The organism is Pseudomonas syringae CC1557 (assembly GCF_000452705.1).
Classification (GTDB): Bacteria; Pseudomonadota; Gammaproteobacteria; order Pseudomonadales; family Pseudomonadaceae; genus Aquipseudomonas; species Aquipseudomonas syringae_F.
The window spans coordinates 1,419,112-1,532,518 of record NZ_CP007014.1; the positions used below are offsets into that span (position 1 = coordinate 1,419,112).

The window sequence follows — 113,407 nt, forward strand, 5'->3', positions numbered from 1 at the left end:
TCCGGAAGGCGTGCTGTATTGCGTGCGTGCTGCGCTGCAATCCGAATTCGAGGTATAACGACCAGCGACGAAACGTCACCGTTCCTTGCTTGCTTGAACATAAGGACCATGCTTAGCTCGCTATTAATTAGTTTTTATCACGAGTTTCCTTATGCCACTGACTGAAGACCACCGTTTCGGGATGCAACTCGGACATCTGACCCGCGGCTGGCGTGCCGAACTGGACCGTCGACTGGCAGGCCTCGGTCTTTCGCAGGCTCGCTGGCTGGTGCTGTTGCACCTTGCGCGCTTTTTCAATGAGCCGCCTACCCAGCGCGAGCTTGCGCAAAGCGTTGGTGTGGAAGGGCCGACGCTGGCCCGCTTGCTCGACAGCCTTGAAGCTCAGGGGCTGGTGCAGCGCATAGCAGTCGCCGAAGATCGGCGCGCCAAGAAAATCCTGCTCTGTGACACGGCGCTGCCCCTGATCGAAAAGATCGAAAACATCGCCAACGTCTTGCGCCAGGAACTTTTCGAGGGCGTGAGCGAGGAAGATTTGCTCGTCAGCATGCGTGTGCACTCACAGCTTTTGGCCAATCTGGAAAGATCCTGAGACGAAGCCGCGAGTTCTCAACCATACTCTAGTGACGGATACTGAAGTCCATCTGATTACGTGAGAAGCCTGCTGTGGTTTCCATAAGGGTTTGCATGCTCAAGAATTCCATAGCTGCCTTAGAAGGTGCAGGCCGCACGGCGCGCAACGTGTTTTGCAAGAGCGTGCTGGCGATCTCGCTGCTGACCTGTTCCACCTTTGCCTCTGCGCTGGGGCTCGGCGAAATCAGCTTGCATTCGGCACTCAACCAGCCGCTGAACGCCGAGATCGAATTGCTCGATACCGGTGGCCTGAGCAGCGAGGACATCGTCGCCAGACTCGCTTCGCCCGAGGCATTCGCCAAAGCCGGCATCGAACGTGTGTTCTTCCTCAATGACCTGCGTTTCACGCCGGTGCTGCGTGGTGATCGTGGCGTGATTCGGGTGGTGTCCAGCAAGCCGGTGACAGAACCTTATCTAAGCTTCCTGGTCCAGCTGGCGCGTCCGAACGGCGACCTGCTGCACGAGTACACCGTACTGCTCGATCCTGCCACTTCACCTCAGGGCCTGGCCGCTACTCGCAGCCGCAATCAGGCGCGCTCCGTAACCTCTGCGCCAGAAAGCCGCATGCCGGTTGCGCCCCCCGCAGCGGTGCAAGGCAAGCATTACACGGTCGTCAGCGGCGATACGCTGAATGGCATCGCCAGCCGTCTGCAAGGGCCGGGCAACAAGGTGTCGGCGAGCCAACTGGCGGACGGCATTCGCTTGCTCAACCCTCAGGCATTCGCGGGCGGCGCCAGCAGCGGGCTTAAAGTGGGCCAGGACCTGCTGCTGCCGGACTCGGCCGTAGTGCCTGTCGCGACCAATGCGGCTGCACCTGCTGCTACAGCACCGACATCAACGCCGCCTGCCGAGTTGCAGCGCACGGCTGATCAGCTATCGACGGCGGCGATTGAAAACCAGCAACTGACCCAGTCGCTGGAGGCGCTCAAAGCTCAGGCTCAAGAGATGCAAGAGCAGATGAGCGGCAAGGACAAGCAGATCATGGCCTTGCGCAGTGACCTTGCCCTGGCGCAATCCGCCGCGCGGCCTGTTGCAACACCTGCCAATCCACCAGCAGCGCCGCTGGCACCCGTGCAGACGCCGGTCGCTACTGCGACGAGCGAGCCGTTTATCAGTGTGCCGATTCTGCTCGCTGTATTACTGATCGTGGCGTTGCTGTTGGCGCTGGTCTATTCAAAGCGTCGTCAGCGCAAACTGGCTGCTGCACCTGCGGTTGTTCCGGATGAACCGTTGATCAAGCCCGCGCAGACCGCCATGCTCCCGGTCTTCGAAGTGCCTGCCGTTGCGCCGCCACAGCCATCATCTTCGCCCGCAGCGATCAAGACCGCGACGCCGCCACGTCCGGCCGGGTCTGCACCGGATGCGCTCGACGGCGTGAGCATCTACATCGCCTATGGGCGCTTCAGCGAGGCCATGGGCATTTTGCGCAGCGCTTTGGAGAAACAGCCTGAGCGCGATGACATTCGTATCCGGCTGCTGGAACTGCTGGCGGAGCAGGGTGATGGCGTTGGTTTTGTCCGGGAAGAACGCGCGGCGCTGGAACATGGCGTCGATCCGCAGACCATTCAGGACATCCGTGATCGCTTCCCGCAACTCAAGGCTGCCGACGTTGCACCTGCCGCGGCGAGCATTCCGGTAGCAGCGGTTGCGGCGGCCAGTGCGCTGTCTATCGATAAAGACGACACTGTTTTGCAGGCTGATCTTCAGCCCGAGCCTGCCGCGCAGCTTGATGAATCTGCCGCTGCGGCCCTTAATCCGCAGCATGCCGATGAGTTCCAGTTGAACCTTGATGACCTGTCGATGGATGCCGACTGGGACCTGGTCGACCCGTTCGACAGCCCGCCGCCACGCAGCAAACCCGTCGTCGAGACCCCGCCTGCTGAAGTGGACCCCGGTTTTTCTTCGGACCTGACCCGATTGCCGGAGGTTTTCGAGCTGTCTGACGAGCAGTTCCTCAGTGACTTCTCCGAGCCCGATGTAATTGAGCCTGTTGAAGTTGTCGCGCCTTCCGCAGCCGACGACCTGAGCGATGAGTTCCTCGACAGCTTCATGAACGACGACTCGGATTTCGATCTGCTCGACCTTGAAGAGCCGCCTCTGAGCCAGATCAATCAGGCTCAGGTGCTGATCGAAGACGGGCAGGTCGACTCGGCCCGCGAACTGCTGCAACAGGTCATCGACGAGTCCGACGAAGAGCATCGCCGTATGGCGCGCGAGCTGTTGGCACGGATCAGTTGAATCCGGCGTTTTCCGACCTTGCTTTGAAAAAAGCGTAATACACAAATTCAACTGACTCTCGTGCCAATGCTCCGCGTTGGCATGCAGTTCGTGACGCTCTGCGTCACCTCTTCACCCACATATATGGGGTGTTCTTATCCGTAGCAGCCAATTATTGTCGGACAACTTTCGCCTGTTCAGACAAGTAAGTTGCTCAACAAACTGTTACTGGAAATACGCCATGTGTAATGGCGAAAATGTTATGGCGTGCAATTAAATAGCCACTATCAAAAGCAACTCAACAGTCGCTAATTAGTCAATAAATCCATTGGATTCAATCGGATATCACTGAAAAATATAGTCGGAAATGCGTTATCCGTATATCTGAAGGTCTGTATCAAAATTGAAATAAATCTGTTGCCAAGTGTTTAACTGCGGATTATGTTCTGGGATCGCTCAATCATGAGCTGACCATTAACAGGTGTGCAGGGATGCAAAAGTCGAAGTGCGTTGGTGCTGTTCGTTATTCGTTCAAGCCTGTAGCAACTGGTGCCCTGTGCGCTCTGTCTTTTTCATTTGGTTGCCCTGCCTATGCCGATTATGTCGAGCAGGGCAAGTTGAGGGATGCCGCCAGTTGGCGCTCCGCAGAGTTCCAGAGTGACTGGGGTCTGGGCCGCATTCAGGCTGATCAGGCCTACGCCGCAGGCATCACCGGTGCCGGGGTCAAGATCGGCGCGCTGGACTCGGGTTTTGATCCCTCTCACCCGGAAGCCACTCCATCCCGCTATCACGCCGTTACCGCCAGCGGCACTTACGTCGATGGTTCATCGTTCAGCACCACCGGTGCGATCAACCCGAACAACGACACTCACGGCACTCACGTCACCGGCACCATGGGCGCAGCGCGCGATGGCGTGGGCATGCACGGTGTGGCGTACAACGCACAAATCTACGTCGGCAACACCAACCAGAACGACAGCTTCCTGTTCGGCCCAACCCCGATCCGCAGTATTTCAAAGCGGTGTACGGCGCACTGGCCGATGCCGGCGTGCGTGCCATCAACAACAGTTGGGGCAGCCAGCCGCCCGACGTGACGTACGCCACCGAAGCAGGCGTGCGTGCGGCCTATGCTCAGCATTACAACCGTGGCACCTGGCTGGACGAAGCGGCCAACGTGTCCCGCAAGGGCGTGATCAACGTGTTCAGCGCGGGTAACACCGGCTACGCCAACGCCAGCGTGCGGGCTTCGCTGCCGTTTTTCGAGCCGGATCTCGAAGGCCATTGGCTGGCCGTGTCAGGCCTCGACAGCAGCAACGGTCAGCGCTACAACCAGTGCGGCCTCTCCAAATACTGGTGCATCACCATGCCCGGTCGATTGATCAACAGCACGGCGCCCGGCGGCGGTTATTCGATCAAGTCCGGCACCTCAATGTCTGCCCCGCACGCCACCGGCGCCCTGGCACTGGTGATGGAGCGCTTCCCATACATGAACAACGAGCAGGCGCTGCAAGTGCTGTTGACCACTGCCACCCAGCTCGACGGTTCGGTCACTCAGGCGCCGACCAACAGCGTCGGCTGGGGCGTGGCCAATCTGGAGCGAGCGATGCGTGGGCCGGGCCAATTGCTTGGCACCTTCGACGCCAACCTCGGCACGGGCCTGACCGATACATGGAGCAATAACATTTCTGATCAGGCGCTGATCCAGCGTCAGGCCGAAGACGCTGCCGAGCAGGCGACCTGGCAGCAAACGCTGCTCAGCAAAGGCTGGCAAAACGGTGTCGCCAGCACGGCCAGCCAGCAGGATCAGGCCGACTACGCGACAGGCACTGCCCGCGCTGCCGCCGCTGCACAGCGTCAGTATCAAGGCAGCCTGATCAAATCCGGAGCAGGCCGACTGATTCTGGACGGTGCCAACACCTATCGCGGAGACACGCTGGTCAACGGCGGCGTGCTATCGGTCAACGGCTCGCTTGTCTCGGCTGTGCAGGTCAACGCTGGCGGCACGCTGGGTGGTAACGGCCAGATCGGCGGGCTGACTGCGCGCAGCGGCGGTGTTGTTGCGCCGGGCAACTCCATCGGCACCTTGCAGGTCAACGGCGACGTCACCCTGGAGCCGGGGTCGACCTATGCCGTCGAGCTTTCGCCGACCGCCAGTGATCGCATCATCGCCACCGGCAGTGCCACCGTGTCAGGCGCAAACATGACGCTGGCGCTGGACAACACACCGGTCGCCTTGGACTCAGCGCCGATTCAAAGCGTAGTAGGGCGCCAGTACAACGTGTTGCAGGCCGCCAATGGTGTCAACGGTCAGTTCGGTAGCGTTTCTTCCAACTATGCCTTTCTGGGTAGCCGACTCGATTATGCAGCCACTGGCGTCGCATTGAATATCGAGCAGACAACGGCCTTCAGCAGCGTGGCGCAAACCCCTAATCAGGCTGCCGTGGCGACTGCCGCCGAACAGCTTGGCGCAGGTAACGCAGTCTATGAAAACCTGCTGCTGACTCAGAGCGCTGCCTCTGCCCGGGCCAGTTTTCAGCAACTGTCCGGCGAGATTTATCCGGCCATTGGCAGCGTGCTGATCAACGACAGTCGTCAGGTGCGTGATGCGGTCAGTGAACGTCTTGGGGCCAGCGTGTTTGGCAGCGACGCAAACACCGCTGCACAAGATAACGTCTGGCTCAAAGCCCTGGGTGCCTGGGGCAAGACCGATTCGGGTGACGACACCGCCGCTTACACCACCTCGATTGGCGGGCTGCTGGCGGGCGTCGATGGCAACCTTGCCGATGACACACGTCTCGGTGTCGTCGCGGGTTACAGCGACAGCTCTTTGAACATGGGCTCCGGCACGCATTCGCGGGCGTCGGTGGACAGCTACCACTTGGGCGCTTACGTCGGCCACGAAATCGGTGCGCTGCGCCTGACCCTCGGCGGCGCACACAGCTGGCATCGCATCGACGCGCAGCGTGACGTACAAGTCGGTGGCGCCAGCGGGAAGGAAAAAACCAAACATGATGCCCAGAGCACCCAGGTATTTACCGAAGCGGCGTATCGCATCCGCTTGCAGCCCGCGACCCTTGAGCCGTTCGCCAACCTGGCCTATGTCCACCTGAACACCGATGGCTTCAGCGAGAAGGGCGATGCAGCGGCGCTGTCTGCCGGGAGCGATAACCGTGACGCTGTGCTGAGTACCCTCGGTGTACGGGCGTTGAAAACTATCGCGATCAGCGAGCGGCAGAAAGTCGACCTGTCCGGCAGCCTCGGCTGGCAGCACAACCTGAGCAACACCGACTCAGAACAGCATCTGGCATTCGCGTCTGGCGGCAGCAGCTTCGGCATCGAAAGCTCACCTCTGGTCCGCGACGCCGCGCTGGTCGGCGCTCACGCCAGCATCGCGCTGAGCAAAGAGGCCAGAGTCAGTCTGGATTACAGTGGCCAACTGGCCAGCCGTGAAAAAAGCCACGGTGTCGGCCTGAGCCTTAACTGGCAGTTCTAAGCAGCCTTTAACCCAACCCAAAGAGAACGACGCGCATGCATCAGCATGCGCGCGGAGATTCGTGCGCGTTAACAACTAAGGACGGTAGTTGCAATGAAAGATGTATCCAACCCCCGACACACCGCTTTCACACCCCTGCGGCAGGCGATCCGAGCCATCAATCGCGCTTCATGCGGTGCTTTGGCCTGCTACCTTGCGACCTCTGCAATGGCGCAAGCCGCTCCCTATGTAGAAGCGGGGCAGGCGGGCAATGCTGCCAGCTGGCGCAGTGCCGAATTCAATGCCGACTGGGGCCTGGGCGCGATCAACGCTGATCAGGCTTACGCCGCTGGCTACACCGGCAAGGACATAAAACTGGGCATCTTCGACCAGCCGGTCTACGCCCCACACCCGGAATTCGACAGCCCCAACAAGGTGGTGAATCTGGTCACCCGCGGCATCCGCGAATACACCGACCCGTACATCCCGGTGAAGGCCGGCGACGCGTTCCGTTACGACGGCGCGCCGAGCCTGGATTCCGGTGGCAAACTCGGCAACCACGGTACTCATGTCGGCGGTATCGCAGGCGGCAATCGTGACGGCGGACCGATGCATGGGGTGGCTTACAATGCGCAAATCATCAGCGCCGACAATGGTGACCCAGGCCCGGAAGACGGCATCGTGCTGGGCAATGACGGCGCGGTCTATCAGGCGGGCTGGAACGCGCTGGTCAACAGCGGCGCACGGGTCATCAACAACAGCTGGGGCATCGGCATCACCGACCGCTTCACCAAGGGCGGTCGCGATCCGGCCTTCCCGCACTTCACCGTGCAGGACGCGCAAGTGCAGTTCGACCAGATCCGCCAGATACTCGGCACCCGTCCGGGTGGCGCATATCAGGGCGCTATCGACGCAGCGCGTAGCGGCGTGGTGACCATCTTCGCTGCGGGCAACGACTACAACCTCAACAACCCCGACGCCATGGCCGGGCTCGGCTATTTCGTACCGGAAATCGCCCCCAACTGGCTGACCGTGGCCGCCCTGCAACAAAACCCCGACGCCGCAGCCGCCGCGACCACGCCCTACACACTGAGCACCTTCTCGTCGCGCTGCGGCTACACCGCCAGCTTCTGCGTCTCGGCACCGGGCACGCGCATCTACAGCTCGGTCCTCAACGGCACCAGCCTCGAAGACCTTACCGTCGGCTGGGCCAACAAGAACGGCACCTCGATGGCCGCGCCCCACGTAGCAGGCAGCATGGCTGTGCTGATGGAGCGCTTCCCGTACATGACCGGCGCGCAAGTGGCTGACGTGTTGAAAACCACCGCCACTGACCTCGGTGCACCGGGCGTCGATGCGCTGTACGGCTGGGGCATGATCAACCTAGGCAAGGCCATCAACGGCCCGAGCATGTTCGTCACCGAGGCCGACATTCCTGCCGAATTCAGAATCGATGGCGCGTACGGCGACAGTCAGTTCGTGGCTGACCTGCCAGGCGTTGGCGCGATTGTCGATGCGGGTAAACCCACCCAGCGCACCTGCACCGGACCGCAATGCGGGCTGGATGTGTGGATCAATAACATCTCCGGACACGGTGGCCTGACCAAACAAGGCATCGGCACTCTGGTGCTGAGCGGTGCCAACAGCTACAGCGGTCCGACCCTCGTCAATCAAGGACGCCTGGCCATCAACGGCTCGCTGGCGTCGGCCGTCACCGTCAACAACGGCGGTATTTTGGGCGGTAACGGCAGGGTTGCTTCGCTGACCGCCAATCAGGGCGGCATCGTCGCGCCGGGTAACTCCATCGGCACCTTGCAAGTCGCAGGCGACCTAAACCTGGCGCCGGGCTCGACCTACGCGGTCGAATTGTCACCCACCGCCAGCGACCGCATCGTGGTCGGCGGCACTGCCACCGTGAGCGGCGCGAACATGGCCCTGACGCTGGAAAACGACAACGCCTCGTTGTTGAGCCGCAACCAGACCAGCAGCGTCATCGGTCGCCAGTACAACGTGCTGCAAGCGGCCGGCGGCATTCAAGGCCAGTTCGGTTCGGTCACCGACGACTACGCGTTCCTCGGCGGCAATCTGGCCTACACCGGCACCGGCGTAATCCTCGCTCTGGCGCGTAACGGCGACAGCTTCGCCAGCGCGGCACAAACCGCCAACCAGCGCAGCGTGGCCCAGGCCGCCGAGCAACTGGGTGCGGGCAATTCAGTCTACGAGAGCGTTATCCTCAGCCCGGACACCGCCACCGCACGCCGCGCCTTCACCCAGCTGTCAGGCGAAGTGCATCCGGCCATCGCCACGCAACTGATCAACGACAGCCGCCAACTGCGCGATGCCGTGGGTGATCGCCTGCGCGTCGAGGGTCTTTACGATCAGCCAGCACCGGGCAGCGAAGACAATTCGGTGTGGGTCAAAGCGCTCGGCGCGTGGGGTAAAAACGCTGGCAGCAGCGACGGCGCCAGCTCGACCTCATCGCTGGGCGGCCTGCTCGCAGGCGTCGACGGCCTGATCAGCGACCACACCCGCCTGGGTGCGATGGCTGGCTACAGCGACACCTCGCTCAGCCTGGGCGACGACACCCATTCGCGTGCTTCGGCAGACAGCTATCACCTGGGCGCCTACATCGGCCACGAACAGGGCGCCTTACGTTTGACTGCGGGCGCGTCCCACAGCTGGCACCGCATCGACGTAAAACGCGACCTGCAATTCGGCGAGTTCTCCGACCGCCAGAAGGTCAAGCGCGATGCCCAGTCGAGCCAGGTCTTCACTGAAGCCGCCTACCGCCTCAACCTGCAACCGCTGGCACTGGAACCGTTCGCCAACCTGGCTTACGTCCATTTCGACAGCGACAGCTTCACCGAAAAAGGCGGCGCCACTGCCCTCAAAGGCAGCGACGACACCCGCGACACCGTGCTCTCGACATTGGGCATGCGCGCTGGCAACCGCTTCAACCTCAACGACACACAAAAACTGGACGTGTCCGCCACCCTCGGCTGGCAGCACAACCTGAGCGACACCTCGTCCGAGCAACACCTGGCCTTCGCCAGCGCCAGCAACAGCTTCAACGTCCAAAGCGTCTCCATGGACCGAGACGCCGCCGTAGTCGGCGCCCGCGCCAGCCTGGCGCTGGGCAAGGACGCGCGCATCAACCTCGACTACAACGGCCTATTGGGTGCGCGGGATAAAACCCACGGTGTGGGCCTGTCGCTGGATTGGCAGTTCTGATGCATGATGCCTGCGGGGCACAGTAGCCCCGCAGGCTTTTGCCACCTACCGTGCCCATCGCTCCGTATGACTCTCGTGCCAATGCTCCGCGTTGGCACGCATTTCGTGACGCTCCGCGTCACATCCAAGCCATCAGGCAAATCCCCAATAACCACCTCAATAAACAAAATTTGATGGCTCATTACCATCATGGTAAAACCTTGCAACAGACCCCCGTCTGCACCCGCTAAGGAATAGCCATGAAAAAAACAGGGACAGGTTTCGTCACCATCCTCGTATTGCTCTGCGCCTTCTCCGCACAGGCCAGAGAAACCCAGGTAACAGACGCCTCAATCGTCAAAGCCATCATTCAAGAGTCCATCGACAGCTACCCCGGCAACTGCCCATGCCCCTACAACTCTGCCCGCAATGGCAGCCAATGCGGCAAACGCAGCGCCTACAGCCGTAAGGGCGGGTATGCGCCGGTCTGTTACAAGGATGATGTCACCAAGGAAATGATCAGCGAGTATCGCAGCCGTCTGAAAGGTTGACTTTTATCGTGCCCATCGCTCCGTGGACTGCCCCCTGAAAGTTGGACGGTTTTAGCTTGCCGCCAGAGCCCTGTATTTTACGGTGCTCAGACCGTTTAGCTTCAGCTTGATACGGTCATGTTTGTAGTAGTGAATGTACTCATCCAGACCTGCCTTCAGCTCTTCTATACTTTCAGATTTTTCAAGTAGAAAAACCCTGACTTCAGCGCACCAAAAAGCTTTTCATGATATCGAGACAGAATGTTTGATATCAGGCGTGCTGTTTTTATAAATCTTTCAGAAAACGATATTCGTGATTTTTCACTTCGGGTGTATCAAAGGCATGCCCAGCGCCACCTCAAAATGCTGACTGGTAGCTGTGAATTTTATTGTGCACCCGCATCTATCGACTATAGCTTGCACGATGGCGAGGCCAAGACCGCAGCCAGTACTTGAGCTGCCGCGCCAAAAACGCTCGGTCATGAGATGAATATTATCTTGCGACACCTCGACGCCCACGTTCCTGACCGTCACCAACGCGAATCCGCTATCGTCGGTCACATAAACGACAACCTGCGTATTTGATGGACTGTGTCGCAGCGCATTATCAAGCAGGTTGCGAAGCGCAGCCACTGCGAGTGCGGCCGGCATATCCAGGCACACTAGGGGTCTTCCAACCTGAAATATCTTAACTATCCGCTCTGGGCTGGAGGTTGCATCCTGAACGGCTAACGAAATCACCTCTTCGATATCGCATTGACTTCCATCATCAAATGAAAGGCTGCCTTCAACCCTGGCCAACAGAAGCAATTGCTCAAGCGTGCTATGCAGACGATCAGTACCTTGCTCGGCTCGGCTCAACGCCAGGCACTGCGCTTCCCCTGAAGTCATTTGCGCAACCTGCAAATTGGTCTTAATGGCCGTCAATGGACTACGCAACTCATGTGCTGCATCACCCGTCAGGCGGCGTTCACGCTCGATTGCCCGGCTGATACGCATCAACAAGTGGTTTTGAGTTTCCAGCAAAGGCTTCAACTCACAAGGCAGCATCTGAAGGTGCAGTGGCTCAAGGGAGTCAATGTTGCGCTTTCTCAATTCATCGCGCATACGATTGAGTGGCGCCAGGCCCTTACCTATTCCCAGCCAAAGCGTCGCGACGCAGGACAAAAGCGCGACCAATACCGGCAGTGACGCTGATAGCAGGACGGAGCGATTCAGGTGCTCACGCTCTTGCTCGCGGTCAGCCGTCGTTATGCGAACTTCGCCCTGAACAAACGTGAAACTTCTCCAATGCTCTCCATCAATCACTTGGTCATAAAAACCACCGTTGGGACTGGCGATGGCATTGCCAGTATTGTTGCGGTTACTTGCCAAAATTTCGCCGCGTAACGAACTGACCTCACAAGCCATGCCATCGGGGATGCCCAACTGATCCGCGCTGAAATGAGCCCCGTTATCTTTGCTGGACAAAGGCTGAGGCAATTGGGCGACCAAACCCGCAACCATTCGTGCCGATGCCACAAGTCGCTGATCCAGTGAGTACATCATTTGGCTACGCACATCTTGGAACATCCAGGTTGCAGCGAGTGTCCAGACAGCGACAAAAGCAACACCCAGTATCAGACTTAAGCGCAAACGCAGACTCATGAGCAGGAACTCTGGAGTGAAGATGCAACGCCTAGTCGATACCCTGAGCCTCTAACCGTCTCGATGATCCGCCCTCCCAATTTGCGCCTTAGATGAAAAATATGGACATTAAGTGCATTGCTCTCGACCTCGTCAGTGAACCCGTACACGCTATCTTTTAGTTGCTCAAGCGAGAGAACACGTCCTGGATTGTTTAGGAGAGCCAACAACACTGCTTGCTCACGACGCGAAAGGTCTATGGCAGTGCCAGATAGCCAGGTTTCCCGCGTACTGGGGTCGTAAGTGAGTATGCCATGTTCGATGAGATTTACCGTTCGTCCTGCAACGCGCCGAACCAACGTATGCAATCGAGCAAAGAGCTCCCTAAGGTCGAATGGCTTTACCATGTAATCATCGGCCCCAGCTTGCAGCCCCTTGACCCGATCATCTACGTCATCACGCGCGGTCAAAATCAAGACCGGTATTTTATGCCCGCGACTTCTTGAGGATCTCAAAAGGCTAATACCATCTTCATCGGGCAACCCCAGATCAAGAATCATCACGTCAAACTGCGCCGCATCCAAGATCGCATGAGCAGCGGATGCTGAGCCAACACGGTCAACGTTAAGGCCTTGAGCATGCAAGCCAGCGACGATGCCACTGGCAATAAGCTCGTCATCTTCACAAAGCAGCACGTGCATTATTGGACTCTAATGGAGGAAAGAATTAAACATAGAACGCATTGGAGCCGCTACGGTCTGCGTCCGCGCAAAATAATTGTGACTGGTGTTGAAGGCTGCCTGCCTGAATGAGAATTTATTTCTCGACAGGCGAATGATTGATGCTGCTATGTTCATATCATTCGCCCCAAAAAAACAAACTGAGCGTTATCTTTGATTACTTTCACTATTCAGGCCCTCATCAAAGTCAGTGCGTCGGCTTAGGCATTGGAAAGCATCTTTCAATGGGTTGAGTTTTCACTGATCTTTGACACATCTTTATGTTTGGCTGATGAGGTTACAGCAGATTTTTCGTTCTGTTTTTTATCGTGAGACTCCGTAAGCTTCTCACGTGCTTGCTGACGCTCAAGCGCTCTGGCATCTTGGCGTTTTTGCAACATGTCAGCACCGTCTTGAGCAAAAGCTGCACAGCAGCACAGACTAAGAAACGAAGCCAGAGCTAGGGTTGGCATATTCATTTATACATTCCTCTCGTGGGTAGATTTGCAGAGCTAATCCGTCTGCCTGGATTAGCTATAATCTAATGCGCCTCGATTAACCCAGCATTAAGAGCAACAAAAAAATCACAAAAAATACGGGTGCCCACTATTATCCTTACCGCCCAGCGCCTTCGCTCCGAATGAAACCTCCAGCAACCTTTATAGTCTGCTATCCAAAAAAGAGACTAAACACGCGCTCTGGCAAACGCGCGCAAGGGCCAGTGCCTTATAATTTCAGAATTAGCGGCCGGCAGAACTTAATGAGCGGTCCTCCTATTACCCGCATTGAAAATCAGGCAGCCCGTCCTGGTTTTTGAGCTTCTTTTTATAGTGTTCGTCAAAACATCCAACAGGTCGCCATGCAAATGAGCGCACATCGTCAATGTACGGCTATGACTTTATTGCTTACGCTACGGACACTAATAAAAACCAGAGTAAGACCCACCAACGCAGCCACAAAAAGCAAAGCCAACCATGCATGCGCGCTGATCTGTGCAAGAGAGCCGGCCAACGGTGTAGCAAGCGAACCTGGAACGTGCGTGCTGGCACCTAATAAAGCGGCAGTGGCACCTAAAGCTTGTTCTTGTGAGGCCATCGCAATGGACATGAGTGACGGTTCGGCGATCCCAAAACCGAAAACAGCGATGAAAAGCGCTGGGACGATGCCATAAAAATCTGCACCTACAAACACGGTGAACAATGCCAAAGCTGAACCGCAGCTCATCATTGCAACTCCCAGCAGTGCCATCAGGCTCACCGAACATTTACTGGCCGCACGGCTGCCGGTCATCGCACCCAACAGCATGGCTACGCCCGTGCCGCCGAATGCCAGTGCGAGTATCGGGGCGGCACCCTGTAGGGCCACGGGCAGAGCGAAGAGCTGCGTGGCACGAATGCCACTGTAGAGGTCGCGGACCGAGCTCATGGCGATAACGAGCAACAAGGCAACAGACAGCCCCTGAAAGAATCGAGCGAGCAGCATGGCGTCCATCGACTCACTGAAGGATGCCGATAACGAAGCCAGGATGACCGCCACGAGGCCCGCCAGCAACGGACGTCGGCGGCCTCGCGTGTCTATAACCTGCCCGAACAAGAGCTGTCCCGCGCCCATGGCCAACAAGAACACCGTCAACGTCAGCTGCATGGTGGCGTAGTCAGTATTCAGGTTCCTGGTCATCTGGGGTATGGCCGCCAAGTACATATCGATGGCCGAGGGCCCAAGTATTGTGATCAGGGCGAGAGATGCCGCTACCTTGAAGCCGACGGTGTGCTGTGGAATGCCCATAATTTAACCGGCTCGTACCTTCAGGATGCACTCGCAGCGCATAAGAGAGTATTCACATACGCTGCGCATGTCAGATCAAATCGTATTGACATTCGATCAGTATGTCAATTAGCGTACGCAGCGTATGTGAGATAAGAAGGGATGCTTTATGCAGCAACAACGCCGTACTCGCGCCGGAATGATTGAGCAAACTCGCGCCAAGCTGGTAGCAGCTGCCCGGCATGCATTCGCCAGCCAGGGCTTCGCCCATACGTCAATGGATGATTTCACCGCCGAAGTCAGTCTGACGAGGGGGGCGATCTATCACCATTTTGGCAATAAGGAAGGATTGCTACTCGCAGTCATCGAGCAGATTGAGATCGAGGTGGGCGAGCGCCTTCAGGCAATTTCGGATGCGGCACCTTCTCCGTGGGAGGCTTTCCGCCGACATTGTCGTGCCTATCTTGAGCTGGCACTGGAGCCGGAAATCCGCCGGATTATCTTGCAGGATGCACGTGCCATCTTCGGTGATGTTCCACAAGGCGCGCAATCACTGGGCATTGCCGCACTGCAAGCCTCGCTCGACAGACTGATTGCCGAAGGTGTAGTGGCACCGCTGCACACCACCGTGACAGCCCGAATGATCTATGGCGCTGTCACCGAAGCATCGTTCTGGATCGCAGAACCTGACGGCGACATTGAGGCACGTTTGGCCCAGGCACTTGAAGGCTTGGAGCGACTACTAAGTGGCCTGCTTAATAGCTAACCGCTGCATCCTCACTTTTCAGGAATACATAATATGCAATGGCGCAATAGCGCGACCTGTTTTGGTGTCCTTGCCAAATTTTTTCACTGGACGAGCGCGGCTTCATTTATCGCGGCTTACATCGTCGTCTATTACGTTATCTGGTTCATGGACGACACTTCGCCGGAGTCCTTGCCAGTGCTCAATATTCATTGGGTGCTTGGCCTGCTAGTCGGGTTTCTTGTCTTGCCCAGATTGCTATGGCGATTGCTGGACATGCAGCCGGATAATCCACCCGGTTCGGCGATGGAACACCTGCTCGCGCATGTTGCGCACGGGGGACTCTATGGTCTGATGATCGCGATGCCGCTAACGGGCTACCTGGGCACTGGGGCACCCACTGACTTCGGACTGTTCAGCGTGACAGGCTTCAACGAAACAAAGCTATTCGCCTGGTTTAGCGACACATTCATTTTAAGCTATGAAGCGTTCGAGGCTCCGATAGATACTGTTCATCACTTCCTTGGGAAGTGGGTTGCCTGGGTCGTGGTGAGCCTGCATGTCTTAGCTGCGCTCTTCCATCACCTGGTACGCCGCGACAGCGTTTTGAGACGTATGCTGCCTTGGTCAAGCATATCCAAAGCGTCATGAACTGTGAGGGCCTGGCAAGCTTGGAGCACGCCTTCAAATTAAGGAATTGATGCTTAAAGCCAGCCCTGAGAGAGGGCAGGGATCCTTAGTCCACTACATCCATTGTTACGTTGTTGTTGGCTGGCCAGCCAATCGAGCGGGGCCACGACGCAGCAATGGACGTCTCTGAAGGTGAGTGAGGCTCGTCCTAATAACTCTTAAGCCTACTTTTATTTTTTAGGTAAGGTGATTCTTTTATTGAGATTATTTGTCGCAGCGCTTCATTTTTTTGTTCACCCCTCGCGCCGTAGTGAATTTCTTTGTGGCATGTGGGGCATACAGCAGCAATGAATAGTGGGTGATCTAGCCCACCATCTGATAGACGATTTATGTGGTGAGGCTCTAAATAAGGTTTCCCGATTTTCGTAATAAAAGGTGCAGCTTTTTCACAGCTTTCACATGTACCGTCAGCTCTTCGAAGCACGTAGTCTTTCACCGCTTGACTTCTGGCAGGCACGGTACGAATGGCTGTCACCTTGCTTTTGCTAGGAGATGCAATTGCCGCTTCATACGCACGGTTACGGAGCGTTTCAGTTTTCAGCTCTTGGTTATGTGTATGCAGGTCGTCACTCGGGCTTTCTTCATGCGTCAACAGATCTATCGCAGGTACCAGATGAAAGATTACAATTTTTCGAATATCACCATTTCGATCCAGACCATCGGTCCAGGAAATGCCCGCACACGAAAACTCACCGATGTACTGCTGTCCTTTCCGTTTTTCAAGTGATTTAAAAAGGTGCAGTGTTCGACCCGATTCTGCGTGGTTTTGAATAGCCAGATTTCCTCGTGTTAATGTCATATGACCGATCTGCCCCTCCCCCGTGTAGGAGTACACCCCGTGTTCATCTATTTCATCTCTATAACCGTATTGCTCGCCTGACGAACCAGTAAATAAAAATATAGCAGGTGCTTTATCTGATGGTGCTATGCCGCTTTGGAAACTTCCGCCGAAAGGAGCATGGATCTCAGACTTCCGGTCATATATCTCTCCCTTTGTGAATTCAAGTCTTGGTGTTTTTCGTAGATCTACTATCTCGAACCCTCGGGCTCGAAGGTATCCATTCGTAGGCCTACCCCCGGTAAAGTCGTGAACGGCGATACCGGTGGCGAGGGACACGATTTTTTTAGCAGGGTACAGCTTGTCATCAACGCGGATGGCAAACTTATATGACCTGTTCGATTCCCATGTAGCCCACTCAGGCTGCTTCCTGAGCTCTTGGTCGAAATTCCTCAGTGCCTGTTCAATTGCTTCTTGTTCAACCGCCGGAATCGCCACTTCGTCATCCCTGTAGGAAAAATCTCCTACAACTGTACGAAATGGATGAGCCTTTTGGCTACCTATACAATTACTAAGCTCAGAAATTTCTTAGATGACTTTCCGCATCAAATAAAAAAGGCCGCCTCTCGGCGACCTCCTTTTTGTAGAACCGGACGATTACAAATCAATCCCAGCTCAACGCCCCGCCTGTCTGATACTCAATAACCCGAGTCTCAAAGAAATTCTTCTCTTTCTTCAAGTCCATGATCTCGCTCATCCAAGGAAACGGATTCGTCGTCCCTGGATACTCTTCCTTCAGCCCAATCTGGCTCAGACGACGGTTGGCGATGAATTTCAGGTAGTCCTCCATCATCGCAGCGTTCATGCCGAGTACGCCGCGGGGCATTGTGTCGCGGGCGTATTCGATTTCCAGCTGGGTGCCTTGCAGGATCATCTGCGTGGCTTCTTCTTTCATCTCGGCATCCCACAGGTGCGGGTTTTCGATTTTGATCTGGTTGATCACGTCGATGCCGAAGTTCAGGTGCATGGACTCGTCGCGCAGGATGTACTGGAACTGCTCGGCGACGCCGGTCATTTTGTTGCGGCGGCCCATGGAGAGGATCTGGGTGAAGCCGCAGTAGAAGAAGATGCCTTCCAGTACGCAGTAGTAGGCGATCAGGTTGCGCAGCAACTCTTTGTCGGTGTCGACGGTGCCGGTTTCGAACTTCGGATCGGAGATCGAACGGGTGTATTTCAGGCCCCAGGCTGCCTTTTTGGCGACTGATGGGATCTCGTGGTACATGTTGAAGATCTCGCCTTCATCCATGGCCAGCGATTCGATGCAGTACTGGTAGGCGTGGGTGTGGATCGCTTCTTCGAAGGCCTGGCGCAGGATGTACTGGCGGCACTCCGGGTTGGTGATCAGGCGGTACACGGCCAGCACCAGATTGTTGGCAACCAGTGAGTCGGCAGTGGAGAAGAAGCCGAGGTTGCGCATGACGATGCGGCGCTCGTCGTCGGTCAGGCCTTCCGGGTTTTTCCAGAGGGCGATGTCGGCGGTCATGTTGACTTCTTGCGGCATCCAGTGGTTTGCGCAACCGTCCAGGTATTTCTGCCAGGCCCAGTCGTACTTGAAAGGCACGAGCTGGTTGAGGTCGGCGCGGCAGTTGATCATCATTTTTTCATCAACGGCAACGCGGGCAGCGGCGCCTTCGAGTTCGGCCAGGCCTTCAGCGACGTCCAGTGCGTCCAGCGCTTTCTTGGCGCGGATCAGGGCAGCGGAGTCGTTGGCGGTAACGGCGCGGGCTTCCTGCGCAGCCAGGCCACCGGCGCTGTCGAGGCGGTCCATGTTGGCTTCGTTGGCGTGACCGGCGTTGGTCGCTTTAGCGACTACTTCACCGTCTTCTTTATCGAATTCGTCCCAGCTCAGCATGGTGTATATCTCCTGCTTGAGGGTCAGTCGGGTGGACTGGCCTGTTGGATCTAGAGGGTCTTGTTGCTTGCTTTTCAGGTGTAGCGCGCAAGGAACATGAATTTTTGGCTTTTTAGGCCTTTGGGTGAGGATGCGGGCGGTAAGGGTGGGTTTGCCCTTACCGGCCTCTTCGCGGACAAGTCCGCTCCTACAGATACGTCCATGGGCAACATGGACCCAGTAAACGCCGTCCGGCTCGCTCCCACGGGTTGTGTTTCTCCTGTGGGGGCGAGGTGGGTTGCCTTACTGGCACGCCTCACAATCCGGCTCGTCAATCGCGCATGCCTTTGGCACCGGTGCCGGGCCGGCTGGTGCAGCTTCGGTTGGGCGAGGGGCGGTGATCGCCGAGTCGTCCGGGCCGTGGCCGCCGCTCGATACTGCGTTGAGCTTGCCGGTGTTGACGGTGGATTTCTCGGTGCTGGTCGCGGCCAGGGCACGGAGGTAGTAAGTGGTTTTCAGACCACGGTACCAGGCCATGCGGTAGGTCACGTCCAGCTTCTTGCCCGAGGCGCCAGCGATGTACAGGTTCAGCGACTGAGCCTGGTCGATCCACTTCTGACGACGGCTTGCCGCGTCGACGATCCACTTTGTGTCCACTTCGAAGGCGGTCGCGTAAAGCTCTTTGAGCTCCTGCGGGATGCGCTCGATCTGTTGCACCGAACCGTCGTAGTACTTCAGGTCATTGATCATGACCGAGTCCCACAGGCCGCGGGCCTTGAGGTCGCGAACCAGGTACGGGTTGATCACGGTGAATTCGCCGGACAGGTTCGATTTCACGTACAGGTTCTGGTAGGTCGGTTCGATCGACTGCGATACGCCAGTAATGTTGGCGATGGTGGCGGTCGGTGCGATGGCCATGATGTTCGAGTTACGAATACCTTTCTGCACACGGGCACGTACCGGCGCCCAGTCCAGGGTTTCTTTCAGGTCGACGCTGATGTACTTCTCGCCACGCTGCTCAATCAGGATCTGTTGCGAATCCAACGGCAGGATGCCCTTGGACCACAGCGAACCCTGGAACGTCTCGTAGGCACCGCGCTCATCGGCCAGGTCGCAGGACGCCTGGATCGCGTAGTAGCTGACCGCTTCCATGGAGGTGTCGGCGAACTGCACGGCGGCATCGGAACCGTACGGGATGTGTTGCAGGTACAGCGCGTCCTGGAAGCCCATGATGCCCAGGCCGACCGGACGGTGGCGCAGGTTGGAGTTCTTGGCTTGCGGCACCGAGTAGTAGTTGATGTCGATCACGTTATCGAGCATGCGTACTGCTACATCGACGGTGCGCTTTAGCTTGTCGGTGTCCAGTTTGCCGTCGACGATGTGGTTCGGCAGGTTGATCGAGCCCAGGTTGCAGACCGCGATCTCGTCCTTGTTGGTGTTCAGGGTGATCTCGGTGCACAGGTTCGAGCTGTGAACCACGCCCACGTGCTGCTGCGGGCTGCGCAGGTTGCACGGGTCCTTGAAGGTCAGCCATGGGTGGCCGGTTTCGAACAGCATCGAGAGCATCTTGCGCCACAGATCCTTGGCCTGGATGGTCTTGAACAGTTTGACCTTGCCCGGGTATTCGGTCAGCGCTTCGTAGTACTCGTAACGCTCCTGGAAGGCCTTGCCGGTCAGGTCGTGCAGGTCCGGTACTTCGGAGGGCGAGAACAGGGTCCACGGGCCGTCATCGAAGACACGCTTCATGAACAGGTCAGGGATCCAGTTGGCGGTGTTCATGTCGTGGGTACGACGACGATCATCACCGGTGTTCTTGCGCAGCTCGATGAACTCTTCGATGTCCATGTGCCAGGTTTCCAGGTAGGCACAGACTGCGCCCTTGCGCTTGCCGCCCTGGTTGACCGCAACGGCGGTGTCGTTGACCACTTTCAGGAATGGCACGACGCCTTGCGATTTGCCGTTGGTGCCCTTGATATACGAGCCCAGCGCACGAACTGGCGTCCAGTCGTTGCCCAGACCGCCTGCGAATTTGGACAGCATGGCGTTGTCGTGGATAGCGTGGTAGATGCCCGACAGGTCATCCGGCACGGTGGTCAGGTAGCAGCTGGACAGCTGTGGACGCAGGGTGCCGGCGTTGAACAGGGTCGGGGTCGACGACATGTAGTCGAACGACGACAACAGGTTGTAGAACTCGATGGCGCGGTCTTCGCGGGCTTTCTCTTCGATCGCCAGGCCCATGGCCACGCGCATGAAGAAGATCTGCGGCAGTTCGAAACGTACGCCATCCTTGTGGATGAAGTAACGGTCGTACAGGGTTTGCAGGCCCAGGTAGGTGAACTGCTGGTCGCGCTCGTGGTTGATCGCCTTGCCGAGTTTTTCGAGGTCGAATTCGGCCAGCACAGGGTTGAGCAGTTCGAACTTGATACCGGTGGCGACGTAGGCAGGCAGCGCCTTGGCGTACAGGTCAGCCATTTCGTGGTGGGTGGCGCTTTCGGCGACACCGAGGAAACCCAGGCCTTCGGCGCGCAGGGTGTCCATCAGCAGGCGGGCGGTGACGAACGAGTAGTTCGGCTCGCGCTCGACCAGCGTACGGGCGGTCATGACCAGTGCGGTGTTGACGTCTTTCAGCGCCACGCCGTCGTACAGGTTTTTCAGGGTTTCGGTCTGGATCAGGTTGGCGTCGACTTCAGCCAGGCCTTCACACGCTTCGGTAACGATGGTGTTCAGGCGACCCATGTCCAGCGGCGCGAAGCTGCCGTCAGCCAGGGTGATGCGGATCGAAGGGTGAGCCTGGACGTGCTCTTCTGTAGCACGACCGGCACGCTCCTTGGCGCGCGAATCACGGTAGATGACGTAGTCGCGAGCCACTTTCTGCTCGCCAGCGCGCATCAGGGCCAGTTCGACCTGATCCTGGATTTCTTCGATATGAATGGTGCCGCCCGAAGGCATGCGACGCTTGAACGTGGCGCTGACCTGTTCGGTCAGGCGCGCAACGGTGTCGTGGATGCGCGACGAGGCAGCAGCATTGCCGCCCTCAACTGCAAGAAACGCCTTGGTGATGGCAACGGTGATCTTGTCATCCGTGTAAGGAACGACAGTGCCGTTACGCTTGATCACGCGCAATTGACCAGGGGCGGTGGCGGACAGGTCCTGTTGGGCCTGGCTTGCCTGCGGCGCGCCGGTCGGCGAGTTCTCGCGAGTTGTGTCTGTTTGCATGTGTGACTCCACGTTCTTTAAGTTTGTTCGGGCATTGCTGCCCACCGTTCCGTTTCGAGCAGTAAGTCGCAAAAGGGCGACTCGAAGGCTCCAAACCGGAGGAGGAAGCGGGTATGTCACCGTTCCCTGGTTTTGAAGCCAAAAAGGACCGGGTCAATGCCCGATCCTTTGAAAAACTGTTGCAGCATGCGTGTTCGATATTGCAAATCTTGTACTGGCGCGCTCTGCTTGTGTGCGAGCGGCCTGCTTACTGAAAACGGCTTTAAATTCAACCCCGCAAACGCAAGAAAAGTGCTTGAATTTCTCGATTGAGTTGTGCTGGAGTTTTTGCGCAAAACCCTACATGTAGGGTGTCGCTCGACGTCGGGCTACAAGATAATGCGTTTTCGACATGAATTGCAACGCACCGCCTGTGGATAAACGTGTGTGTAGTTTGTGTATGAAACGCCTGTCTCGCGTGTAGCCCGCATAACTACTGCGTTGGACCGTTTGTCACCGAATTTCGCAGGCGCTGGCGGCGCAGCGCTGTTTTTTAAGGGCGCGAACCCTATCACAAAAAAACCGCGCTGCAAGGTCGATCTGGCATGCCCTGTGCTATGCCGCTTGATACGTGTAACGCTGCCACATTGGCCTGCGACGAAGCGCCGCAACCCTGCTTTTCTAAAACAATAATGGGTCAACACCGGGAGATTCTTTTGCAGCCACACACCTGGCAGGTGCTCATCGTCGAAGACGATCAACGTCTGGCTGAATTGACCTGCGATTACCTGCAGAACAACGGCCTGAGCGTGACGATAGAAAGAAGCGACGCACTGGCCGAAGCGCGCATCAATGCCTTACTGCGCCGCAGAAAAGCACCGCAGGTGCCGCGTTGAGCCCGCAACTGTTCAGCGGGCCGCTTGAGTGCTTCGGGCAGACGTTGCTGACGGCGGAGGATTCACGGGTTGTCGTGGCCGTGCCTGATTTGCTGCGGCCTGAGCGTCTGGATCAACTGCTGCTGAGTGTCTACGGGCCGCAGTTGATGCCCGGTCAATTGCCGGTGCTGGTCTCGCAGTGGGCGAAGTTTTACTTCATGCAGCTGATTCCGCCGGTGCTGGTTGCCAGCCTGGTGCATGGCTGGCACTGGCCGTTGGCGCTTGCGGATGTGGCGCTGGCGCTTGATGAGCGCGGCGTGCCGTGCGGCGTCAGGCTGGCGGGGCAGGGTGAGGTTTACCAAGAGGTTTCGGCAGATCCGTTTCAGCGGTTTGCCGGGTTGCTTGACGATAATTTGCAGCCCTTTATTACAGCGTTGAGTGCCTACGGCGAACTGCCGAGCGCGGTGCTGTGGACCAGCGCCGGAGATTATCTGGAAGGCTGCCTTACTCAACTGGCCGGGTTCAGTGAGCTATCACTGGCGGCGGGTCTTGCGTTATTGAGTGAGAAACGGCGGCCGGACGGACGGGCCAATCCGTTGTTTCAGGCGGTGCGCTATGTGCCACAGGCGGATGGCGCCGAGCCGCGTCGGCAACGGCGCGTGTGTTGTCTGAGTCACAGGGTGACGTGGGTCGGGCGCTGCGAACACTGCCCACTGCCCGAGCGATCAGGCTTTGACGGCGATCAGGCTTAGAAGATGATCGCCCAGCACGCTGAACTGTCCGTCCAGCTCCTTGCCTGCGTGCCATTCGCTGGACAGATCGATCAACAGTTGCAGGCGGGCACGACCATCGGCGGACCATTCCAGCAGTTGGGCGTCTTCGAAATAGAAGCGCTTCTGCACAATGGGATAGAGCGCCTTGAACAGCGCTTCCTTGATCGAAAAAGTCAGGGTTACGCGTAACGCTATCTGCTCTTCCGGGCCGGCGGCCATATCCGCCAGCTCGGCAGCCGTCAGAATTTCCCCGGCCAGACGTGAAGCACGGTCGTGGCTTAGCAGGTTCTCGGTATCCAGTCCCAGCCCACGCCATTGCTGCTTGTGCGCCACCACGGCGGCGGCCCAGCCGGTGCTGTGCGTGATGGAGCCGCAGACGTCGCTTGGCCAGACCGGCGCCCGATCTTCGCCCAGCGTGGGGATACACAGACGATCATCCAGTTGACGCATGGCCTCGCGGGCGCACAGTCGGCCGGCGAGGAATTCGGTCTGCCGCTTGGCGACCGAGCGCTGAATGCTCGCTGGCGTATCGACCGCACAGCGCGGAAAGTCGCCTTCGACCAGCTTGAGCGGATCAAAATACCCGCTGACCAGCACCGCTCCCGGCAAGGCATGCGGCAAAGGCCAATGCTGGACGAGTTCGGGGCAGCAGGCGGGGAGATCGAGGGATTGAGTCATGTTCGGCATTTTGCCGGGGGATTGGGCCTAAGGGAAGTTCCAATGCTCCGCGTCCCCCCACGATTCAGCGCGTTGTGAGCAGTTAATATCCGTGTGCACGTAAACCTTCCTCAAAGACTAGAATGTAGGCTCTGCCGATCCGGCCTGAATGTGATTACAAGGAGGTAGGCGTGATGTCGCAAAAGGTCTTCGTTGCTGGAGCTTCCGGTGTCATCGGCAAGGTGTTGTTGCCTCTGCTGGTCAAGGCAGGCTACACGGTTTACGGAGCAACTCGTCGTCTAGAGCAGATCGGGTCGATTGAGGCCGCCGGTGCCACAGCAGTGCTGGTTGATGTTTATGACGCGAAGCGCTTGAGCGAGGAACTGACTCGCATCCAGCCTTGGGCTGTGATGCACCAGTTGACCGATCTGCCCCGCGGTCTTGACCCGAGCCTTATGGCGCAAGCTGTCGCGAACAACGCGCGCATTCGTAATGAAGGCACCCGCAACCTGGTAGCTGCCGCGCTTGCAGCAGGGGCCAGACGCATGGTGGCCCAGAGCATCGCCTGGGCTTATCGGCCGGGAGACACGCCTCATCTGGAAACTCAGCCATTGGATCTGGACGCAGAAGGCGGCCGCCGGATCAGTGTGCAAGGCGTTGCTGCACTGGAGGCCCAAGTGCTTGGCGAGCCGACACTGCACGGCATCGTGCTGCGTTACGGTCAGTTATATGGTCCTTGCACCGGCACGGACGAGCCTGCCGGTGCGAGTCCGTTGCATGTCGAAGACGCTGCGCATGCTGCGCTGCTAGCGTTGAATACGTCAGAAGGCGGTATCTTCAACATCACTGAAGATAATCCGGTCGTCAGTAACGAGAAGGCCAGACGCGTGCTGGATTGGTCACCGGCGATGGGCCAGGCGGCGAGCTCAAACTGACCACTTTTATCCACAGGGAAGATTATTTATGACGGCACTGGATAACGTTTTTCATGAATTGCACCAACAGGGTTTTTTGGTGCTGGCCAATGTCGGTGACGCGGGCGGCGCGCGGGTTGTCGAGTCCCTGGGCAGCAAGGCCGTGGCTACCAGCAGCGCCGCAATGGCCTGGTCTCACGGCTATCAGGACGGCAACAGACTGCCGCTGGATCTTCTTGCCTCAACCGTTCGTTCGATGACCAGAGTGCTTAGTGTCCCCTTGACCGTAGACATTGAAGGTGGCTATTCGGATGACCTTGAGCAGGTCGCCAGAGTCGTCGATACCGTTGTTGCTGCGGGTGCAGTGGGTATCAATATCGAAGACGGTGCAGCGTCGCCGGAAGTGCTCGTTCGCAAGATCGACGTTGCCAGGCAGGTGGCTAACAGGCACGGCGTCAAACTGTTCATTAATGTGCGCAGTGACGTTTACCTGAAAGACTTGGTCGACAATGATCTGCGGCTGGAAGAGCTTCTCCGACGCTCCGCGCTATACGCCAGTGCAGGTGCTGACGGCTTGTTTGCAGCCGGAGTCGTTGCCCCGGATGATATTGCTGCGATTTGCGAAGCCTCCAGACTGCCGGTGAACCTGCTGGCGCGTGATGGATTGCCTTCTCCGGATGAACTGAAGCGCCTCGGCGTAAGGCGGTTGAGCGCGGGCTCCAGCATTGCCGAGTTTCTGTATGGCGCAATGGAAGGGCTTGCGAGGAGCTTTCTGGAGCAGGGGAAACTCGATACCCAAGCCTTGAAGGGATACACCTATCCTCAACTGAATGCTTTGTTGAGGCCCAAGGGGCACGCTGGCTGACAGAAGACCGGACGGCATGCCCACGCGTGTGCGGAACGAGATGTAAATCTCGTCAATGCGCCGCGTCGGCATGCTGTTCAGGACGCTCCGTGTCCCGTGACGGGCTGGGCTATCAACCAAATATCTTTTTGAAAAACACCTGCATGTCCGACCATGAACTCTGATCGGCGGCCTTGTCGTAGCCGATGTCCGGGCCGCCGTGTTCGCCGTGGCTCAGGCGGTCGGCGTCGGGGTTGGTGAAGCCGTGTTTGGCGCCGTCGATGCTGACGAATTTATAGTCAGCCTTGGCGTCGTCCATTTCCTTCTTGAAGGCGGCAACGTTCTCCGGGGTGACCATGCTGTCCTTGGCGCCATGCTCGACCAGCATAGGCACCTTGATGCCCGGTTTGGCGGGGTTGTTGGTGACCAGAGCACCGTGAAAGCTCACCACGCCCAACAGCGGCTCGCCACGACGAGCTGCGTCCAGCACGATCTTGCCGCCGAAGCAGTAGCCCACCGCTGCGATCTTTTTCGGGTCGGTCTGGGGCTGTTTCTTCAATTGCTCAAGCCCGGCATCAAAGCGCTTGTCGGCCGCATCGCTGTCCTTGAGCGCGGCCTGCATGAAGGCCATCGCGTCTTTCGGGTGCTCGGTGTTCTTGCCTTCGCCGTACATGTCGATGGCCATGGCGCTGTAACCCAACGCTGCCAGGTCACGGGCGCGGCGTTTGGCGTAGTCGTTTAGCCCCCACCACTCATGAACCACCAGCACCCCGGGGCGCGGGCCTTTCACAGCGTCGTCGTAGGCGTAGTAACCCACCAGTTTTGTACCGTCGGCACTCTTGTAGTCAATCTGCTCGGTCTTGATCGCCGCCTGGGCGAGCCCGGTCAGGCCCATCATGATCATTGCCATCCACAAACGCATGTTCAGCTCCTTTTTGAGTGGGGTGCAGCACGGATGTCAAACGATAGCCGATTCTGCCGCCTGTGGCGCGTCCGACCGTTCAGCGCCGGTTCATGCAGTGTTCAGTCGGGGTTCAGCCCGGCACGATTACTGTTGAGCCGTACCTTGACAGCGTCCCCGAGCGCAAAAGGAGTCGATATGTTGAATATCAACAAGTTTTTCCTGGCCCTGGCTTTTCTGGGTGGCAGTGCGGCAGCGCAGGCGGGCGACAGCAGGCTGGACGTCGCGCGTATCGAGTTCGCGAAGACCAGCGACAGGTTCGACGATATGCATAGCTGGGGGAACGCGCTTGGCGAGCAGGGGAAATCCAATGTCTCGGTGGGGACGCTTTATGCTCCGCCGGTTTACGGCAGTCTGACGGGGATCCACAATGGTCTGCCGGTCAGCCGCGAAATTCTGCAGGGCAGCTATGATGTGACACAGCATGTGCCCGTCAGCGCCCATCTGTTGAGTACTGATGCGACGATGTCGTTTCATTCTTTGTCTTGAGGCTGTGATTGTGCCTGGGAGAGCTGCATGAAGTTGTTGGTAGTTGAGGATGAAGCGCTGTTGCGCCATCACCTGCGAACCCGTCTGACCGAGGCGGGGCATGTGGTGGAAGCGGTAGCCAATGCTGAAGAAGCGTTGTATCAGGTCGCACAATTCAATCACGATCTGGCAGTGATCGACCTGGGCTTGCCGGGCATCGGCGGGCTGGATCTGATTCGTCAGTTGCGCACGCTCGGCAAGGCCTTCCCGATCCTGATCCTGACCGCACGCGGCAACTGGCAGGACAAGGTCGAAGGACTGGCTGCCGGGGCTGATGACTATGTGGTCAAACCCTTCCAGTTCGAAGAGCTCGAAGCGCGGCTCAATGCCTTGTTGCGGCGTTCCAGTGGCTTTATTCAATCGACCATCACGGCCGGACCGCTGTTGCTCGACCTCAATCGCAAGCACGCTGCACTGGCTGAGCAGCCGCTGGCGCTGACGGCTTACGAATACCGCATCCTTGAGTACCTGATGCTCCATCATCAGCAAGTGGTCCCCAAAGAGCGCTTGATGGAACAGCTGTACCCCGATGACGATGAGCGCGATCCGAACGTGATTGAAGTACTGGTCGGCCGTCTGCGTCGCAAGCTGGACAGCAACGTGGCCTTCAAACCCATCGAAACCGTGCGCGGCATGGGCTATCTGTTCAATGAGCGCTGTACGTGATTCGTTCGCTTCGCCTGCGCTTGATGCTGGGTGCCGCCACGTTGGCGGTGATCTTCATGTTGCTGATGCTGCCTGCCTTGCAGGGGGCGTTCAGCCTGGCGTTGCGCGGGGCGATCGAGCAACGGCTGGCGTCCGATGTCACCACCATGATTTCGGCTGCCCGTGTCGAGGACGATCATCTGTTGATGCCGTCAGTGTTGCCGGGTGAGCAGTTCAACCTGCCTGGTAGCCGTCTGCTGGGCTACATCTATAACCGCCAGGGGCAGATGGTCTGGCGTTCGCTGTCTACCGAAGGCGAAAATATCGACTACCACCCGCACTATGACGGGCAAGGCAGCGAATTCACCAAAATCAAGGAAATCAACGGCGAAGAGTACTTCGTCTACGACGTTGAAATTCGCTTGCTGGGCGGCCGCAACGCGGCGTTCAGTATCGTTGCCGTGCAGCCGTTGCGTGGCTATCAGCAAACCATCAACGATTTGCGGCGCAAACTCTATCTTGGCTTCGGCGCAGCCTTGCTGGTGCTGCTCGGCCTGTTGTGGATGGGCCTGACCTGGGGGCTGCGTGCGTTGCGCGGCTTGAGTCAGGAACTGGATCAGGTGGAATCGGGCGTGCGTGACAGCCTGAGCGAAGAGCACCCTAGCGAACTGTTGCGTCTTACCGACTCGCTCAACCGGCTGTTGCGCAGCGAGCGTGAACAGCGCATTCGTTATCGAGATTCGCTGGATGACCTGGCCCATAGCCTGAAAACCCCGCTGGCGGTGTTGCAGGGCGTCAGTGAAAACATCGCCAAGCGCCCCGAGGACATGGAGCAGGCATGGGTGCTGCAATCGCAGATCGAGCGCATGAGCCAGCAGATCGGCTATCAACTGCAACGCGCCAGCCTGCGCAAAAGCGGCCTGGTACGCCACCATGTGATGCTGCGGCCCGTGGTTGAAAGCCTGTGCAACACGCTGGACAAGGTGTATCGCGACAAGCAGGTCAAAGTCACGCTGGACCTGCCGGAACAGTGCCAGGTGCATATGGAGGAGGGCGCGCTGCTGGAAATGCTCGGCAACCTGCTGGAAAACGCCTACCGGCTGTGCCTGAGCGAGGTGCGTGTCAGCTTCAGTCAGTCCGCGACCGGCGACGAAATCTGCATCGAAGACGACGGCCCCGGCGTTCCGCAAAGCCAGCGTGCGCGCATTCTGGAGCGTGGCGAGCGGCTGGATCGTCAGAACCCTGGTCAGGGGATCGGCCTGGCGGTGGTCAAGGACATCATCGAAAGCTACGGCGCACAACTGACGCTGGGCGATTCCCCGCTGGGCGGCGCAGCGTTCAGGATTCACTTTCTGGCGCAGTGACGAGAGTGTTCTCCCGGACACCTACGTTCCTCACGCTCAGCGTGGGAATACCGTTCTCGACGCTCTGCGTCACACTTCTGCGCGTCAACGAGCACTCCCGGCACTGCCTAAAGAAGGCGGATACCCGCCACTGTGTGCCTGTTTTTCCCATCATACGGCGGAAAACCGCCACCTCTTCTTTCGAATCCCGGCTACTGTTATGCCTGTGCGCCTCGCGTAGCGCGGATTTGATATCAAATTGACTCCATGGCACGCGTATTGCTATTCAGAGGGTAGATGTCTGCCTCGTGCAGCTCGACAAAACAAATCCCTCCAGTGCAGGAGGGTTAGCGCTTTATAGGCTCGCGTGCATCAGGTAATGATGCCGACGGCGCCCTTGAGGAAAACTGCAATGACGACTCGTCAGCCCATCTACAAATCCCTCTATTTCCAGGTAATCGTAGCGATTGTCATCGGTATCCTGATCGGTCACTTCTATCCAGACACCGGCAAGGCTCTAAAGCCGCTGGGTGACGGGTTCATCAAACTGATCAAGATGGTTATCGCCCCGATCATCTTCTGTACCGTCGTCAGTGGTATCGCTGGCATGCAGAGCATGAAGTCGGTCGGCAAGACTGGCGGCTACGCGCTGCTGTACTTCGAGATCGTTTCGACCGTTGCGCTGCTGATCGGTCTGATCGTAGTCAACGTTGTTCAGCCGGGTGCCGGCATGAACATCGACGTCAGCACGCTCGACGCTTCCAAGATCGCTGCCTACGTCACTGCCGGTCAGGATCAGAGCATCGTCGGCTTTATCCTTAACGTCATTCCCAACACCATCGTCGGCGCGTTCGCCAACGGCGACATCCTGCAAGTGCTGATGTTCTCGGTGATCTTCGGTTTTGCCCTGCATCGTCTGGGTGCTTACGGCAAGCCGGTTCTGGACTTCATCGATCGCTTCGCGCATGTGATGTTCAACATCATCAACATGATCATGAAGCTGGCGCCGCTCGGTGCGTTCGGTGCCATGGCCTTCACCATCGGCGCCTACGGTGTCAGCTCGCTGGTGCAACTGGGTCAGTTGATGATCTGCTTCTACATCACCTGCGTTCTGTTCGTCGTGTTTGTACTGGGCTCGATCGCCCGCGCTCACGGCTTCAGCATCTTCAAACTGATTCGCTACATCCGTGAAGAACTGTTGATCGTACTGGGCACTTCGTCGTCTGAATCGGCCCTGCCACGCATGCTGATCAAGATGGAGCGTCTGGGTGCCAAGAAGTCTGTTGTAGGTCTGGTTATCCCGACTGGCTACTCGTTCAACCTGGACGGTACGTCGATCTACCTGACCATGGCTGCCGTGTTCATCGCTCAGGCGACCAACACTCACATGGACATCACCCACCAGATCACCCTGTTGCTGGTGCTGCTGTTGTCGTCCAAAGGTGCTGCTGGCGTAACCGGTAGCGGCTTCATCGTACTGGCCGCGACCCTGTCGGCTGTGGGTCACTTGCCGGTTGCCGGTCTGGCGCTGATTCTCGGCATCGACCGCTTCATGTCCGAAGCACGTGCCCTGACCAACCTGGTCGGTAACGCTGTTGCAACGGTTGTGGTTGCCAAGTGGGTAGGCGAGCTGGATACCGACAAGCTGCAGTCCGAACTGGCTTCCGGTGGCAGTGCCATCCTGGAAACCCGTCCTGAAGACGACCTCGGCGTTGCCGAAGGCGCGACTCCAGACGCCGCAGTGAACACCAGCAAGACCGTCTGATAACCTTCAGGTCATAAAAAACCCATCTTCGGATGGGTTTTTTTAGGCCTGCAGTCTGGCGAGGATTATTCCGTACGGACCTCGCCGCTAAACACCAGCGGCTCGCGGCAGCGCCGGCACAGGTAGCGTCGACCTTTGCGGACCATGCTGTGGCGCTGCGCCGAGAACGGAAAGTCGCTGTCCGGGCAGGGGCAACGATAGATGTAACGGGTCACGCTGCGGCGCTGAACCGCATAGGTATGGCAGCGATTGGGCGGTAGCTCGTAGACACCGCGCATAATCAGTTGCCACTCTTCGCCATGCGGCTGAATGCCGCCACCAAATAGCTGATGGGCAATCAGGTGCGCGACCTCGTGCGGCACGGTCTGGCGCAGGAAATCTTCGGCGTTTTCTTTATAGAGCTGCGGGTTGAAGCGCAGCAGGTTCTCGTGCAAGTGCGCAACGCCGGCCTTTTGGCCGCGCAACTGGAAACTGACCACCGGCCGTTTGAAGCTGCGTTTGAAGAAGGCCTCGGCTTGTTGATAACAGGTTTCGACGCGGGAATTGAGTTGTTCGGGCATGCTTTTTGGGTCTCCAGTGTGCCAAGTATGCCGCAAGGGGAGCTGTGGCTGAACATGCCAGCCGCCCGGTGGTCGTTTTTGCATCCGTGGTGTTGCCAGCCTGAACGGCATGCGCGCAGCCTGTTTAACCGCGTATCGGTTATGCGTAAAATAACCGCCTTTTCTCAAACCACCGGCGGACACCTCAAGCAAATGGGCACCCTTTCAGTCAATCAGAACAAACTGCAGAAACGTCTGCGTCGACTGGCCGGCGAAGCGGTGGCCGACTTCAACATGATCGAGGACGGCGACAAGGTGATGGTCTGTCTGTCCGGTGGCAAAGACAGTTACACCCTGCTCGATGTGTTGATGCATTTTCAGAAAGTCGCGCCGATCAGCTTCGACATCGTGGCGGTCAACATGGATCAGAAGCAGCCGGGTTTTCCCGAGCATGTGCTGCCTGCCTACCTGAAAGAACTGGGCGTCGAGTACCACATTGTCGAGAAGGACACTTATTCGGTGGTCAAGGAGCTGATCCCGGAAGGCAAGACCACCTGCTCGCTGTGTTCGCGGCTGCGTCGCGGCACGCTGTACACCTTTGCCGACGAGATCGGGGCCACCAAGATGGCGCTGGGGCATCACCGTGACGACATCGTCGAGACGTTCTTTCTCAATATGTTCTTCAACGGTTCGCTCAAGGCCATGCCGCCCAAGCTGCGTGCCGATGACGGGCGCAACGTGGTGATTCGTCCGTTGGCCTACTGCCACGAGAAGGACATTCAGGCCTATTCGGACCTCAGGCAGTTTCCGATCATCCCGTGCAACCTCTGCGGTTCGCAGGAAAACCTGCAGCGTCAGGTGGTCAAGGACATGCTGCTGGACTGGGAGCGCAAGACGCCGGGCCGCACCGAAAGCATCTTCCGCGCCTTGCAGAACGTGCAGCCGTCGCAACTGGCCGACCGCAACCTGTTCGACTTCACCAACCTGCGCATCGATGAAACCGCTGCGTCACGCTTCGTTAATGTGGTGAACGTCTGAGCCTGATCAGTGGTTGACCGTGAACGACAGCATGGCTGACAGCTGACACATGGGTCTGCCGCTTTCGGCATGCCACTGGTTGAATACGTCTTGCACGAGAGCCTGATCGCGTTTGCTGGTCGGCACTCTGTCTACGATGTCCTGTGCATTCAGTGCGGCAACCACATCCCAGGTTGGAATGAAAGTGTCCTTGCCGACCATGCGCAGGAAGCGTGGCGATGACAGCCCGCCCATCTGGTTACCGTGCTTGGCGAGGTACTGCCACAGGCCGGTAATGTTATCGACCGGCCATTCGGCGATGAATTTGCCGAAACTGCCATGTTCCTGTTCGATGTCCATGATCAGTTGCGCATTGCGCGGCACACTTTTGAGCTTGCCCAAGTGACGAATGATGCGCGCGTCCTGCATCAGCCGCTCAAGATGATCGGCGCCCATCAGCACGACCTTCTCCGGATCGAAGCGGAAAAAAACCTCCTCGAAGGCTGGCCACTTGGAGTCCACCAGGCTGTGTTTCAGGCCCGCTCGAAAAACCCGCAGGGCCATGGTCGACAGGTAACGGTCGGCGCTGATGGCTTGCAGTTGTTTCGGCGTTTTAGGGGCGGGCAGATGAGCTTCCAGAGCTTTGGCAGAGCCGAATCGATTCAGGCAATACTCGTTCAGCCATTTGTAGTCGTGCATCGGTTCTCCAGAGGATTCAACAGGCAGGTCAAGGGTTCAGACCGACCCTTGAGCTGCAAGTTTGCGATTTTGCCAACAGCGTGTGGCGACGCTTTCTGACCGGTCGGTCAGGCGCGTGACGGGTCCAGTTGCAGCGCGGCTTTCGCCAGACGCTGGCCCAGTGCGCGGCACAATTCGGTTTCGTGGCGGTCCAGCGCGCGCTTGCCATCGGCACCGGCGTGGTGACTGGCGCCATAGGGTGTGCCGCCGCCGGTGGTTTCCAGCAGGGCTGACTCGCTGTAGGGCAGGCCCATAATGAGCATGCCGTGGTGCAACAATGGCAGCAGCATCGACATCAGCGTGGTTTCCTGGCCGCCATGCAGGCTGGCGGTGGAAGTGAACACGCCAGCGGGCTTGCCAACCAGTGCCCCGGTCAGCCACAGGTTGCTGGTGCTGTCGATAAAGTACTTCAGCGGCGCGGCCATGTTGCCGAAGCGGGTAGGGCTGCCCAACGCCAGGCCTGAGCAGTTTTTCAGGTCGTCGAGGCTTGCGTACAGTGCACCGTTCTCCGGAATCTGCGGCGCAGTTGCTTCGCAATCGGCAGAAATGGCGGGTACGGTGCGCAGGCGTGCTTCCATACCGCCCAGTTCCACGCCGCGGGCGATCTGCCGGGCCATTTCGCCGGTCGAGCCGTTGCGGGTGTAATACAGGACCAGAATATAAGGTGTGCTCACGGCAGCAGCTCCAGAATGTTCTCGGGTGGTCGGCCAATCACGGCCTTGTCGCCGACGACCAGAATCGGCCGTTCGATTAGTTTGGGATGGTCAGCCATGGCGGCAATCAGTTGCTCTTCACTGAGGCTCGGGTCAGCCAGATTGAGTTGCTTGTAGTCGTCTTCACCGCTGCGCAGCAGCTGCCGTGCGCCGATGCCCAGCTTGCCGAGCAGGTCGCGCAAAATGGCAGCGTCGGGCGGGGTTTCCAGATACAGAACGACGTCCGGGCTCAGGCCACGCGCCTGAAGCAGTTCCAGCGCGCCGCGGGATTTGCTGCAGCGCGGGTTGTGATACAGCGTCAGATCGGTCATTTGCAGGTCGCATCTTGTATGGGGTGGGGCGTATTCTACCCAGCGATGACACTGTTCGACATATCGGATGGTCAATAGTCGTAACGTGGGTATAAGAAAGCCTGGTCATCGGTAACGCAGGTTGAACGGGCGAGGAAGGGTATAAATGGCAATGCGATTGACAGCAGCGGTGATACTTCTCGGCAGTTTGCTGCTCAGCGGCTGTGGCGTCGACCTGGGCACTGACCAGAACGGCCAGAAGGTCGCCAGCGAGCGTATAAAGGGCCACTGGCTGGTGGTGAACTATTGGGCTGAATGGTGTGGCCCCTGCCGTACCGAAGTGCCGGAATTCAACGCCTTGTCCGAGCAGCTCAAGGACAAGAAGGTGACGGTGCTGGGCGTCAACTTTGACAACCTGCAAGGTGATGAACTGAAAAATGCCGCCAACGCACTGGGCATCAAGTTCACCGTGCTGGCCCAGGACCCTGCCGAGCAATACAGTCTGCCGCCTTCCGAGGCGTTGCCGGTGACCTACATCATCGACGACAAAGGCAAGATGCGTGAGCAACTGCTCGGCGAGCAATCCGCCGCGACCGTGATCCAGAAGCTCAAGGCGCTGCGCGGGGAGGGGTGATCAGATCAGTTCTCGACGCTCTGCATGGCAACCAGGACGCGGAGCGTCCAGAACGGCATGCGACGCGGAGCGTCGCACGATAGTCGAGATCATCGTTCCCTACGCTCCAGCGTGGGAATACAGGTCTCGACGCTCTGCGTCGCACGATAGTTAGGCGCAGGCCGTTCAGCTATCTTCCAGCCAGAAGCGCAGCGGTTTGCCTTCGGCTGGCCACAGGCGCAGTTGCTCGATGGGCGAGATGTCCCAGCGTTGTACAGTGCTGATGGCTTTGATGAAGCGCTGTTCCTGTTCCATCAGTGCCGGTGCGCATATCTTGCGGGTCTTGCCCACTGCGCCGAAGCTGATGGCGTGGTCGTTCAGGGTGTAAGGCGCGAACCAGTGGTTACAGCCCGCATTGCCGTAAGCGCGGCCATCGGCACCCAGGGTCATGGTCAGGTGGCTGTTGTCGATCAGCGGGCGTTCGCCGATCCATTCCATCACGTAACTCTTGTCCTGCCGAATAGGCAGCGGCTCTGCGGCGCAGCCGACCAGCAGCGCACCACCGATCAGGCTCAGGAGCACTAGCTGTCTCATGCTGCCTTCTCCTGGCACTTCTTGCAGAGGTGCTTTTCGCCTTCGGTTTTCCAGCCCAGCTCCGCGATACGCGCGTTAGCGGCAGGTTTTTGTGCCTTCACGCCCAGTTTGCTTTCAACCATGAATTCGAAATTCAGTTCGGCGTTGCAGCTGTCGCAATGCACTTGCCACTGGTGGATCGCCAATTCGTCAAACACCGGGCCTTTGGCAACGGCAATCCACTGGCCGGGCGGGTTGATCAGGTGCCGAACCTTCTCGACCGTCAGGCGCATGTGCAGGCTCTTGCTGCCCTTGATGGTCACCAGCAACTGGTCGTGGTCGTGGATCGAGCCGCCATTGCCGGTGACCTGATAACGACCGGGTGCCAGGGTGCGGCATTCAGTCAGTGTGTGTTGCGGGTTGAGCATGCTGTAGCGGAAATCGTGTTCGACCATGGGTCCTCCAAAATTGCGCGCATCCTACCATGCTCTGTGCTGATCGTTCCTCGCGTGTGGCGGTGACGCTCGTACCCATTATCAAGCCGACACCCGAGCCTCTGCCTCAAGACGGAGGATGGCCTTGTCCAGATCGTCCAGCGCATCTTCCCTATGCGGAGCGTCCTGTTTCAGGAGTGTTTCGGCGCGCTGGCAGGCGGTACGCAGTTGTGGCACCCCGCAGTAACGCGTTGCGCCGTGCAGGCGATGAACGCGCTCGATCAGGGCCTGTACGTCGTTATTGGCGCGCGCCGTGCGGATGGCTTCGCGGTCGGCTTCCAGCGACGCCAGCAACATGGCCAGCATGTCGGCCGCCAGGTCAGGCTTGCCTGCGGCCAGACGCAGGCCTTCCTCGTGATCGAGTACCAGCGGCCCGACATGAACCACCGTCGCTTCATGCTGGCGCTCCGGTGCAGGCGTACGCAACGCCAGCCCTGTCCATTTGAGCACCACTTGCCCCAGTTGCCGTTCGCTGATCGGCTTGGTCAGATAATCGTCCATGCCGCTTTGCAGCAACGAGCGTTTTTCATTGGCCATGGCGTGCGCCGTCAGCGCAACGATCGGCAGCGAAGTCTGATTACGCTCAGCTTCCCAGGCGCGAATCGCTTCGGTGGCCTGACGTCCGTCCATGCCGGGCATCTGCACATCCATCAACACCAGATCGAATGCTTCATGACGCACCGCATTGACCGCGGCATAACCACCTTCGACCGCTATCACTTCGGCACCCATGTCTTCGAGCAGCGTCTGCACCAACAGCAGGTTCGCCGGATTGTCGTCCACGCACAGCACGCGCGGTGCCCGGCTCGACAACGGCAGGCTGACGTCAGCCCGTACAGCTTTGGGGGCGATCAACTCTGACAAGGCTTTTTGCAACTTGCGGGTGCAGGCGGGTTTGGCCTGCAACTGGGTGTAAACGTCGTGGACCGCCAATTGAAACAGCGCATGTTCAGTGGTCGGGCACAGCACCATCACCTTGCAGTTGAGGTTTTCCAGGTCCCAGATGTGCTGACGCAGCCGCTCTGGCGAGATTTCCAGCGCGGTCACGCCCAGTACCGCCAGGTCAATCGCCGACGGCGTTTCATGAACCGCCGTTACGCCGTTGAGCAGGTTTTCCAGATTATTGAACACCACGGTGTGCAGGCCACAGTCTTCCAGCTGGTGCTCCAGTGCCTGACGCGCCAGGTCATGATGCTCAAGCACCGCAGCGCGCAACCCTTGCAGTGGAATATTGAGTGAGTCTTCCTTGTCTTCGCGGGCCTTGGGCAGTTTCAGGCTGATCCAGAATTCCGAGCCCACGCCCGGTGTGCTGTCGACACCGATTTCGCCGCCCATCTGCTCGATCAGACGCTTGGAAATCACCAGCCCCAACCCCGTGCCGCCCGGCTGGCGCGACAGCGAATTGTCGGCCTGGCTGAAGGCCTGAAACAACGCTCGCACGTCCTGACTGGACAGACCAATACCGGTGTCCTGTACGCTGATGCGCAGTTGTGCGTGTTCTTCGGTTTCGTCTTCGAGCATGGCGCGGGCGACGATGGTGCCTTCACGGGTGAACTTGATCGCGTTGCTGACCAGATTGGTCAGGATCTGTCGCAGACGCAATGGGTCGCCGGACAGTGCCAGTGGCGTATCGCGGTACACCAGACTCACCAGTTCCAGCTGCTTGGCGTGGGCGGCCGGGGCAAGGATGGTCAGCGTGTCCTGCAGCAGGTCGCGCAGGTTGAAGGGAATATTGTCGAGCACCAGCTTGCCGGCCTCGATCTTCGAAAAGTCGAGAATCTCGTTGATGATGCTCAGCAGGTTGTCGGCGGACTTCTCGATGGTCCCCAGATAATCGAACTGGCGCGGCGTCAGCTCGCTTTTCTGCAGCAGATGAGTGAAACCCAGAATGCCGTTGAGCGGGGTACGGATTTCATGGCTCATGTTGGCGAGGAATTCGGACTTGATGCGGCTGGCTTCCAGCGCTTCCTTGCGCGCCAGATCCAGCTCTATGTTCTGGATTTCGATGGTCTCCAGATTCTGCCTGACGTCTTCAGTGGCCTGATCGATGCTCAGTTGCAGTTCTTCCTGCGCGTTCTGCAACGTGGCCGCCATGCGGTTGATGCCCGAGGCCAGTTCGTCCAGCTCGCGGCTGCCCAGGGGTGGCAGGCGGGTTTCGAGGTTGCCGTCCTTGAGCTGCGACACCGCCTGCTTGATCAGGCTCATCGGCACGTTGATGGTACGGCTCAGGCGCACGGCGACAATGGCGGTGAAGGCCAGGCCAGTAAAAATCAGCAGCAGGCTGGCAAACAGGCTGCGATAGCCGCGCAGCAAGGTGCCGTTATGGGAAATCTCCAGTTCCACCCAGCCCATCAGCGTGTCGGCTTCGGCGGGGATGATCGGACTGGTCAGGTGGCGCTGATGGCCAAACACCGGCAGCAGGTAACGGGTGGCGTCGACGCCGGTTGAACTGAGCAGTTGCGAGCTGTTGCCGATCGGCACCGGGCTGATCATGGTTGGCCCGGCGTGGGCCAATGGCGTGCGATCGGCATCCAGAAATGACACGGCGCGCACGTCGGTCTGTTCCAGCGTCTGCGAGGCGATGCGGCTCAACAGCACGCTGTCCTTGCGCCCCAGCGCATTGGCCGACAACGGTGCCAGGTCCTGCGCAATCATCTCGCCGCGCTGCAGCAACTGGCTTTGCAGTTCGCTCAACTGCATCCAGGTGAAATAGCCACCGAGCATCGCGGCCATCAGGCTGGCAGGCAGAATCGTCAGTAGCAGTACACGGCCTTTTATACCCAGCTTGGTCAGCACGCTTTCTCTCCAGCAACAGGTATCAATCCGTCGATAACAGGCATCGGCTGCCTGGCTGATCGGCACAAGGGGATGAGTTTAGCTATTTAGCGCTGCCATGGGCACATAACTCTTTTATCGGTTTGGGCAAGGTGAGGAGTATGTCAATCGAAGCTATAAAGGAAGCGGCTGCAAAACAGCGCGTTATGCCTTTTGGTAATAAGTACCGCACTTTGCGTGATATGGGCTTTGGGCGTTTGCCGTTATGATAGGCGCCCCCGCAGACTGGACCGCGAATACGCCATGACCCTGCAGTATCAAACCATCGCCGATTGCGTCGGCAACACCCCGCTTGTGCGTCTGCAACGTATGGCGGGCAATACCAGCAATACCCTCCTGTTGAAACTGGAAGGTAACAACCCGGCGGGTTCGGTAAAAGACCGCCCGGCGTTGTCGATGATCGTGCGCGCCGAGCTGCGCGGCCAGATTCAGCCCGGTGATACGCTGATCGAGGCCACCTCCGGTAACACCGGCATCGCGCTGGCCATGGCTGCTGCGATCAAGGGTTACCGCATGATTCTGATCATGCCGGACAACTCCAGTGCCGAGCGCAAGGCCGCGATGACGGCTTACGGCGCCGAGCTGATTCTGGTCAGCAAGGAAGAAAGTATGGAAGGCGCTCGTGATCTGGCCGAGCGCATGCAGGCCGAAGGACGCGGAAAAGTGCTCGACCAGTTCGCCAATGGCGACAATCCCGAGGCGCATTACACGTCCACCGGTCCGGAAATCTGGCAGCAGACGGCTGGCACCATCACCCATTTTGTCAGTTCAATGGGCACCACCGGCACCATCATGGGCACTTCGCGCTACCTCAAGGAGCAGAATCCCGACGTGCAGATCGTCGGTCTGCAACCGATGGAAGGCGCGTCGATTCCTGGCATCCGCCGCTGGCCGACCGAATACCTGCCGAAGATCTATCAGTCTGATCGCGTCGACCGGCTGATAGACATGGGCCAGACCGAAGCTGAAGAGACCATGCGCCGCCTGGCCCGCGAAGAAGGTATCTTCTGCGGAGTGTCTTCTGGTGGTTCGGTGGCTGGCGCGCTGCGTATCTCTCAAGAAGTCGAAAACGCCGTGATTGTGGCGATCATCTGTGACCGAGGCGACCGCTACCTGTCGACCGGCGTCTACGATTCGCCCAACTGATGGCCAAGCATGAAAGAGGTTTACGCTTCCAGCCAACCGGCGGCGTCAAGAGCGTGCAGATTCCTGCCGGTAAAAAGCAGCGGCTGAGCATCGAGCGGCTGTCCGATGACGGGCGCGGTATTGCTTTTCTGGACGGCAAGACCTGGTTTGTCGCCGGCAGTCTGGCCGGTGAAGAGGTCGAGGCGCGGGTGCTCAATGCGCGCGGCAAGGTGGTCGAGGCGCGTACTGAGCGTGTGTTCACCGCCAGTGCCATGCGCCGCCCTCCGGCCTGCGACTATTTCGGTCGTTGTGGCGGGTGCAGCGTCCAGCACGTGCCCCATGAAGAGCAGCTTGCCCTGAAACAGCGCATGCTCGCCGAGCAATTGTTGCGGGTAGCGAACGTCACCCCGGATGAGTGGGCAGCGCCTTTGAGCGGGTCCGAACTGGCCTATCGCCGACGTGCGCGGGTTGCGATTCGCTGGGACGCCAAGGCTAAAAGGCTGGATGTCGGATTCCGCGCCGCGGCCAGTCAGGATATCGTGGGTGTCGAAGAGTGTCCGGTGCTGGTACAGGCCTTGCAACCGATCATGCGTCAGTTACCCGGGATGCTGAAGAGCTTCAGCAAGCCGCAGGTGCTGGGGCATGTCGAATTGTTCAGCGGTTCGTCGACGGCGGTGTTGCTGCGTCACACCGCACCATTGGCCGATGCCGACCTGGCAACCCTGCAGGCGTTCTGTTCGACCTATGGCGCACAGCTCTGGCTGCACGGAGAAGGCGAACCACAACCTGCCAGCCCTGGCGACACACTGGGGTACCGGCTGGAGCCGTGGAACCTGCAACTGGCCTGGCGTCCGGGAGATTTCATTCAGGTCAACGCGGCGGTCAATACCGCTATGATCGAACAGGCGCTGCACTGGCTGGCACCTGCGGCTGATGAACGTGTGATGGACCTGTTTTGCGGGCTGGGCAACTTCGCCTTGCCGCTGGCAAGTCTGGCGAAAGAAGTAGTGGCGGTCGAAGGCGTTGCGACCATGGTCGAACGTGCAGCCGCCAACGCAATGAGTAATGATCTGCACAATGTACGGTTTTTTCAGGCGGATCTTACCCAGCCGCTGACCCAGGCCGACTGGGCGGCGGAGGGGTTTTCTGCGGTACTCTTGGACCCGCCGCGTGACGGGGCCTTTGAGGTGGTGCGCCAGATCAGAAAAACAGGTGCCCGGCGCTTGCTTTATGTTTCATGCAACCCGGCAACTTTGGCTCGTGACACGGTCGAACTGGTTAATCAGGGCTACCGATTAAAACGTGCCGGAATCCTCGATATGTTCCCGCAGACGGCGCATGTCGAGGCGATGGCTTTATTTGAAATGAGTAAGTGAGCAGCCTTCATTGGATAGAGTCTGGCTGCTGACAAGGAATCTCATTTAATCCGACTGGCCCGCGAATGCTGGTCCTTGCTTGCCCGGCAAGTGGCATTCGCTCAGAAGGCTGGCGACTGATGGCGCTATTCATCGCGCCTTAGGGAAGGTAAGCAGCATGGTACAGGTGAGAGCGAACCAGCCGATAAACACAGACGGCAGTATCAATCTCGACGCATGGCTCGATCATATTGTCAGCGTCGACCTGGTCCTGGACCGGGAAGTCATGAAGCAGGCCTGTGAATTTGCCCGGCAAGCCGAGCAGAACGACAAGGCCCACAAGAATCACTGGGCAGACGGCACCTCCACCTTTCAGACCGGTCTGGAAATAGCGGAGATTCTGGCTGACCTCAAGCTGGATCAGGATTCCCTGGTGGCTGCGGTTATTTACCGTGGCGTGCGCGAAGGCGTGATCCCGTTGCCGGAAGTCGAGCAGCGTTTTGGCTCGACTGTCGCCAAACTGATCGACGGCGTGCTGCGTATGGCCGCGATCAGCGCCAGCCTCAGCCCGCGACAATCGTTAGTGCTGGGCAGTCAGGCGCAGGTCGAGAACCTGCGCAAGATGCTGGTGGCGATGGTGGATGACGTGCGTGTTGCGTTGATCAAGCTGGCCGAGCGGACCTGCGCGATTCGTGCAGTAAAGAACGCCGACGACGAGAAGCGCAACCGGGTGGCACGGGAAGTCTTCGACATCTACGCACCGCTGGCTCACCGACTGGGCATCGGACATATCAAATGGGAGCTGGAAGACCTGTCTTTCCGCTATCTGGAGCCTGACCAGTACAAGCAGATCGCCAAGTTGCTGCACGAGCGCAGGCTGGATCGTGAGCGCTTTATCAGCGAAGTCATGTCCCAGCTCGACGACGAGTTGCAAGCCACAGGCGTGACCGCTGACATCAGTGGCCGTGCCAAACACATCTATTCCATCTGGCGCAAAATGCAGCGCAAGGGCCTGGCGTTCAGCCAGATTTACGACGTGCGGGCGTTGCGCGTGCTGGTCCCGGAAATGCGCGATTGCTACACCGCGCTGGGCATTGTGCACACCTTATGGCGGCATATTCCCAAGGAGTTCGACGACTATATCGCCAACCCCAAGGAAAACGGCTATCGCTCGCTGCACACGGCTGTCATTGGGCCGGAAGGCAAAGTGCTGGAAGTGCAGATCCGCACGCACGCCATGCACGAAGAAGCCGAACTGGGCGTCTGCGCGCACTGGCGCTATAAGGGCACCGACGTCAAATCCGGTTCCAATCATTACGAAGAGAAGATTTCCTGGCTGCGTCAGGTGCTCGAATGGCATGAAGAACTGGGCGACATCGGGGGGCTGGCCGAGCAGTTGCGCGTCGATATCGAACCAGACCGGGTCTATGTCTTCACCCCTGACGGCCACGCCATCGACCTGCCCAAAGGCTCGACGCCGCTGGACTTCGCTTATCGGGTTCACACCGAAATCGGCCACAACTGCCGTGGCGCGAAGATCAACGGCCGCATCGTACCGCTCAACTACAGCCTGCAGACCGGTGAGCAGGTCGAGATCATCACCAGCAAGCACGGCACGCCAAGCCGTGACTGGCTGAACTCGAACCTGGGCTACATCACCACCTCACGGGCGCGGGCCAAGATCGTTCACTGGTTCAAGTTGCAGGCTCGCGACCAGAACGTTGCAGCCGGCAGAACCCTGATCGAGCGCGAACTGGCGCGCCTTGCGCTGCCGCAGGTCGATTTCGAAAAGCTGGCTGACAAAGCCAATCACAAGACCGCTGACGACATGTTCGCGGCCTTGGGCGCGGGTGATCTGCGTCTGGCGCAACTGGTCAATCTGGCTCAGCAGCAGGTCGAGCCCGATCGCGTCAACGAGCAACTGGAACTCATCCCGCGCAAAGCTACAGGCTACAAGCCAGGCAAGCGCGGCGACATCCAGATTCAGGGCGTTGGCAACCTGATGACGCAGATGGCCGGCTGCTGCCAGCCGCTGCCGGGCGACGCGATTGTCGGTTACATCACCCAGGGCCGCGGCGTCAGCATCCACCGCCAGGATTGCGCTTCGGTGCTGCAACTGGGCGGTCGCGAACCCGAGCGGATCATTCAGGTCAGTTGGGGGCCGGTGCCGGTGCTCACCTATCCGGTGGACATCATCATCCGCGCCTACGACCGCTCCGGCCTGCTGCGCGACGTCACCCAGGTGCTGCTCAACGAGCGTATCAACGTACTGGCGGTCAACACCCGCTCGAACAAGGAAGACAACACCGCGCTCATGTCCCTGACCATCGAAATTCCGGGGCTGGACGCGCTGGGACGGTTGCTGGGGCGCATATCCCAACTGCCGAACATCATCGAAACACGCAGGAACAGGACGCCCTGAGAGGCGCAGTTGCAAGTTTTCAGCTGCAAGCTGCAAGCGAGAGGCCACCGCAAACCGCTTTGGCTTGCAGCCAAACTGCTGCTTTTATACGAGAGCCCTATGTACACAGTTCAAGACCTGCTTCATCTCATGACCCGGCTGCGTGATCCGCAGTTCGGTTGCCCGTGGGATTTGAAGCAGACCTACGCCAGCATCGTGCCGCATACGCTGGAAGAAGCCTACGAAGTGGCCGATGCCATCGAGCAAGGCGATCTCGATCATCTTCAGGGTGAGTTGGGCGACCTGCTGTTTCAGGTGGTCTTTTACGCGCAACTGGCCAAGGAAGAAGGGCGCTTCGAGTTTGAGGGCGTGGTAGATGGCATTACCCGTAAATTGCTGCGTCGGCATCCGCACGTGTTCCCGACCGGTGATTTGTATGCGCCGCCGGAAACGCCGCGCCTGACGGATGATCAGGTGAATCAGCGCTGGGACGAGATCAAGGCTGAGGAGCGCGCCGGGAAATCCGCTGTGCCCGAGCAGTTGTCGCTGCTCGATGACGTGCCCACCGCATTGCCTGCGCTGAGTCGGGCAGCCAAACTGCAGAAGCGCGCCTCGCAGGTCGGTTTCGATTGGCCTGCGGCATTGCCGGTCGTCGACAAGGTACGCGAAGAACTCGATGAAATTCTTGAAGCCATGGTCGACAATGACGCCGAGGGCATCGCTGAAGAAGTCGGCGATTTGCTGTTCAGTGTCGTCAATCTGGCCCGGCATCTTAAAGTTGATCCGGAAACTGCGTTACGCTCTGCCAATAACAAATTCGACAGACGCTTTCGATTCATTGAACAGGCATTGCGCCACCTCCAGCGTCCCATTGAAGAGTGCTCGCTCGAAGACATGGACGCGTTGTGGGGCGAAGCCAAACGTCAGGAAAAGAGCACGCCCGGCTGCGGCTGAGGGTGCGGTAACGGCATAAGTGAGTAGACAATGAGCCTTTCCCTTCGCGACCAGTTGCTCAAGGCAGGTCTGGTCAACCAAAAGCAGGCCAAGCAGGTCGGCAAAGAAAAGCAGAAAGAGCAGCGTCTGGTGCACAAGGGGCAGGCTCAGGCCGACGACTCGCAAAAACGTGCGGCTCAGGAAGCTCAGGCTGAAAAGGCCAGGCGTGATCAGGAACTCAATCGTCAGCAGCAGGAAAAGGTCGAGCAGAAAGCCCGCACCGCGCAGGTCAAGCAATTGATCGAAGTGTCACGCCTGCCCAAGCTGATCACCGAGGATTACTACAACTTCGTTGACGACAAGAAGGTCAAGCGGATCTCGGTCAACAGCATGGTGCGCAACAAGCTCAGCAGCGGCTCGCTGGCCATCGTGCATCACGGTGGTGGCTACGAGATCATCCCGCGTGAGGCGGCGTTGAAGATCCAGGAGCGCGACCCGCGCCGCATTGTGTTGCTCAACACCCCGACTGAAGCGCCGGATGCTGATGATCCGTATGCGGCTTATCAGGTGCCTGACGATTTGATGTGGTAACCCGCTGACCCATCAAGACAAAACCCGCATTCAGCGGGTTTTGTCGTTTCTTGTTCTGAGAAAGTCTTGTTCCGGAAGGGGCTCAGTGATTGCCCTGGCTTTCCTTCGCTTCCAGCTCTTCCTTGTAGCGAAGCGCGTCGGATTTGACGTGGAACATGCCTACCAGTTGATCCTGTTGATGCACGTCCCAGATCTGAATGCCGTCGGCTACAGCTTCGTGGGAGAGGTGGGCGTCGTCGCGTTCAGTAACTCTGACAGTCATAGTAGTAAGCTCCTGACTTTGATGGCCTGAATGGTTAGGCCTCTGGATACTGCGGCGATGTGTCGCAGGACTCTTTTATAGAATTTGTTAGCTACCTACGTAAATAGCCCGTTCAGGTTCCCGTCTGGTCAGAAAATGAGCGAACGCCTACAGCCCTTGCATGTCGTGGGCTGTAGCGGGGTAGTGGCAAAGTGAAGGTTTTTTCATGTGCTCTGAGCGTGCGGCGCAGAAAGATGACGCGGAGCGTCAAGAGCGCCATTCCCATGCTGGAGCGTAGGGAACGATAACCTTAACTACGTGCGACGCCGCGTCGGTATGCCGTTCCGGACGCTCTGCGTCCTCTTCGCAGGTGGGGTGCTGTATCGCAGCCAATAAAAAGCCCCGCTGAAAAGCAGGGCTCTGTGTCACCGGGTTGTCAGGGCAATCAGCTGCCTTTGACAGCCTTGCCGTTGACGGTGCCGTCGAGCAGCACGATGTTGTATTCCTTGCCGTCGGTTTCGACCTGTTGCAGGCGGACCAGCAGGTAATCCCAGTCCTTGGCGAACCACAGCACAGTGGTGCGCTTGCTTTGCGTCGGGTCGCGCACGCGCTCGACTTTGATCGCGTCGACCTGGCCGGTCTTGGTCTCTACTTTTTCAGAGCCCAGCACGCGGAAGTCATAGGTATCCACTTCGTCTCCGTCGACGACCTGGTAGCTCATGCTCTTTTTGCCCGCAGCCACGTCATGCTGCAACGCCAACTGATAGGTGGATTTGTCGAGAATGCCACGGTTGAGCGGCAGCTTGATCGGGTCGCCCCGGTCGGTGCCGGTGACAAACTTGGTGTTCCAGTCGAACACCAGATCGACTTTCTTGGACTTGCCCAGACCACTGCGTTCGAAGCTGTAGGTCTGCGGCAACAGCGCGTCCTTGTCGACTTTCAGCGTGCTGACTTCAGTCAGGCTGGCGATCATCATCGAGGCCTTGAAATTCAGCGTCCAGGTGCCATTGGCCCCGGCTTCCAGGCTGCGTTCAGCCGTGCCACTCATGGGCAGTTGCTTCCAGTCGGCGGTGTAGCTGGCGGAGAAAGGTTGAAGGTCTGCTGCCTGTACAGCAGGCAGTGCGAGCAGAGCGAAAGCGAAGAGCAGAGCGCGACGCATAATATCTCCTAGATTCGAATCAAGTGGCCACAGGCCGGGAGTGGCTGGCCATCCAGTAAAGCGCCGTGTTCGCTGAGCCTCAATCGACCTTCTGCGAACCAGCGAACTGCCAGCGGATAAATATGATGCTCCTGGACATGGACCCGTTGCGCGAGCGCTGCGGGCGTGTCGTGCAACTGTACCGAAATAACTGCCTGTACGACCAGTGGGCCGCCATCGAGTTCCTCGGTGACGAAATGCACACTGCAGCCATGTTCGGCGTCACCGGCTTCCAATACCCGCCTGTGGGTGTGTAAACCCTTGTAACGCGGCAGCAGGGAAGGGTGAATATTGAGCAGGCGCCCATGATAGTGACGGACGAATCCTGCGCTGAGGATACGCATGAACCCGGCCAGTACCACCAACTGTGGTTTGAAGGTGTCGATCAGTTCTATCAGCGCTGCATCGAACGCCTCTCGGCCTTCGTACGCAGTGTGATCCAGCACGCAGGCGTCAATGCCTGCATCCCGGGCGCGTTGCAGACCGAAGGCATCTTCGCGGTTGGAAATAACCGCGCAGATGCGAACGGGGCTAGCCCCGTCCTTGAAGCTGTCGATCATCGCTTGCAGGTTGCCGCCGGTGCCGGACAACAGCACCACGACATCGCAGATGGCTGGCATCAATGCGCCTTGAGGTTTTTCAGCTCTACGTGTGCCGCGCCGGCAGCGGCGGTCGCGATCTGGCCGATCACCCATGGCTGCTCGCCGGCTTCACGCAGAACGTTCAAGGCCGTTTCAACGTGTTCCTGGGCGACACAGATAACCATGCCGACGCCGCAGTTGAGGACGCGGTGCATTTCGTTTTCGTCGACGTTGCCTTGCTGCTGCAACCAGTCGAACACGGCCGGACGCTGCCAGCTCGCCACATCGACCACTGCCTGAGCGCCTTCCGGCAGCACGCGAGGGATGTTGTCCAGCAGGCCGCCACCGGTGATGTGCGCCATGGCCTTGACCGCGCCGGTTTCCTTGATCAGCTTGAGCAACGGTTTGACATAGATACGGGTTGGCGCCATCAGCAGCTCGGTCAGCGGTTTGCCGTCCAGCTGGATGTTTTCGATATCGGCACCGGCGACTTCGATGATCTTGCGGATCAGCGAGTAACCATTGGAGTGCGGACCGGACGACGGCAGGGCGAGCAGGGCATCACCGGCAGCGACTTTCGAACCGTCGATGATCTCGGCTTTTTCCACGACACCGACGCAGAAACCTGCCAGGTCGTAGTCTTCGCCTTCGTACATGCCCGGCATTTCAGCGGTTTCACCGCCCACCAGCGAGCAGCCAGCCAGTTCGCAGCCAGCGCCGATACCGGTGACCACCTGAGTGGCGGTTTCGACGTTGAGCTTGCCGGTGGCGTAGTAATCGAGGAAGAACAGTGGCTCTGCGCCGCACACCACCAGGTCGTTGACGCACATGGCGACCAGATCGATGCCGATGCTGTCGTGCTTGTTCAGGTTCAGCGCCAGACGCAGCTTGGTGCCCACGCCGTCGGTGCCCGAGACCAGAACCGGTTGCTTGTAGCCAGCCGGGATTTCGCAGAGGGCGCCGAAGCCTCCCAGGCCGCCCATGACTTCCGGACGCTTGGTGCGCTTGGCGACGCTCTTGATGCGTTCGACCAATGCTTCACCGGCGTCGATGTCTACACCGGCGTCTTTATAGCTCAGGGAAGGTTGCTTGCTCATAGAAAATCCAGGCCTTTAGGGGGGATTCGGAGGTATCGACCGCTGCGTTAGGACCCGTTCAGCACCGCGCTGTGATGCGATGTTAAGGTTGGGCCGTGGCGATTGCCGGTCTGCGAAGGCGCGCGATTTTATCAGGCTTGCTCCCCAGGGGCCATCCTTGCGCCGACAACAGGGCGGTGTTGGGCTAAATAATCCTGGCCTCGGGTGCGCCATCAGTGCGAGCCCGGACGTTTAAGGTGTACTTTATGCCGAAATTGAATGATTGGCGGCTCACGGCTGTCCCAGGCTGTGCACCTCCTGAAGCTGCTTCTTTTTACTTTTTTCCGTTCGGGAACTGTCCATGCGTTTTTCCAGAATCCTTCTCGTTGGCTGTCTGTCCCTGATCAGCCTTCCCAGCCTTGCCGAAACGGTGAGCAATCTTTATCAGGTGCGCGAGCCAGTTAGCGGCCAGTCGCCCGATGAACGCACGCGCGCCACCCAGGCCGCGATTGACACCCTGGTACTGCGTCTGACCGGCGACGCCAAGGCCACGCAGGGGCCGGCGATTGCCGCGTTACGCAAGGACCCGCAGCAAATCATCAGCCAGTACGGTTACGAGGCCGGTCCGCCGGAAACCCTGTTGGTGGACTTCGATCCGGCCACCACCGAGCGTGCGTTGCGTGACGCCGGGCTGTCCATCTGGGGCAGCAACCGACCTTCGATCCTCGGCTGGTGGCTGAATGATTCGGTTGAAGGCGCCAATCTGGTGGGCGATGGTCAGGCTGCCGCCGAACCGTTGCGACGTGCCGCACAGCATCGCGGTCTGCCCTTGCGCCTGCCACTGGCTGACCTGAGTGAACAAAGCATCGGTGACGCGAAAACCCTTGAAGGCACTGACCCTGCACCGCTCAAGACGGCGTCCGAACGTTATGGTGCTGACGCTATTCTCGCCGTGCATGCCAGAGAAGAGGCCGGTCAATGGCAGGGCAAATGGCGCCTGTGGCTGGGTGATCAGCGCGAGCAGGGCACGGCAACGGGCGCAACCTCCGAAGCGCTGGCCGATGCGGTGCTGTTATCGGTAAGCGAACGTCTGGCGCCGCGCTTCGTCGCCAAGCCGGGCGCCTCGACCGGCATGCTGGTGCAGGTGCAAGGCATGACGCTGGAGCGTTATGCGCAACTGCTTCAGTTACTTGAACCGTTCGGCGTGCGTCTGAGTTCTGTGCAGGGTGATCGGGTGGTCTTCGATGTCAGCGGCAATGCGGATCAGCTACGCTCGCAGATGTCGCTGGCCAAATTGCAGGAAGTACCCGCCAGTGAGGCGGCCGTTGCAGAGGCGCCAGTTGCTGCTCCTGTCGATGCTGCCGCGCCTGCCTCGCCCACAACGGCGCCTGTACCGGCACCGATGATTGTTCCGGCCTCTGCGCCACAGCTGTATTTCCGCTGGTAACCCGGCAAGAACGTTTTTCCATTGGGTTGAGGGATGTTGATGACTGATACGCGGCGTTGGTTCTGGATCGGCGGGCTGGCTTTGCTGGTCGCTTTCGTGGTGCTGCTGCACACGATCCTCACTCCTTTTCTGGTGGCGTTGCTGCTGGCGTACATGGGCGATCCGCTGGTGGATCGTCTGGAACGCGCCGGGTTGTCCAGAACCTTGAGTGTGGTAGTCGTTTTCGGCCTCTTTACCCTGGTGCTGATGACCTTGCTGCTGGTGCTGGTGCCCATGCTGGCCAAGCAACTGTTTCGCCTGTACGAACTGGCGCCGCAGATTCTCGACTGGTTACAGCACTCGGCCATGCCGTGGGTGCAGGCCAAGTTCGGCCTGGCAGACGGCTTCTGGAAGTTCGACAAGATCAAGGCGGCGATTTCCGAGCACATGGGTCAGGCCGGAGATATCGTTTCCATCGTGCTGTCCCAGGCCACTGCGTCCAGCCTGGCGCTGATCGGCTGGCTGACCAATCTGGTGCTGATCCCGGTCGTGTGCTTCTACCTGTTACGTGACTGGGACATCATGACCGGCAAGATCCGCGGTTTGCTGCCGCGTCAGCGTGAAGGTCAGATCGTCAAGCTCGCGGGCGAGTGCCATGAAGTGCTGGGCGCGTTCATTCGCGGGCAGTTGCTGGTCATGGTCGGCCTTGGAGTGATCTACGCGGCTGGGCTGATGCTGGTCGGGCTGGAGCTGGGGCTGTTGATCGGGGTGATCGCAGGTCTCGCGGCCATCGTGCCTTATATGGGCTTTGTGATCGGCATCGGCGCGGCGCTGATTGCCGGGCTGTTCCAGTTTGGCGGTGATCTGTACCCGATGATGGGGATTGTCGCAGTGTTCATGATCGGTCAGGCGCTTGAAGGCATGGTCCTGACACCATTGCTGGTGGGCGATCGTATCGGTCTGCACCCGGTGGCCGTGATTTTCGCGATCCTGGCCGGTGGCGAGCTGTTCGGTTTCACCGGCATTTTGCTGGCGTTGCCCGTAGCGGCGGTGATCATGGTGCTGGTGCGCCACATGCACGACGTCTACAAAGACTCGGAAATCTACGCAGGTGCCGAAGATCCGGAGTTGTAAGCTTGAAACAGGCCTCTACGCAGCCCTGCGCAGAGGCCCACCGGAATGGCGCGTGCACTGCGCCAAACCTCCTTTCTCCATCTCCGCTTTCCTGGCCCTGACGCAAACCTTTGATTTTGCTTGAGGTCTGTCGCATTGTGCGACCCGCCTCACGGGTATAAACTTCGTGCACTTTACACAGAGGCCCTTGACGGTTTGCATGAGCCGTTAGTCAGCATGAAACCGATTCAGCTGCCCCTGAGTGTGCGTCTGCGTGATGACGCCACTTTCGTCAATTACTATCCAGGCGCCAACGCCGCTGCACTCGGCTATGTCGAGCGGCTGTGCGAAGCCGATGCCGGATGGACGGAAAGCCTCATTTATCTGTGGGGCAAGGACGGAGTAGGGCGCACGCACCTGCTGCAGGCCGCGTGCCTGCGTTTCGAACAGATGGGTGAACCTGCGGTGTACCTGCCGTTGGCCGAAGTCATAGATGAAGGCATCGAACTGTTCGACCATCTGGAGCAGTACGAGCTGGTCTGCCTGGACGACCTCCAGGCCGTGGTCGGCAAGCCGGACTGGGAAGAAGCCCTGTTTCATCTGTTCAACCGTCTGCGTGACAGCGGCCGTCGCTTGCTGATTGCAGCGTCCAAATCGCCCCGCGAGCTGCCGGTCAAGCTTCCCGACCTCAAATCCCGCTTGACCATGGCGCTGGTGTTCCAGATGCGCGGGCTGTCCGACGAGGACAAACTGCGTGCCCTGCAACTGCGTGCTTCAAGGCGCGGCCTGCACCTGACCGACGATGTCGGTCATTTCATCCTGACGCGCGGGACGCGCAGCATGAGCGCCTTGTTCGAATTGCTGGAGCGCCTCGATCAGGCCTCGCTCCAGGAAAAGCGCAAGCTGACCATTCCCTTCCTTAAAGAGACGCTTGGGTGGTAGATCAGGCGCTGGTCGTGCAAACCGCAGCAGCGTTACGCCATGCAAAGCGGATTCTGGTGATTACCGGAGCTGGCCTGTCGGCGGATTCCGGCTTGCCGACCTATCGCGGCGTAGGCGGGCTCTATAACGGCAAGACCGATGACGGGCTGCCCATAGAAGTGGCCTTGTCAGGGCCGATGCTGCGCCGGGATCCCGAGCTGTGCTGGAAATACATCGCCGAACTGGGCAAGGCTTGCCTGGGCGGTGAGCCTAACGTGGCTCACTACGCGATTGCGCAGTTGCAGCGCATCAAGCCCGAGTGTTGGGTGCTGACCCAGAATGTCGATGGCTATCATCGTGCCGCTGGCAGTCCGCCCGAGCGGTTGATCGAAATCCACGGGCAACTTTCTCCACTGTTCTGTCAGTCCTGCGGCGCGAAAGATCAGCAGCTCAGCGAGCACTTACAGCGCCCTTTGCCCCCCTTATGCCCCGCATGTAGTGGCATATTGCGACCGCCCGTCGTTCTTTTTCAGGAAATGCTCCCGGAAAGGGAACTGGAAACACTGTATGAACAACTAGCTACAGGCTTTGATGCGGTGCTGAGTATCGGCACCACCGCCAGCTTCCCTTACATTCATGAGCCGGTCATTCGAACCCGTGTTTCCGGGGGATTTACCGCAGAAATCAATCCGCAGCCGACCGATCACAGCACTCAAATGGATGTATTTCTGCAAGGCCGTGCGGCACATGTCATGGCGGAACTCATAAGTCACATCTAGTTCGATTGAATTTGCAAATCGCTTTCATTGCGGGCATAGTCTCGGCTTCTTAACAGTCAGCCACGGTTGTGCCCATGCAAGTTGTTCGCTTTGCACCCCTCGTGCCCCTCGCACTCGTTACCTTCCTGTTCGGTTGCTCGGCCAATATGCCGGTTGCACAGCAAGAACAGGCTCAGCCGGTTCCTCGCTATCAGAACACCGTCACTGCCCAGTCTGCAGCGCGTCGCGACGACGCCGCGACCCTGCAAGACGAGATGGCTACTGAAGACGAGCTGACGCATTTCGCTGATAACAAATCCTACAAACTGCCGGTTCTGGCCGACAGCATCCTGGAACGTGGCAAGTCTCTGATTGGTACGCGCTATCAGTTTGGCGGCACTTCCACGTCGTCAGGCTTCGATTGCAGCGGTTTCATCGGTTACCTGTTCCGTGAAGAGGCCGGCATGAGCCTGCCGCGCTCCACTCGCGAGATGATCAACGTTGACGCTCCACTGGTTTCGCGCGGTAATCTCAAGCCGGGCGATCTGCTGTTCTTCAGCACCCGCGGCCGTGGCCGTGTCAGCCATGCAGCGATCTATGCCGGTAACCAGCAGTTCATTCATTCCAGCAGCCGCCGCAGCGGCGGTGTGCGCATCGACAGCCTTGATGACGCTTACTGGAGCAAGACCTTTATCGAGGCCAAGCGGCCTTTGGCGATGGCGCCGGGCACAGTGGCTGTAAAATCAACGCCGGTTGCGACGCAGACAACTGCGATGACATCGACTACAGTCAAGACGGCGCCCAAGCGGCGCAACGTTAATAAATAGAATTCGCTGACAAGACCTTCGGGTCTTTCTGCGTTTTTGAGCTTCTCGGCAGCGTAAGCCGCATCCAGATCAGGTTGTTGTGGTTATGTCGATTGCTTTGCGCCTGATGGTCATCTCTGTTGCTGCGTTACTGGGTGCCTGTGCCAGTGCGCCGCCACCCCCCAAGGCACCCCGGATCGTTCAGCGTCCGGTGGTGACTGCTCCCCCTCAGATTCTTTCCCCGGCCGCCGAAGACGTGCTTTTCCGTGCGTTGGGGCTGGTGGGTACGCCTTATCGCTGGGGCGGCAACACGCCCGACTCCGGTTTTGATTGCAGTGGTCTTATAGGCTATGTCTATCGTGATGCGGCGGGCATTTCCTTGCCGCGCTCGACGCGCGAAATGATCGTGATGGGCGCGCCGAACATTCGTCGTGAGCAGCTGCAGTCAGGCGATCTGGTGTTCTTCGCCACATCGGGTGGTTCGCAGGTTTCCCATGCGGGGATCTACGTAGGCGAAGGCCGCTTCGTGCATGCACCGGCCACCGGTGGCACAGTCAAACTCGACAGCCTCGACAAGCCCTACTGGCAGCGCGCCTACCTCAACGCCAAGCGCGTGATCCAGCCAGCCAGTCTGGCGCAGAATCGGCCGTAGCGCTGCGCTTGCCTGCGGTCTGCCGGGAGTCTGCAGCAATACCTATCGTGCGACGCAGAGCGTCGAGAGCTGCACTCCAACGCTGGAGCGCAGGGAACGATAATCTCAACTATCGTGCGACGCTCCGCGTTTGCCATGCCGTTCGTGACGCTCGGTTTTACTGAGCAGCCTTGGCCGAGGTCACACGCCAGATCTTGTTGCCGACATCGTCCGCCACCAGCAACCCGCCGCGCTGGTCGTTGACTACGCCGACCGGGCGGCCCATGGCTTTTTCGTCCTTGTTGAGGAAGCCGGTCAATACGTCGACCGGGGCGCCATTGGGTTTGCCGCCGCTGAACGGGATGAACACCACTTTATAGCCACTGTGTGGTTTGCGGTTCCAGGAGCCGTGCTGGCCAACGAACAGACCTTCGTTGAACGGCGCAGCCAGCGTCTTGCCGTCGGCAAATACCAGGCCCAGCGAGGCGGTGTGCGGACCGACTGCGTAATCCGGGGCAATCGCCTTGGCGACCAGGGCCGGATTCTGCGGCTTGACGCGCTCGTCAACGTGCTGGCCGTAATAGCTGTAAGGCCAGCCATAGAACGCGCCATCCTGCACGGATGTCACGTAGTCAGGCACCAGATCGCTGCCGATTTCATCGCGTTCGTTGACTGCGGTCCACAATTTGCCGGTTTTCGGCTCCCAATCCATTCCGTTGGGGTTACGCAGGCCCGAGGCGAAGATACGGTGGTTGCCCGTGGCGGCGTCCACTTCCCAGATTGCTGCGCGGCCTTCTTCCTTGTCCATGCCGTTCTCGGCCACGTTGCTGTTCGAGCCCACTGTCACGTACAGCTTGCTGCCGTCCTTGCTGGCGATGACATTCTTGGTCCAGTGGTGGTTGAGCGTGCCGCCTGGCAGGTCGACCACTTTGGTTGCTTGCGCACTGATCGAGGTCTGGCCGGCTTCGTAAGGGAAGCTGATCAGGCGGTCGGTATCGGCGACATACAGCTTGTTGCCCACCAGGGTCATGCCGAACGGTGAATTGAGGTTTTGCAGGAAAACCGTGCGAGTTTCGGCAACGCCGTCTTTATCGACATCGCGCAGCAAGGTGATGCGATTGGCGCTCGGTACGCCAGCGCCCGCACGGCCCATGACTTTTTCCATGACCCAGCCGCGAATGCCCTTGGAGTCATCCGGCTTGGCAGGCGAGTTGGTTTCCGCGACCAGCACGTCGCCGTTGGGCAATACATACAGCCAGCGTGGATGATCGAGGTGTTCAGCAAAGGCCGCCACTTGAGTGCCCGGCGCGGCAACCGGTTTGGCGTCTTTCTCCCAGCCGATGGCAGGGGCGATATTGACGGTCGGGATCAGCGTCTTGTTCGGCTCCGGCAGCTTGGGCGAGGGGCCTGTTCCGTCCGAGACTTGCAGCCTGGACGACTCGCCGCAGGCAGCGAGGCCGCCGGCAACCAGAAGCAGTACTGCGTAATGGGGTCTGAGTTTGAACATGTTGGATCTCCATAAACAAAGGCGTGGTCCTGTAACTGATAGAGGCACCTGGAACCGCCGAGGTTCAATCACGTTAAATGACCGTGCCTTGACGCTGCTCTGTCGATTGACGCTCTGAGCCCAACACTCTACCCTTCGCCGCTTGTTTCAGGTGCTCTGCAATCTTCGATTGGCGGAGTGAAACAGGGAAGCCGGTGTGGATCATCCGATCCGATCCCGGCGCTGCCCCCGCAACGGTAAATGAGTCAAGGCTGTGCATCGTGCCACTGTGTTCCACACGGGAAGGCGCGCAGCCGGGGAGACCCGCTCATGAGCCCGGAGACCGGCCTGAATCACTCAATGGCATCACGGAGGGTGATGTTCTGTGCAGGGCGTTGCCGTGCTGTCCAGTGCTGTCCTTCCGTCTGCTTTCGCCTGCCCCGAGCGGAGAGCCGAAATGAACGAATCCCCCGAACGCGACGAACGTCATCTGGCGCGCATGCAGCGCAAAAAAGCCGTGATGGACGAACGTATTGCCAGTTCGCCCAATGAGTGCGGCCTGCTGCTGGTATTGACCGGCAACGGCAAAGGCAAGAGCAGCTCGGCATTCGGCATGCTCGCCCGGGCCATGGGCCACGACATGCAGTGCGGTGTGGTGCAGTTCATCAAGGGCCGCAACAGCACCGGCGAAGAAATGTTCTTTCGGCGCTTTCCCGAGCAAGTGCGTTATCACGTGATGGGCGAGGGCTTCACCTGGGAAACCCAGGACCGCCAGCGCGACATCGCCGCCGCCGAATCTGCCTGGGCCGTCTCTCGGGAAATGCTTCGCGACCCGAGTATCGGCCTAGTGGTGCTCGACGAATTGAACATCGCCCTCAAGCATGGCTACCTTGACCTTGAGCAGGTACTGACTGACTTGCAGGCGCGTCCGCCCATGCAGCACGTGCTGGTGACCGGCCGCGGTGCCAAGCCTGAATTGATCGACCTGGCCGACACCGTTTCCGAGATCAGCGTGGTCAAACATGCATTCCAGTCCGGTATCCGTGCGCAAAAAGGTATCGAGCTGTGAGCCATTCCTCATGAGAGCACTGCAATGAGAGCCCCGCGTGACTGTCCGGCGGTATTGATCGCTGCGCCTGCTTCCGGGCAAGGCAAAACCACGGTGACCGCCGCACTGGCGCGTCTGCATCGCAATCAGGGCCGCAAGGTCCGGGTGTTCAAGTGCGGACCGGATTTTCTTGATCCGATGATCCTTGAGCGGGCCAGCGGTGCGCCGGTCTACCAGTTGGACATGTGGATGGTCGGTGCCGATGAAAGCCGACGCCTGCTCTGGGAGGCGGCCGACGAAGCGGACCTGATCCTTATCGAAGGCGTCATGGGCTTGTTCGACGGTACGCCATCGAGTGCCGACCTGGCGCGTCACTTCGGCGTGCCGGTACTCGGTGTGATCGACGGCACAGCCATGGCGCAGACGTTTGGCGCTCTGGCGCTGGGGTTGGCGCGCTATCAACCGGACTTGCCGTTCGCCGGGGTTTTGGCCAACCGCGTGGGTACGGTACGCCACGCGCAATTGCTGGAAAACAGCCTGACTGAGGGCCTGCGCTGGTACGGCGCGTTGTCGCGGGAAGTCGGTTTCGAACTGCCCAGCCGCCATTTGGGATTGGTACAAGCCAGTGAGCTGAACGACCTGGACCTGCGTCTGGACATGGCCGCCGCTGCGCTGGCCAGCACCTGCGAAGTGTCGTTGCCACCTGCCGTGACGTTCACCGCACCCGATCCGGTTCATGTCGAACCACTGCTCAGCGGCGTGCGTATCGCCGTGGCGCGTGACGAAGCTTTCGCCTTTCTCTACGGGGCGAGCCTGGACCTGCTGCGCAACATGGGCGCCGAGCTGAGCTTTTTCTCGCCGATCCATGACAGCGAGATTCCCGAAGTCGACAGCCTGTACCTGCCGGGCGGTTACCCGGAACTGCATCACGTTGCGCTGGCGGCAAACCTGGCGATGCAGGCCTCGATCAGGGCTCACCATATTGCCCGCAAGCCGATCCTGGCCGAGTGCGGCGGCATGCTCTACCTGCTTGATGCGCTGACTGACGTGGAAGGCGTGCGCGCCGAACTGGTCGGTTTGCTGGCCGGTGAGGCGGTCATGCAGAAGCGCCTTGCGGCTCTGGCCTTGCAAGCGGTCGAGCTGCCCGAGGGCACGCTGCACGGTCACACTTACCACCACTCGCTGACCAGCACCGAGCTGCAACCGATTGCCCGAGGCGTCAGCCCCAATGGCGGTCGTGGTGCCGAGGCGGTGTATCGCCTGGGACGCCTGACCGCCTCTTATGTGCATTTCTATTTCCCTTCCTGTCCGCAGGCGATAGCGGCGCTGTTCAAGCCATGACCGAGCAAGCGTTCAGCCCTGAAGAGCGGGCTGCGGTGTACCGCGCCATCGCCGAGCGTCGCGATATGCGGCATTTCATCGGCGGCACGGTAGCGCCCGAGTTATTGGCGCGCTTGCTGGAAGCTGCGCATAAGGCGCCCAGCGTCGGCCTGATGCAGCCTTGGCGTTTCATTCGTATCAGCGATCCGGCGTTGCGCAGCAAGATGCGCTCGCAGGTGGAAGAAGAGCGTATTCGCACCGCCGAGGCGCTGGGCGAGCGCACCGACGAATTCATGAAGCTCAAGGTCGAAGGCATTAACGATTGCGCGGAAGTGCTGGTTGCCGCGCTGATGGAAGGGCGTGAGCAGCACGTCTTCGGCCGGCGCACCTTGCCGGAAATGGACATGGCTTCGCTGTCCTGTGCGATCCAGAACCTGTGGCTGGCCTCGCGTGCCGAAGGGCTGGGCATGGGCTGGGTGTCGCTGTTCGACCCCGAGGCGCTGGCCGGTTTGCTGGGTATGCCGGAGGGTGCCAAACCGCTGGCGATCATCTGCCTGGGGCCGGTGAAAGAATTTTATCCCGCGCCCATGCTGGTCATGGAAGGCTGGGCGCAAGTGCGCCCGCTGCATGAACTGCTGTATGAGAATCAATGGGGAGTGGGTCAATGAGTGTGGCGCTGTTGAGCGTCGCCGGCGTGGCGCTGGATGCGTTGCTCGGTGAGCCGAAACGCTGGCATCCGCTGGTCGGGTTCGGCGGCTTTGCCAGCCGCATCGAGCGGCGCTTCAACAGCGGCGGCCGTGGCTGGCGCAGTCATGGCGTGACGGCCTGGGTGATTACGGTGGTGCCGTTGACGCTGTTGGCCACCTTATTGAGCTGGCTGCCTTATATCGGCTGGCTGTTCGACATTCTGGCGCTGTACTGCGCGCTGGGCATGCGCAGCCTCGGTGAACACGTTCAGCCGGTGGCACAGGCGCTGCGCAGTGATGATCTGGTCGAAGCGCGGCAGCGGGTGGGTTATCTGGTCAGTCGCCAGACCAGCGAGCTGGACGCCACCGAGGTCGCCCGCGCCGCCACCGAGTCAGTGCTGGAAAACGGCAGCGACGCGGTGTTTGCTGCACTGTTCTGGTTTGTCGTGGCCGGTGCGCCCGGCGTGGTGCTGTACCGGCTGAGCAATACGCTGGACGCCATGTGGGGCTATCGCAACGAGCGTTTCGAGCGTTTCGGCTGGGCTGCGGCAAAAATCGACGACCTGCTCAACTACATTCCTGCACGCCTTGTGGCACTGACCTACGCATTATTGGGCAAAACCCGACTGGCACTGCGTTGCTGGCGTACCCAGGGCCCCACCTGGGACAGCCCGAATGCAGGCCCGGTGATGGCGGCTGGCGCGGGTGCACTAGGTGTCGAGCTGGGCGGCGCGGCGATCTATCACGGCGAACTGCATCAGCGTCCACCACTGGGCGAAGGCGTCCCGGCCGATGCGGATTCGATCGATCGCGGCTGGCAACTGGTACAGGGCGGGGTCTGGTTATGGCTGCTGATTATCTGCGTGGCGGCTGAATTCCATGCTTGAGCACGGCGGGCGACTGCGCGCTGCGGCGCAACATTATGGTATTCATCAGGCCGACTGGCTGGACCTTTCCACCGGTATCGCACCCTGGCCCTGGCCGATTCCGGAGATTCCCCTGCGCGCCTGGGCGCGGCTGCCAGAGACCGACGACGGCCTGGAAGCAGCAGCCTGTGCCTATTACGGCGTGCCTCGATTATTACCGGTGTCCGGTTCGCAGGCAGCGATTCAGGCGCTGCCTCGGGTGCGCAGTGGAGGGCGGGTCGGTGTTCTTTCACCGTGCTATGCCGAGCACGCACATGCCTGGCGCAAAGGCGGCTACGTGGTTCGCGAGGTGGGTGAGCAAGAGGTCGACTATTTTCTCGACACCCTCGACGTGCTGGTGGTGGTCAACCCCAACAACCCGACCGGCTTGCTGCTGAGCACCGAGCGCCTGCTGGAGTGGCACGCACGGCTGGCCGAGCGTGGTGGCTGGCTGGTGGTCGACGAAGCGTTCATGGACAACACGCCGGGCCTGAGCCTGGCCGCCGAAACCTGGCGCATCGGGTTGATCGTGCTGCGCTCTTTCGGCAAGTTTTTCGGTCTGGCTGGAGTCCGTCTGGGTTTTGTGCTGGCCGAACCGGCGCTGCTCCAATCATTGGCGCAGGAAATAGGCCCCTGGTCTGTCAGCGGGCCGACGCGCATCATCGGCCAGACCTGCCTGAGCGATCTGCAAGGGCAGGCCCGGCAGATCGAGCGCTGTGATCTGGCGCGGGACCGGCTGGTGGCGTTGCTCGACCAGTACCACCTGGCCCCTGATGGCGGCTGCGCGCTGTTCCAGTGGCGGGTGACAGCCGAAGCACAGTCGCTCCACGAGTTCTGTGCCCGACGTGGCGTATTGTTGCGCCTGTTTGTGGGTAACACGCCTGAGTCCTGCAGCCTGCGTTTCGGCCTGCCCGCTGACGAGGCCGACTGGCTGCGTCTGCACACTGTTCTGCTTGAATATCGCAAGGAATACCCATGGCCACGCTGATGGTACAAGGCACCACCTCGGATGCCGGCAAAAGCACGCTGGTAACGGCGTTGTGCCGCTGGCTGACCCGGCAAGGCGTGAAAGTTGTGCCGTTCAAACCGCAGAACATGGCGCTCAACAGCGCGGTGACGGCGGACGGTGGCGAGATCGGCCGTGCGCAGGCAGTGCAGGCGCAGGCTTGCTTTCTGGAGCCGCACACCGACATGAACCCGGTGCTGCTCAAGCCCAATAGCGACACCGGCGCGCAGGTCATTATTCACGGTCGCGCCGTGACCACCATGAATGCCGTGGCGTATCACGGCTATAAAGAGATCGCCATGCAGGCGGTGCTGGAGTCGCATCGGCGGCTGGGTGAAAGCTACCCGGTGATTATGGTCGAAGGCGCCGGTTCGCCCGCCGAGATCAATCTGCGCGCCAATGACATCGCCAACATGGGCTTCGCAGAAGCGGTTGACTGCCCGGTGCTGCTGATTGCCGACATCAATCGTGGCGGGGTCTTTGCCCATCTGGTCGGCACGCTGGAGTTGCTGTCGCCCAGCGAGCAGGCACGGGTCAAGGGCTTCATCATCAACCGTTTTCGCGGTGACATTGCCTTGCTGCAGCCGGGATTGGACTGGCTGGAAGCGCGCACCGGCAAGCCAGTGGTCGGCGTGCTGCCCTACGTCATGGACCTGCATCTGGAGGCCGAAGACGGCCTTGATCAGCGCCAGACCGACAAGGTCGAGCAGGTCCTGAACGTGGTCGTGCCGGTGCTGCCGCGCATCAGCAATCACACTGATTTCGACCCCCTGCGCCTGCATCCCCAGGTCAACCTGCAATTCATCGGCCCTGGCCAGCCCATTCCGGCGGCTGATCTGATTATTTTGCCCGGCTCGAAAAGCGTGCGCAGCGACCTGACTTATCTGCGCGCCAATGGCTGGGACACGGCCATCGACCGGCATCTGCGCTACGGCGGCAAGCTGCTGGGTATCTGCGGCGGCCTGCAAATGCTCGGCGAGCAACTGCACGATCCGCTGGGGCTCGAAGGCGCGGCGGGTTCCAGTTCCGGTCTTGGCCTGTTGGCGATGAGCACGGTGCTGGAAACCGAGAAGCAATTGCGCAATGTGCGCGGCCATTTGACCCTGGAAGGCGCCGAGGTCAGTGGTTACGAGATCCATGCCGGCGTCACCACCGGTGCGGCGCTTGAGCACGCTGCGGTTCGGCTGGACGATGGCCGCTGCGACGGCGCGCAGAGTGCCGACGGCCAGATTCTCGGCACTTACCTGCATGGTCTGTTCGAATCGCCTGCCGCGTGCAGCGCTCTGTTGCGCTGGGCGGGGCTGGAAAACGTGCAGTCGGTGGATTATCACGCCTTGCGCGAGCGCGACATCGAGCGGCTGGCAGATCTGGTGGAAAAGCACCTCGACGGTAAATTGCTCCGCGAGCTGTGCGGCCTGGAGGCAAGCTGAATGCTGCAATTGATACTCGGTGGTGCGCGCTCCGGTAAAAGTCGTCTTGCTGAAAAACTGGCTGCCGACTCTTCGCTCAATGTGATCTATATCGCCACCAGTCAGCCGCTCGATGGCGAGATGAATCAGCGTGTTGCCAGCCATCGCGCCCGTCGCCCTGATCACTGGGGGCTGGTCGAAGAGCCTGTCGAACTGGCGCGCGTTCTTTTCGAGAAGGCTGCGCCCGACCGCTGCCTGCTGGTGGATTGCCTGACCCTTTGGCTGACCAATCTGCTGATGCTCGATAGCCCCGAGCGCCTGGCTCAAGAGCGTGAGGCGCTGCTCGACTGCCTGGCTGAATTGCCGGGCGAAATCATTTTTGTCAGCAATGAAACCGGGCTTGGCGTTGTGCCGCTCGGGGAGCTGACCCGTCGTTACGTCGACGAAGCCGGTCTTTTGCATCAGGCGCTGGCCGAGCGTTGCCAGCGTGTTGTGTTAACCGTTGCTGGCCTGCCACTTACGTTGAAAGGAACCGCGCTATGAGTAATTCCTGGTGGCTCAAGCCCGCACAGGCCATTGATGTGCCGATGCGCGAAGCTGCATTGGCGCGTCAGCAGCAACTGACCAAGCCTGCCGGATCGCTGGCGCAACTGGAGCGCCTGGCGGTGCAGCTTGCCGGTCTGCAAGGACGCGAGCGTCCGGCTGCCGACCAGCTATGGATCGCAATCTTTGCGGGTGACCATGGCGTCGTCGCAGAGGGTGTGTCGGCGTATCCGCAGGAAGTCACGGGCCAGATGCTGCACAACTTCGTCAAGGGCGGCGCGGCGATCAGTGTGCTGGCGCGCCAGCTTTCCGCGCAACTGGACGTGGTGGATCTGGGCACCGTGTCGTCGATGGAGTTGCCAGGTGTGCGCCATCTGCGTCTCGGCGCGGGCACTGCCAATTTCGCCCACGGGCCCGCCATGACCGTCGAGCAGGGCCTCGCTGCCTTGCAGGCCGGACGTGACAGCGTGTTGCGCGCCAAGGCCGCCGGCACTGAGCTGTTCATTGGTGGCGAGATGGGTATCGGCAATACCACGGCGGCCAGTGCAGTGGCCTGTTCGGTACTGGAATGCGCCGCGCCGCTGCTGGTCGGCCCAGGTACCGGCCTGAACGCTGAAGGTCTCGCGCACAAGACGCTGGTCATCGAGCGTGCGCTGGCGTTGCACGCCGAGCATGCTGGCGATCCGCTGCACAGTCTGTTCTGTCTGGGCGGCTTCGAGATTGCTGCGCTGACCGGTGCTTACCTGGCCTGTGCGCAAGGAGGCATTGTGGCGCTGGTCGACGGCTTCATCTGCAGCGTGGCTGCGCTGGTGGCGGTGCGCCTTAACCCTTCCTGCCGTGACTGGTTGCTGTTTGGTCACCGGAGCGCCGAGCCTGGCCATCGGCATTTGCTGGAGATCCTGCAAGCTGAACCACTGCTGGACCTCGGCCTGCGTCTGGGGGAGGGCAGTGGAGCCGCATTGGCAGTGCCGTTGGTGCGTCTGGCCTGTGAGTTGCACAACGGCATGGCGACATTTGCCGAGGCTGCTGTGGCGGATCGTCCGACATGACCTTGCGACTGGATCTGCTGCGCCACGGTGAAACCGAACTGGGCGGCGGCCTGCGCGGCAGTCTCGATGATGCCCTGACCGATCTCGGCTGGCAGCAGATGCGTGCGGCGGTGGTTGATGCCGGGCCTTGGGAGCGGATTGTCAGTTCGCCCTTGCAGCGCTGCGCGCGGTTCTCCGAGGAGTTGGCGCAGTGCTTATCGTTGCCCTTGCACCTGGAGCCGGGTTTGCAGGAGCTGCATTTTGGCGATTGGGAAGGTCACAGCCCTGCGCAACTGATGGAAACCGATGCCGAAGGTCTGGGGCTGTTCTGGGCTGATCCGTATACGTTCACGCCGCCCAATGGCGAGCCGGTGACTGATTTTTCAACGCGGGTGCTAAGTGCCGTAGAGCGTTTGCATCAGGCTTATGGCGATGAGCGCGTGCTACTGGTCAGTCACGGCGGCGTCATGCGCTTGCTGCTGGCGCAGGCGCGTGGTTTGCCGCGTGAGCAATTGCTGCAAGTGGTGGTGGGTCACGGCGCGCTGCTGTCTATTCAGGTCGCCGCTGGCGGTCTACTCATTGAGGCCTGACCTGCATGTTGCCGTTCTGGATCGCCCTGCAATTTCTCAGTAGCCTGCCGATCCGCCTGCCGGGCATGCCGCGTCCTGAAGAGTTGGGCCGTTCACTGTTGTTCTATCCGCTGGTAGGCGTGGTGTTCGGCACGCTGTTGCTGGGCTGCAATGCACTGCTCGGCGGTACGCCGCCGATGCTGCATGCGGCCTTGCTGCTCAGTGTCTGGGTGCTGCTCAGCGGTGGTTTGCATCTGGACGGTCTGGCCGACAGTGCCGACGCCTGGCTGGGCGGTTTCGGTGATCGCGAGCGCACCCTCCATATCATGAAAGACCCACGTAGCGGGCCAATTGCTGTGGTTACGCTGGTGTTGGTGCTGCTGCTCAAGTTTGCCGCGATTCTGGCGCTGATCGAAAGCCACAGCAGCATCGGTTTGCTGCTGGCGCCGCTGATCGGACGCAGCGCGATGCTTGCCTTGTTTCTCGGCACGCCCTACGTGCGCTCTGGCGGGTTGGGGCAGGCGCTCGCAGATCATCTGCCTCGCGGGCCGGGCCGCAAGGTGTTGCTGATCAGTGCGGCGGTCTGTGTGCTGCTGGCGGGCTGGCCGGGTGCGATTGCGTTACTGGTCTCTGCCGTGTGCTTCTTTGGCTTACGGCAACTGATGATGCGCCGTCTGGGCGGTACGACCGGTGATACGGCAGGCGCGTTGCTGGAACTCCTGGAGCTTGCGGTACTGCTGGCGCTGGCGCTGCTTTAAGCGCAGCTCTCGGGGAATTCCATGCTTGATTGACAGTCTTGTCCGGCAAGGCGTAGCGTCGCGGCTCGCGGACACATCCGCACGCACTTTTGCAGGGAGCTGACAATGACATCAATCTGGCGTACCAGTGGCTGGATTCTGTTGGGCAGTGCATTGATTCTGGCGCTATCGCTGGGCACACGGCACGGTTTCGGGCTGTTTCTGTCGCCCATGAGTGCGGATTTTGGCTGGGGCCGCGAGGTCTTCGCGTTTGCCATCGCTTTGCAAAACCTGATGTGGGGTCTGGCGCAGCCGTTTGCCGGCGCACTGGCGGACCGTTTTGGCGCTGCAAAAGTCGTATTCGTCGGCGGCATCCTGTATGCCGTGGGGCTGCTGTGCATGAGCATGGCCGACTCGCCCCTCAGTCTTTCGCTGAGTGCGGGGTTACTGATCGGCATCGGCCTGTCCGGCACCTCGTTCTCGGTCATTCTGGGTGTCGTGGGACGTGCGCTGCCTGCCGAGAAACGCAGCATGGGCATGGGGATCGCCAGTGCGGCGGGTTCGTTCGGCCAGTTTGCCATGCTGCCCGGCACGCTGGGGCTGATCAGTTGGCTGGGCTGGTCCGGCGCCTTGCTGGTGCTGGGCGTTCTGGTCGCGTTGATCCTGCCGCTGGTGGGCATGCTCAAGGACACGCCGAGTGCATCTACCGGTGTCGAGTTGACGCTTGGCGAGGCGCTGCGTGAAGCCTGCTCACATTCAGGGTTCTGGCTGCTGGCGTTGGGTTTCTTTGTCTGCGGCTTTCAAGTGGTGTTCATTGGCGTGCATTTGCCGGCTTATCTGGTGGATCAGCACTTGCCTGCCAAGGTCGGCACCACGGTGCTGGCGCTGATCGGGCTGTTCAATATTTTCGGCACCTATACCGCTGGCTGGCTGGGCGGGCGCATGTCCAAACCGCGATTGTTGACAGCGCTCTATCTACTGCGCGCGGTGGTGATCGTGTTGTTTATTTCGGTCCCGCTCAGTCAGACCACTGCTTACCTGTTCGGCGTAGCGATGGGTTTGCTGTGGCTGTCCACCGTGCCGCTGACCAATGGTACGGTGGCGACGCTGTTCGGCGTGCGCAACCTGTCAATGCTGGGCGGTATCGTTTTTCTGTTTCATCAGTTAGGTGCATTTCTCGGCGGCTGGCTGGGCGGTCTGGTGTACGACCGGACGGGTAGCTACGACCTGATCTGGCAAGTCTCGGTGTTGCTCAGTCTGCTGGCTGCGGCGCTCAACTGGCCGGTGCGCGAACGTCCAGTGGCCAGGTTGCAGGCGCAGGGCGGTCTGGCGTGAGCGGGCGCTGGCCTGTGCTGTCTGCCTTGATGGTGGGGGCGGTGTTGCTGTGGCTGGTCTGGTGGGCCTGGCAGCACGTCGGGTTGGCGGCGCTGCAACTGGGGTTGGGCGCTTGCTAGGCAGATGGCCTGGCTTGGGGTAGCGTGTCGGCAGACGACAACACTCTTCAGGGACGCCATGATGAAAATTCGCTTTGTTTCGATCCCTCTTCTGCTGCTGGCCATGAGCGGCGCCGCAATGGCCGCCGATTGCCCGCCGTTGCTGCAAGGCGAGCTGCCCAAGCTGCGCGCCAAGGAAAACATCGACCTGTGCAAGCGCTTCGCCGGCAAGCCGCTGGTGGTGGTCAATACCGCCAGCTTCTGTGGCTTCGCCCCGCAGTTCAAAGGGCTTGAAGAACTAAGCCAGCGTTACAAGGGGCAGGGGCTTGAAGTGCTGGGCGTGCCATCCAATGACTTCAAGCAAGAGGCCAAGGACGGTGAGGAAACCGCCAAGGTCTGCTACGTCAATTACGGCGTGACCTTCACCATGACCGAGCCACAGGCCGTACGCGGTGACGACGCAACCCACCTGTTCAAAGTGCTGGCCGAACAAAGCAGCGCACCGCGCTGGAACTTCTATAAGTATGTCGTGGATCGCCAGGGCAACGTCATCGCCAACTTTTCCAGCATGACCAAGCCGGATGATCCTGAATTGATTGCGGCTATTGAAAAGGCGATTGCGTCGAAGCCTTGAGGGCTCACGTCGAGCCATCGCAGGGCTGTGGCGGAGCGTGAAGAAATGCATTACCACGCGGAGTGGTAACGAGAATCGTCGTGGCCTTTGCCCGTTCTTTGGGCCCGAGGCGCGTAATAAAAAGCCCGCAACCTGTGAAGGTTGCGGGCTTTTTTCAGCCTGGCAGTTGTTTATCAGAAGCGATAGGTAACCGAAGTGCCAAGGCCGTGCGCTGTGTTGCGATAGTCAGCACTGTACGAACCTTTGGTCGCGCTGCTGTCGCGGATCTTGGTTTCGTCTTCACGCAGGTACGAGTACGCCACGTCGATGGTCAGGTCATCGGTTGGGCTCCAGCCAGCGCCGAAGCTGATGATCTTGCGATCGCCAGTCGGGATGCGTGGAGAGCGGTTTTCATTGTTGGTCGGCGACTGATCGACGGAGAAGCCGGTACGCAGCGTCCACTCCTTGTTGACCTTGTACGAAGCACCGATGGCATGTGCCCAGGTGTCGTGCCAGTTCTGATCTTCCTTGATGGTGCCGATAGCGCCACTCGAACCGCCGAGCAGGGCCGGAACGCCGTCGTTATTGACGGTGATGTCTTGCAGACGGCTCCAGCGAGTCCAGGTACTGCCTGCGTACACAGTCCAGTTTTCATCGATCTTCTGGGTGATGGAGAAGTCCACCGACTCAGGTGTCGAGATGTCCAGCGAGGCATCATACTTCTGACCGCCGAATGGCCCAAAACCTGAACCTTCGATCTTGGTCTTGCCTTCAAGCTTGTAGTCGACCTTGGAGTGGTAAGTCAGGCCCAGACGAGTGGTGTCGGTGGCCTGAACCAGAATGCCCGCGTTGAAGCCGATTGCGGTGTCATCACCCTTGATCTTCACCTTGCCATCGTTAATGCCTGGTGACGCACGGTTCAGGGTTGAGGACGTCAGCTCACCGTCGATACGGTTGAATGTCGGGCCGAAACCGATGGAAACCTTGTCATTGAAGGCGTAGCTGACGGTTGGCTGGAAAGTCACGACCTGCACGTGGCTCTTGTCACCCCAGTAACGGCCCGCGAAGCCTTTTTCGTAATCAGTGACCAGGCCGAACGGTACGTACACGCCCAGGCCGAATGCCCAATGATCATCGATAGGTTTTACGTAGTAGCCCATTGGCACGCCAACCACGGGAACCATGTCACCGTCATTGCTGCCACCGAAGGTGCCGCGACCGTTCTTGATATCGGTCTTGGCGATCACTGCCGCCGCGCCCACGCTGATTTGTTCGCGCTTGAGGCGGGACATGCCGGCGGGGTTGCCAAATACAGTGCTGGCATCATCGGCTGAAGAGGAGCGACCTGCGAAGCCGGTGCCCATACCGCTTATACTTTGTTCGTTGAGGGCGAAGCCGGCAGCGAGAAGTTGAGAGGAAGCAAGACCCAGAGCGAGCCCAAGCGTTGTCCGGTTAAGTGTTTTTGTCATTATTTTCATTATTAGAACTCCTTGTTGTTCACCAATGGAAAATTACCAACATTTTCGACGGCGCGCTATAGGCTGAGGAGCCCGATTTAGAGCTATTCTTGTAGGACAATCCTGAAAGTTCGGAAGGAATTTAACTTTTGACGAGATTGTGGTGTCGCGGTCGTCTATATCGACTGATTATAAAATGACGAGCAATAAAAAACCCCGCCTTGCAGGACGGGGTTTTTTGGGGGCTTGCGGTCAAGACATCATCATTGCTGTCAGGCAACGAGCGCCTGACGGGTACGCTCGATCACGGCCTGCAGCGGCTCTGCGCTTGCATACTGATCGGGGTACAGGCGTTCGCTGTGACGAGCGATGCCGTGTTCATTGACAATAGTAAAGCTGAAGCAGCCTTTGCGAGCGGCCATGATCAGGCAGTTCATTGGGGCAAAAGCATGGGTAAGCGTGTGAATAGCGTGTTGAGTTTGAGTATTCATCATTAAGGTGTTTCCTGAAGCAACACGGAACAATACCGTGCGTAAATAAAGATTCCAGTAAACGCGGGCCGACATTTGAGACAAAAGCCTGGCTGGGCGGAGAACCTGACTGGAAGAAAGACAGGCAGTTTAAGCGCGCTTTATCGTATGGCGCTCTGGCTGACCGGTAGGTACTTAGGAGGGCAGGCAACACAACAGGAGCAAAGGTTCGACGCTCCGGGTGAAGATCCTGATCAATTGCAGGCTGGTTGAAGCAGGCCATGATTGCCGTAACTACACTGACACCCAAGGGGTGCATCAGCGTGAAAGGTTCATGCCTGGAAACCATCGAGGTGGTCGATCCCTTGTTGCCAACATTCTCGTCGCATGGAGGAGATTCTGTCGGGGGACTTGTCGACCGGAATTGATTTTCAGCTTGGTACTAACGGCGACGATAATATGCGCGTTGTTCGATCATTGCAAGAGGCTACTGGAATAAATTTACCAGTGCCCGACCAGTCGATAGATGAGCACCGTAGCAGACGCGACCATTGAACACCCAAGCAAGTAGGCGGCGACGGTAAGCCGCAAGGGGCGCCGATGTCTGATGGCGCGCATGATGTCGCCCGGTTCGTTGATGCGCCCTTTGCTCAGGCCGCCACAGATGATCAGCATCAGCGCGATTGCAGACAACAGTACGGTGTAGGCAAAGACTCCGCCGTCCGGTGGGGGCAGAACGATGCTGGTTGTCAAAGCGATGATGCAGACGGCCATCAGTAGCAAGAAGAACTTCGATATCTCCTTCATGGGTCCCTTTACTGAATCGATAGTGACGGGCGGTGGGTACGTTCAAGCAGGCCTTGGACTGCAACAAGTGCAATGTGTCGCATGACGGGTTTGTGAAGATCCCCGTGAAGTATGAAATGCGCGGGTTAAAAAAGAAATTCCTGGCGTAAAAGCAGCGCTGCGGCCGCGTATTCATTGAAAATCGGATGCAGTCGAGCACATTTTTTCAGGTCGTTGAAATGCCTGAAAAAAGCCGCGGCGGTGAATTGTGCACATTAGCTGCACAAGCTGCCACATCACTGTCACAAGCGTCGCTAAGGGTTTGATTTATGATGGTGAATTATTAAGTCAATGAAAAACATCGTTTTTTTTTAGCTGGTGAAAAAATCGTCAGTTTGAGCGCAGGCCCCATTCTGTCTACGTTTGCGGCGGTTAAAGGGGGGTTGTCCACTGAGTTATCCACAGCTTCTGTGGATTGTCCCGAATGAAATGTCCCCCCAAAAGGGGGCTGTGCGTACCCGTGAAAACGCGTAGAATCTCATCCCCCGATTTGCCCCGCCTGTGATATCGCCTCGCCTGAGAAGCCGTTTCTCCTGCACTATCCATGTTCTCACCTTATGGCCGCTGACTGGCCGCTGACGGCGATTCAGCCTGCATGGAGTTTTTAATGGCACTCGACCTCAACAGCCTGTTACTTGGGCTCGCCGCCGCTGCATTGCCGTTGCTCGCACTGCTCTGGCACATGCAGCGTCGTCTGGCTCTGCGTCAAGCCGAGAGCGCCTTGCTGGACGAGCGCCTGAGCATGGCGCAGATGGCACAGGAAGGCCTCAACGCCCAGCTGGATGCCTGCCGTGATGAAGTCAGTGATCTGGGTCAGGCCAACTCCGCCAAGCAGGCTGACCTTGCCGCGTTGCGCCGCGAGGTCGAATTGCTGCGCGAGGAAAGCGACAATGCCCGCGAAATGGCCCAGGGCTGGAATATCGAGCGTGCCAGCAGAGAAGCCGAGCTGCGACGCCTCGATGCGCAATGTGCAGCGCTGAACGCCGAACTGCGCGAGCAGCAAGACAGTCATCAGCAACGCCTGAACGATCTGCAGGGTTCCCGCGACGAATTGCGTGCGCAATTTGCGGAACTGGCAGGCAAGATTTTCGACGAGCGTGAGCAGCGCTTCGCCGAGACCAGCCAGCAGCAACTGGGTCAACTGCTCACGCCACTCAAGGAGCGCATCCAGTCGTTTGAAAAGCGCGTCGAAGAAAGCTATCAGAACGAAGCTCGCGAGCGTTTTTCGCTGGCCAAGGAGCTGGAGCGTCTGCAACAGTTGAACCTGCGCCTGAGTGATGAAGCCACCAACCTGACCCGTGCTCTAAAGGGGCAGAAGACCCAAGGCAACTGGGGGGAGCTGATTCTGGAGCGTGTGCTTGAGCATGCCGGGCTGGAGAAGGGCCGCGAGTATCAGACCCAGGTCAGCCTCAAGGGGCCAGACGGGGAGCGCTTTCAGCCAGACGTATTGATCATGTTGCCGGGTGACAAGCAGGTTGTAGTGGATGCCAAGGTCAGCCTGACGGCCTATCAGCAGTATGTGTCAGCTGACGATGACGTGATTGGCCAGGCTGCGCTGAAACAGCACGTGCTGTCCCTGCGTAATCACGTCAAAGGTCTGTCAGGCAAGGATTACAAGCGTCTGGAGGGCTTGCACAGTCTGGATTTTGTTCTGCTGTTTGTGCCCATCGAAGCTGCTTTTTCTGCCGCGTTGCAGGCTGAACCGAATCTGTTTCAGGAGGCCTTTGACCGTAACATCGTGATCGTCAGCCCGACCACGCTGCTGGCGACCTTGCGGGTTATCGACAGTCTCTGGAAGCAAGAGCGGCAGAGTCAGAATGCCCGGGAGATCGCCGAGCGGGCAGGCTGGCTGTACGACAAGTTCGTATTGTTCATTCAGGATCTGGACGAGGTCGGCAATCGCTTGCAGCAGCTCGACAAGGCCTATTCAGCGGCCCGCAACAAGCTCACCGAAGGGCGCGGCAATCTGATCAGTCGCAGCGAGCAGCTCAAGTTGCTCGGTGCGCGTGCCAGCAAGAGCCTGCCTGCCGACTTGCTCGAAAGAGCGATGACCGATGGGGAGGGGCTGATTCGTCAGCCTGAATGAATCGCTCCTGCCTTTGATGCAATGTTCAGTAACAGGCCGTCCGTCGCAAAGACTAGAAGCGATCCTGCACAACTGTCACATTGGCTGCATCGGGAAAATTTTTTCCTGTGACACTCGGCTAACGGTTCATTTGCTTCTATGATCTTTAGTGAGTAATGAGTACAGATTGACTGCCGGGTTTTTCCCTCAAGGGGGCTCCATGAATACCAAACTGCAAGAATGGCTGCATGATCTGGGTGTTGCACTGGGTCTGATCGAACGACCAAAGCTGCAACCCATTCCGGTTCGTGCCGACGACGAGCGTCGCCGTCCACGCCGCTAGGCTTCTCGCTTGATCCAGTCAGTTGGATGGTAGCGTGTGCTTAATCTCCTCAAGTATCGCAGCGGGGCGTAAAGGGCGTCCCGGCACAATGTGCATGCACTCGATGCCGATACTTCGGTCATACCTCTGATCCACTTTCCTCATTGCCCCCCGACAGTCCCCCGCCTGAACAGAATCATGTCGATCACCATCGCGAGTGTCGTGGGTTTTGCCTTCATGTCATTCGGAAATTCGAGCTTGAATTTCTTCCCCAGTACGCTGAACAGTCTTTCGATGTCGTGGTTATCCAGAACCAGGTCGTCAAACGTGGCTTTTTCGCGAATTTCGGATTTATCCACCAGGATAATGCCCAATTCATCAAACACGCTCTGTCGGATTGCCACGCGATCCATGAGTACTCCTGATGTTGATCGTGTCAGGATCGGGAAGGCGTACTGCATGTCACCCGTCAAGCGTGTGAGATTAGCTCAAACCAGTGGAACAGCTGCCGATTGCCCCGGCGCCAGCGTATGAAGTTGTTTAAACTGTCTTCTTGTTCGACAGACGGTTGCTGTACGACCTGAACCGCCATTCCCGTTGCTGACAGGGGGCTTCGCTGTAAACCCTTGCAGAGCAGGTCCGCCCGAGAGAGAGTTGATGTCCCGCGCCCGCTGTGAACGTTGCCTGCGTCCAACTGCGCATTGCCTGTGCGCGCTGATCCCGCAACTGGACAGCCGTACCAGGGTGTTGATCCTGCAGCATCCCTCTGAAGTCAGTCATGCATTGAATACGGCGCGGCTTGCCGCTTTGGGGCTGGTCAATGCGCAGTTGTACGTAGGCGAGGTCTTCGATGATCTGCATGCATTATTGAGCCCGCCTGGCTATCAGGCGCGATTGTTGTTCCCCGGCGAAGCTGCTGAAACACTGACGCCCTGTGCCAGTGATGCGCCGCCGATGCTGCTGGTCGTGCCGGATGGCACCTGGCGTAAAGTGCGCAAAATGCTGCACCTCAATCCGTTGCTGGCTGCATTGCCGAGGGTCAGCCTGGGTGTTGTGCCCGCTTCGCGCTACCGGTTGCGCAAAGCGCCGGGGCCGGATGCACTGTCGACCCTTGAGGCCATTGTTCATGCGTTGCAGGCGCTGGAAGCACCGAGCTCTTTCGCAGCGCTCCTGAAGCCGTTCGACGCTTTGATCGAGGGCCAGATTCAAGCGATGGGCAGTGAGACGTATCAGCGTAATCACGGCACCTGACCGCCAATAAAACAATTTGTCGTCTTAACCGCGCCCAGCTGTCCCTGTCACTTTGCCGGGTAGCGCCTAGAATGATGCTGTTGTTTTACCTCTTGCGGGATTTCCGATGCATATCTCTTCTGGTCGCTGGGTCTATGGTCTGTGCCTGTCGCTCCTGACTGCGCTGCTCTGGGGCGTTCTGCCTATCAAGCTCAAGCAGGTTTTGCAGGTGATGGATCCGGTGACCGTCACCTGGTTCAGGTTGTTTGTCTCCGGCGCGTTGCTGTTTGTCTGGCTGGCGTCGGTCAAACGCTTGCCCAGCTTCAAATTGCTGGGTCGCAAGGGCAAAACACTGGTGTTGCTGGCGGTGTTCGGGCTGGTCGGCAACTACGTGCTGTACCTGATCGGTCTGCGCCTGCTGAGCCCCGGGACCACGCAATTGCTGGTTCAGGTCGGCCCGATCTTCCTGTTGATAGGCAGTATCTTTCTGTTCAAGGAGCGCTTCAGTGTGGGGCAGGGCATCGGCCTGCTGGTGCTGTTGATCGGCTTCGGGCTGTTCTTTAATCAACGGCTGATCGAGCTGTTCACCTCGTTGGGTGATTACACCACCGGTGTGCTGGTTGTCCTGCTGGCGTCGACCATCTGGACGTTTTACGGGTTAAGCCAGAAACAGCTGCTGACCGTATGGAATTCGCTGCAGGTCATGATGGTGATCTACCTGTTCTGCGCCTTGCTGCTCACGCCCTGGGCACATCCCGCCGAAGCCTTGTTGTTGAGCCCGTTGCAGGGCTGGCTGCTGCTTGCCTGCTGCCTGAATACACTGATCGCCTATGGAGCGTTTGCCGAAGCGTTGGCGCATTGGGAAGCGTCGAGAGTCAGTGCCACGCTCGCGTTGACCCCGCTGATCACGCTGGCGGCGGTGGCGTGCGCTGCCTGGTTCTGGCCGGATTATGTGCAGGCCGAAGAGTTGAATGTACTGGGGTATGGCGGGGCGCTGCTGGTGGTGGCGGGATCGGCACTGACCGCGCTTGGTCCTTCGCTGATGGCCGGGCTGCGAGCGCGCAAGGCAAGACTGGCCCAGGCATGACGAGGTTCTGCGACCGGCGCATGCGAATCAGCGTTTGCCCAGTGCCTGTGCCTTGAGTATCCATTCCTGCCGCTGCTGCTCGGTAGCGCTGTGCACTGGGGCGAACTCGGTCAGGCGTTTGGTCTTGATCCCGCAGAAACCGAGAATGGTGCGGATCATCTGGCGGTGCGCAGGCGCGCCGTAAATCCAGTGGAAGTAGCCTGCCGGCGTATCCATGGCGACCAGTAGTTCAGCGCTACGGCCTTTGAGCAGTTCGTTGGATGAGTGTTTACGGCCGTGGGACTTGAACGCAAAACCGGGCATCAGCACCCGGTCGAAGAAGCCTGTCAGCAGGGCAGGTAGCCCACCCCACCAGACGGGGTAGACGAACACCAAGTGCTCGGCCCAGTGAATCTGACGCTGTGCGTCGAGCAGATCAGCTTCCAGCGTCTGCGTCTGATCGTAGCCATGATGCAGAATCGGATCGAAGTCCAGTTCGCCCAGTTTGATGATCCGCACTACATGGCCTTCGCCCCGCGCAGCCTGCGCGTAGGCGTCACCCAGTGCGTGACAAAAGCTGATGGCTTTCGGCGTGCCGTAAACCATCAGGATTCGCTTGCCATTGCCTTCCAGCGGCGTTGCGCCGCTTTTGGCATCAGCCATTGCTGCCAGCCTCAAGCATTTTTTCCGGACGGACCCAGGCGTCGAACTCTTCGTCAGTCAGGTAGCCCAGCGCAAGAGAGGCTTCACGCAGGGTCAGGCCTTCGGTGTAGGCTTTTTTGGCAATCTGCGCGGACTTGTCATAACCGATGTGCGGATTGAGTGCAGTCACCAGCATCAGGCCACGCTCAAGATGCTCGGCCATTTTTTCGGCGTCCGGCTCCATGCCCGCAATGCAGTGCTCGTTGAAATTACTGCAACCGTCGGCCAGCAATCGGATCGATTGCAGGATGTTGTGAATGATCACCGGCTTGTACACGTTCAACTGCAGATGACCCTGACTGGCGGCGAAACCGATGGTCACGTCGTTGCCCATGACCTGGCAGGCGAGCATCGACAGGGCCTCGCATTGGGTCGGATTGACCTTGCCGGGCATGATCGAGCTGCCCGGTTCGTTGGCCGGCAAGCGCACTTCTGCCAGCCCGGCACGCGGACCGGAGCCCAGCAGACGCAGGTCGTTGGCGATTTTCATCAGCGTCCCGGCCAGCGTTTTCAGAGCGCCGGAGAGCGCAGCAAGGGGTTCGTGCCCTGCCAACGCGGCGAATTTGTTGGGTGCCGTGACGAAGGGCAGCCCGGACAGCGCAGCCAGTTCCGCCGCGATGGCCTCGGCAAAGCCTTTTGGTGAGTTGAGCCCGGTGCCGACCGCGGTGCCGCCTTGTGCCAGTTCATAAACGGCGGGCAGGGCGGCGCGAATGGCCTTTTCTGCGTAATCGAGTTGCGCGACAAACCCGGAAAGCTCCTGACCAAAGGTGATCGGGGTCGCGTCCATCATGTGCGTGCGCCCGGTCTTGACCAGTTTCATGTGTCGGGCGGCTTGCTCGGCCAGGCCGCTGGACAGCTCGGCAATTGCGGGCAGCAGGCTGCTCTTGACGGCCTGGGCTGTGGCAATGTGCATGGCGGTCGGGAAGCAGTCGTTGGAGCTTTGCGAGCGATTGACGTGATCGTTCGGGTGGACCGGCGACTTGCCGCCACGACCCTGGCCAGCCAGTTCATTGGCGCGACCGGCAATCACTTCGTTGACGTTCATGTTGCTTTGCGTGCCGCTGCCGGTCTGCCACACAACCAGCGGAAACTGCGCGTCGTGTTGGCCGTCGAGCACTTCGTCGGCGGCCTGTTCGATGAGGCGGGCGATGTCGGCAGGCAGGTCGCCGTTGCGGTTGTTGACCCGGGCGGCGGCCTTCTTGATCAGGGTCAGTGCGTGCAGGACGGGCAGCGGCATACGCTGGTCGCCAATCGCAAAATTGATCAGTGAGCGCTGGGTCTGCGCGCCCCAGTAAGCGTCTTCGGGGACTTCGATCGGGCCGATGCTGTCGGTTTCGGTGCGGCTCACTGGTCTTACTCCTTTAAGTACGTTGCAGGGTTAGGTAGCTATATGCATGCAGGGTTCCCGAGCCGTGCTTTTTAACCGCTCGGCGAACCGGGGGTTGAGCCAAAAGCCCAGATAAGCGCAGAATGGTCGGCCCTGGGGTAAAGCCTCGTTTGCTAGATAAGGAAACTCGATGACCCGTCTTCGTGCCATCTGTACCGCGGTAGCCCTGGTATGTGCCAGCGGTCAGGTCTTCGCCGACACCGCCAGTCACAACGCGAGCGCCGAAACATTCCTGAAGCTCGCCAACGCCGATCGCCTGGGCGCTCCGGTCTATGCACAGGTTCAGCAGATGTTTGCTCAGCGTTTTGCTGAAACCAAGGCACCTGCATCGAAAAAAGCGCTGCTTGAAACCTATCAGGCCAAAGCCAACACCGCTCTGGATCAAGCCATCGGCTGGAACAAGCTCAAGCCTGAAATGGTCAAGCTGTACACCGCCAACTTCACCGAAAGCGAGCTGAAGGATCTGGTTGCGTTCTACCAGTCTCCACTGGGCAAGAAAGTGATGACCAAGATGCCCGAGCTGGCTCAGCAATCTGCTCAGCTGACCCAGAGCAAGCTGGAAAGCGCCGTGCCTGTCGTCAACAAGTTGCTGGCCGACATGACTGCCGAACTGGAACCTGCCAAGGCTGCTGCACCCGCTGCTGCTCCGGCCAAGAAGCCCTGATCGGCGAGCCATACCATGACCATGCAAAAACGAATCGAGTCGGCGCTCGCGCTGCTGCAACCGCACCATCTGCAAGTGCTCGACGAGAGCCACATGCACAGTCGTGGCGAGCAGACGCACTACAAGGCGATTCTGGTCAGTGATCAGTTTCAGGGTCTCAATTCGGTCAAACGACACCAGAAGGTCTATGCCACGCTGGGCGGTCTGATGGGCGAGTTTCATGCTCTGGCACTGCACACTTATACACCGGAAGAATGGGCGAAGACTGGCGCAGCGCCGGTTTCACCCACTTGTGCCGGTGGTCACTGACAGGGCATGGAGTGATCCTGCCCCTTTGCGGGGGCATTTACTTCACTGACCTGCCTGCATCCCTTCGGTTTTTGCTAGAATCCGCACCGCGCCGCTTGGCCGGTGCGTTTTTTTTGTACGGAATTTTTGCCCGGTAGGCCCTTTGCGAGGGTCGCCACTGGAGAGATGCATGACTCAAGAGCCGATGACTCAGCCGATCGTCGTAGCGGCGCTATACAAGTTCGTCACCCTCAGCGATTACGTTGCCCTGCGCGAGCCGCTGTTGCAGGCCATGGTCGACAATGGCATCAAAGGCACGCTGTTGATCGCCGAAGAAGGCATCAACGGTACGGTGTCCGGCAGCCGCGAGGGCATCGATGGCCTGATGGCCTGGCTGAAGAGCGACCCGCGCATGGTTGACATCGATCACAAGGAATCGTACTGCGACGAGCAGCCGTTCTACCGCACCAAGGTCAAGCTCAAGAAAGAGATCGTGACCCTGGGCGTCGAAGGCGTCGACCCCAACAAGAACGTGGGCACTTACGTCGAGCCGAAAGACTGGAACGACCTGATCACCGATCCTGAGGTGCTGCTGATCGATACCCGTAACGATTACGAGGTGTCCATCGGCACTTTCGAAGGCGCGATCGACCCCAGGACCACGTCGTTCCGTGAGTTTCCGGACTACATCAAGGCGCATTTCGACCCGGCGGTTCACAAGAAGGTCGCCATGTTCTGCACCGGCGGCATTCGCTGCGAGAAAGCATCGAGCTACATGCTGGGCGAGGGCTTCGAAGAGGTCTATCACCTCAAGGGCGGGATTCTCAAGTACCTGGAAGAGGTGCCAGAGCAGGAAAGCCAGTGGCGCGGCGAGTGTTTCGTGTTCGACAATAGGGTTACCGTGCGCCATGACCTGACCGAAGGTGACTACGATCAGTGTCACGCGTGCCGTACACCGATCAGCGCCGAAGACCGCGCCAGCGAGCATTATTCGCCGGGCATCAGTTGCCCATACTGCTGGGACTCGCTGAGCGAGAAGACCCGCCGCAGCGCGATCGACCGCCAAAAGCAGATCGAATTGGCCAAGGCGCGTAACCAGCCCCATCCAATCGGTCGAAACTACCGTCTGCCATCCGAGGCCTGAGCCATGTCCGCCCGCCTGATCTATGTGATGGACCCTATGTGCTCGTGGTGCTGGGGCTTCGCTCCGGTTGCCGATGCGCTGGTGCAGCAGGCTCGGGCGGCGGGCGTGCCGCTGCATCTGGTGATGGGCGGGTTGCGCTCCGGGACTGTGGCGCTGGAACCGGCCAAGCGTCGTTACATTCTTGAGCACTGGCGGGCTGTCGAAGCTGCGACCGGCCAGTCTTTTCAGCACGAAGGCGCCTTGCCTGAAGGGTTCATCTACGACACGACCCCGGCCTGTCTGGCGGTGACCGCCGCACGCCATCTCGACCCGGATCGGGCCTGGGCTCTGGTCGGGCTGATTCAGCAGGCGTTCTATACCCAAGGGCGAGACGTGACGCTTCCCTCGGTGCTGGCTGAATTGGCCGAGCAGACCGGTCTTTCGCGTCAGGCATTTGCTGACGCGTTCGAAAGTCGTGAACAGCAGTCTGCAACGGCGGCTGATTTTTCCTGGGCGCAGGACCTGGGCATCGCCGGGTTCCCGACCCTGCTTGCCGAGCGCAACGGACAACTGGCACTGCTGACCAACGGCTATCAACCGCTCGGCGACCTTTCGCCGCTGCTGGGCCGCTGGCTCGAGCGTGCTGCCCGTGAGTGAAGACGTGTCTGAGGGATCGTCGGCCAGTCGCACCGACTCACTGAGCTGGGCCGAGATCCGTCGCCTCGCACTGCGCCACAGGAAAGCCTTGTGGCTTGCCAATGGTGTGGCGGTTCTGGCCACGTTGTGCAGCGTGCCGATCCCGTTGCTGCTGCCGTTGCTGGTCGACGAGGTGTTGCTGGGGCGCGGCGATGCGGCGTTGAAAGTCATGGATCACCTGTTGCCCGACAGCCTGCAAAAGGCCGTGGGTTACATCGGCCTGATGCTACTGCTGACCCTGCTGCTGCGCGTAGGGGCGCTGGTGTTCAATGTGTTGCAGGCGCGGTTGTTCGCGGGCCTGTCCAAGGACATTGTCTATCGCATCCGCTTGCGTCTGATCGAACGGCTCAAGCGTATTTCCCTGCGTGAATATGAGAGCCTTGGCAGCGGGACGGTAACGACGCACCTGGTCACGGATCTCGATACGCTGGACAAGTTTGTCGGCGAAACCCTCAGCCGCCTGCTGGTCGCCACGCTGACCCTGGCGGGCACGGCGGGCATTCTGATGTGGATGCACTGGAAGCTGGCGCTGCTGATCATGCTGTTCAACCCGCTGGTGATTTTGCTTACCGTGAAGCTCGGCAAGCGGGTCAAGCACCTCAAGAAACTGGAGAACGACAGCACTTCGCGTTTCACCCAGGCATTGAGTGAAACACTGGACGCCATTCAGGAAGTGCGGGCAGGCAATCGTCAGGGCTTTTTCCTTGGTCGTCTGGGGTTGTGCGCTCAGGAAGTGCGCGATTACGCAATCAATTCGCAGTGGAAAAGCGATGCGTCCGGACGCGCCAGCGGACTGCTGTTTCAATTCGGCATCGATATCTTTCGCGCGGCAGCGATGCTCACCGTGCTGTTCTCGGACCTGTCCATTGGCCAGATGCTGGCGGTGTTCAGTTACCTGTGGTTCATGATGACCCCGGTTGAGCAGTTGCTGAACCTGCAATACGCCTATTACGCGGCGGGAGGTGCGCTGACGCGTATCAACGAGCTGCTGGCCCGGGCTGACGAGCCGCAGTATGCGGGCGGTGCTGACCCGTTCGAAGGGCGGGAGACGGTGGGTATCGAAGTGCGCGGTCTGAGCTTCGGCTACGGCGAAGACCTTGTGCTGGACCAGTTGCATCTGAACATCGCACCGGGCGAAAAGGTCGCGATCGTCGGCGCCAGCGGTGGCGGCAAAAGCACGCTGGTGCAATTGCTGCTGGGGCTGTACACCGCCCGCACCGGGGTCATTCGCTTTGGCGGAGTCAGTCAGCAGGACATCGGCCTTGAGACCGTACGGGAGAACGTCGCGGTGGTGCTGCAGCATCCGGCGTTATTCAATGACACGGTGCGCGCCAACCTGACCATGGGCCGCGACTGCACTGACGAGGCCTGTTGGCGGGCGCTCGACGTCGCGCAACTGGAATCAACCGTTCGTGAAATGCCCATGGGCCTGGACAGCGTGTTGGGGCGTTCCGGGGTGCGCCTGTCGGGCGGACAGCGCCAGCGCCTGGCGATCGCCCGCATGGTGTTGGCTGATCCGAAGGTGGTGATTCTCGATGAGGCAACCTCGGCGCTGGACGCAGCGACTGAATACAACCTGCATCAGGCGCTGACAAAGTTTCTACGCAGCCGTACGACCCTGATCATTGCCCATCGCCTGTCCGCCGTTAAGCAGGCTGACCGCGTGCTGGTCTTCGACGGCGGGCGCATCGTCGAAGACGGTGACCATCAACAGCTGATTGCCGATGGAGGTCTGTACGCAAAACTGTATGGGCATTTGCAACAAATCTGATGCCTGAAGCCGCTACAGTCGTGCGACTGCCCTCAATTCCGGGAGAATCAACTGCCATCATTGCCGAATTTAGCCTAGTCTCTGCGCTAGACGTTTATTCAGGCATGTTGACTTGAAACCCATGAAACAAACATGGAGCTTCTCCAAGCCCCGTCTACTGGGCATCGTATGGCCTTTCATTGCGGTCGCCCTGTTTCAGGCGTTACTGGGGTGTGTCAGCCTTTACACGATGTCAGCCGTGCGCAGTTACGTCGTGGGAGAAAGTCTCTGGTCCAAGGGCCAGAAAGACGCCATTCATTACCTGAGCCTGTACGCCAACTGGCACGATGAGCGTGATTATCTGAAGTATCAGCGCGCCTTTGCCATACCGCAGGGGGGCCACGCCCTGCGTGAAGCACTGGACCGGCCAACGCCATTGCTGGCTGATGCGCGGGTGGCGATCATTCAGGGTGGCAATCACCCGGATGACGTGAATGGCATTATCTGGATGTACCTGAATTTTCACGATTTCAGCTTCATGAAGCGGGCAATTCACTTCTGGGCCGTGGGTGATGGCTACCTCCTGCAGCTTGATGACCTGGCCCGACAGATTCACGCCCGCGTCAGTCAAGGTGATGTCAGCCCTGCCGAGATCGCCACCTGGCGCGTGCAGATCAACGACATCAACGAAAGCGTCACGCCTGCCGCCCGCGCCTTCAGTGATGCGCTGGGCGAGGGCTCGCGATTCATTCTGAAGTTGCCGGTGAATCTGATCACCGCCGTGCTGCTGATCCTGCTGGCGTTGTTGCGGGTGCGTCGACTCATTGCCCAGCGAAGGTTGTTTGCCGACGCTCTGGTGCTGGAAAAGGAACGTGCGCAGATCACGCTTGAGTCTATTGGCGATGGTGTTATCAGCACGGATATGACCGGCGCCATCGTATACATGAACCCGGCGGCGGAGGGGCTCACCAATTGGCAAAGCGCCCAGGCATGCGGGCTGCCGCTGGCCGCGCTATTCAACTTGCTGGACGAAAACGATCAGCGGGACAGTGCGACGCTGATCGACCAGATACTTTCCGGCAAACTCAAGGGTGGCAGCGCCAACAGCAAGCTGATTCAGCGACTTGATGGCAGCACGGTTTCGGTCGCGCTGGTCGGAACGCCGATCTACGCGGATGGGATGGTCAGTGGTGCAGTGTTGGTGTTGCACGACATGACACAGGAGCATCAGTACATTGCTGACCTCTCCTGGCAGGCTGCACATGACCCGCTGACCGGACTGGTCAGTCGCAGTGAGTTCGAAAACCGGCTGCAACGCGTCCTTGACGATATCGGCACAGGCAGCCATTGCCTGATGTTTCTCGACCTCGATCAGTTCAAGCTGGTCAACGATACCGGTGGCCATGCGGCAGGCGACGAGCTGCTGCGCAAGCTTTGCAAGGCGCTCCCGCAAGGGTTGCGCGAGGGTGATACGCTGGCACGTCTTGGCGGTGATGAGTTTGGCGTATTGCTGGTCGATTGCCCTCCGAGCACGGCTCACGAAATCGCCGAAGTTCTGCGCCAGATTGTGCAGAGTCTGCATTTTATGTGGAAAGGACGACCATTCACGACTACTGTCAGTATCGGTCTGGTGCACCTGGATGAAGATTCTGCCACGCTGGAAGCCTCCTTGTCGGCTGCCGACATGGCCTGCTACATGGCCAAGGAGAAGGGTCGCAACCGGGTCCAGATCTACAGTGTCGACGATCTGATGCTGTCGGTGCGCTTTGGCGAGATGGCATGGATACAGCGTTTGCGCGTGGCGATCGATGAAAATCGCTTCTGTCTTTACGCGCAGGAGATTGCATCGATCAAGGAATCCGGCGACGGAGTCCGGCATATCGAAATCCTCCTTCGACTGCGTGACGAGTCGGGGAGTATGGTCGCTCCGGACAGTTTTATTCCGGCGGCGGAGCGCTACGGCCTTATGAGCACGCTGGATCGCTGGGTGGTGCGCAATGTGTTCAAGGTTATTGCTGAATGCACCAGTGATAACCGGCACCGGACACCACAGGCGCTGTGCGCCATCAACCTGTCCGGTTCAAGTATCGGCGACGATACCTTTCTCGAATACCTTAAACTGCAATTCGCTACGTATGGTGTTGCGCCTGACATGATCTGCTTTGAAATCACTGAGACCAGTGCCATTGCCGACCTTGGAAGTGCCATTCGCTTCATCAACGAATTGAAAGCACTTGGCTGCCTGTTTTCTTTGGATGATTTCTGCTCCGGCATGTCTTCTTTTGCGTACCTGAAGCATCTTCCAGTGGACTTTTTGAAAATTGATGGCAGTTTCGTAAAGGATATGCTCGACAACCCGATCAATCGGGCCATGGTTGAGGTCATCAATAACATCGGCCACGTCATGGGCAAGCTCACGATTGCCGAATTTGTTGAAACGCCGCAGATCGAATCTGCGTTGCAGGAAATGGGCGTGGATTTTGCACAAGGCTATCTGATCGGACGCCCCGAGCTGTTTACGTGTGAAAGTCTGTACATTGAGCCCGTACGCCCTGACCCCTTGATATTCGGCGCGCCAGGAACGCTACGTTAAATCAGTCGCAACCTTTTATAAGGAGCTACACAGTGATCGACACTTTCGAGAGAACCGGTCCGCTCATGGAAGCCAGTAGTTATCCGGCCTGGGCGCAGCAACTGATCAAGGATTGCAGCGCTGCCAAGGCGCGCGTGGTCGAGCACGAGCTGTATCAGCAGATGCGTGATGCCACGCTCAGTCCTGCGATCATGCGCCAGTACCTGATCGGTGGATGGCCGGTAGTCGAGCAGTTTGCGGTGTACATGGCCAAGAACCTCACCAAGACCCGTTTTGGTCGTCACCCCGGTGAAGACATGGCGCGGCGCTGGCTGATGCGTAATATTCGCGTTGAACTCAATCATGCCGACTACTGGGTGAACTGGTGCGCTGCCCATGGTGTAACCCTTGAGGATCTGCACGATCAGCGGGTGGCTCCCGAGCTGCATGCGTTGAGCCACTGGTGCTGGCAGACCAGCTCTTCGGATTCGCTGGCGGTTGCCATGGCGGCCACTAACTACGCAATCGAAGGGGCAACCGGTGAGTGGTCGGCGGTGGTGTGTTCGACGGGCGTCTACGCGGAGGCGTTTCCCGAAGAGACCCGCAAGAAAGCCATGAAATGGCTCAAGATGCATGCTCAATACGATGATGCGCATCCTTGGGAGGCGCTGGAAATCATCTGCACATTGGTGGGTAACAATCCAGGTACACAGTTGCAGGCTGAACTGCGTCAGGCGACCACCAAGAGCTATGACTATATGTATCTGTTTCTGGAGCGCTGCATGCAGCTGGAAAAGGCCAAGTCCCCACGCGGGCGTGTTGCCGCGCTGGAAGTATAAGGGCAGGCAGGGCAGAGGGGTGTTGCTAGCTGGCCATGGCGAGACAATTGCGACCCTGACGCTTGGCGACGTAAAGCGCGTTGTCGGCGCGGCGCAGCAGGCTGTCGGCGGTTTCCGTTGGTAGCAGTGTCGAGCAGCCAAGGCTGACCGTCATGTTCAGCGCCGGATCCAGCTCGCGAAACTCAAGGCTGCGAACCGCCCCGCGCAGTCGCTCGCCGACCATCTGGGCCGCGTCGGCGCTGGTGTTCGACAGAATGACGACAAACTCTTCTCCGCCGTAGCGGAACACCCGGTCGATATTGCGTAGCTGTGCTTTCAGGCTGTGCGCGACTGTTTTCAGTACTTCATCGCCCGTGTAATGACCGTAATCGTCGTTCACTCGCTTGAAATGATCGATATCCAGCATCAGCAACGATAACGGCTGCTTGTGACGGCGCGATACTTCGATTTCCCGGTCCAGACTCTGATCCATTGCAATGCGATTGCCGGCATTGGTCAGCGGATCCCGAAGCGCGCTCTGAGTGGCAATGCGGTACAAAAGCGCGTTAAGCAGCGGGTACAGCAGGCAGACCAGCAGTGACTCCATATCACTCAACTGGCGGCTGTCAAAAGGTTGCGTGCTTTGGAATTCCACCTCGCCTATACACTCGCCTTCGTGACACAGGCGGAAATTGGTCCTGTGGCACGAGGTTTCGCCCAGGCGCAGGTGCAAGTCGCTTTCAACGTGACGATAGACCAGGCCGCTCAGGGGCAGAAGTCGTTGTACGCCCTGATAGAACAGCGTGAGTATCCGCTCTGCTTCCAGGCTGGTTTGCAGTTGACGCCCGAGCTGGTAAACCAGCTCGGGCAGTGACGGGGGTGGCAGTACTGCATTGGGCCGATTTCGAAAGCCGAGTCGCTGCAGTTCAGCCGTATCGAAATCGATCGCATGGGTCTGGTCAGGACAACTCATCTCATCGCTCCTCAGCACATATCGCTGGCTTGGCTGGGTTAGAGCGACACTCCGGTCGTTCGGTTCAGTTATACGGGGATATTAAAAATCAATGGCTTGGCAAACTCTGACTGTCTGACAGCGCCAGTTTTCTGACCCTGTTCGAGCTGCAATTCGGCATGCCTGTCATCTGCGTTGTATTCAAGTTACTGGGCATTCAGAGCCTGTCCGTTGATACCTTTGCTGTCCGGTCCCATCAGGTACAGGTAAACCGGCATGATCTCGTCGGGTGTCGGATTGTTCAGCGGGTTCTCGTCCGGGTAGGCCAATGCGCGCATGTCAGTGCGAGTCGCGCCGGGGTTGATGCTATTGGCGCGAACCGTCGTGACGCCCTTCAGTTCGTCCGCCAGGGTCTGCATCAGGCCTTCGGTGGCGAACTTCGATACGCCATAGGCGCCCCATTGCGCGCGCCCCTTGCGGCCGACACTGCTGGACGTGAAGGCTATCGAGGCATCTGCCGAGCGTTTGAGCAAGGGCAGCAGTGCCTGGGTCAGCAGGAACGTGGCGTTGACGTTGACGTGCATGACTTGGATGAAGTCTTCGCCGGGGAATTGCTCCAGCGGGGTACGCGGGCCAATGATCGACGCGTTGTGCAGAAGGCCGTCGAGGCGGCCGAATTTGTTTTCTATCATTATCGCCAGATCGCGATACTGGGTCGGTCCGGCGCTTTCCAGATCGAACGCAATGACCATTGGCTGTGGCTGGCCGGCGGCTTTGATCTGCTCGCCGACCCGGTCCAGATTGGCTTCGGTCTTGCCCGACAGCAAGACGGTTGCACCAAGGGCTGCGTAGTGTCGGGCAGCCGCGGCGCCGATGCCACGACCGGCTCCGGTCACCAGAATGATCCGGTCTTCCAGCAGTCCGGGGCGGGCGGAATAGTCAAACATGTAAGGCCTCACGTGTTGGTGTGCTGTTCAACAGCTGCACAGCGCGTTGTCCAGCACCTTGCGCAGTTCCAGTGGATGATCGACGACGACATCTGCGCCCCAGTGATCCGGATTGTCCTCGGGGTGGATGTAGCCGTAGCGCACCGCAGCGGTTCGGGTGCCTGCATCCCGCCCGGATTCGATGTCGCGCAGGTCATCGCCGACGAACAGGACGCTGGCCGGGTCCAGGTCGAGCATCTTGCAGGCCAGAATCATCGGTTCAGGGTGCGGTTTGCTGTGCGTGACGTGATCCGGGCAGATCAGCACGGCCGAACGCTCGGACAGCTTGAGTCGTTCCATGATCGGCTGGGCGAAACGCACCGGCTTGTTGGTCACGACGCCCCAGATCAGACCGGCCTTTTCGATGTCGGCCAGCAGCTCGGGCATGCCGTCGAACAACGTGCTGTGAACGGCGCAGTCGCGCTGGTAGCGCTCCAGAAACTCCAGGCGCAATGCCTCAAACTCTGGCTTGTCGGGAGACATCGCAAAGGTCGCGGCGACCATGGCCTTGGCGCCCCCTGATATCTCGTCGCGAATCCGTTTGTCCGGTACTGCGGGAAGGCCGCGGTCAGCCAGCATCGCCTGTGCAATGGCGATGAAGTCCGGCGCGGTGTCGAGCAAAGTGCCGTCCATGTCAAATAAGACCGCTCTCAAGCGCATGGCTTATGCCTCCCGCAGAGTCTGGATCATGTAGTTGACGCCAACGTCGGAAGCCAGTTTGTAATGCTTGGTCAGCGGATTGTAGGTCAGGCCGATGATGTCTTTGACTTCAAGGCCCGCATCGCGGCTCCAGGCGCCCAGTTCCGACGGACGAATGAATTTCTTGAAGTCATGGGTGCCGCGGGGCAGCAGACCGAGAATGTATTCCGCGCCGACCACCGCGAACAGATAAGCCTTGGGGTTGCGGTTGATGGTCGAGAAGAACACCTGGCCGCCAGGCTTCACCATGCGGTAGCAAGCGCGGATCACCGAGGAGGGGTCGGGCACGTGCTCAAGCATTTCAAGGCACGTCACCACATCGAACTGCTCGGGCATTTCTTCGGCCATGTCTTCGGCGGTGATCTGCCGGTACTCGACGCTGACGCCTGACTCCAGCTGGTGCAGTCGGGCGACTGCCAGCGGTGCCTCGCCCATGTCTATGCCGGTCACGGTCGCGCCACGCAGCGCCATTGCTTCGCTGAGAATGCCGCCGCCGCAGCCGACGTCCAGAACCTTTTTGCCGGCCAGATTGACGCGCTCGTCGATCCAGTTGACGCGCAGCGGGTTGATGTCATGCAGCGGCTTGAATTCGCTCTCGCGGTCCCACCAGCGATGGGCCAGGGCCTCGAATTTGGCGATTTCTGCGCGGTCGACGTTGCTCATGGGTGTCCCTCTTGAACTCAAAATTCGTTTTCATCAGTCAGGCTATAGATAAGCCTGACCGTCATGTGTTCGATCCGGCTGCGGTTATTCGGACTTGCCGGCAATGCGCCTGCCCCAGGCAATCGCAGTCTCGCACAGGGCCTGTTCGTCCATTCGGGTCAGGCGGCTGTCGTCGAGCAGTTGCTTTCCAGCAACCCAGACGTGGCTCACGCAATCGCGGCCGGTGGCATATATAAGCTGGGATACCGGATCATAGATCGGTTGCTGGGCCAGCCTCGACAAATCGAAAGCGACCATGTCGGCAGCCTTGCCGAGTTCCAGTGAGCCGGTTTCGTCCTGCAGGCCCAGTGCACGCGCGCCATTCAGGGTGGCCATGCGCAAGGCCCGGTGGGCATCCAGCGCCGTGGCCGAACCGGCGACGGCCTTGGCGAGCAGCGCCGCGGTGCGGGTTTCGCCGAGCAGGTCGAGATCGTTGTTGCTGGCTGCGCCGTCGGTGCCCACTGCAACGTTCACACCAGCCTGCCATAGTCGCTCCACCGGACAGAAACCACTGGCCAGCTTGAGGTTGGACTCGGGGCAATGGATCACGCTGGAGTTGCTTTCCACCAACAGTTCCAGGTCATCATCGTTGATCTGCGTCATGTGTACGGCCTGGAAGCGCGGGCCGAGCATGCCCAGGCGGTGCAGGCGGGCGAGAGGGCGCTCCTGACGCTGCTCGACCGCCTGTTCTACTTCGAACGCGGTCTCGTGAACGTGCATCTGGATCATGGCGTCGAGTTCGTCGGCAATGACCCGGACCTTTTCCAGGTTTTCGTCACCGACGGTATAAGGCGCATGCGGGCCAAAGGCGATCTTGATACGTGGGTGATGGGCGAGGTCGTTGAACAGCTCTATGCCATTGTGCAGGGCTTCTTCGGTGGTGCGGGCCCCCGGAATCGGGAAGTCCAGCACCGGAACAGTGATTTGCGCGCGCATGCCGCTGGCGTGAACCCGCTCGGCAGCCACTTTTGGGTAGAAATACATGTCCGAGAAACAGGTGATGCCGCCCTTGAGCTGTTCGGCGATGGCCAGATCGGTACCGTCCCGTACGAAGTCTTCATCGACCCATTTGCTCTCGGCGGGCCAGATATGGTCCTGCAGCCAGGTCATCAGTGGAAGGTCGTCGGCCAGGCCGCGAAACAGGGTCATCGCCGCATGACCGTGGGCGTTGATCAGGCCGGGGCTGAGCAGCATGCCGGGCAGCTCCCGGATCTCTGCGGCGCTCTGCCGCAAGGCCTCGGCCCGCGGACCTATATAGGCGATACAGCCGTCGCGAATGCCGATGCCATGGTCCTTGAGTACCACGCCTGCGGGCTCGACCGGCACCAGCCAGGAGGGCAGGAGCAAAAGGTCGAGCGGTGGCGTGGCGTTAGGCATGAGAAGGTTTCCAGAGCTTATTACGTTGATGACGAAGTATACCCGAGCGTCTTCGCGGACGGCTCGCTATAATCAGCGGCTTTTGATGCTGGGTTTCGGATGTTCAAGATGGAGTTGGCGATGCGCGATCGACTGTTGGCTGCGGAGAAAGTAAAGGCCATCGATTGGCGAGACAACACTCTCTACCTGCTGGATCAGCGGGTACTGCCGTTCGAGGAAATCTGGCACCCCTACACCACTGCGCAAGGGGTTGCCGAGGCCATTCACACGATGGTAGTGCGCGGCGCGCCAGCCATCGGCATCAGTGCTGCCTATGGCGCGGTGCTCAGTGCCCGTGCGCGGATTGCCGAAGGCGGAGACTGGTACGCAGCACTGGAAGAGGATTTCCTGATGCTGACCGATTCGCGTCCGACCGCAGTCAATCTGGTCTGGGCGTTGAACCGCATGCGCGACCGCCTGTTGCGGGTAAAGGACGGAGACGACCCGCTGGTTGCTCTGGAAGCCGAAGCGATAGCGATCCATCTGAGTGACCGCGAAGCCAATCTGACCATGGCGCAGCTGGGCGCTGACCTGATCCGCAGGCATCAGGGCAATCTGCAGACCGTTCTGACCCACTGCAATACCGGTGCGCTCGCCACCGGCGGTTTCGGCACGGCGCTGGGCGTGATTCGCGCGGCGCACCTGGAAGGCATGATCGAGCGCGTCTATGCCGATGAAACCCGGCCGTGGTTGCAGGGTTCGCGACTGACCGCCTGGGAACTGGCCAACGAAGGCATCCCGGTCACCCTCAACGCAGATTCCGCCGCCGCGCACCTGATGCGTACCAAAGGCATCACCTGGGTGATCGTAGGCGCGGACCGCATCACCGCCAATGGCGACGTGGCAAACAAGATCGGCACCTACCAACTGGCGGTCGCTGCGATGCACCATGGCGTGCGCTTCATGGTGGTGGCACCCAGCTCGACCATTGATATGGACATGGCCAGTGGCGATGACATCGTTATCGAGGAGCGCGACGGTCGTGAGCTGCTTGAAGTCGGTGGGCGGCGGGTCGGAGCGAATGTCGAGGCCTTCAATCCGGTGTTCGACGTGACGCCGGCAGACCTGATCGATGCCATCGTGACCGAGAAGGGCATTGTCGAGCGTCCCGACACCGCGCGAATGGCCCAGTTGATGAGTCGCAAACACCTGCACTGATCTGCATGGCTCACGCGTGGCCGCTTGACTGAAGCGGCTGCGCGGGCCTGTAAGCGTCTCTCAGGCGACTTGTGCGTAGGTGGCTCGTTTTCAGCGCCTGCAAAGGATGTGAGCACCTCCGCGATTGTGGTAACATCCGGCGGTTTCCGGGGGCGCTGACAATGGTCGCCCCTACTGCGTAGATGCATGGCATAACTCGTTGATTTGTCGTAAGTCGCTGCCTGCAAATGCTGGCAGCGGCGAGCTTCGTAAATCCCGAATGGGTTTATGAGGTTTCACCAGAAAAAGGAATCAGGCTTCTCATGGGCGAACTGGCCAAAGAAATCCTCCCGGTCAATATCGAAGACGAGCTGAAGCAGTCCTACCTCGACTACGCAATGAGCGTGATCGTCGGTCGAGCACTGCCCGATGCGCGCGACGGCTTGAAGCCCGTGCACCGGCGCGTGTTGTTCGCAATGAGCGAGCTGGGTAACGACTGGAACAAGCCGTACAAGAAATCCGCCCGTGTGGTTGGTGACGTAATCGGTAAGTATCACCCGCACGGCGACACTGCCGTGTACGACACCATCGTACGTATGGCTCAGCCATTCTCGCTGCGCTACCTGCTGGTAGACGGCCAGGGCAACTTCGGTTCGGTCGACGGCGACAATGCGGCGGCCATGCGATACACCGAAGTGCGCATGACCAAGCTGGCTCACGAGCTGCTGGCCGACCTGCATAAGGAAACCGTCGACTGGGTGCCGAACTACGACGGCACCGAAATGATCCCTGCGGTCATGCCGACCCGTATTCCCAACCTGCTGGTCAACGGCTCCAGCGGTATCGCCGTGGGCATGGCGACCAACATTCCGCCGCACAACCTTGGTGAAGTCATCGACGGCTGTCTGGCGCTGATCGACAACCCCGAGTTGACGATCGACGAATTGATGCAGTACATCCCCGGCCCGGACTTCCCGACGGCGGCGATCATCAACGGTCGCGCGGGCATCATCGAAGCCTACCGCACTGGCCGTGGACGCATTTACATGCGTGCCCGCTCCATCGTTGAAGACATCGACAAGGTCGGCGGTCGTCAGCAGATCGTCATCACCGAACTGCCTTACCAGCTTAACAAGGCGCGTCTGATCGAGAAGATCGCCGAGCTGGTCAAGGAAAAGAAACTCGAAGGCATCACCGAGCTGCGCGACGAGTCCGACAAGGACGGTATGCGCGTCGTCATCGAGCTGCGTCGTGGCGAAGTGCCTGAGGTTGTCCTCAACAACCTTTATGCCCAGACCCAGTTGCAAAGCGTTTTCGGTATCAACATCGTTGCCCTGATCGACGGTCGTCCACGCATTCTGAACCTCAAGGATCTGCTGGAAGCGTTCGTCCGTCACCGTCGCGAAGTAGTGACCCGTCGTACCGTATTCGAGCTGCGCAAGGCGCGTGAGCGTGGCCACATCCTTGAAGGTCAGGCCGTTGCGCTGTCCAACATCGATCCAGTCATCGCGCTGATCAAGGCTTCGCCGACACCTGCCGAAGCCAAGGAAGCGCTGATCAAGACGCCTTGGGAATCGAGCGCAGTGGTCGAGATGGTCGAGCGTGCCGGTGCCGATTCGTGCCGCCCCGAGAACCTCGATCCGCAATACGGTCTGCGTGAAGGCAAGTATTTCCTGTCGCCGGAACAGGCGCAGGCCATTCTGGAATTGCGTCTGCACCGTCTGACCGGTCTGGAGCATGAAAAGCTGCTCGGCGAATATCAGGAAATCCTGAACCAGATAGGCGAGCTGATCCGCATCCTGAACAGCGCCACGCGCCTGATGGAAGTGATCCGCGAAGAGCTGGAACTGATCCGCTCCGAATACGGCGATGCGCGCCGCACCGAGATTCTCGATGCACGCCTTGACCTGACCCTGGGCGACCTGATCACCGAAGAAGAGCGCGTCGTTACCATCTCCCATGGCGGCTATGCCAAGACTCAGCCACTGGCGGTCTATCAGGCGCAGCGTCGCGGCGGCAAGGGCAAGTCGGCCACCGGCATCAAGGATGAGGATTACATCGCTCACCTGCTGGTCGCCAATAGCCATACCACGCTGCTGATGTTCTCCAGCAAGGGCAAGGTGTACTGGCTCAAGACTTACGAGATTCCGGAAGCGTCCCGCGCTGCCCGTGGTCGTCCGCTGGTCAATCTGTTGCCGTTGAGCGAAGGTGAATACATCACCACCATGCTGCCGGTCGACCTCGAAGCCATGCGCAAGCGTGCCGACGAAGAAGGCGAAGCCCTCGAAGGCGAGCTGGACGACGCAGAAAACAGCAGCGAGACCGAAGAAGAGCGCAAGGCCCGCATCAAGGCTGCCGACAAGAAGAAGGCTCCGTTCATCTTCATGTCCACGGCCAACGGCACCGTCAAGAAGACCCCGCTGGTGGCCTTCAGCCGTCAGCGTAGCGTCGGCCTGATCGCCCTTGAGCTGGACGAAGGCGACATCCTGATTTCTGCGGCCATCACCGATGGTGAACAGGAAATCATGCTGTTCTCCGACGGCGGCAAGGTGACCCGCTTCAAGGAATCCGATGTACGCGCCATGGGCCGTACCGCTCGCGGTGTGCGCGGCATGCGTCTGCCGGAAGGCCAGAAGCTGATTTCGATGCTGATCCCGGAAGAAGGCAGCCAGATTCTCACCGCCTCCGAGCGTGGTTTCGGCAAGCGCACTGCGATTTCCGAGTTCCCCGAGTACAAGCGTGGCGGCCAGGGTGTGATCGCCATGGTCAGCAACGAGCGTAACGGTCGTCTGGTCGGTGCGGTGCAGGTGCTCGATGGCGAGGAAATCATGCTGATTTCCGACCAGGGCACCTTGGTTCGTACGCGTGTCGGCGAGGTCTCCAGTCTGGGGCGTAACACTCAGGGTGTGACCCTTATCAAGCTGGCCAGCGACGAGAAGCTGGTCGGTCTGGAGCGCGTTCAGGAGCCGTCGGAAGTCGAAGGTGAAGAGCTTGAGGGTGAAGAGCTTGTTGACGGTGTGATTGCCGACGTTGTCGACGGCGACGCTGATGATGCGGGTGAAGACCTGCAGGCAGACGCAGCAGCGGACGAAGACGAACCGCAGAACTGAGTTATAACGTAAATCAGGTAAGGGCTGGCTCGTCTGTGATTGCAACCGCATTACAGGCAAGTCCAGCCCTTGCGGTATTCGGCCTGCCTGAGCCGGATCAGAATTCCCGTCACGAGCTGCCGACCGCTTTGGCGGCTGCCTGCTCGTGATGCAGCATCCAGAAACAAGCACGTACAGACCCAACGTATTTGACGAGAGTGGATATGAGCAAGCGAGCCTTTAACTTCTGCGCAGGTCCTGCTGCGCTTCCTGAAGCTGTTCTGCTGCGTGCCCAGGCGGAGCTCCTCGACTGGCACGGCAAGGGCCTTTCGGTCATGGAGATGAGCCACCGCAGCGACGAGTTCGTCTCCATCGCGACCAAGGCCGAGCAGGATTTTCGCGATTTGCTGTCCATTCCCTCTCATTACAAAGTGCTGTTCCTGCAAGGCGGCGCCAGCCAGCAGTTCGCGCAGATCGCGCTGAACCTGTTGCCCGAGGACGGCAAAGCCGATTACATCGACACCGGTATCTGGTCGCAGAAGGCAATCGAGGAAGCCTCGCGCTACGGCGCTGTCAATGTCGCTGCCAGCGCCAAGGCCTACGATTACTTCGCCATTCCCGGCCAGAACGAGTGGAAGCTGTCCAGGGACGCGGCCTACGTGCATTACGCGCCGAACGAGACCATCGGTGGTCTTGAGTTCAACTGGATCCCGGAAACCGGAGACGTGCCGCTGGTTGCCGATATGTCCTCTGACATTCTCTCGCGTCCGGTGGATATCTCGCGCTTCGGGATGATTTACGCCGGTGCGCAGAAGAATATCGGCCCGAGCGGTATCGTAGTGGTGATCATTCGCGAAGACCTGCTGGGCCGTGCACGTTCACTGTGCCCGACCATGCTCAACTACAAGGTCGCTGCCGACAACGGCTCGATGTACAACACGCCGCCGACCCTGGCCTGGTATCTATCGGGGCTGGTCTTCGAGTGGCTGAAAGAGCAGGGCGGTGTCGAGGCGATCGGCAAGCTGAATGACATCAAACAGCGCACGCTGTACGACTTCATCGATGCCAGCGGGTTGTACAGCAACCCGATCAACAAGCCTGACCGCTCGTGGATGAATGTCCCGTTCCGTCTCGCCGACGACCGCCTCGACAAGCCGTTTCTGGCGGGAGCCGATGCCAACGGCTTGCTCAACCTGAAGGGCCACCGTTCGGTCGGTGGCATGCGCGCGTCCATCTATAATGCGGTCGATCTCAATGCGGTCAACGCACTGGTCACCTACATGAAAGACTTCGAGAAGGAGCACGGCTGATGTCCGAGCAAGAACTGAAGGCGCTTCGCGTCCGTATCGACAGCCTCGATGAGAAAGTTCTGGAATTGATCAGCGAGCGTGCTCGCTGCGCTCAGGAAGTGGCTCGCGTGAAAATGTCCTCGCTGGCTGAGGGCGAAGTGCCGGTGTTCTATCGCCCGGAGCGCGAAGCTGCTGTGCTTCGGCGGGTCATGGACCGTAACCGTGGTCCATTGAGTAATGAAGAGATGGCGCGGCTGTTCCGCGAGATCATGTCTTCCTGCCTCGCCCTTGAGCAGCCGCTCAAAGTCGCCTATCTCGGTCCGGAGGGTACCTTTACCCAAGCTGCTGCCATGAAGCATTTCGGGCATGCGGTCATCAGTCTGCCGATGGCGGCTATCGACGAAGTGTTTCGCGAAGTGGTTGCCGGTGCGGTGAATTTTGGCGTGGTCCCGGTGGAAAACTCCACCGAAGGTGCGGTCAACCACACGCTCGACAGCTTTCTTGAACACGACATGGTGATTTGCGGCGAAGTCGAGTTGCGTATTCACCACCACTTGCTGGTGGGCGAAAGCACCAAGACGCAAAGCATCTCGCGTATCTACTCTCATGCTCAGTCGCTGGCCCAGTGCCGCAAGTGGCTGGACGCGCATTACCCGAATGTCGAGCGTGTCGCCGTGGCCAGCAATGCCGAGGCGGCGAAGCGGGTCAAGGGTGAATGGAACTCCGCGGCCATCGCCGGTGATATGGCGGCCGGGCTCTACGGCCTGACCCGTCTGGCGGAAAAGATCGAAGACCGTCCGGACAACTCCACGCGATTCCTCATCATCGGCAATCAGGAAGTTCCGCCTACCGGCGATGACAAGACGTCGATCATTGTCTCGATGAGCAACAAGCCGGGCGCTCTGCATGAATTGCTGGTGCCATTCCACGAAAGTGGCCTGGACCTGACGCGTATCGAGACCCGTCCGTCGCGTAGCGGTAAATGGACCTATGTATTCTTCATCGACTTCGTTGGGCATCATCAGGACCCGCTGGTCAAGGCGGTGCTGGAGAAGATCGGCAGTGAAGCGGTTGCCTTGAAGGTGCTTGGGTCCTACCCGAAAGCAGTCCTTTGAGGAGGCAGGTCATGAGCGATTTGTTTTCTGTCCTGCCGGGTTGTCGGGTGCGCGCGCGTGGTTGAAGTGATTTCAGGTCGACCGGCCAAGCCTGTTATCGGCCGTCTGGTGGTGGTGGGGCTCGGGTTGATTGGCGGGTCTTTTGCCAAGGGCGTTCGCGAGAGCGGCCTGTGCCGTGAAGTGGTTGGCGTCGATCTTGATGCGCAATCGCGCGCGCTGGCGGTGAAGCTGGGCGTCGTTGATCGCTGCGAAGCGGATCTCGCGACTGCTTGTTGCGGCGCCGACGTCATTCAGCTCGCGGTTCCGATACTGGCGATGGAAAAACTGCTGGCATTGCTCGCGTCCATGCAGCTTGGCAATGCCATTCTGACCGATGTCGGCAGTGCCAAAGGTAACGTGGTCCGGGCTGCGCGTCAGGCGTTCGGCGATGTACCGCCGCGTTTCGTGCCCGGGCATCCGATTGCCGGTTCCGAGCAGAGCGGAGTGGAGGCGTCCAATGCCGCGTTATTTCGGCGTCATAAAGTGATTTTGACACCACTGCCCGAGACCGACCCGCACGCCGTCGCCATTGTTCACCAGCTGTGGGCGGCGCTGGGTGCCGACGTCGAGCATATGCCGGTCGAGCGCCATGATGAAGTACTGGCTGCCACCAGCCATCTGCCTCATTTGCTGGCCTTCGGTCTGGTCGACTCGCTGGCCAAACGTAACGAAAATCTGGAAATCTTCAGATACGCCGCTGGCGGTTTTCGTGATTTTACGCGGATTGCAGGCAGCGATCCGACCATGTGGCATGACATCTTCATGGCTAATCGCGAGGCCGTGTTACGCACTCTCGACACGTTCCGCAGTGATCTGGATGCCTTGCGTAACGCTGTGGATGCAGGTGATGGTCCACAGTTGCTGGAGGTATTCACCCGTGCCAAGGCGGCCCGTGAACATTTTGGCCGGATACTCGCCAGCCGCGCCCGTGTCGAAACTCCTGCTATTGAAGATCCGGTTGCGCGCGTTCGTTCCGGTGATGGTGTCAGCCATGCCATCAAGGGGCCGGTCGATGTGTCTTCGGCAGTGCTTTTCATGGTTGCCGTATCCATTGGCGAAGACTGTGACCTGCTTCTCGAAGATGTGGGTGTCAGCCCTGCATGTGCCAGCGCCATCGATGTCCTGCGCCTCATGGGTGCGGATATCGTGCTGCAGAATGTCCGCGAACTGGCGGGCGAATCACTGGCCGATGTGCACGTGCGTTCAGCGCGCCTGAAAGGCGCTGACATCCCCGAAGCGCTCGTACCGATCGCCCTGGACAGCTTTCCCGTGTTGCTTGTTGCCGCAGCCTTCGCAGAAGGGCGTACCATTCTGCGCGGCGCACAAGCATTGCAGGCCAATGAGGCAGAGTGCGTAAAACTGATGGCCGACGGTCTGCTGGCACTTGGCATCGACGTCGAGCCGGTACTGGATGGCATCATTATTGAAGGCGGTATGCCGGGCGGTGGCGAGATCGATGCTCGCGGCGACCCGCGTATTGTCATGGCGTTTCGCGTTGCATCATTACGGGCTTCGGCGCCCATCCGTATTCACGATTGCGCGGATGCCGCCACAGTATTTCCCCATTTTCTGGCGCTGTGCGCTCAAGTCGGTATGCGTGTAGCGCAAGAGGACAAAAAGTGAAGATCAAACCCCCCGTTATTACCATCGACGGACCGAGCGGTTCCGGAAAAGGCACGGTTGCAGGATTGCTGGCCAGGAGACTTGGCTGGTGCCTGCTTGATTCCGGTGCGCTCTACCGCCTGCTGGCCTTCGCTGCGCGCAATCATGGTGTCGACCTGACCAATGAAGAGGCGCTCAAGCTGCTTGCCGCGCATCTGGATGTTCAGTTCGAAGCGACCAAAGAAGGGCAGGGCCAGCGCATTATTCTTGAGGGCGAAGATGTGACGCATGCGATTCGCAACGAGCAGATCGGCAGCGGTGCTTCGCAAGTGGCGTCCCTGCCTGCGGTGCGTGATGCCCTGCTGTTGCGCCAGCGTGCTTTCCAGGAAGAACCGGGCCTGGTTGCGGACGGCCGCGACATGGGAACTGTCGTGTTTCCGGATGCACCGCTGAAGATATTCCTCACCGCCAGTGCCGAGGAGCGTGCGCGCCGTCGTTACTTGCAGTTGAAGGCCAAGGGCGATGATGTTAGTCTGTCGAGTCTGCTAGATGAGATATGTGCGCGCGACGAGCGTGACACCCAGCGAGCGGTAGCGCCGCTCAAGCCGGCGCACGACGCCATACAGCTGGATTCCACTGAGTTGTCCATCGAGCAGGTGCTGGAACGCATTCTGAGCGAAATCGCGCTTCGCGATATTGCCGGGTGACGAAGAAGCATGTGGGAGACCAGTCATAGTCCCGCACGTTTTCTTTTACTTGAACGAAACCCACGTTGTCTGGAGCGTGGCAGATGGGCGTATCCTTCGCCCTTGATCAACAGGAATTAAAATGAGCGAAAGCTTTGCAGAACTTTTTGAAGAAAGCCTAAAGACCCTCAACCTTCAGGCCGGTTCGATCATCACCGCGATCATCGTGGATATCGACTACCAGGCAGGTTGGGTTACGGTTCACGCCGGTCTGAAATCTGAAGGCCTCATCCCGCTGGAGCAGTTCCACAACGACGCTGGCGAGCTGACCATCAAGATCGGTGATGAAGTTCACGTTGCGCTGGACGCGGTCGAAGATGGCTTTGGCGAAACCAAGCTGTCCCGCGAAAAAGCCAAGCGTGCCGAGTGCTGGATCGTTCTGGAAGCGGCTTTCGCAGCTGAAGAAGTGGTCAAGGGCGTTATCAACGGTAAGGTTAAAGGCGGCTTCACTGTCGACGTTAACGGCATCCGTGCGTTCCTGCCTGGTTCTCTGGTTGACGTCCGCCCTGTGCGTGACACGACTCACCTGGAAGGCAAAGAGCTCGAGTTCAAGGTCATCAAGCTGGACCAGAAGCGCAACAACGTTGTCGTTTCCCGTCGCAGTGTCCTGGAAGCCGAGAACAGTGCCGAGCGCGAAGCTCTGCTCGAGTCCCTGCAGGAAGGTCAGCAAGTCAAAGGTATCGTCAAGAACCTCACCGATTACGGCGCATTCGTCGATCTGGGTGGCGTCGATGGCCTGCTGCACATCACCGACATGGCCTGGAAGCGTATCAAGCATCCATCGGAAATCGTCAACGTTGGCGATGAGATCGATGTAAAGGTTCTGAAGTACGATCGCGAGCGCAATCGTGTTTCCCTGGGTCTGAAGCAACTGGGTGAAGACCCATGGGTTGCTATCAAGGCTCGTTACCCGGAAAGCACCCGCGTTACCGCGCGTGTTACCAACCTGACCGACTACGGCTGCTTCGCAGAGCTGGAAGAAGGCGTGGAAGGCCTGGTACACGTTTCCGAAATGGACTGGACCAACAAGAACATCCACCCGTCGAAAGTCGTTCAGGTTGGCGACGAAGTGGAAGTCATGGTTCTGGACATCGACGAAGAGCGTCGTCGTATCTCCCTCGGCATCAAGCAGTGCAAATCCAACCCATGGGAAGATTTCTCTGGCCAGTTCAACAAGGGCGATAAAATCTCCGGCACCATCAAGTCGATCACCGATTTCGGTATCTTCATTGGTCTGGACGGCGGCATCGACGGTCTGGTTCACCTGTCCGACATCTCCTGGAACGAAGTGGGCGAAGAAGCCGTACGTCGCTTCAAGAAGGGCGACGAGCTCGACACTGTGATCCTGTCGGTTGATCCTGAGCGTGAGCGCATCTCGCTGGGTATCAAGCAGCTGGAAAGCGATCCGTTCTCCGAGTACGTCACTGTCAATGACAAGGGCGCTATCGTTCGCGGTATCGTTAAAGAAGTTGACGCCAAAGGCGCCATCATCACCCTGGCCGACGACATCGAAGCGACCCTCAAGGCTTCTGAAATCAGCCGTGACCGCGTTGAAGACGCGCGTAACGTTCTGAAGGAAGGCGAAGAGATCGAAGCCAAGATCATCAGCGTTGACCGCAAGAGCCGCGTAATCAGCTTGTCCATCAAGTCGAAAGACGTTGAAGACGAGAAAGAAGCAATCCAGAGCCTGCGTAGCAAGCCTGAAGTTGCTGAAAGCACTGGTCCAACCACTATTGGTGACCTGCTGCGCGCGCAAATGGAAAAACAGAACTAAGTTCTGCTTGACCAAAAAAAGGGCGACTTCGGTCGCCCTTTTTCATGCCTGCTGTTCAGCCCTGTCATGCCTGCTTCCCAGCCCTTTGGTGTGTAACGCGCCTGCAATATGTTTATGCGCGGTTGACAATGCTAAACATAAGTCAATACATGGGCTGTTCAAATTCTTCCGGTCATGCTAAAACCTTCGGAGCGCTGATCTAGCTGCTTGAAAAAGAAGGGAAAAATATGACGAAGTCGGAGTTGATCGAACGAATTGTCACCCATCAAGGGCTGCTCTCATCCAAGGATGTCGAGCTGGCCATCAAGACCATGCTTGAACAAATGTCTCAGTGCCTGGCAACCGGTGACCGGATAGAAATTCGGGGGTTTGGCAGCTTTTCCCTGCATTACCGCGCACCGCGAGTAGGGCGTAACCCGAAGACCGGCCAGTCGGTCAGCCTCGATGGCAAGTTTGTCCCGCATTTCAAGCCGGGCAAGGAGCTGCGAGACAGGGTCAACGAGGACGAAGAAGAGGGCTTTTAAGGCCGTCAATCACAGGATCACCAGATGCGTATCTTCAAAAGAGTCATTTTTTCTGTCGCCGTGTTGCTGGTTGCGTTGGCAACCGTAGTATTCGTGCTTGAAAATCGACAGGCCGTTGCCATGAACTTCTTTGGCTGGTCTGCGCCCGACCTTCCGTTGGCGCTGCCCGTCGTCCTTGCATTGCTTCTGGGTATGCTCATCGGCCCGCTGCTCGCCTGGATAGCCAGCTTTCGTAAAAAACGCACGTCCTCCGCTCGCTCTATCTGAGTAGCACCGGCAAGGCTTCGTCGGGTGCAGATCCGGCGAAATAATACCGTGTACCCTTTTTTTCTCTTTGCCGCTGTCGCAACCTGCGCTGCTAGCTGGTTTGTGCGAAGGCCTGTCTCCAGCCTTTATCAAAAAAATCTTCAAACTTTCGTAGGTTATTCTCTACTTAGTTGAATATTAGTTACCTTTTTGTGTAGGAATGTTCGCTTTTTAAACTAGCGTCGCCATTTTAAAGAGCACTGCGGTTATATTCTTTTCGCACTGTTGATTGTTCTGGTTTTAACAGCCATGGGTCAGATCCTGAAAACAAGACTTTCGAGCCTGGAATGCGTCGAAACTTGCGCTCCAGACCTGATGCCGGGAAGTGCCAGACGACAACTCCAGATCGGCGAAATAAGGGAACTGCATGTACTATCCGGATATCATTCATCACGGCGCTATCGACACCGTAACGGGCTCTTGTCATCAACTATGCATGGATGCGTTCAGCAACCTGCTGATCGATTGCGGTTCGGTACAGGAGCGAGCCGGGCGGGCAGAGGCCGGCTCATTCGAATTCGCCCCCGAGTCGATCAGCGCGCTGCTGATCAGTCATGTACACAATGACCATGTCGGGCGTATTCCCGAGCTTCTGGCTGCGGGCTACAAGGGGCCCATATTGTGCAGTGAGCCCAGTGCCCATCTGCTGCCGCTGGTTATGGAAGACATCCTTAAAATCCAGTTGGCGCATGACCCGCTGCTGGCCGAGCAATTATTGAAGGAAATCAGCAAGCGCATCATTGCCTTGCCATTCGACAACTGGTTCAGTCTGGTCGATAACGAAGCGCTGCACTGCAAGGTTCGTCTGCAGCGCGCGGGTCATATTCTGGGGTCGGCTTACGTGGAATGCGACCTGCACTATCCGCTGGAAGAACGTTCCAGGCGCGTGGTTTTTTCCGGTGATCTGGGCGCAGCTCATACGCCATTCCTGCCCACGCCAAAGCCGCCAGAGCGCGCGGATATCATGATTCTGGAAAGCACTTACGGTGACCGTCTCCACGATGACCGCAGCATTCGTCAGCAGGGGCTTGAGCGAATCATCGACAAGGCGCTGGAAGATCAGGGCACCGTTCTGATACCGGCGTTCAGCATCGGGCGCACTCAGGAGCTGCTCTACGAACTCGAAGATATCCTTCGCCGCAAGGCGCTGTTGGCCACTTCCGCCGAGAACTGCGGTAACAGTGGCCCTGCGGGCTGGTCGCGGTTGCCGATCATCCTTGATTCGCCTCTGGCCAAGCGCTTCACAGAGGTTTATCAGTCGTTCGAAGACTACTGGGACGAAGATGCCCGCGAACGCCTCGATGAGGGTAGGGCACCTCTGGGCTTTGCTCAACTGGTCACTGTCGATACCCATGAAGAGCATGTGCGTACCGTCAATTACCTCGCCAGCACCGCGCGTCCTGCCATCGTGATTGCCGGTAATGGAATGTGTGCCGGAGGCAGGATCGTCAATTACCTGAAAGCCATGGTGGGCGACAGCCGGCATAACGTGGTTTTTGTCGGCTATCAGGGCAAGGGAACACCTGGCGCTGCCATTCAGGCTCACGGTCCATCCGGTGGCTATGTCGAGCTTGATCGCGAGCGTTACGACATTCGTGCCGGTGTGCATACGGCCAAGGGCTATTCCGCCCATGCCGATCAGGCTGGTCTGGTCGAGTTCGTGACTGGCATGAGCGAGTGGCCGGGGGAGATCCGGCTGGTGCACGGCGAGGCCGCCGCGAAAAAGGCGCTGGGAAGTGTTCTGGCACGCAAATATACCTTCGAAAGACGCGTCGTTGACCTGATCATTCCTTGATAGGTGATGCCGTTATGTGGCTCATTGTCATGAGCCACTTTGGCGGCCACATTTGAATACCTGTTTACCTGTGGCGTATATAACAGGGTTGCGAACTCAGGAAGGTCCTGTGTGTTCTAGGAAGTTATCCAATGAATTGAAAAATATTTTAGTTGTCAAAAAACGTCGTATAAGGAATATTTGGTCCATTTGAAGGCACGCCTGAATGAATGATGAAGTTGCATTGGTTGCGATAACAGGTGCAACGGGTTTTGTGGGGGGGGCAGTAGTTCGCCGGTTGCTCGACAAGACACGGCATGCTGTTCGGGTCGCTGTCAGGGGCGAACATCATTTTTCTGCAGATCGCGTCGACGTTGTAAATGTGGAGTCACTTGCACCTGATAACCGATGGGAAAGTTTTGTAACGGGTGCCGATGTGGTTGTTCATTGTGCGGCCCGTGTTCATGTCTTGAACGATCAGTCTGCGGAGCCGGATCAGGAATACTTTCGTGCCAATGTCACTGCGACCCTGAACCTGGCTGAGCAGGCTGCAGCAGCAGGGGTAAGACGTTTCATATTTCTCAGCTCCATCAAGGCGAATGGCGAGTTCACGCTGCCGGGTGAGCCTTTCAGGGCCGATGACCCCTGCAAGCCGCTGGATGCTTATGGCGTCTCCAAGCAGAAAGCCGAAGAAGGGCTGCGTGAGTTGGCTGCCCGCACCGGCATGGAAGTGGTGATCATTCGTCCCGTTCTGGTTTACGGGCCGGGTGTGAAAGCCAATTTCATGAACATGATGCGCTGGCTGGACCGAGGCATACCGCTACCGCTTGGTGCGATCCACAATCGACGAAGTCTGGTGGCAGTAGACAATCTCGCTGATTTGATACTGGTCTGCATCCATCATCCTGCGGCGGCGAATCAGACATTCCTGGTCAGCGACGGGGACGATGTTTCAACGACACGGTTATTGCGAGCGATCGGTAATGCGCTTGGCAAGCCTGCCAGATTATTGCCCGTGCCTGCGGCCGTGTTGAACGGCGCAGCGGCACTGCTGGGGAAAAGAGCATTTTCGCAGCGCTTGTGCAGCTCTTTGCAGGTTGATATCAGTAAAACCTGTACGATGCTGGACTGGCGTCCGCCGGTGAGTATTGAGGACGCTATGCAGGATACTGCTCGATATTTTTTAAAGTATAAAAAGCCGGGACATGATAAGCATGATTGAGTGGCTGTCAGTAATCGCTATTGCGCTGCTGTCTCTGATTTTAACGTCGTCATTGCGCAAATATGCCTTGGCCAGAAGTCTGATCGACATGCCCAATGCGCGCAGTTCGCATTCCATACCCACTCCGCGAGGTGGTGGCGTCTCGATTGTCGTTGCCTTTTTACTGGCGCTATCGATGCTGGCATGGGTAGGTCTTTTGTCGACATCGGCGCTGGTCGCCATCTTCGGCTCAGCCGGCCTGGTCGCACTGATCGGTTTCATGGACGATCATGGCCATATCGCCGCACGCTGGCGGTTGCTGGGGCATTTCGTTGCTGCCGGATGGGCGCTGGCCTGGATAGGTGGGCTTGCACCCTTGACTGTCATGGGATGGACCTTTGTGCCCGGCGTGGTCGGGCAGGTCCTAGCGGCTTTCTACCTGGTATGGATGCTGAATCTTTACAACTTCATGGACGGCATCGACGGGATCGCCAGTGTCGAGGCTGTCACCGTATGCGCAGGTATGAGCCTGATCTATGTCATGGCAGGCTTCGCTGGACTGGTGTGGAGCCCTCTGCTTCTGGCTGCGGCCGTTGCCGGTTTTCTTTACTGGAATTTTCCGCCAGCACGAATATTCATGGGTGATGCCGGTAGCGGATTTCTCGGGCTGGTTCTCGGTGTGCTTTCGGTTCAGGCTTCCTGGGCCTCATCTCAGTTATTCTGGTCATGGTTGATTCTGCTGGGCGTTTTCATCGTCGATGCTACTGTGACGCTTTTTCGTCGTCTGATGCGTGGCGAAAAGATTTATGAGGCTCATCGAAGTCACGCCTACCAGTTTGCTTCACGGCGTTACGGCAGGCATTTGCCCGTCACATTGGCTGTTGGCCTGATCAATCTGGTCTGGTTGCTGCCCGTGGCGATGTGGGTAGCGTTGAAGGGAGGAGACGGGCTGACATGGACGGCAATTGCCTATGTCCCCCTTGTTTTGCTGGCACTGAGGTTCAGGGCCGGCGGGGCGGAAAGGATGTAACGAAGCGATTTTCTGGTTGTCTCAGGAACGTGGCGGTTTCACAGTCACCGGTTTCACGTGATGTTCAGTCGGTGCATAGCGGGAGCATTAAACAATTGATGAGCAGGTTGCGGGCCAGGTTGCTGGCTCTACCCCGTCGCAAGAAGCGCATTCTTCAGGTGGCTACTGATGTGGTTCTTGTCTGGCTCGCCCTCTGGATGGCGTTTGTCGTACGTCTGGGTATCGATGAACTGATAAACCCGCTGGAAAAGCACACCTGGCTTTTCATCAGTGCGCCGCTCGCCGCCATACCTTTGTTCATACGCTTCGGCATGTACCGTGCAGTCATGCGCTACTTCGGCAACGATGCCCTGATTGCGATCATCAAGGCCGTGACCATGTCCTCGTTGATTCTGGGGTGCATGGTCTACGTCTACAGTAACCACCAGCAACTGGTCCCGCGTTCGGTCATCTTCAACTACTGGTGGTTGAGCATGGTGATGATTGGCGGCCTGCGCCTGGCAATGAGGCAGTACTTTCTGGGTGACTGGTTCGCCGCTGCCCAGCATGTGCCCTTCGCCAAAAGCGACAATGGCTTGCAGAAGGTTGCGATCTACGGCGCCGGGGCTGCGGGCAACCAGTTGGTCGCAGCATTGCGTATGGGGCGGTTGATGCATCCGGTGGCGTTCATTGATGACGATGAGTCCATCTCCAATCGGGTGATTTCCGGCCTCCAGGTCTACAAACCGCGCAATATTCAGCGGATGATCGACACCACGGGGGCTCAGGAAATCCTCCTGGCGATTCCTTCTTCTTCGCGAGGCCGTCGGCGCGAGATACTGGGCTTTCTGGAAGGCTTTCCGATTAAAGTGCGAAGCGTCCCGGGCTTCATGGATCTGGCTGCCGGACGGGTCAAGGTCGATGACCTGCAAGAGGTCGATATCGCCGACCTGTTGGGGCGTGACTCCGTTCCCGCGCGTGAAAATCTGCTCGAACACTGCATCAAGGGCAAGACTGTACTGGTGACCGGTGCCGGAGGTTCAATCGGTGCCGAATTGTGCCGTCAGATTCTGTTACTGCAACCCACGCAGTTGTTGTTGCTGGATCACAGTGAGTTCAACCTGTACAGCATTCTGTCCGAACTCGAACAGCGTACTGCGCGTGAGTCGCTTTCGGTAAAGTTACTGCCCATCCTCGGTTCGGTGCGTAATCATCCCAAGCTGCTGTCGATCATGAAAACCTGGAAGGTCGACACGGTCTACCATGCTGCGGCCTACAAGCACGTACCGATGGTTGAGCACAATATCGCCGAAGGTGTCATCAATAACGTGGTAGGCACCCTCAATGCCGCTCAGGCGGCGTTGCAGGCCGGTGTTTCCAATTTCGTTCTGATCTCCACCGACAAGGCCGTCAGGCCTACCAATGTCATGGGCAGCACCAAGCGTCTGGCCGAACTGATATTGCAGGCGCTGAGCCGTGAAACGGCTCCGGTTATCTTTGGTGACAAGGCTAACGTGCATCAGGTCAACAAGACCCGCTTTACCATGGTCCGTTTCGGCAACGTGCTGGGTTCATCGGGGTCAGTCATCCCGCTGTTCCACAGGCAGATCCAGTCTGGCGGGCCGCTGACGGTGACTCATCCGAAGATCACCCGTTACTTCATGACCATTCCCGAAGCGGCTCAGTTGGTCATTCAGGCAGGCTCGATGGGGCATGGCGGGGATGTGTTCGTGCTGGACATGGGCGAGCCGGTCAAGATTGTCGAGCTGGCTGAAAAGATGATTCATCTTTCAGGTCTGGCGATTCGTTCGGAAAAAAATCCACAGGGTGACATCTCGATTGAGTTCACCGGTTTGCGCCCCGGTGAAAAGCTCTATGAAGAGCTGTTGATTGGCGACAATGTCGTGGCCACTGAACATCCGATGATCATGAGCGCGAGTGAAGACTTCCTGCCTTGGGATGTGTTGAAAGGTCGACTGACCAAATTGCTGGTTGCCGTTGAACAGGATGATTACAACAGCGTCCGTCAGTTATTGCGCGAAACGGTAAATGGTTATACGCCGGAAGGCGAAATTGTTGACTGGATGTATCAGGAACGCAGCGGCGAAAGTGATTCTTATTGAAAAACCTGAGCGTTCGTCCAGCACAGAAACACGCTGATTGATATGGACATACGTCGCAACGCTCCGCGTCTTCTCTACCGGCAAGCATTGGTCTAAGTTTCGGGAACAGCATTTGGAATGCTGCCTTGAACTGCTATGGAGCTTTAACTATGCGAACCACTCTCTTCAGCGCTCTGGTATTTGCCCTGCTCACCAGTGCTTCCGTCGCGGTAAATGCCGCACCGGTGTCTCAGCCTCCGACCGAGGCTGCGGCTGTTCAGGAGCAGCGCAGCGACAGAGTCAACCTCAATAAGGCTGATGCACAGACCCTTCAGAAAGAGTTGGCGGGTATCGGCAAGAACAAGGCTGACGCGATTGTTGCTTACCGGGAAGGTAACGGCGAGTTCACTTCGGTGGATGAGTTAATCGAAGTAAAAGGGATTGGCAAGGCCATTCTGGAGAGGAATCGCGACAAGCTTGCAATTGACTGATTGTTGTCACCTCTGAAAAAAAACAGGCCGATCATTGATCGGCCTGTTTTTTATAATAGAGCGGAACATTATCCTGGGGCATCTTCCGTTGTATTAGTTTGCAGTTTTCCTTATCTCCTGTTTGAGATAGTTCCTGGTGGTGTCCAGGATACGCTGTGACAACTCCTCGTCGAAAGCACTGCGTGATAGTACCAGGCCGCCTACCAGGGTAGACAGTATCGGCATGCTTTTCGATGCGGAACCTGTCCCGGAAAGCGTTTTATCAAACAGTTCGAGCAAGTGAAGGATGATTTCATCTGTGACCTCGCTGGGTTGGTCGCGTTGCCCCAGTTCCAGACACATGCTGGGCAGGGGACATCCGCCATCGGGGGCGTCGCGACTGGCTAGAGAGAGATAGAGATCAATGAATTCACTGAGCGAGTCCGGTCTGGCAAAAACTTCGCTGGTGATTCCTTTTACCTCGTCGAGGGCGTGACTCAATGCCTGTTCGACCAGATCATCCTTGGATTTGAAATGCGCGTAAAAGCCACCATGGGTCAAGCCGAGTGCTTTCATCAAAGGTTGTAAGCCGGTAGCACCAATGCCGTCGCGGCGGAAGCGCATGGACGCTTCCTTGACGATGCGTTGATGGGTTTGGGCCTTATGATCGAGCGCGTAACGCATGCGCTGAGTCTCCAGAGATGACCAATGTGTCAGCGCATTTATACAGGGATAGATGAATCGATGCAGCAGGCTTTCACTCCTGATTGCTACCTGGTACCGAATCCTGCGAACCAAGTCCGCTTTGAGTGTCCAGATAATGGGTCAGACTGGCTTTGGACATCTCGCCGAGGTGGCTGCCCGTCAGGCGCCCTTGTGGCGAATAAAATAATGTAGTGGGCAGCGCGACAGAGCCGACCTGCCGGGCAAACTCGCCGTCCATGTCCAGCAGGCTGTTGCGAAGCTCCAGGCCTTGCAGCGATAGATAGCGGCTGACTGTATCGGCACTTTCATCCTGATTGACGAACAGAAACACAATGTCCGGCCGCTCCAGCTGCACATCTCGCAGTACCGGCATTTCCCTTCGGCATGGAGGGCACCAGGTCGCCCAGAGGTTTATGACGATTGGCTTGCCTTGGTAATCAGCGATGTTGACCTGCTTGCCGTTCATGTTGAGCAGGTTTGTTTCGGGCAACGATGCGCCTTGTTGATAGTGGTCCAGGATCAGGCCGCCCAGCATCCAGACAAGCAGCCCGGTGCCAAGCCCGAACGCCAGTGCGCGACGTTGCCTGGGGCGCTGCCAACCGATGATCAAACCGACCAGTACGGCGCCGCCGATCCCCGGCCAGACCAGAAAGCCGCCATCACGAATGTCTAGCGTCTGCCATGGCGAATCACGGTATTGAGCGAAGTAGGCAATCACAAAGGCGACACGGGCCGTGATGAGGCCAAAAATGAACAGTCCGAATATTGCTGTCTTTTTTGCTTTGTCATGTCGCATGCATCGGGCTTCCACCTGTGTCGCCAACACGAGGGCCGTCAGCAGCAGCAAGTGGGTCACGGCCATGGCAAAGGGCCCTGCGTTGATACTCAGCATTTATTTCGGCTCTTGGAAGGGCTTTCGGTTACGTGCACGGTCATTTGCGCAACTGAAAGCTCGCAGGCCTGACGTGCGCGCGGCATGGTATCGCGCATCCCTTTTTATGCGTAACGCGCAACTGTGCCTGAATGTGAGGCAGTTGATGACGCCTCGATTAGCCGACACGGCTAAAAAACGCCATGCTTTCGATAATAGTTGATCGAGCGCCAGCCCTTGCTGCAAAAGGCTTGCGCAGCAGAAGGGTCTCAGCGCCTGGTAATTATTGTCCTACAAGCCTTTGACTTCTGTTGCCAATCCCGGACAATTCCGCCCGCTGTTTTCGAGGGGAGCGCCGAGCTGCCAGCGTTTTTGACGCGCTTCTCTTTCTGATAAACCGGCCACGGAGAGTCGACCGGATGAATGAACAGGCTAATGACGTCGTAGAACGTCTGGACGTAGCTCCCGAGAGCATCGCCTCTTGGAATCGTAATGACACCACTTGGATGCTCGGATTGTTCGGTACCGCCATTGGCGCGGGTACTCTGTTCTTGCCCATCAATGCAGGCATCGGTGGTTTCTGGCCGTTGATGGCCCTGGCGCTGCTGGCGTTTCCCATGACGTTCTACGCGCACCGTGGCCTGACCCGTTTCGTGCTGTCCGGCAGCAAAGGTGCCGATATCACCGAGGTGGTCGAACAGCATTTCGGCAAAAGCGCCGGAGCGATGATCACCTTGCTGTATTTTTTCGCGATCTTTCCGATCCTGCTGATCTACAGCGTGGCCCTCACCAACACCGTGGGCAGCTTTCTCGAGCACCAGTTGCACATCACGCCGCCGCCACGTGCCGCGCTGGCCTTCGTGCTGATCATGGGCCTGCTGGCGCTGGTTCGCTGCGGCGAGCGGTTTATCGTCAAGGCCATGAGCGTGATGGTGTATCCGTTTATCGTCGCGCTGCTGTTTCTGGCCGTGTTCCTGATTCCACACTGGACAGGCGGTATTCTGAGCACCGCAACTACGCTGCCTGAGCCCTCGGCGTTCTTGTCGACCTTGTGGCTGGCCATTCCGGTGATGGTGTTCTCTTTCAACCATGCGCCGATCATCTCGGCCTTCGCGGTGGATCAGAAGCGCCAGTACGGCGAGAATGCCGAAGTGCGTAGTTCGCAGATTCTGGCCCGCGCCCATGTCTTGATGGTGGTGATGGTGCTGTTCTTCGTGTTCAGCTGCGTGCTGACCCTGTCGCCAGAGCATCTGGCTGAAGCCAAGGCGCAGAACATCTCGATCCTGTCCTACCTGGCCAACCACTTCAACAACCCGACCATCGCCTTCGTCGCGCCGCTGATTGCGTTCGTGGCCATTTCCAAGTCATTCCTCGGCCATTACATCGGCGCCAGCGAGGGCTTGAAAGGGCTGGTGCTGAAGTCCGGACGTCGTCCGGCCGCGAAAGCCCTGGACCGTATGACGGCGGCGTTCATGCTGGTGGTGTGCTGGGTGGTAGCTACACTCGACCCAAGTATTCTGGGCATGATCGAGAACCTGGGGGGGCCGGTGATTTCGGTGTTGCTGTTCCTGATGCCGATGTACGCGATCCACAAAGTGCCCGCGATGCGCAAGTATGCAGGCGCTTGGTCCAACTACTTTGTGGTTGCTGCGGGCCTGATTGCTATCTCGGCACTGATCTTTTCGCTGATCCGCTGACTTATGCGAGCTGCGCCGACGCATCGGTGCAGCTCACGGTCAGGTTCTACGGTACGCCTTCAGTCCACTGGCTCAGGATATAAGGGCCTGGACAAGTGCATGATGCTCGCATAATCGTAAACGTACTGCCGTCCTGCATGGCTGGTCGACCGCAACTGGTCGATCAGTTGTCGCTCTTTTTTGTTCAGGTACCTCAACGCCGGATCTTGACTGGACTTCAGGCGATCACGTTCATGGGCGTCAGGGAATGAGATGACGTTCGTCATGAAAAATCTCCTTGGGTTTAAGTCCTTGCTTGCTTTGATGTAGCCCCTGTTGCAGTGGTTGTAGCGACGGCTCACCTTACCCATAAAAACTTGGCGCGATCAACCCTGTAATTGCGGGCTGTGTCACAAGGTTTGAGTGATCTCATAGGATTGTCCGCTGCCATTGATGACAATCTGCACCGCATCATCTTCGAGTTTGCCCAGCAGACTCTGCCCCAGGGGTGCGCGCGCTGTAATGACGGTGATCAATCGGTCGGCGGCGAATACTTTCAGTCCGGCAGCATCAGGGCCGAGGAACAGAGATTGCGTCTGCCCGTTTTCAGCTTCTACCACGACCAGATCACCGGTCTGAATACCCCGCGATTCATCAAACGGCTTGAGTGACCAGTTCTGGTACAGCGCAAGTGACTGGCGTATTTCCTCGACCCGACGCGCCTGTCCCGCAGCCAGATAAGAAGCCTCCAGCCCCAGCGTGTCGTACTTGTTCTCGGCAATGTTTTCTTCGTGTGTGGCTGTCTCGTAAGCGGTTTGCGCGGCCCGTTGCGCGATGTCCAGATCGATTTTCAGCTTGTCGATGATCAATTGCAGCACATCTTGCTTGTTCATGAATTATCCGCAGAACTGATTGATGCTGGCACGGCTCTTCTCACTTGGCGCGGTGCGGTCCTGCTGTAGCCAGAAATCGCATTTGGAACGGCTGAACGTGCGCAACTGTTGCTCCTGCACCTGTTCACGAGCCTGTCTGGCCTCGCTTTCACGCAGGCTTTGCTCGTATTTACGGAACATTTCAGTCTCGGGCTCGGCCGCATTCCCCGTCTTTTGTGCCGGCGGGGCGTTGAGCTGGACGGCTGCATTTTCCAGCACCCTGGCTTGAGCAGGAGGCAAATTCTTGTAATACAACAGGCCGGTCAGGAACACCGCCATGGCACCCAGCCAGATACCCAGTGCAATGCAGACAATCAGCTTCAGTGACACATACAGGTCGCGACGGCGGGTGACGGATGACATGGTTGAGCTCCTGGCAGGGACAGCAGATGTGATTGTGCCATGCCTGATGGCCGGGCATGAAAACTGTGCCGCACGTTTTCCGGGCGCGAGGCTGGTGGTGAGCGGTGGTTCTGAACGACAATCAGCGCTTTGCCATCCAGACTCAGGGAGCAGGATGAAAGCCTCTTGGGACATTTTTTGCAGCGTAGTCGACAACTACGGTGATGTGGGCGTGACCTGGCGTCTGGCACGGCAGCTGGTCGCCGAACACGGTCTGAATGTGCGCTTGTGGATAGACGATTTGTCAGCCTTTGTCCGGCTGTACCCGGACGCCGATCCGCAGGCTGCGCAGCAGGTGCATGCCGGCGTTACCGTCTGTCACTGGCCTGCGCAATGGGTGAGTAGCGATGTTCCGGACGTGGTCATCGAAGCGTTTGCCTGCCGCCTCCCGGCGCCTTATGTCGAGTCGATGCTGCAACGCTCGCCCAAGCCCTTGTGGTTGAACCTTGATTACCTCAGTGCCGAAGACTGGGTGTCGGGCTGCCACGGTTTACCATCGCCGCAATCCAATGGCCTGAAGAAATTCTTCTTTTTTCCCGGATTTCCGGAGACCACCGGAGGCCTTCTGCGCGAAAAGGATTTGATCGGGCGACGGCAGGTATTCCAGAAAGACCGCGCCGCCCGGCAGGTTTTTTTGCAGGGGCTGGGTGTAGAACCCTTGGCCGACGCACGTTTGATCTCGGTATTTGCCTACGAAAACCCGACGCTGGGCAGTTGGCTGGAGTCGCTGGCCAGCGACAGTCGGCCGACTCATTTGCTGGTGCCGGAAGGGCGCATTCTTGGCGATTTGCAGCGCTGGCTTGGGCTGGAGGACGCGCTGAAAGCCGGAGCGATACATGTGCGAAGCGCGCTGACGGTTCAGGTTCTACCGTTCATGCGCCAGGAGCATTACGACCCGTTGCTGTGGAGCTGTGATTTCAATGTCGTGCGCGGCGAAGACTCGTTCGTTCGCGCACAGTGGGCAGGGCGTCCCATGCTCTGGCATATCTACCAGCAGGAAGACGATGCCCATCTGCCGAAGCTCGATGCATTTCTGACGCTTTATCTGGACGGACTTTCGCCAATCGCCGGGCAGGCTTTGAACCGGTTCTGGCAAAGCTGGAATGCGGGTGGTGACCTCGGCAAACACTGGCAGGCAATGCTGAATCACTGGCCTGAAATCGAAAAGCACGCCGAGCGCTGGTGTCTGCAACAGGCCTTGCAGACTGATCTCGCCACGGCGCTGGTACAGTTTTATGGAAATTCGCTATGATACGCGGCCTTGATATAAGGCTCTGTACGAAAAGTGCCCGCGCAGGCTATTTCTCGTACAGAGCCTTTGGTTAATTCATCCAAATTCGGATATATGCAATGAAAACTGGTAAAGAGCTGAAACCCGGTACTGTGATCCGTCTCGAAAACGATCCTTGGCTGGTTCAGAAAGCTGAGTTCACCAAATCCGGTCGTAACAGCGCGATCATGAAGACCAAGCTGAAAAACCTGCTGACCGGTTACAAGACCGAGATCGTTTACAGCGCTGACGACAAGCTGGACGACGTGATCCTCGATCGCAAGGAAGCCACCCTGTCTTTCATCAGCGGTGACACTTACACGTTCATGGACACCACTGACTACACCATGTACGAGCTGAACGCTGAAGACATCGAAAGCGTTCTTCCATTCGTCGAAGAAGGCATGACCGACGTCTGTGAAGCGGTGTTCTTCGAAGACCGTCTGGTTTCGGTAGAGCTGCCAACCACCATCGTGCGTCAGGTTGACTACACCGAAGGTTCCGCTCGTGGCGACACGTCGGGCAAGGTCATGAAGCCTGCCAAACTGAAAAACGGCACCGAGCTGAGCGTTGCTGACTTTATCGAAATCGGCGACATGATCGAGATCGATACCCGTGAAGGCGGTTCCTACAAAGGCCG

105 protein-coding genes, 3 pseudogenes and 1 riboswitch (2 of these 109 running past the window's edge) are annotated in these 113,407 nt (G+C 58.7%); of the genes and pseudogenes, 70 read left to right on the plus strand and 38 right to left on the minus strand.

Annotated elements, in window-relative coordinates; translation table 11 throughout:
- The 6 genes and pseudogenes from recQ to N018_RS06670 all read left to right on the plus strand — a co-directional run.
- On the plus strand, positions 1-58 hold the 3' end of the coding sequence (gene recQ / locus N018_RS06645) for a DNA helicase RecQ (protein WP_025389156.1). It extends 2,072 nt beyond the left edge of the window; the window shows 58 of its 2,130 coding nt (coding positions 2,073-2,130); its start codon lies off the left edge, out of view; it ends in the stop codon at positions 56-58.
- Positions 59-151: 93 nt separating this feature from the next.
- Positions 152-589, plus strand: coding sequence for a MarR family transcriptional regulator (locus tag N018_RS06650; RefSeq protein ID WP_024646320.1), 438 nt, complete (start codon positions 152-154; stop codon positions 587-589).
- Positions 590-684: 95 nt separating this feature from the next.
- Positions 685-2,868 carry a FimV/HubP family polar landmark protein gene (locus tag N018_RS06655; RefSeq protein ID WP_025389157.1) on the plus strand — a complete coding sequence of 728 codons (2,184 nt, stop codon included), beginning with the start codon at positions 685-687 and terminating at the stop codon, positions 2,866-2,868.
- Positions 2,869-3,338: 470 nt separating this feature from the next.
- Positions 3,339-6,340: pseudogene (eprS, locus tag N018_RS06660) on the plus strand (autotransporter serine peptidase EprS).
- A 93-nt stretch (positions 6,341-6,433) separates the two neighbouring features.
- Positions 6,434-9,550, plus strand: coding sequence for an autotransporter serine protease (locus N018_RS06665; protein ID WP_025389158.1), 3,117 nt, complete (start codon positions 6,434-6,436; stop codon positions 9,548-9,550).
- Between the two features lie 239 nt (positions 9,551-9,789).
- On the plus strand, positions 9,790-10,080 hold the full coding sequence (locus N018_RS06670) for a hypothetical protein (RefSeq protein ID WP_024647181.1): 291 nt from the start codon (positions 9,790-9,792) through the stop codon (positions 10,078-10,080).
- A gap of 51 nt (positions 10,081-10,131) precedes the next feature.
- Here N018_RS06670 and N018_RS26205 read toward each other — a convergent pair.
- From N018_RS26205 to N018_RS06685, 5 genes and pseudogenes are all read right to left on the minus strand, one after another.
- Positions 10,132-10,304 (minus strand): annotated as a pseudogene (locus N018_RS26205) (IS3 family transposase); the annotation flags it as partial.
- Positions 10,305-10,380: 76 nt separating this feature from the next.
- Complete coding sequence (locus tag N018_RS06675; protein WP_025389159.1) at positions 10,381-11,706, minus strand: ATP-binding protein; 1,326 nt, start codon at positions 11,704-11,706, stop codon at positions 10,381-10,383.
- Complete coding sequence (locus N018_RS06680; RefSeq protein ID WP_024647179.1) at positions 11,703-12,386, minus strand: response regulator; 684 nt, start codon at positions 12,384-12,386, stop codon at positions 11,703-11,705. Before N018_RS06680 ends, N018_RS06675 begins: the two co-directional genes overlap by 4 nt.
- A gap of 260 nt (positions 12,387-12,646) precedes the next feature.
- Complete coding sequence (locus N018_RS26210) at positions 12,647-12,883, minus strand: hypothetical protein (protein WP_080265821.1); 237 nt, start codon at positions 12,881-12,883, stop codon at positions 12,647-12,649.
- Between the two features lie 400 nt (positions 12,884-13,283).
- A complete protein-coding gene (locus N018_RS06685; RefSeq protein ID WP_025389160.1) occupies positions 13,284-14,189 on the minus strand; it encodes an MFS transporter in 906 nt (301 codons plus the stop codon).
- A gap of 148 nt (positions 14,190-14,337) precedes the next feature.
- Between N018_RS06685 and N018_RS06690 the strand changes: the two genes are divergently transcribed.
- Complete coding sequence (locus N018_RS06690) at positions 14,338-14,934, plus strand: TetR/AcrR family transcriptional regulator (RefSeq protein ID WP_025389161.1); 597 nt, start codon at positions 14,338-14,340, stop codon at positions 14,932-14,934.
- Between the two features lie 33 nt (positions 14,935-14,967).
- Positions 14,968-15,564 (plus strand): cytochrome b, encoded by a 597-nt coding sequence (locus tag N018_RS06695; RefSeq protein WP_025389162.1) that lies wholly within the window; start codon positions 14,968-14,970, stop codon positions 15,562-15,564.
- A gap of 187 nt (positions 15,565-15,751) precedes the next feature.
- On the opposite strand, the gene N018_RS26215 is transcribed toward N018_RS06695, so the two are convergent.
- The 3 genes from N018_RS26215 to N018_RS06705 all read right to left on the minus strand — a co-directional run bounded on the left by N018_RS26215 (position 15,752) and on the right by N018_RS06705 (position 21,488).
- A complete protein-coding gene (locus N018_RS26215; protein ID WP_080274798.1) occupies positions 15,752-16,879 on the minus strand; it encodes an HNH endonuclease in 1,128 nt (375 codons plus the stop codon).
- Positions 16,880-17,045: 166 nt separating this feature from the next.
- Positions 17,046-18,293 (minus strand): ribonucleotide-diphosphate reductase subunit beta, encoded by a 1,248-nt coding sequence (locus N018_RS06700; RefSeq protein ID WP_024647175.1) that lies wholly within the window; start codon positions 18,291-18,293, stop codon positions 17,046-17,048.
- Positions 18,294-18,575: 282 nt separating this feature from the next.
- A complete protein-coding gene (locus N018_RS06705; protein WP_025389163.1) occupies positions 18,576-21,488 on the minus strand; it encodes a ribonucleoside-diphosphate reductase subunit alpha in 2,913 nt (970 codons plus the stop codon).
- A 689-nt stretch (positions 21,489-22,177) separates the two neighbouring features.
- On the opposite strand from N018_RS06705, the pseudogene N018_RS06710 reads away from it, so the two are divergent.
- Both N018_RS06710 and fhuF read left to right on the plus strand, forming a co-directional pair.
- Positions 22,178-22,318: pseudogene (locus tag N018_RS06710) on the plus strand (DNA-binding response regulator); the annotation flags it as partial.
- A 41-nt stretch (positions 22,319-22,359) separates the two neighbouring features.
- Entirely contained in the window at positions 22,360-23,094 is a 735-nt protein-coding gene (gene fhuF, locus N018_RS06715) for a siderophore-iron reductase FhuF (RefSeq protein ID WP_025389165.1), read from the plus strand.
- On the opposite strand, the gene N018_RS06720 is transcribed toward fhuF, so the two are convergent.
- The gene (locus tag N018_RS06720; RefSeq protein WP_229631316.1) at positions 23,068-23,793 is read right to left on the minus strand and encodes a 4'-phosphopantetheinyl transferase family protein; all 726 of its coding nucleotides are present in this window, start codon (positions 23,791-23,793) and stop codon (positions 23,068-23,070) included. The genes fhuF and N018_RS06720 overlap by 27 nt on opposite strands.
- Before the next feature lie 173 nt (positions 23,794-23,966).
- Between N018_RS06720 and N018_RS06725 the strand changes: the two genes are divergently transcribed.
- Together N018_RS06725 and N018_RS06730 are read left to right on the plus strand one after the other, a co-directional pair.
- A complete protein-coding gene (locus tag N018_RS06725) occupies positions 23,967-24,707 on the plus strand; it encodes an NAD-dependent epimerase/dehydratase family protein (RefSeq protein WP_025389167.1) in 741 nt (246 codons plus the stop codon).
- Between the two features lie 28 nt (positions 24,708-24,735).
- Entirely contained in the window at positions 24,736-25,551 is an 816-nt protein-coding gene (locus N018_RS06730; protein ID WP_025389168.1) for an isocitrate lyase/PEP mutase family protein, read from the plus strand.
- 112 nt (positions 25,552-25,663) lie between these two features.
- Here N018_RS06730 and N018_RS06735 read toward each other — a convergent pair whose 3' ends face one another.
- Positions 25,664-26,452 (minus strand): dienelactone hydrolase family protein, encoded by a 789-nt coding sequence (locus N018_RS06735; protein ID WP_024647169.1) that lies wholly within the window; start codon positions 26,450-26,452, stop codon positions 25,664-25,666.
- Between the two features lie 177 nt (positions 26,453-26,629).
- Between N018_RS06735 and N018_RS06740 the strand changes: the two genes are divergently transcribed.
- From N018_RS06740 to N018_RS06755, 4 genes are all read left to right on the plus strand, one after another.
- Positions 26,630-26,980: a hypothetical protein gene (locus N018_RS06740; protein ID WP_025389169.1), complete on the plus strand. Its 351-nt coding sequence runs from the start codon at positions 26,630-26,632 to the stop codon at positions 26,978-26,980.
- 27 nt (positions 26,981-27,007) lie between these two features.
- The gene (locus N018_RS06745; RefSeq protein ID WP_024647167.1) at positions 27,008-27,685 is read left to right on the plus strand and encodes a response regulator; all 678 of its coding nucleotides are present in this window, start codon (positions 27,008-27,010) and stop codon (positions 27,683-27,685) included.
- Positions 27,682-29,028 carry an ATP-binding protein gene (locus N018_RS06750; protein ID WP_024647166.1) on the plus strand — a complete coding sequence of 449 codons (1,347 nt, stop codon included), beginning with the start codon at positions 27,682-27,684 and terminating at the stop codon, positions 29,026-29,028. The genes N018_RS06745 and N018_RS06750 overlap by 4 nt, the downstream gene beginning before the upstream one ends.
- 391 nt (positions 29,029-29,419) lie before the next feature.
- Entirely contained in the window at positions 29,420-30,772 is a 1,353-nt protein-coding gene (locus tag N018_RS06755) for a dicarboxylate/amino acid:cation symporter (RefSeq protein ID WP_025389170.1), read from the plus strand.
- Positions 30,773-30,837: 65 nt separating this feature from the next.
- On the opposite strand, the gene N018_RS06760 is transcribed toward N018_RS06755, so the two are convergent.
- Positions 30,838-31,332: a SprT family zinc-dependent metalloprotease gene (locus N018_RS06760; protein WP_024647164.1), complete on the minus strand. Its 495-nt coding sequence runs from the start codon at positions 31,330-31,332 to the stop codon at positions 30,838-30,840.
- Positions 31,333-31,524: 192 nt separating this feature from the next.
- On the opposite strand from N018_RS06760, the gene ttcA reads away from it, so the two are divergent.
- Positions 31,525-32,349 carry a tRNA 2-thiocytidine(32) synthetase TtcA gene (gene ttcA, locus N018_RS06765; RefSeq protein WP_025389171.1) on the plus strand — a complete coding sequence of 275 codons (825 nt, stop codon included), beginning with the start codon at positions 31,525-31,527 and terminating at the stop codon, positions 32,347-32,349.
- A gap of 6 nt (positions 32,350-32,355) precedes the next feature.
- Here the strand turns inward: ttcA and N018_RS06770 are convergent, their stop codons facing one another.
- The 3 genes from N018_RS06770 to arsC form a co-directional block, all read right to left on the minus strand.
- The gene (locus N018_RS06770; protein WP_025389172.1) at positions 32,356-33,027 is read right to left on the minus strand and encodes a DNA-3-methyladenine glycosylase I; all 672 of its coding nucleotides are present in this window, start codon (positions 33,025-33,027) and stop codon (positions 32,356-32,358) included.
- Between the two features lie 107 nt (positions 33,028-33,134).
- Positions 33,135-33,740, minus strand: coding sequence for an NAD(P)H:quinone oxidoreductase (gene wrbA, locus N018_RS06775; protein WP_024647161.1), 606 nt, complete (start codon positions 33,738-33,740; stop codon positions 33,135-33,137).
- Positions 33,737-34,090 carry an arsenate reductase (glutaredoxin) gene (gene arsC / locus N018_RS06780; protein WP_024647160.1) on the minus strand — a complete coding sequence of 118 codons (354 nt, stop codon included), beginning with the start codon at positions 34,088-34,090 and terminating at the stop codon, positions 33,737-33,739. The genes wrbA and arsC overlap by 4 nt, the downstream gene beginning before the upstream one ends.
- A 145-nt stretch (positions 34,091-34,235) precedes the next feature.
- Between arsC and N018_RS06785 the strand changes: the two genes are divergently transcribed.
- Positions 34,236-34,703 carry a TlpA disulfide reductase family protein gene (locus tag N018_RS06785; RefSeq protein WP_024647159.1) on the plus strand — a complete coding sequence of 156 codons (468 nt, stop codon included), beginning with the start codon at positions 34,236-34,238 and terminating at the stop codon, positions 34,701-34,703.
- A gap of 165 nt (positions 34,704-34,868) precedes the next feature.
- Here N018_RS06785 and N018_RS06790 read toward each other — a convergent pair whose 3' ends face one another.
- The 3 genes from N018_RS06790 to N018_RS06800 all read right to left on the minus strand — a co-directional run bounded on the left by N018_RS06790 (position 34,869) and on the right by N018_RS06800 (position 38,545).
- Positions 34,869-35,276 carry an META domain-containing protein gene (locus N018_RS06790; protein ID WP_025389173.1) on the minus strand — a complete coding sequence of 136 codons (408 nt, stop codon included), beginning with the start codon at positions 35,274-35,276 and terminating at the stop codon, positions 34,869-34,871.
- Positions 35,273-35,710: a hypothetical protein gene (locus tag N018_RS06795; RefSeq protein ID WP_024646810.1), complete on the minus strand. Its 438-nt coding sequence runs from the start codon at positions 35,708-35,710 to the stop codon at positions 35,273-35,275. Before N018_RS06795 ends, N018_RS06790 begins: the two co-directional genes overlap by 4 nt.
- Positions 35,711-35,791: 81 nt before the next feature.
- Positions 35,792-38,545: a response regulator gene (locus tag N018_RS06800; protein WP_024646809.1), complete on the minus strand. Its 2,754-nt coding sequence runs from the start codon at positions 38,543-38,545 to the stop codon at positions 35,792-35,794.
- Positions 38,546-38,827: 282 nt separating this feature from the next.
- On the opposite strand from N018_RS06800, the gene cysM reads away from it, so the two are divergent.
- From cysM to N018_RS06825, 5 genes are all read left to right on the plus strand, one after another.
- On the plus strand, positions 38,828-39,730 hold the full coding sequence (cysM, locus tag N018_RS06805; RefSeq protein ID WP_024646808.1) for a cysteine synthase CysM: 903 nt from the start codon (positions 38,828-38,830) through the stop codon (positions 39,728-39,730).
- The gene (gene rlmD, locus N018_RS06810; RefSeq protein WP_024646807.1) at positions 39,730-41,085 is read left to right on the plus strand and encodes a 23S rRNA (uracil(1939)-C(5))-methyltransferase RlmD; all 1,356 of its coding nucleotides are present in this window, start codon (positions 39,730-39,732) and stop codon (positions 41,083-41,085) included. The genes cysM and rlmD overlap by 1 nt, the downstream gene beginning before the upstream one ends.
- 157 nt (positions 41,086-41,242) lie before the next feature.
- Positions 41,243-43,486, plus strand: a complete 2,244-nt coding sequence (gene relA / locus N018_RS06815; protein WP_024646806.1) for a GTP diphosphokinase — start codon at positions 41,243-41,245, stop codon at positions 43,484-43,486.
- 99 nt (positions 43,487-43,585) lie between these two features.
- On the plus strand, positions 43,586-44,419 hold the full coding sequence (gene mazG, locus N018_RS06820; protein ID WP_024646805.1) for a nucleoside triphosphate pyrophosphohydrolase: 834 nt from the start codon (positions 43,586-43,588) through the stop codon (positions 44,417-44,419).
- 30 nt (positions 44,420-44,449) lie between these two features.
- The gene (locus N018_RS06825) at positions 44,450-44,989 is read left to right on the plus strand and encodes a DUF2058 domain-containing protein (RefSeq protein ID WP_024646804.1); all 540 of its coding nucleotides are present in this window, start codon (positions 44,450-44,452) and stop codon (positions 44,987-44,989) included.
- A gap of 82 nt (positions 44,990-45,071) precedes the next feature.
- On the opposite strand, the gene N018_RS06830 is transcribed toward N018_RS06825, so the two are convergent.
- The 4 genes from N018_RS06830 to purM form a co-directional block, all read right to left on the minus strand.
- Complete coding sequence (locus N018_RS06830) at positions 45,072-45,251, minus strand: hypothetical protein (protein WP_024646803.1); 180 nt, start codon at positions 45,249-45,251, stop codon at positions 45,072-45,074.
- Between the two features lie 424 nt (positions 45,252-45,675).
- Positions 45,676-46,389 (minus strand): DUF3108 domain-containing protein, encoded by a 714-nt coding sequence (locus tag N018_RS06835; protein ID WP_025389174.1) that lies wholly within the window; start codon positions 46,387-46,389, stop codon positions 45,676-45,678.
- A gap of 8 nt (positions 46,390-46,397) precedes the next feature.
- Positions 46,398-47,048 (minus strand): phosphoribosylglycinamide formyltransferase, encoded by a 651-nt coding sequence (gene purN / locus N018_RS06840; RefSeq protein WP_024646801.1) that lies wholly within the window; start codon positions 47,046-47,048, stop codon positions 46,398-46,400.
- On the minus strand, positions 47,048-48,106 hold the full coding sequence (gene purM, locus N018_RS06845; RefSeq protein ID WP_024646800.1) for a phosphoribosylformylglycinamidine cyclo-ligase: 1,059 nt from the start codon (positions 48,104-48,106) through the stop codon (positions 47,048-47,050). Before purM ends, purN begins: the two co-directional genes overlap by 1 nt.
- Positions 48,107-48,446: 340 nt before the next feature.
- On the opposite strand from purM, the gene N018_RS06850 reads away from it, so the two are divergent.
- The 6 genes from N018_RS06850 (at position 48,447) to N018_RS06875 (ending at position 53,761) form a co-directional block, all read left to right on the plus strand.
- Positions 48,447-49,532 (plus strand): DUF2066 domain-containing protein, encoded by a 1,086-nt coding sequence (locus tag N018_RS06850; protein ID WP_025389175.1) that lies wholly within the window; start codon positions 48,447-48,449, stop codon positions 49,530-49,532.
- A gap of 39 nt (positions 49,533-49,571) precedes the next feature.
- A complete protein-coding gene (locus N018_RS06855) occupies positions 49,572-50,645 on the plus strand; it encodes an AI-2E family transporter (protein WP_024646798.1) in 1,074 nt (357 codons plus the stop codon).
- Between the two features lie 216 nt (positions 50,646-50,861).
- A complete protein-coding gene (gene hda, locus N018_RS06860) occupies positions 50,862-51,566 on the plus strand; it encodes a DnaA regulatory inactivator Hda (protein WP_007251488.1) in 705 nt (234 codons plus the stop codon).
- Positions 51,560-52,324, plus strand: coding sequence for an NAD-dependent deacylase (locus tag N018_RS06865; protein WP_024646797.1), 765 nt, complete (start codon positions 51,560-51,562; stop codon positions 52,322-52,324). The genes hda and N018_RS06865 overlap by 7 nt, the downstream gene beginning before the upstream one ends.
- A 74-nt stretch (positions 52,325-52,398) precedes the next feature.
- The gene (locus tag N018_RS06870) at positions 52,399-53,130 is read left to right on the plus strand and encodes a C40 family peptidase (protein WP_024646796.1); all 732 of its coding nucleotides are present in this window, start codon (positions 52,399-52,401) and stop codon (positions 53,128-53,130) included.
- 85 nt (positions 53,131-53,215) lie between these two features.
- Positions 53,216-53,761 carry a C40 family peptidase gene (locus tag N018_RS06875; protein ID WP_024646795.1) on the plus strand — a complete coding sequence of 182 codons (546 nt, stop codon included), beginning with the start codon at positions 53,216-53,218 and terminating at the stop codon, positions 53,759-53,761.
- 157 nt (positions 53,762-53,918) lie between these two features.
- Here N018_RS06875 and N018_RS06880 read toward each other — a convergent pair whose 3' ends face one another.
- A complete protein-coding gene (locus N018_RS06880; protein ID WP_024646794.1) occupies positions 53,919-55,247 on the minus strand; it encodes a PQQ-dependent sugar dehydrogenase in 1,329 nt (442 codons plus the stop codon).
- Positions 55,248-55,379: 132 nt separating this feature from the next.
- Positions 55,380-55,592: riboswitch (cobalamin riboswitch) on the plus strand.
- Between the two features lie 91 nt (positions 55,593-55,683).
- Between N018_RS06880 and cobO the strand changes: the two genes are divergently transcribed.
- The 13 genes from cobO (at position 55,684) to N018_RS06945 (ending at position 66,544) form a co-directional block, all read left to right on the plus strand.
- Positions 55,684-56,295, plus strand: a complete 612-nt coding sequence (gene cobO / locus N018_RS06885; protein WP_025389176.1) for a cob(I)yrinic acid a,c-diamide adenosyltransferase — start codon at positions 55,684-55,686, stop codon at positions 56,293-56,295.
- A gap of 24 nt (positions 56,296-56,319) precedes the next feature.
- Positions 56,320-57,615 (plus strand): cobyrinate a,c-diamide synthase, encoded by a 1,296-nt coding sequence (locus N018_RS06890; protein ID WP_025389177.1) that lies wholly within the window; start codon positions 56,320-56,322, stop codon positions 57,613-57,615.
- A complete protein-coding gene (gene bluB / locus N018_RS06895; RefSeq protein WP_025389178.1) occupies positions 57,612-58,262 on the plus strand; it encodes a 5,6-dimethylbenzimidazole synthase in 651 nt (216 codons plus the stop codon). Before N018_RS06890 ends, bluB begins: the two co-directional genes overlap by 4 nt.
- Positions 58,259-59,167, plus strand: a complete 909-nt coding sequence (gene cbiB, locus N018_RS06900) for an adenosylcobinamide-phosphate synthase CbiB (RefSeq protein ID WP_025389179.1) — start codon at positions 58,259-58,261, stop codon at positions 59,165-59,167. Before bluB ends, cbiB begins: the two co-directional genes overlap by 4 nt.
- Entirely contained in the window at positions 59,160-60,173 is a 1,014-nt protein-coding gene (cobD, locus tag N018_RS06905; RefSeq protein ID WP_024646789.1) for a threonine-phosphate decarboxylase CobD, read from the plus strand. Before cbiB ends, cobD begins: the two co-directional genes overlap by 8 nt.
- The gene (locus N018_RS06910) at positions 60,161-61,621 is read left to right on the plus strand and encodes a cobyric acid synthase (protein ID WP_025389180.1); all 1,461 of its coding nucleotides are present in this window, start codon (positions 60,161-60,163) and stop codon (positions 61,619-61,621) included. Before cobD ends, N018_RS06910 begins: the two co-directional genes overlap by 13 nt.
- Positions 61,622-62,143 carry a bifunctional adenosylcobinamide kinase/adenosylcobinamide-phosphate guanylyltransferase gene (cobU, locus tag N018_RS06915; RefSeq protein WP_025389181.1) on the plus strand — a complete coding sequence of 174 codons (522 nt, stop codon included), beginning with the start codon at positions 61,622-61,624 and terminating at the stop codon, positions 62,141-62,143.
- Entirely contained in the window at positions 62,140-63,192 is a 1,053-nt protein-coding gene (gene cobT / locus N018_RS06920; RefSeq protein WP_025389182.1) for a nicotinate-nucleotide--dimethylbenzimidazole phosphoribosyltransferase, read from the plus strand. The genes cobU and cobT overlap by 4 nt, the downstream gene beginning before the upstream one ends.
- Positions 63,189-63,761, plus strand: coding sequence for an alpha-ribazole phosphatase family protein (gene cobC / locus N018_RS06925; protein WP_025389183.1), 573 nt, complete (start codon positions 63,189-63,191; stop codon positions 63,759-63,761). The genes cobT and cobC overlap by 4 nt, the downstream gene beginning before the upstream one ends.
- Before the next feature lie 5 nt (positions 63,762-63,766).
- On the plus strand, positions 63,767-64,498 hold the full coding sequence (locus N018_RS06930; protein ID WP_025389184.1) for an adenosylcobinamide-GDP ribazoletransferase: 732 nt from the start codon (positions 63,767-63,769) through the stop codon (positions 64,496-64,498).
- 105 nt (positions 64,499-64,603) lie between these two features.
- Positions 64,604-65,812 carry an MFS transporter gene (locus N018_RS06935; RefSeq protein WP_024646783.1) on the plus strand — a complete coding sequence of 403 codons (1,209 nt, stop codon included), beginning with the start codon at positions 64,604-64,606 and terminating at the stop codon, positions 65,810-65,812.
- Positions 65,809-65,931: a hypothetical protein gene (locus N018_RS28260; protein ID WP_038401085.1), complete on the plus strand. Its 123-nt coding sequence runs from the start codon at positions 65,809-65,811 to the stop codon at positions 65,929-65,931. The genes N018_RS06935 and N018_RS28260 overlap by 4 nt, the downstream gene beginning before the upstream one ends.
- Positions 65,932-65,992: 61 nt before the next feature.
- Positions 65,993-66,544, plus strand: coding sequence for a glutathione peroxidase (locus N018_RS06945; protein ID WP_024646782.1), 552 nt, complete (start codon positions 65,993-65,995; stop codon positions 66,542-66,544).
- A 173-nt stretch (positions 66,545-66,717) separates the two neighbouring features.
- On the opposite strand, the gene N018_RS06950 is transcribed toward N018_RS06945, so the two are convergent.
- The 3 genes from N018_RS06950 to N018_RS06960 form a co-directional block, all read right to left on the minus strand.
- Entirely contained in the window at positions 66,718-68,001 is a 1,284-nt protein-coding gene (locus tag N018_RS06950) for an OmpP1/FadL family transporter (RefSeq protein WP_025389185.1), read from the minus strand.
- A 251-nt stretch (positions 68,002-68,252) separates the two neighbouring features.
- Entirely contained in the window at positions 68,253-68,471 is a 219-nt protein-coding gene (locus tag N018_RS06955; protein ID WP_024644563.1) for a hypothetical protein, read from the minus strand.
- Between the two features lie 480 nt (positions 68,472-68,951).
- Positions 68,952-69,257, minus strand: coding sequence for a hypothetical protein (locus N018_RS06960; protein WP_025389186.1), 306 nt, complete (start codon positions 69,255-69,257; stop codon positions 68,952-68,954).
- Between the two features lie 760 nt (positions 69,258-70,017).
- On the opposite strand from N018_RS06960, the gene rmuC reads away from it, so the two are divergent.
- A complete protein-coding gene (rmuC, locus tag N018_RS06965) occupies positions 70,018-71,382 on the plus strand; it encodes a DNA recombination protein RmuC (protein ID WP_195757186.1) in 1,365 nt (454 codons plus the stop codon).
- Positions 71,383-71,581: 199 nt separating this feature from the next.
- Complete coding sequence (locus tag N018_RS28265) at positions 71,582-71,704, plus strand: PA1414 family protein (protein WP_152531810.1); 123 nt, start codon at positions 71,582-71,584, stop codon at positions 71,702-71,704.
- Between the two features lie 140 nt (positions 71,705-71,844).
- On the opposite strand, the gene N018_RS06970 is transcribed toward N018_RS28265, so the two are convergent.
- The gene (locus N018_RS06970) at positions 71,845-72,096 is read right to left on the minus strand and encodes a hypothetical protein (RefSeq protein ID WP_024644566.1); all 252 of its coding nucleotides are present in this window, start codon (positions 72,094-72,096) and stop codon (positions 71,845-71,847) included.
- A gap of 244 nt (positions 72,097-72,340) precedes the next feature.
- On the opposite strand from N018_RS06970, the gene N018_RS06975 reads away from it, so the two are divergent.
- Together N018_RS06975 and N018_RS06980 are read left to right on the plus strand one after the other, a co-directional pair.
- Positions 72,341-72,934: a tRNA-uridine aminocarboxypropyltransferase gene (locus tag N018_RS06975; RefSeq protein WP_025389187.1), complete on the plus strand. Its 594-nt coding sequence runs from the start codon at positions 72,341-72,343 to the stop codon at positions 72,932-72,934.
- Between the two features lie 106 nt (positions 72,935-73,040).
- Complete coding sequence (locus N018_RS06980) at positions 73,041-74,000, plus strand: DMT family transporter (RefSeq protein WP_024644568.1); 960 nt, start codon at positions 73,041-73,043, stop codon at positions 73,998-74,000.
- 27 nt (positions 74,001-74,027) lie between these two features.
- On the opposite strand, the gene N018_RS06985 is transcribed toward N018_RS06980, so the two are convergent.
- A complete protein-coding gene (locus N018_RS06985; RefSeq protein WP_025389188.1) occupies positions 74,028-74,642 on the minus strand; it encodes an NAD(P)H-dependent oxidoreductase in 615 nt (204 codons plus the stop codon).
- Positions 74,635-76,029 (minus strand): class II fumarate hydratase, encoded by a 1,395-nt coding sequence (locus N018_RS06990; RefSeq protein ID WP_025389189.1) that lies wholly within the window; start codon positions 76,027-76,029, stop codon positions 74,635-74,637. Before N018_RS06990 ends, N018_RS06985 begins: the two co-directional genes overlap by 8 nt.
- A gap of 169 nt (positions 76,030-76,198) precedes the next feature.
- On the opposite strand from N018_RS06990, the gene N018_RS06995 reads away from it, so the two are divergent.
- The 7 genes from N018_RS06995 to N018_RS07025 all read left to right on the plus strand — a co-directional run bounded on the left by N018_RS06995 (position 76,199) and on the right by N018_RS07025 (position 84,000).
- On the plus strand, positions 76,199-76,732 hold the full coding sequence (locus N018_RS06995) for a DUF2059 domain-containing protein (RefSeq protein WP_007251461.1): 534 nt from the start codon (positions 76,199-76,201) through the stop codon (positions 76,730-76,732).
- A 15-nt stretch (positions 76,733-76,747) separates the two neighbouring features.
- Positions 76,748-77,041, plus strand: coding sequence for a BolA family protein (locus N018_RS07000; protein WP_024644571.1), 294 nt, complete (start codon positions 76,748-76,750; stop codon positions 77,039-77,041).
- Positions 77,042-77,225: 184 nt separating this feature from the next.
- A complete protein-coding gene (gene trhO / locus N018_RS07005; protein ID WP_038401701.1) occupies positions 77,226-78,164 on the plus strand; it encodes an oxygen-dependent tRNA uridine(34) hydroxylase TrhO in 939 nt (312 codons plus the stop codon).
- 3 nt (positions 78,165-78,167) lie between these two features.
- The gene (locus N018_RS07010) at positions 78,168-78,800 is read left to right on the plus strand and encodes a DsbA family protein (RefSeq protein ID WP_025389191.1); all 633 of its coding nucleotides are present in this window, start codon (positions 78,168-78,170) and stop codon (positions 78,798-78,800) included.
- Between the two features lie 4 nt (positions 78,801-78,804).
- Positions 78,805-80,610, plus strand: coding sequence for an ABC transporter ATP-binding protein (locus N018_RS07015; RefSeq protein ID WP_038401703.1), 1,806 nt, complete (start codon positions 78,805-78,807; stop codon positions 80,608-80,610).
- Positions 80,611-80,731: 121 nt separating this feature from the next.
- Complete coding sequence (locus tag N018_RS07020; protein ID WP_025389193.1) at positions 80,732-83,182, plus strand: EAL domain-containing protein; 2,451 nt, start codon at positions 80,732-80,734, stop codon at positions 83,180-83,182.
- A 65-nt stretch (positions 83,183-83,247) separates the two neighbouring features.
- A complete protein-coding gene (locus N018_RS07025) occupies positions 83,248-84,000 on the plus strand; it encodes a TenA family transcriptional regulator (RefSeq protein WP_418903469.1) in 753 nt (250 codons plus the stop codon).
- A 25-nt stretch (positions 84,001-84,025) separates the two neighbouring features.
- Here the strand turns inward: N018_RS07025 and N018_RS07030 are convergent, their stop codons facing one another.
- The 5 genes from N018_RS07030 to N018_RS07050 form a co-directional block, all read right to left on the minus strand.
- The gene (locus N018_RS07030) at positions 84,026-84,952 is read right to left on the minus strand and encodes a GGDEF domain-containing protein (RefSeq protein WP_025389194.1); all 927 of its coding nucleotides are present in this window, start codon (positions 84,950-84,952) and stop codon (positions 84,026-84,028) included.
- Between the two features lie 185 nt (positions 84,953-85,137).
- Positions 85,138-85,878: a YciK family oxidoreductase gene (locus tag N018_RS07035; RefSeq protein WP_025389195.1), complete on the minus strand. Its 741-nt coding sequence runs from the start codon at positions 85,876-85,878 to the stop codon at positions 85,138-85,140.
- Between the two features lie 27 nt (positions 85,879-85,905).
- The gene (gene mupP / locus N018_RS07040; protein WP_025389196.1) at positions 85,906-86,577 is read right to left on the minus strand and encodes an N-acetylmuramic acid 6-phosphate phosphatase MupP; all 672 of its coding nucleotides are present in this window, start codon (positions 86,575-86,577) and stop codon (positions 85,906-85,908) included.
- 3 nt (positions 86,578-86,580) lie between these two features.
- Positions 86,581-87,279 carry a bifunctional 2-polyprenyl-6-hydroxyphenol methylase/3-demethylubiquinol 3-O-methyltransferase UbiG gene (gene ubiG / locus N018_RS07045; protein ID WP_025389197.1) on the minus strand — a complete coding sequence of 233 codons (699 nt, stop codon included), beginning with the start codon at positions 87,277-87,279 and terminating at the stop codon, positions 86,581-86,583.
- 84 nt (positions 87,280-87,363) lie between these two features.
- Complete coding sequence (locus N018_RS07050) at positions 87,364-88,695, minus strand: TRZ/ATZ family hydrolase (RefSeq protein ID WP_025389198.1); 1,332 nt, start codon at positions 88,693-88,695, stop codon at positions 87,364-87,366.
- A gap of 120 nt (positions 88,696-88,815) precedes the next feature.
- Between N018_RS07050 and mtnA the strand changes: the two genes are divergently transcribed.
- The 14 genes from mtnA to N018_RS07120 all read left to right on the plus strand — a co-directional run bounded on the left by mtnA (position 88,816) and on the right by N018_RS07120 (position 106,932).
- Positions 88,816-89,892, plus strand: a complete 1,077-nt coding sequence (gene mtnA, locus N018_RS07055; RefSeq protein ID WP_024644582.1) for an S-methyl-5-thioribose-1-phosphate isomerase — start codon at positions 88,816-88,818, stop codon at positions 89,890-89,892.
- Positions 89,893-90,194: 302 nt separating this feature from the next.
- Positions 90,195-92,981, plus strand: a complete 2,787-nt coding sequence (gene gyrA, locus N018_RS07060; RefSeq protein ID WP_024644583.1) for a DNA gyrase subunit A — start codon at positions 90,195-90,197, stop codon at positions 92,979-92,981.
- A 203-nt stretch (positions 92,982-93,184) separates the two neighbouring features.
- On the plus strand, positions 93,185-94,270 hold the full coding sequence (gene serC / locus N018_RS07065) for a 3-phosphoserine/phosphohydroxythreonine transaminase (protein WP_024644584.1): 1,086 nt from the start codon (positions 93,185-93,187) through the stop codon (positions 94,268-94,270).
- Positions 94,270-95,364, plus strand: a complete 1,095-nt coding sequence (gene pheA, locus N018_RS07070) for a prephenate dehydratase (protein ID WP_024644585.1) — start codon at positions 94,270-94,272, stop codon at positions 95,362-95,364. The genes serC and pheA overlap by 1 nt, the downstream gene beginning before the upstream one ends.
- 57 nt (positions 95,365-95,421) lie before the next feature.
- On the plus strand, positions 95,422-97,026 hold the full coding sequence (locus N018_RS07075; RefSeq protein ID WP_025389199.1) for a prephenate dehydrogenase/arogenate dehydrogenase family protein: 1,605 nt from the start codon (positions 95,422-95,424) through the stop codon (positions 97,024-97,026).
- The gene (gene cmk, locus N018_RS07080; RefSeq protein WP_024644587.1) at positions 97,023-97,712 is read left to right on the plus strand and encodes a (d)CMP kinase; all 690 of its coding nucleotides are present in this window, start codon (positions 97,023-97,025) and stop codon (positions 97,710-97,712) included. Before N018_RS07075 ends, cmk begins: the two co-directional genes overlap by 4 nt.
- 121 nt (positions 97,713-97,833) lie before the next feature.
- Entirely contained in the window at positions 97,834-99,525 is a 1,692-nt protein-coding gene (rpsA, locus tag N018_RS07085) for a 30S ribosomal protein S1 (protein WP_002554562.1), read from the plus strand.
- A gap of 227 nt (positions 99,526-99,752) precedes the next feature.
- A complete protein-coding gene (gene ihfB, locus N018_RS07090; protein WP_002554561.1) occupies positions 99,753-100,049 on the plus strand; it encodes an integration host factor subunit beta in 297 nt (98 codons plus the stop codon).
- Positions 100,050-100,073: 24 nt separating this feature from the next.
- Entirely contained in the window at positions 100,074-100,316 is a 243-nt protein-coding gene (locus N018_RS07095; RefSeq protein WP_024644588.1) for a lipopolysaccharide assembly protein LapA domain-containing protein, read from the plus strand.
- Between the two features lie 406 nt (positions 100,317-100,722).
- On the plus strand, positions 100,723-102,150 hold the full coding sequence (locus tag N018_RS07100; protein ID WP_025389200.1) for an MBL fold metallo-hydrolase: 1,428 nt from the start codon (positions 100,723-100,725) through the stop codon (positions 102,148-102,150).
- A 205-nt stretch (positions 102,151-102,355) separates the two neighbouring features.
- A complete protein-coding gene (locus N018_RS07105) occupies positions 102,356-103,351 on the plus strand; it encodes a UDP-glucose 4-epimerase family protein (RefSeq protein ID WP_025389201.1) in 996 nt (331 codons plus the stop codon).
- On the plus strand, positions 103,344-104,360 hold the full coding sequence (locus N018_RS07110) for an MraY family glycosyltransferase (RefSeq protein ID WP_024644591.1): 1,017 nt from the start codon (positions 103,344-103,346) through the stop codon (positions 104,358-104,360). Before N018_RS07105 ends, N018_RS07110 begins: the two co-directional genes overlap by 8 nt.
- Before the next feature lie 98 nt (positions 104,361-104,458).
- Positions 104,459-106,462, plus strand: a complete 2,004-nt coding sequence (locus tag N018_RS07115; protein WP_024644592.1) for a polysaccharide biosynthesis protein — start codon at positions 104,459-104,461, stop codon at positions 106,460-106,462.
- 149 nt (positions 106,463-106,611) lie between these two features.
- A complete protein-coding gene (locus N018_RS07120; protein WP_025389202.1) occupies positions 106,612-106,932 on the plus strand; it encodes a ComEA family DNA-binding protein in 321 nt (106 codons plus the stop codon).
- Positions 106,933-107,025: 93 nt separating this feature from the next.
- On the opposite strand, the gene N018_RS07125 is transcribed toward N018_RS07120, so the two are convergent.
- Positions 107,026-107,595: a TetR/AcrR family transcriptional regulator gene (locus N018_RS07125; RefSeq protein WP_025389203.1), complete on the minus strand. Its 570-nt coding sequence runs from the start codon at positions 107,593-107,595 to the stop codon at positions 107,026-107,028.
- Positions 107,596-107,668: 73 nt separating this feature from the next.
- A complete protein-coding gene (locus tag N018_RS07130) occupies positions 107,669-108,508 on the minus strand; it encodes a TlpA disulfide reductase family protein (RefSeq protein WP_025389204.1) in 840 nt (279 codons plus the stop codon).
- A 398-nt stretch (positions 108,509-108,906) separates the two neighbouring features.
- On the opposite strand from N018_RS07130, the gene N018_RS07135 reads away from it, so the two are divergent.
- Positions 108,907-110,184: an aromatic amino acid transport family protein gene (locus tag N018_RS07135; protein ID WP_025389205.1), complete on the plus strand. Its 1,278-nt coding sequence runs from the start codon at positions 108,907-108,909 to the stop codon at positions 110,182-110,184.
- A gap of 59 nt (positions 110,185-110,243) precedes the next feature.
- Here the strand turns inward: N018_RS07135 and N018_RS07140 are convergent, their stop codons facing one another.
- The 3 genes from N018_RS07140 to N018_RS07150 all read right to left on the minus strand — a co-directional run bounded on the left by N018_RS07140 (position 110,244) and on the right by N018_RS07150 (position 111,458).
- Positions 110,244-110,450 carry a hypothetical protein gene (locus tag N018_RS07140; RefSeq protein WP_025389206.1) on the minus strand — a complete coding sequence of 69 codons (207 nt, stop codon included), beginning with the start codon at positions 110,448-110,450 and terminating at the stop codon, positions 110,244-110,246.
- Between the two features lie 123 nt (positions 110,451-110,573).
- Complete coding sequence (locus tag N018_RS07145) at positions 110,574-111,056, minus strand: GreA/GreB family elongation factor (RefSeq protein ID WP_025389207.1); 483 nt, start codon at positions 111,054-111,056, stop codon at positions 110,574-110,576.
- Between the two features lie 3 nt (positions 111,057-111,059).
- A complete protein-coding gene (locus N018_RS07150) occupies positions 111,060-111,458 on the minus strand; it encodes a hypothetical protein (protein ID WP_025389208.1) in 399 nt (132 codons plus the stop codon).
- Between the two features lie 154 nt (positions 111,459-111,612).
- On the opposite strand from N018_RS07150, the gene earP reads away from it, so the two are divergent.
- Both earP and N018_RS07160 read left to right on the plus strand, forming a co-directional pair.
- Positions 111,613-112,749, plus strand: a complete 1,137-nt coding sequence (gene earP / locus N018_RS07155; protein ID WP_025389209.1) for an elongation factor P maturation arginine rhamnosyltransferase EarP — start codon at positions 111,613-111,615, stop codon at positions 112,747-112,749.
- Positions 112,750-112,847: 98 nt separating this feature from the next.
- On the plus strand, positions 112,848-113,407 hold the 5' portion of the coding sequence (locus tag N018_RS07160) for an elongation factor P (protein WP_002554550.1). The gene runs 10 nt beyond the window's last position; only the first 560 of its 570 coding nucleotides appear in the window; its start codon is at positions 112,848-112,850; its stop codon lies beyond the right edge, outside the window.

What these genes read in the sequence shown, in the direction of transcription:
- N018_RS06650 (WP_024646320.1), top strand. Translation starts at nt 152, where the DNA reads ATGCCACTGACTGAAGACCACCGTTTCGGGATGCAACTCGGACATCTG.
- N018_RS06655 (WP_025389157.1), top strand. Translation starts at nt 685, where the DNA reads ATGCTCAAGAATTCCATAGCTGCCTTAGAAGGTGCAGGCCGCACGGCG.
- N018_RS06665 (WP_025389158.1), top strand. Translation starts at nt 6,434, where the DNA reads ATGAAAGATGTATCCAACCCCCGACACACCGCTTTCACACCCCTGCGG.
- N018_RS06670 (WP_024647181.1), top strand. Translation starts at nt 9,790, where the DNA reads ATGAAAAAAACAGGGACAGGTTTCGTCACCATCCTCGTATTGCTCTGC.
- N018_RS06675 (WP_025389159.1), bottom strand. Translation starts at nt 11,706, where the DNA reads ATGAGTCTGCGTTTGCGCTTAAGTCTGATACTGGGTGTTGCTTTTGTC.
- N018_RS06680 (WP_024647179.1), bottom strand. Translation starts at nt 12,386, where the DNA reads ATGCACGTGCTGCTTTGTGAAGATGACGAGCTTATTGCCAGTGGCATC.
- N018_RS26210 (WP_080265821.1), bottom strand. Translation starts at nt 12,883, where the DNA reads ATGAATATGCCAACCCTAGCTCTGGCTTCGTTTCTTAGTCTGTGCTGC.
- N018_RS06685 (WP_025389160.1), bottom strand. Translation starts at nt 14,189, where the DNA reads ATGGGCATTCCACAGCACACCGTCGGCTTCAAGGTAGCGGCATCTCTC.
- N018_RS06690 (WP_025389161.1), top strand. Translation starts at nt 14,338, where the DNA reads ATGCAGCAACAACGCCGTACTCGCGCCGGAATGATTGAGCAAACTCGC.
- N018_RS06695 (WP_025389162.1), top strand. Translation starts at nt 14,968, where the DNA reads ATGCAATGGCGCAATAGCGCGACCTGTTTTGGTGTCCTTGCCAAATTT.
- N018_RS06700 (WP_024647175.1), bottom strand. Translation starts at nt 18,293, where the DNA reads ATGCTGAGCTGGGACGAATTCGATAAAGAAGACGGTGAAGTAGTCGCT.
- N018_RS06705 (WP_025389163.1), bottom strand. Translation starts at nt 21,488, where the DNA reads ATGCAAACAGACACAACTCGCGAGAACTCGCCGACCGGCGCGCCGCAG.
- N018_RS06720 (WP_229631316.1), bottom strand. Translation starts at nt 23,793, where the DNA reads ATGACTCAATCCCTCGATCTCCCCGCCTGCTGCCCCGAACTCGTCCAG.
- N018_RS06725 (WP_025389167.1), top strand. Translation starts at nt 23,967, where the DNA reads ATGTCGCAAAAGGTCTTCGTTGCTGGAGCTTCCGGTGTCATCGGCAAG.
- N018_RS06730 (WP_025389168.1), top strand. Translation starts at nt 24,736, where the DNA reads ATGACGGCACTGGATAACGTTTTTCATGAATTGCACCAACAGGGTTTT.
- N018_RS06735 (WP_024647169.1), bottom strand. Translation starts at nt 26,452, where the DNA reads ATGCGTTTGTGGATGGCAATGATCATGATGGGCCTGACCGGGCTCGCC.
- N018_RS06740 (WP_025389169.1), top strand. Translation starts at nt 26,630, where the DNA reads ATGTTGAATATCAACAAGTTTTTCCTGGCCCTGGCTTTTCTGGGTGGC.
- N018_RS06745 (WP_024647167.1), top strand. Translation starts at nt 27,008, where the DNA reads ATGAAGTTGTTGGTAGTTGAGGATGAAGCGCTGTTGCGCCATCACCTG.
- N018_RS06755 (WP_025389170.1), top strand. Translation starts at nt 29,420, where the DNA reads ATGACGACTCGTCAGCCCATCTACAAATCCCTCTATTTCCAGGTAATC.
- N018_RS06760 (WP_024647164.1), bottom strand. Translation starts at nt 31,332, where the DNA reads ATGCCCGAACAACTCAATTCCCGCGTCGAAACCTGTTATCAACAAGCC.
- ttcA (WP_025389171.1), top strand. Translation starts at nt 31,525, where the DNA reads ATGGGCACCCTTTCAGTCAATCAGAACAAACTGCAGAAACGTCTGCGT.
- N018_RS06770 (WP_025389172.1), bottom strand. Translation starts at nt 33,027, where the DNA reads ATGCACGACTACAAATGGCTGAACGAGTATTGCCTGAATCGATTCGGC.
- arsC (WP_024647160.1), bottom strand. Translation starts at nt 34,090, where the DNA reads ATGACCGATCTGACGCTGTATCACAACCCGCGCTGCAGCAAATCCCGC.
- N018_RS06785 (WP_024647159.1), top strand. Translation starts at nt 34,236, where the DNA reads ATGGCAATGCGATTGACAGCAGCGGTGATACTTCTCGGCAGTTTGCTG.
- N018_RS06790 (WP_025389173.1), bottom strand. Translation starts at nt 35,276, where the DNA reads ATGAGACAGCTAGTGCTCCTGAGCCTGATCGGTGGTGCGCTGCTGGTC.
- N018_RS06795 (WP_024646810.1), bottom strand. Translation starts at nt 35,710, where the DNA reads ATGGTCGAACACGATTTCCGCTACAGCATGCTCAACCCGCAACACACA.
- cysM (WP_024646808.1), top strand. Translation starts at nt 38,828, where the DNA reads ATGACCCTGCAGTATCAAACCATCGCCGATTGCGTCGGCAACACCCCG.
- rlmD (WP_024646807.1), top strand. Translation starts at nt 39,730, where the DNA reads ATGGCCAAGCATGAAAGAGGTTTACGCTTCCAGCCAACCGGCGGCGTC.
- relA (WP_024646806.1), top strand. Translation starts at nt 41,243, where the DNA reads ATGGTACAGGTGAGAGCGAACCAGCCGATAAACACAGACGGCAGTATC.
- mazG (WP_024646805.1), top strand. Translation starts at nt 43,586, where the DNA reads ATGTACACAGTTCAAGACCTGCTTCATCTCATGACCCGGCTGCGTGAT.
- N018_RS06825 (WP_024646804.1), top strand. Translation starts at nt 44,450, where the DNA reads ATGAGCCTTTCCCTTCGCGACCAGTTGCTCAAGGCAGGTCTGGTCAAC.
- N018_RS06830 (WP_024646803.1), bottom strand. Translation starts at nt 45,251, where the DNA reads ATGACTGTCAGAGTTACTGAACGCGACGACGCCCACCTCTCCCACGAA.
- N018_RS06835 (WP_025389174.1), bottom strand. Translation starts at nt 46,389, where the DNA reads ATGCGTCGCGCTCTGCTCTTCGCTTTCGCTCTGCTCGCACTGCCTGCT.
- purN (WP_024646801.1), bottom strand. Translation starts at nt 47,048, where the DNA reads ATGCCAGCCATCTGCGATGTCGTGGTGCTGTTGTCCGGCACCGGCGGC.
- purM (WP_024646800.1), bottom strand. Translation starts at nt 48,106, where the DNA reads ATGAGCAAGCAACCTTCCCTGAGCTATAAAGACGCCGGTGTAGACATC.
- N018_RS06850 (WP_025389175.1), top strand. Translation starts at nt 48,447, where the DNA reads ATGCGTTTTTCCAGAATCCTTCTCGTTGGCTGTCTGTCCCTGATCAGC.
- N018_RS06855 (WP_024646798.1), top strand. Translation starts at nt 49,572, where the DNA reads ATGACTGATACGCGGCGTTGGTTCTGGATCGGCGGGCTGGCTTTGCTG.
- hda (WP_007251488.1), top strand. Translation starts at nt 50,862, where the DNA reads ATGAAACCGATTCAGCTGCCCCTGAGTGTGCGTCTGCGTGATGACGCC.
- N018_RS06870 (WP_024646796.1), top strand. Translation starts at nt 52,399, where the DNA reads ATGCAAGTTGTTCGCTTTGCACCCCTCGTGCCCCTCGCACTCGTTACC.
- N018_RS06875 (WP_024646795.1), top strand. Translation starts at nt 53,216, where the DNA reads ATGTCGATTGCTTTGCGCCTGATGGTCATCTCTGTTGCTGCGTTACTG.
- N018_RS06880 (WP_024646794.1), bottom strand. Translation starts at nt 55,247, where the DNA reads ATGTTCAAACTCAGACCCCATTACGCAGTACTGCTTCTGGTTGCCGGC.
- cobO (WP_025389176.1), top strand. Translation starts at nt 55,684, where the DNA reads ATGAACGAATCCCCCGAACGCGACGAACGTCATCTGGCGCGCATGCAG.
- N018_RS06890 (WP_025389177.1), top strand. Translation starts at nt 56,320, where the DNA reads ATGAGAGCCCCGCGTGACTGTCCGGCGGTATTGATCGCTGCGCCTGCT.
- bluB (WP_025389178.1), top strand. Translation starts at nt 57,612, where the DNA reads ATGACCGAGCAAGCGTTCAGCCCTGAAGAGCGGGCTGCGGTGTACCGC.
- cbiB (WP_025389179.1), top strand. Translation starts at nt 58,259, where the DNA reads ATGAGTGTGGCGCTGTTGAGCGTCGCCGGCGTGGCGCTGGATGCGTTG.
- cobD (WP_024646789.1), top strand. Translation starts at nt 59,160, where the DNA reads ATGCTTGAGCACGGCGGGCGACTGCGCGCTGCGGCGCAACATTATGGT.
- N018_RS06910 (WP_025389180.1), top strand. Translation starts at nt 60,161, where the DNA reads ATGGCCACGCTGATGGTACAAGGCACCACCTCGGATGCCGGCAAAAGC.
- cobU (WP_025389181.1), top strand. Translation starts at nt 61,622, where the DNA reads ATGCTGCAATTGATACTCGGTGGTGCGCGCTCCGGTAAAAGTCGTCTT.
- cobT (WP_025389182.1), top strand. Translation starts at nt 62,140, where the DNA reads ATGAGTAATTCCTGGTGGCTCAAGCCCGCACAGGCCATTGATGTGCCG.
- cobC (WP_025389183.1), top strand. Translation starts at nt 63,189, where the DNA reads ATGACCTTGCGACTGGATCTGCTGCGCCACGGTGAAACCGAACTGGGC.
- N018_RS06930 (WP_025389184.1), top strand. Translation starts at nt 63,767, where the DNA reads ATGTTGCCGTTCTGGATCGCCCTGCAATTTCTCAGTAGCCTGCCGATC.
- N018_RS06935 (WP_024646783.1), top strand. Translation starts at nt 64,604, where the DNA reads ATGACATCAATCTGGCGTACCAGTGGCTGGATTCTGTTGGGCAGTGCA.
- N018_RS06945 (WP_024646782.1), top strand. Translation starts at nt 65,993, where the DNA reads ATGAAAATTCGCTTTGTTTCGATCCCTCTTCTGCTGCTGGCCATGAGC.
- N018_RS06950 (WP_025389185.1), bottom strand. Translation starts at nt 68,001, where the DNA reads ATGAAAATAATGACAAAAACACTTAACCGGACAACGCTTGGGCTCGCT.
- N018_RS06955 (WP_024644563.1), bottom strand. Translation starts at nt 68,471, where the DNA reads ATGAATACTCAAACTCAACACGCTATTCACACGCTTACCCATGCTTTT.
- N018_RS06960 (WP_025389186.1), bottom strand. Translation starts at nt 69,257, where the DNA reads ATGAAGGAGATATCGAAGTTCTTCTTGCTACTGATGGCCGTCTGCATC.
- N018_RS28265 (WP_152531810.1), top strand. Translation starts at nt 71,582, where the DNA reads ATGAATACCAAACTGCAAGAATGGCTGCATGATCTGGGTGTTGCACTG.
- N018_RS06970 (WP_024644566.1), bottom strand. Translation starts at nt 72,096, where the DNA reads ATGGATCGCGTGGCAATCCGACAGAGCGTGTTTGATGAATTGGGCATT.
- N018_RS06975 (WP_025389187.1), top strand. Translation starts at nt 72,341, where the DNA reads ATGTCCCGCGCCCGCTGTGAACGTTGCCTGCGTCCAACTGCGCATTGC.
- N018_RS06980 (WP_024644568.1), top strand. Translation starts at nt 73,041, where the DNA reads ATGCATATCTCTTCTGGTCGCTGGGTCTATGGTCTGTGCCTGTCGCTC.
- N018_RS06985 (WP_025389188.1), bottom strand. Translation starts at nt 74,642, where the DNA reads ATGGCTGATGCCAAAAGCGGCGCAACGCCGCTGGAAGGCAATGGCAAG.
- N018_RS06995 (WP_007251461.1), top strand. Translation starts at nt 76,199, where the DNA reads ATGACCCGTCTTCGTGCCATCTGTACCGCGGTAGCCCTGGTATGTGCC.
- N018_RS07000 (WP_024644571.1), top strand. Translation starts at nt 76,748, where the DNA reads ATGACCATGCAAAAACGAATCGAGTCGGCGCTCGCGCTGCTGCAACCG.
- trhO (WP_038401701.1), top strand. Translation starts at nt 77,226, where the DNA reads ATGACTCAGCCGATCGTCGTAGCGGCGCTATACAAGTTCGTCACCCTC.
- N018_RS07010 (WP_025389191.1), top strand. Translation starts at nt 78,168, where the DNA reads ATGTCCGCCCGCCTGATCTATGTGATGGACCCTATGTGCTCGTGGTGC.
- N018_RS07020 (WP_025389193.1), top strand. Translation starts at nt 80,732, where the DNA reads ATGAAACAAACATGGAGCTTCTCCAAGCCCCGTCTACTGGGCATCGTA.
- N018_RS07025 (WP_418903469.1), top strand. Translation starts at nt 83,248, where the DNA reads ATGGAAGCCAGTAGTTATCCGGCCTGGGCGCAGCAACTGATCAAGGAT.
- N018_RS07030 (WP_025389194.1), bottom strand. Translation starts at nt 84,952, where the DNA reads ATGAGTTGTCCTGACCAGACCCATGCGATCGATTTCGATACGGCTGAA.
- N018_RS07035 (WP_025389195.1), bottom strand. Translation starts at nt 85,878, where the DNA reads ATGTTTGACTATTCCGCCCGCCCCGGACTGCTGGAAGACCGGATCATT.
- mupP (WP_025389196.1), bottom strand. Translation starts at nt 86,577, where the DNA reads ATGCGCTTGAGAGCGGTCTTATTTGACATGGACGGCACTTTGCTCGAC.
- ubiG (WP_025389197.1), bottom strand. Translation starts at nt 87,279, where the DNA reads ATGAGCAACGTCGACCGCGCAGAAATCGCCAAATTCGAGGCCCTGGCC.
- N018_RS07050 (WP_025389198.1), bottom strand. Translation starts at nt 88,695, where the DNA reads ATGCCTAACGCCACGCCACCGCTCGACCTTTTGCTCCTGCCCTCCTGG.
- mtnA (WP_024644582.1), top strand. Translation starts at nt 88,816, where the DNA reads ATGCGCGATCGACTGTTGGCTGCGGAGAAAGTAAAGGCCATCGATTGG.
- gyrA (WP_024644583.1), top strand. Translation starts at nt 90,195, where the DNA reads ATGGGCGAACTGGCCAAAGAAATCCTCCCGGTCAATATCGAAGACGAG.
- serC (WP_024644584.1), top strand. Translation starts at nt 93,185, where the DNA reads ATGAGCAAGCGAGCCTTTAACTTCTGCGCAGGTCCTGCTGCGCTTCCT.
- pheA (WP_024644585.1), top strand. Translation starts at nt 94,270, where the DNA reads ATGTCCGAGCAAGAACTGAAGGCGCTTCGCGTCCGTATCGACAGCCTC.
- rpsA (WP_002554562.1), top strand. Translation starts at nt 97,834, where the DNA reads ATGAGCGAAAGCTTTGCAGAACTTTTTGAAGAAAGCCTAAAGACCCTC.
- ihfB (WP_002554561.1), top strand. Translation starts at nt 99,753, where the DNA reads ATGACGAAGTCGGAGTTGATCGAACGAATTGTCACCCATCAAGGGCTG.
- N018_RS07095 (WP_024644588.1), top strand. Translation starts at nt 100,074, where the DNA reads ATGCGTATCTTCAAAAGAGTCATTTTTTCTGTCGCCGTGTTGCTGGTT.
- N018_RS07100 (WP_025389200.1), top strand. Translation starts at nt 100,723, where the DNA reads ATGTACTATCCGGATATCATTCATCACGGCGCTATCGACACCGTAACG.
- N018_RS07105 (WP_025389201.1), top strand. Translation starts at nt 102,356, where the DNA reads ATGAATGATGAAGTTGCATTGGTTGCGATAACAGGTGCAACGGGTTTT.
- N018_RS07110 (WP_024644591.1), top strand. Translation starts at nt 103,344, where the DNA reads ATGATTGAGTGGCTGTCAGTAATCGCTATTGCGCTGCTGTCTCTGATT.
- N018_RS07115 (WP_024644592.1), top strand. Translation starts at nt 104,459, where the DNA reads ATGAGCAGGTTGCGGGCCAGGTTGCTGGCTCTACCCCGTCGCAAGAAG.
- N018_RS07120 (WP_025389202.1), top strand. Translation starts at nt 106,612, where the DNA reads ATGCGAACCACTCTCTTCAGCGCTCTGGTATTTGCCCTGCTCACCAGT.
- N018_RS07125 (WP_025389203.1), bottom strand. Translation starts at nt 107,595, where the DNA reads ATGCGTTACGCGCTCGATCATAAGGCCCAAACCCATCAACGCATCGTC.
- N018_RS07130 (WP_025389204.1), bottom strand. Translation starts at nt 108,508, where the DNA reads ATGCTGAGTATCAACGCAGGGCCCTTTGCCATGGCCGTGACCCACTTG.
- N018_RS07135 (WP_025389205.1), top strand. Translation starts at nt 108,907, where the DNA reads ATGAATGAACAGGCTAATGACGTCGTAGAACGTCTGGACGTAGCTCCC.
- N018_RS07140 (WP_025389206.1), bottom strand. Translation starts at nt 110,450, where the DNA reads ATGACGAACGTCATCTCATTCCCTGACGCCCATGAACGTGATCGCCTG.
- N018_RS07145 (WP_025389207.1), bottom strand. Translation starts at nt 111,056, where the DNA reads ATGAACAAGCAAGATGTGCTGCAATTGATCATCGACAAGCTGAAAATC.
- N018_RS07150 (WP_025389208.1), bottom strand. Translation starts at nt 111,458, where the DNA reads ATGTCATCCGTCACCCGCCGTCGCGACCTGTATGTGTCACTGAAGCTG.
- earP (WP_025389209.1), top strand. Translation starts at nt 111,613, where the DNA reads ATGAAAGCCTCTTGGGACATTTTTTGCAGCGTAGTCGACAACTACGGT.